Origin of the sequence: Lentzea jiangxiensis (assembly GCF_900104175.1) — a bacterium.
Classification (GTDB): domain Bacteria; phylum Actinomycetota; class Actinomycetes; order Mycobacteriales; family Pseudonocardiaceae; genus Lentzea; species Lentzea jiangxiensis.
Genome location: NZ_FNIX01000015.1, coordinates 57,672 through 173,014 on the forward strand (window position 1 = coordinate 57,672; position 115,343 = coordinate 173,014).

92 protein-coding genes and 3 pseudogenes (1 of these 95 only partly in view) are annotated in these 115,343 nt (G+C 70.2%); 41 read left to right on the forward strand and 54 right to left on the reverse strand.

Translation table 11 applies throughout. The annotated features are described in order from the left end of the window. The first annotated feature begins 38 nt into the window (after positions 1 to 38). Entirely contained in the window at positions 39 to 392 is a 354-nt protein-coding gene (locus BLQ91_RS41665) for a hypothetical protein (RefSeq protein WP_176960012.1), read from the forward strand. 21 nt (positions 393 to 413) lie between these two features. Here the strand turns inward: BLQ91_RS41665 and BLQ91_RS29515 are convergent, their stop codons facing one another. Together BLQ91_RS29515 and BLQ91_RS29520 are read right to left on the reverse strand one after the other, a co-directional pair. Next, positions 414 to 2,276: a KedN5 family methylcobalamin-dependent radical SAM C-methyltransferase gene (locus tag BLQ91_RS29515; RefSeq protein WP_245733890.1), complete on the reverse strand. Its 1,863-nt coding sequence runs from the start codon at positions 2,274 to 2,276 to the stop codon at positions 414 to 416. 654 nt (positions 2,277 to 2,930) lie between these two features. After that, entirely contained in the window at positions 2,931 to 3,455 is a 525-nt protein-coding gene (locus BLQ91_RS29520) for an EF-hand domain-containing protein (RefSeq protein ID WP_176960013.1), read from the reverse strand. 670 nt (positions 3,456 to 4,125) lie between these two features. On the opposite strand from BLQ91_RS29520, the gene BLQ91_RS29525 reads away from it, so the two are divergent. Genes BLQ91_RS29525 through BLQ91_RS29550 form a run of 6 tightly spaced genes read left to right on the forward strand, consistent with a single transcriptional unit; the run spans position 4,126 to position 23,101 of the window. Continuing rightward, positions 4,126 to 12,411, forward strand: coding sequence for a non-ribosomal peptide synthetase (locus BLQ91_RS29525; protein ID WP_090102043.1), 8,286 nt, complete (start codon positions 4,126 to 4,128; stop codon positions 12,409 to 12,411). After that, positions 12,408 to 17,858, forward strand: a complete 5,451-nt coding sequence (locus BLQ91_RS29530; protein WP_090102045.1) for a non-ribosomal peptide synthetase — start codon at positions 12,408 to 12,410, stop codon at positions 17,856 to 17,858. The genes BLQ91_RS29525 and BLQ91_RS29530 overlap by 4 nt, the downstream gene beginning before the upstream one ends. Further along, the gene (locus BLQ91_RS29535) at positions 17,855 to 18,976 is read left to right on the forward strand and encodes a saccharopine dehydrogenase NADP-binding domain-containing protein (protein ID WP_090102046.1); all 1,122 of its coding nucleotides are present in this window, start codon (positions 17,855 to 17,857) and stop codon (positions 18,974 to 18,976) included. Before BLQ91_RS29530 ends, BLQ91_RS29535 begins: the two co-directional genes overlap by 4 nt. Beyond that, positions 18,973 to 20,145: a Gfo/Idh/MocA family oxidoreductase gene (locus tag BLQ91_RS29540; protein WP_245733891.1), complete on the forward strand. Its 1,173-nt coding sequence runs from the start codon at positions 18,973 to 18,975 to the stop codon at positions 20,143 to 20,145. Before BLQ91_RS29535 ends, BLQ91_RS29540 begins: the two co-directional genes overlap by 4 nt. Continuing rightward, positions 20,142 to 21,491 carry a cytochrome P450 gene (locus tag BLQ91_RS29545; RefSeq protein ID WP_090102048.1) on the forward strand — a complete coding sequence of 450 codons (1,350 nt, stop codon included), beginning with the start codon at positions 20,142 to 20,144 and terminating at the stop codon, positions 21,489 to 21,491. Before BLQ91_RS29540 ends, BLQ91_RS29545 begins: the two co-directional genes overlap by 4 nt. Further along, positions 21,488 to 23,101 (forward strand): (2,3-dihydroxybenzoyl)adenylate synthase, encoded by a 1,614-nt coding sequence (locus BLQ91_RS29550; RefSeq protein ID WP_090102049.1) that lies wholly within the window; start codon positions 21,488 to 21,490, stop codon positions 23,099 to 23,101. The genes BLQ91_RS29545 and BLQ91_RS29550 overlap by 4 nt, the downstream gene beginning before the upstream one ends. 54 nt (positions 23,102 to 23,155) lie before the next feature. Here BLQ91_RS29550 and BLQ91_RS29555 read toward each other — a convergent pair whose 3' ends face one another. Then, on the reverse strand, positions 23,156 to 24,478 hold the full coding sequence (locus tag BLQ91_RS29555) for a salicylate synthase (protein WP_090102050.1): 1,323 nt from the start codon (positions 24,476 to 24,478) through the stop codon (positions 23,156 to 23,158). 54 nt (positions 24,479 to 24,532) lie between these two features. Continuing rightward, complete coding sequence (locus BLQ91_RS29560) at positions 24,533 to 25,324, reverse strand: class I SAM-dependent methyltransferase (protein ID WP_090102051.1); 792 nt, start codon at positions 25,322 to 25,324, stop codon at positions 24,533 to 24,535. A gap of 1,394 nt (positions 25,325 to 26,718) precedes the next feature. On the opposite strand from BLQ91_RS29560, the gene BLQ91_RS41670 reads away from it, so the two are divergent. Continuing rightward, positions 26,719 to 26,883: a hypothetical protein gene (locus BLQ91_RS41670; protein ID WP_176960014.1), complete on the forward strand. Its 165-nt coding sequence runs from the start codon at positions 26,719 to 26,721 to the stop codon at positions 26,881 to 26,883. Between the two features lie 246 nt (positions 26,884 to 27,129). Here the strand turns inward: BLQ91_RS41670 and BLQ91_RS29575 are convergent, their stop codons facing one another. Together BLQ91_RS29575 and BLQ91_RS29580 are read right to left on the reverse strand one after the other, a co-directional pair. Continuing rightward, positions 27,130 to 27,654, reverse strand: a complete 525-nt coding sequence (locus tag BLQ91_RS29575; RefSeq protein ID WP_143022867.1) for a hypothetical protein — start codon at positions 27,652 to 27,654, stop codon at positions 27,130 to 27,132. 281 nt (positions 27,655 to 27,935) lie between these two features. Then, the gene (locus BLQ91_RS29580; RefSeq protein ID WP_176960015.1) at positions 27,936 to 28,499 is read right to left on the reverse strand and encodes a hypothetical protein; all 564 of its coding nucleotides are present in this window, start codon (positions 28,497 to 28,499) and stop codon (positions 27,936 to 27,938) included. Between the two features lie 262 nt (positions 28,500 to 28,761). Here BLQ91_RS29580 and BLQ91_RS29585 point away from each other — a divergent pair, with 262 nt between their 5' ends. Together BLQ91_RS29585 and BLQ91_RS29590 are read left to right on the forward strand one after the other, a co-directional pair. Then, the gene (locus tag BLQ91_RS29585; RefSeq protein ID WP_176960016.1) at positions 28,762 to 29,877 is read left to right on the forward strand and encodes a vWA domain-containing protein; all 1,116 of its coding nucleotides are present in this window, start codon (positions 28,762 to 28,764) and stop codon (positions 29,875 to 29,877) included. Continuing rightward, positions 29,874 to 30,458, forward strand: coding sequence for a class F sortase (locus BLQ91_RS29590; RefSeq protein ID WP_245733892.1), 585 nt, complete (start codon positions 29,874 to 29,876; stop codon positions 30,456 to 30,458). The genes BLQ91_RS29585 and BLQ91_RS29590 overlap by 4 nt, the downstream gene beginning before the upstream one ends. 256 nt (positions 30,459 to 30,714) lie before the next feature. On the opposite strand, the gene BLQ91_RS29595 is transcribed toward BLQ91_RS29590, so the two are convergent. The 5 genes from BLQ91_RS29595 to BLQ91_RS29615 form a co-directional block, all read right to left on the reverse strand. Further along, positions 30,715 to 32,157, reverse strand: coding sequence for a flavin monoamine oxidase family protein (locus BLQ91_RS29595; RefSeq protein WP_090102080.1), 1,443 nt, complete (start codon positions 32,155 to 32,157; stop codon positions 30,715 to 30,717). Positions 32,158 to 32,419: 262 nt separating this feature from the next. Next, positions 32,420 to 33,568 carry an MFS transporter gene (locus tag BLQ91_RS29600; RefSeq protein WP_245733893.1) on the reverse strand — a complete coding sequence of 383 codons (1,149 nt, stop codon included), beginning with the start codon at positions 33,566 to 33,568 and terminating at the stop codon, positions 32,420 to 32,422. A gap of 70 nt (positions 33,569 to 33,638) precedes the next feature. Continuing rightward, the gene (locus BLQ91_RS29605; RefSeq protein WP_090102083.1) at positions 33,639 to 34,100 is read right to left on the reverse strand and encodes a thioredoxin family protein; all 462 of its coding nucleotides are present in this window, start codon (positions 34,098 to 34,100) and stop codon (positions 33,639 to 33,641) included. A 45-nt stretch (positions 34,101 to 34,145) separates the two neighbouring features. Then, on the reverse strand, positions 34,146 to 34,493 hold the full coding sequence (locus BLQ91_RS29610) for a rhodanese-like domain-containing protein (protein ID WP_090102085.1): 348 nt from the start codon (positions 34,491 to 34,493) through the stop codon (positions 34,146 to 34,148). A 90-nt stretch (positions 34,494 to 34,583) separates the two neighbouring features. Next, positions 34,584 to 35,516: a LysR family transcriptional regulator gene (locus tag BLQ91_RS29615; RefSeq protein ID WP_090102087.1), complete on the reverse strand. Its 933-nt coding sequence runs from the start codon at positions 35,514 to 35,516 to the stop codon at positions 34,584 to 34,586. A gap of 188 nt (positions 35,517 to 35,704) precedes the next feature. On the opposite strand from BLQ91_RS29615, the gene BLQ91_RS29620 reads away from it, so the two are divergent. From BLQ91_RS29620 to BLQ91_RS29630, 3 genes are read left to right on the forward strand one after another with little or no spacing between them, the layout of a single operon-like run. Further along, on the forward strand, positions 35,705 to 36,385 hold the full coding sequence (locus BLQ91_RS29620; protein ID WP_090102089.1) for a tRNA-dependent cyclodipeptide synthase: 681 nt from the start codon (positions 35,705 to 35,707) through the stop codon (positions 36,383 to 36,385). Between the two features lie 2 nt (positions 36,386 to 36,387). Continuing rightward, on the forward strand, positions 36,388 to 37,686 hold the full coding sequence (locus tag BLQ91_RS29625) for a purine-cytosine permease family protein (RefSeq protein ID WP_090102092.1): 1,299 nt from the start codon (positions 36,388 to 36,390) through the stop codon (positions 37,684 to 37,686). Between the two features lie 15 nt (positions 37,687 to 37,701). Further along, entirely contained in the window at positions 37,702 to 38,637 is a 936-nt protein-coding gene (locus tag BLQ91_RS29630) for a LysR family transcriptional regulator (RefSeq protein ID WP_090102094.1), read from the forward strand. Between the two features lie 51 nt (positions 38,638 to 38,688). On the opposite strand, the gene BLQ91_RS29635 is transcribed toward BLQ91_RS29630, so the two are convergent. From BLQ91_RS29635 to BLQ91_RS29650, 4 genes are all read right to left on the reverse strand, one after another. Further along, positions 38,689 to 40,110 carry a M1 family metallopeptidase gene (locus BLQ91_RS29635; protein WP_176960017.1) on the reverse strand — a complete coding sequence of 474 codons (1,422 nt, stop codon included), beginning with the start codon at positions 40,108 to 40,110 and terminating at the stop codon, positions 38,689 to 38,691. A 568-nt stretch (positions 40,111 to 40,678) separates the two neighbouring features. Next, positions 40,679 to 41,875 (reverse strand): RICIN domain-containing protein, encoded by a 1,197-nt coding sequence (locus tag BLQ91_RS29640; protein ID WP_090102098.1) that lies wholly within the window; start codon positions 41,873 to 41,875, stop codon positions 40,679 to 40,681. A 1-nt stretch (position 41,876) separates the two neighbouring features. Continuing rightward, positions 41,877 to 43,397, reverse strand: a complete 1,521-nt coding sequence (locus BLQ91_RS43450; RefSeq protein WP_090102100.1) for an RICIN domain-containing protein — start codon at positions 43,395 to 43,397, stop codon at positions 41,877 to 41,879. A 265-nt stretch (positions 43,398 to 43,662) separates the two neighbouring features. Further along, the gene (locus tag BLQ91_RS29650; protein WP_090102102.1) at positions 43,663 to 44,124 is read right to left on the reverse strand and encodes an RICIN domain-containing protein; all 462 of its coding nucleotides are present in this window, start codon (positions 44,122 to 44,124) and stop codon (positions 43,663 to 43,665) included. Positions 44,125 to 44,621: 497 nt separating this feature from the next. Here BLQ91_RS29650 and BLQ91_RS29655 point away from each other — a divergent pair, with 497 nt between their 5' ends. Beyond that, positions 44,622 to 45,839: a glycosyltransferase family 2 protein gene (locus BLQ91_RS29655; RefSeq protein WP_176960018.1), complete on the forward strand. Its 1,218-nt coding sequence runs from the start codon at positions 44,622 to 44,624 to the stop codon at positions 45,837 to 45,839. Here BLQ91_RS29655 and BLQ91_RS29660 read toward each other — a convergent pair. Together BLQ91_RS29660 and BLQ91_RS29665 are read right to left on the reverse strand one after the other, a co-directional pair. Beyond that, complete coding sequence (locus BLQ91_RS29660; protein WP_143022869.1) at positions 45,801 to 46,889, reverse strand: GTPase domain-containing protein; 1,089 nt, start codon at positions 46,887 to 46,889, stop codon at positions 45,801 to 45,803. The genes BLQ91_RS29655 and BLQ91_RS29660 overlap by 39 nt on opposite strands. 410 nt (positions 46,890 to 47,299) lie before the next feature. After that, entirely contained in the window at positions 47,300 to 48,055 is a 756-nt protein-coding gene (locus BLQ91_RS29665) for a zf-HC2 domain-containing protein (protein WP_245733895.1), read from the reverse strand. 123 nt (positions 48,056 to 48,178) lie between these two features. On the opposite strand from BLQ91_RS29665, the gene BLQ91_RS29670 reads away from it, so the two are divergent. The 10 genes from BLQ91_RS29670 (at position 48,179) to fxlM (ending at position 59,357) form a co-directional block, all read left to right on the forward strand. Continuing rightward, positions 48,179 to 48,778, forward strand: a complete 600-nt coding sequence (locus BLQ91_RS29670) for a sigma-70 family RNA polymerase sigma factor (protein WP_090102108.1) — start codon at positions 48,179 to 48,181, stop codon at positions 48,776 to 48,778. Between the two features lie 25 nt (positions 48,779 to 48,803). After that, positions 48,804 to 49,457 (forward strand): ATP-binding cassette domain-containing protein, encoded by a 654-nt coding sequence (locus BLQ91_RS29675; RefSeq protein ID WP_245733897.1) that lies wholly within the window; start codon positions 48,804 to 48,806, stop codon positions 49,455 to 49,457. Then, positions 49,454 to 50,257: a metal ABC transporter permease gene (locus BLQ91_RS29680; RefSeq protein ID WP_090102110.1), complete on the forward strand. Its 804-nt coding sequence runs from the start codon at positions 49,454 to 49,456 to the stop codon at positions 50,255 to 50,257. The genes BLQ91_RS29675 and BLQ91_RS29680 overlap by 4 nt, the downstream gene beginning before the upstream one ends. A 3-nt stretch (positions 50,258 to 50,260) precedes the next feature. After that, positions 50,261 to 51,040: a metal ABC transporter substrate-binding protein gene (locus BLQ91_RS29685; protein ID WP_090102112.1), complete on the forward strand. Its 780-nt coding sequence runs from the start codon at positions 50,261 to 50,263 to the stop codon at positions 51,038 to 51,040. Between the two features lie 248 nt (positions 51,041 to 51,288). Next, on the forward strand, positions 51,289 to 52,449 hold the full coding sequence (locus BLQ91_RS29690; RefSeq protein WP_342670673.1) for a helix-turn-helix domain-containing protein: 1,161 nt from the start codon (positions 51,289 to 51,291) through the stop codon (positions 52,447 to 52,449). Positions 52,450 to 52,792: 343 nt separating this feature from the next. Further along, positions 52,793 to 52,978 (forward strand): hypothetical protein, encoded by a 186-nt coding sequence (locus BLQ91_RS40555; protein WP_143022870.1) that lies wholly within the window; start codon positions 52,793 to 52,795, stop codon positions 52,976 to 52,978. Further along, entirely contained in the window at positions 52,975 to 53,184 is a 210-nt protein-coding gene (locus BLQ91_RS29695; protein WP_090102114.1) for a hypothetical protein, read from the forward strand. The genes BLQ91_RS40555 and BLQ91_RS29695 overlap by 4 nt, the downstream gene beginning before the upstream one ends. A 5-nt stretch (positions 53,185 to 53,189) precedes the next feature. After that, positions 53,190 to 53,495, forward strand: a complete 306-nt coding sequence (locus BLQ91_RS29700; RefSeq protein ID WP_143022871.1) for a hypothetical protein — start codon at positions 53,190 to 53,192, stop codon at positions 53,493 to 53,495. A 373-nt stretch (positions 53,496 to 53,868) separates the two neighbouring features. Continuing rightward, positions 53,869 to 56,937, forward strand: coding sequence for a lantibiotic dehydratase (locus tag BLQ91_RS29705; RefSeq protein ID WP_090102118.1), 3,069 nt, complete (start codon positions 53,869 to 53,871; stop codon positions 56,935 to 56,937). Continuing rightward, positions 56,934 to 59,357, forward strand: coding sequence for a methyltransferase, FxLD system (fxlM, locus tag BLQ91_RS42215; RefSeq protein ID WP_218130452.1), 2,424 nt, complete (start codon positions 56,934 to 56,936; stop codon positions 59,355 to 59,357). Before BLQ91_RS29705 ends, fxlM begins: the two co-directional genes overlap by 4 nt. A gap of 56 nt (positions 59,358 to 59,413) precedes the next feature. Here the strand turns inward: fxlM and BLQ91_RS29720 are convergent, their stop codons facing one another. Together BLQ91_RS29720 and BLQ91_RS29725 are read right to left on the reverse strand one after the other, a co-directional pair. Beyond that, complete coding sequence (locus BLQ91_RS29720) at positions 59,414 to 61,045, reverse strand: AMP-binding protein (protein ID WP_218130453.1); 1,632 nt, start codon at positions 61,043 to 61,045, stop codon at positions 59,414 to 59,416. Next, on the reverse strand, positions 61,042 to 62,622 hold the full coding sequence (locus BLQ91_RS29725) for a CoA transferase (protein WP_090102120.1): 1,581 nt from the start codon (positions 62,620 to 62,622) through the stop codon (positions 61,042 to 61,044). The genes BLQ91_RS29720 and BLQ91_RS29725 overlap by 4 nt, the downstream gene beginning before the upstream one ends. 55 nt (positions 62,623 to 62,677) lie before the next feature. On the opposite strand from BLQ91_RS29725, the gene BLQ91_RS29730 reads away from it, so the two are divergent. Next, positions 62,678 to 63,784 carry an acyl-CoA dehydrogenase family protein gene (locus BLQ91_RS29730; protein ID WP_218130454.1) on the forward strand — a complete coding sequence of 369 codons (1,107 nt, stop codon included), beginning with the start codon at positions 62,678 to 62,680 and terminating at the stop codon, positions 63,782 to 63,784. On the opposite strand, the gene BLQ91_RS29735 is transcribed toward BLQ91_RS29730, so the two are convergent. The 5 genes from BLQ91_RS29735 to BLQ91_RS29755 all read right to left on the reverse strand — a co-directional run bounded on the left by BLQ91_RS29735 (position 63,753) and on the right by BLQ91_RS29755 (position 70,551). Further along, the gene (locus BLQ91_RS29735; protein ID WP_090102122.1) at positions 63,753 to 64,523 is read right to left on the reverse strand and encodes a hypothetical protein; all 771 of its coding nucleotides are present in this window, start codon (positions 64,521 to 64,523) and stop codon (positions 63,753 to 63,755) included. The two genes, BLQ91_RS29730 and BLQ91_RS29735, sit on opposite strands and share 32 nt — an antisense overlap. Further along, entirely contained in the window at positions 64,520 to 65,653 is a 1,134-nt protein-coding gene (locus BLQ91_RS29740; protein ID WP_090102124.1) for an MFS transporter, read from the reverse strand. The genes BLQ91_RS29735 and BLQ91_RS29740 overlap by 4 nt, the downstream gene beginning before the upstream one ends. Positions 65,654 to 65,721: 68 nt before the next feature. Continuing rightward, positions 65,722 to 66,402 (reverse strand): DJ-1/PfpI family protein, encoded by a 681-nt coding sequence (locus BLQ91_RS29745; RefSeq protein WP_176960019.1) that lies wholly within the window; start codon positions 66,400 to 66,402, stop codon positions 65,722 to 65,724. Positions 66,403 to 66,429: 27 nt separating this feature from the next. After that, positions 66,430 to 68,652, reverse strand: a complete 2,223-nt coding sequence (locus BLQ91_RS29750) for a heavy metal translocating P-type ATPase (RefSeq protein ID WP_090102125.1) — start codon at positions 68,650 to 68,652, stop codon at positions 66,430 to 66,432. A 6-nt stretch (positions 68,653 to 68,658) separates the two neighbouring features. Further along, positions 68,659 to 70,551 (reverse strand): cytochrome c oxidase assembly protein, encoded by a 1,893-nt coding sequence (locus BLQ91_RS29755; protein WP_090102126.1) that lies wholly within the window; start codon positions 70,549 to 70,551, stop codon positions 68,659 to 68,661. Positions 70,552 to 70,642: 91 nt separating this feature from the next. On the opposite strand from BLQ91_RS29755, the gene BLQ91_RS29760 reads away from it, so the two are divergent. From BLQ91_RS29760 to BLQ91_RS29775, 4 genes are all read left to right on the forward strand, one after another. After that, positions 70,643 to 71,614: a GlxA family transcriptional regulator gene (locus BLQ91_RS29760; RefSeq protein WP_218130455.1), complete on the forward strand. Its 972-nt coding sequence runs from the start codon at positions 70,643 to 70,645 to the stop codon at positions 71,612 to 71,614. Positions 71,615 to 71,712: 98 nt separating this feature from the next. Next, positions 71,713 to 72,339: a DJ-1/PfpI family protein gene (locus BLQ91_RS29765; protein WP_090102128.1), complete on the forward strand. Its 627-nt coding sequence runs from the start codon at positions 71,713 to 71,715 to the stop codon at positions 72,337 to 72,339. Between the two features lie 121 nt (positions 72,340 to 72,460). Continuing rightward, positions 72,461 to 79,723 carry a type I polyketide synthase gene (locus BLQ91_RS29770; protein WP_176960020.1) on the forward strand — a complete coding sequence of 2,421 codons (7,263 nt, stop codon included), beginning with the start codon at positions 72,461 to 72,463 and terminating at the stop codon, positions 79,721 to 79,723. Then, positions 79,720 to 81,318 carry an aldehyde dehydrogenase family protein gene (locus BLQ91_RS29775; protein ID WP_090102131.1) on the forward strand — a complete coding sequence of 533 codons (1,599 nt, stop codon included), beginning with the start codon at positions 79,720 to 79,722 and terminating at the stop codon, positions 81,316 to 81,318. The genes BLQ91_RS29770 and BLQ91_RS29775 overlap by 4 nt, the downstream gene beginning before the upstream one ends. 66 nt (positions 81,319 to 81,384) lie before the next feature. Here BLQ91_RS29775 and BLQ91_RS29780 read toward each other — a convergent pair whose 3' ends face one another. Further along, on the reverse strand, positions 81,385 to 82,056 hold the full coding sequence (locus BLQ91_RS29780) for a hypothetical protein (protein WP_218130456.1): 672 nt from the start codon (positions 82,054 to 82,056) through the stop codon (positions 81,385 to 81,387). 497 nt (positions 82,057 to 82,553) lie between these two features. On the opposite strand from BLQ91_RS29780, the gene BLQ91_RS29785 reads away from it, so the two are divergent. Both BLQ91_RS29785 and BLQ91_RS29790 read left to right on the forward strand, forming a co-directional pair. Continuing rightward, on the forward strand, positions 82,554 to 82,763 hold the full coding sequence (locus tag BLQ91_RS29785; protein ID WP_090102133.1) for a hypothetical protein: 210 nt from the start codon (positions 82,554 to 82,556) through the stop codon (positions 82,761 to 82,763). A gap of 72 nt (positions 82,764 to 82,835) precedes the next feature. Beyond that, positions 82,836 to 83,807 carry a zinc-dependent alcohol dehydrogenase gene (locus BLQ91_RS29790; RefSeq protein ID WP_245733899.1) on the forward strand — a complete coding sequence of 324 codons (972 nt, stop codon included), beginning with the start codon at positions 82,836 to 82,838 and terminating at the stop codon, positions 83,805 to 83,807. Positions 83,808 to 83,867: 60 nt separating this feature from the next. Here the strand turns inward: BLQ91_RS29790 and BLQ91_RS29795 are convergent, their stop codons facing one another. Further along, positions 83,868 to 84,641 carry an SGNH/GDSL hydrolase family protein gene (locus tag BLQ91_RS29795; protein ID WP_090102134.1) on the reverse strand — a complete coding sequence of 258 codons (774 nt, stop codon included), beginning with the start codon at positions 84,639 to 84,641 and terminating at the stop codon, positions 83,868 to 83,870. A gap of 89 nt (positions 84,642 to 84,730) precedes the next feature. Here BLQ91_RS29795 and BLQ91_RS29800 point away from each other — a divergent pair, with 89 nt between their 5' ends. Beyond that, positions 84,731 to 85,246, forward strand: coding sequence for a winged helix-turn-helix transcriptional regulator (locus BLQ91_RS29800; protein ID WP_090102135.1), 516 nt, complete (start codon positions 84,731 to 84,733; stop codon positions 85,244 to 85,246). Positions 85,247 to 85,334: 88 nt separating this feature from the next. On the opposite strand, the gene BLQ91_RS29805 is transcribed toward BLQ91_RS29800, so the two are convergent. Next, a complete protein-coding gene (locus BLQ91_RS29805; RefSeq protein WP_342670672.1) occupies positions 85,335 to 86,621 on the reverse strand; it encodes an RNA polymerase sigma factor in 1,287 nt (428 codons plus the stop codon). Next, positions 86,618 to 87,010: a YciI family protein gene (locus BLQ91_RS29810; protein WP_090102136.1), complete on the reverse strand. Its 393-nt coding sequence runs from the start codon at positions 87,008 to 87,010 to the stop codon at positions 86,618 to 86,620. Before BLQ91_RS29810 ends, BLQ91_RS29805 begins: the two co-directional genes overlap by 4 nt. A 397-nt stretch (positions 87,011 to 87,407) precedes the next feature. Between BLQ91_RS29810 and BLQ91_RS29815 the strand changes: the two genes are divergently transcribed. Further along, complete coding sequence (locus BLQ91_RS29815) at positions 87,408 to 88,247, forward strand: mechanosensitive ion channel family protein (RefSeq protein WP_090102137.1); 840 nt, start codon at positions 87,408 to 87,410, stop codon at positions 88,245 to 88,247. A 112-nt stretch (positions 88,248 to 88,359) separates the two neighbouring features. Next, on the forward strand, positions 88,360 to 89,166 hold the full coding sequence (locus BLQ91_RS29820) for a DUF2382 domain-containing protein (protein ID WP_090102234.1): 807 nt from the start codon (positions 88,360 to 88,362) through the stop codon (positions 89,164 to 89,166). 162 nt (positions 89,167 to 89,328) lie between these two features. On the opposite strand, the gene BLQ91_RS29825 is transcribed toward BLQ91_RS29820, so the two are convergent. Further along, entirely contained in the window at positions 89,329 to 89,751 is a 423-nt protein-coding gene (locus tag BLQ91_RS29825; protein WP_090102139.1) for a hypothetical protein, read from the reverse strand. Positions 89,752 to 89,754: 3 nt separating this feature from the next. Between BLQ91_RS29825 and BLQ91_RS29830 the strand changes: the two genes are divergently transcribed. Further along, a complete protein-coding gene (locus BLQ91_RS29830) occupies positions 89,755 to 89,970 on the forward strand; it encodes a hypothetical protein (protein ID WP_143022873.1) in 216 nt (71 codons plus the stop codon). Between the two features lie 36 nt (positions 89,971 to 90,006). Continuing rightward, on the forward strand, positions 90,007 to 90,243 hold the full coding sequence (locus BLQ91_RS29835) for a hypothetical protein (protein ID WP_143022874.1): 237 nt from the start codon (positions 90,007 to 90,009) through the stop codon (positions 90,241 to 90,243). Positions 90,244 to 90,339: 96 nt separating this feature from the next. On the opposite strand, the gene BLQ91_RS29840 is transcribed toward BLQ91_RS29835, so the two are convergent. Together BLQ91_RS29840 and BLQ91_RS29845 are read right to left on the reverse strand one after the other, a co-directional pair. Further along, a complete protein-coding gene (locus BLQ91_RS29840) occupies positions 90,340 to 90,615 on the reverse strand; it encodes a hypothetical protein (RefSeq protein WP_090102145.1) in 276 nt (91 codons plus the stop codon). Positions 90,616 to 90,775: 160 nt separating this feature from the next. Then, entirely contained in the window at positions 90,776 to 91,990 is a 1,215-nt protein-coding gene (locus tag BLQ91_RS29845; protein ID WP_176960021.1) for a serine/threonine-protein kinase, read from the reverse strand. A gap of 76 nt (positions 91,991 to 92,066) precedes the next feature. On the opposite strand from BLQ91_RS29845, the gene BLQ91_RS29850 reads away from it, so the two are divergent. Continuing rightward, the gene (locus tag BLQ91_RS29850; protein ID WP_090102149.1) at positions 92,067 to 92,285 is read left to right on the forward strand and encodes a hypothetical protein; all 219 of its coding nucleotides are present in this window, start codon (positions 92,067 to 92,069) and stop codon (positions 92,283 to 92,285) included. Positions 92,286 to 92,395: 110 nt separating this feature from the next. Here BLQ91_RS29850 and BLQ91_RS29855 read toward each other — a convergent pair whose 3' ends face one another. From BLQ91_RS29855 to BLQ91_RS29935, 17 genes are all read right to left on the reverse strand, one after another. Continuing rightward, positions 92,396 to 93,013 carry a class I SAM-dependent methyltransferase gene (locus BLQ91_RS29855; RefSeq protein ID WP_090102151.1) on the reverse strand — a complete coding sequence of 206 codons (618 nt, stop codon included), beginning with the start codon at positions 93,011 to 93,013 and terminating at the stop codon, positions 92,396 to 92,398. After that, on the reverse strand, positions 93,000 to 94,487 hold the full coding sequence (locus BLQ91_RS29860; protein WP_245733900.1) for an MFS transporter: 1,488 nt from the start codon (positions 94,485 to 94,487) through the stop codon (positions 93,000 to 93,002). The genes BLQ91_RS29855 and BLQ91_RS29860 overlap by 14 nt, the downstream gene beginning before the upstream one ends. Before the next feature lie 306 nt (positions 94,488 to 94,793). Continuing rightward, complete coding sequence (locus BLQ91_RS29865) at positions 94,794 to 96,020, reverse strand: sensor histidine kinase (RefSeq protein WP_090102153.1); 1,227 nt, start codon at positions 96,018 to 96,020, stop codon at positions 94,794 to 94,796. Beyond that, on the reverse strand, positions 96,010 to 97,506 hold the full coding sequence (locus BLQ91_RS29870) for a glycosyltransferase family 2 protein (protein WP_245733901.1): 1,497 nt from the start codon (positions 97,504 to 97,506) through the stop codon (positions 96,010 to 96,012). Before BLQ91_RS29870 ends, BLQ91_RS29865 begins: the two co-directional genes overlap by 11 nt. Then, positions 97,503 to 98,591 carry a HEAT repeat domain-containing protein gene (locus BLQ91_RS29875; RefSeq protein WP_143022875.1) on the reverse strand — a complete coding sequence of 363 codons (1,089 nt, stop codon included), beginning with the start codon at positions 98,589 to 98,591 and terminating at the stop codon, positions 97,503 to 97,505. Before BLQ91_RS29875 ends, BLQ91_RS29870 begins: the two co-directional genes overlap by 4 nt. Positions 98,592 to 98,599: 8 nt before the next feature. After that, positions 98,600 to 98,974: a response regulator transcription factor gene (locus BLQ91_RS29880; protein WP_090102157.1), complete on the reverse strand. Its 375-nt coding sequence runs from the start codon at positions 98,972 to 98,974 to the stop codon at positions 98,600 to 98,602. Between the two features lie 198 nt (positions 98,975 to 99,172). Further along, positions 99,173 to 99,844 (reverse strand): SchA/CurD-like domain-containing protein, encoded by a 672-nt coding sequence (locus tag BLQ91_RS29885; protein WP_090102160.1) that lies wholly within the window; start codon positions 99,842 to 99,844, stop codon positions 99,173 to 99,175. Continuing rightward, positions 99,841 to 101,394: an FAD-dependent monooxygenase gene (locus BLQ91_RS29890; protein ID WP_176960022.1), complete on the reverse strand. Its 1,554-nt coding sequence runs from the start codon at positions 101,392 to 101,394 to the stop codon at positions 99,841 to 99,843. The genes BLQ91_RS29885 and BLQ91_RS29890 overlap by 4 nt, the downstream gene beginning before the upstream one ends. After that, positions 101,387 to 101,716 carry a TcmI family type II polyketide cyclase gene (locus tag BLQ91_RS29895; protein ID WP_090102164.1) on the reverse strand — a complete coding sequence of 110 codons (330 nt, stop codon included), beginning with the start codon at positions 101,714 to 101,716 and terminating at the stop codon, positions 101,387 to 101,389. The genes BLQ91_RS29890 and BLQ91_RS29895 overlap by 8 nt, the downstream gene beginning before the upstream one ends. After that, positions 101,701 to 102,159, reverse strand: a complete 459-nt coding sequence (locus BLQ91_RS29900) for an SRPBCC family protein (protein WP_090102166.1) — start codon at positions 102,157 to 102,159, stop codon at positions 101,701 to 101,703. The genes BLQ91_RS29895 and BLQ91_RS29900 overlap by 16 nt, the downstream gene beginning before the upstream one ends. Next, positions 102,156 to 102,404, reverse strand: coding sequence for an acyl carrier protein (locus BLQ91_RS29905; protein WP_176960023.1), 249 nt, complete (start codon positions 102,402 to 102,404; stop codon positions 102,156 to 102,158). The genes BLQ91_RS29900 and BLQ91_RS29905 overlap by 4 nt, the downstream gene beginning before the upstream one ends. A gap of 1 nt (position 102,405) precedes the next feature. After that, on the reverse strand, positions 102,406 to 103,662 hold the full coding sequence (locus BLQ91_RS29910) for a beta-ketoacyl synthase N-terminal-like domain-containing protein (protein WP_245733902.1): 1,257 nt from the start codon (positions 103,660 to 103,662) through the stop codon (positions 102,406 to 102,408). Next, positions 103,659 to 104,915, reverse strand: a complete 1,257-nt coding sequence (locus BLQ91_RS29915; RefSeq protein WP_090102171.1) for a beta-ketoacyl-[acyl-carrier-protein] synthase family protein — start codon at positions 104,913 to 104,915, stop codon at positions 103,659 to 103,661. Before BLQ91_RS29915 ends, BLQ91_RS29910 begins: the two co-directional genes overlap by 4 nt. Continuing rightward, a complete protein-coding gene (locus tag BLQ91_RS29920; protein WP_090102173.1) occupies positions 104,912 to 105,301 on the reverse strand; it encodes a cupin domain-containing protein in 390 nt (129 codons plus the stop codon). The genes BLQ91_RS29915 and BLQ91_RS29920 overlap by 4 nt, the downstream gene beginning before the upstream one ends. Continuing rightward, positions 105,298 to 105,906 (reverse strand): SchA/CurD-like domain-containing protein, encoded by a 609-nt coding sequence (locus BLQ91_RS29925; protein WP_176960024.1) that lies wholly within the window; start codon positions 105,904 to 105,906, stop codon positions 105,298 to 105,300. The genes BLQ91_RS29920 and BLQ91_RS29925 overlap by 4 nt, the downstream gene beginning before the upstream one ends. Continuing rightward, complete coding sequence (locus BLQ91_RS29930) at positions 105,903 to 106,274, reverse strand: antibiotic biosynthesis monooxygenase family protein (RefSeq protein ID WP_090102178.1); 372 nt, start codon at positions 106,272 to 106,274, stop codon at positions 105,903 to 105,905. Before BLQ91_RS29930 ends, BLQ91_RS29925 begins: the two co-directional genes overlap by 4 nt. Positions 106,275 to 106,415: 141 nt before the next feature. Next, positions 106,416 to 106,706, reverse strand: a complete 291-nt coding sequence (locus BLQ91_RS29935) for a hypothetical protein (protein WP_143022877.1) — start codon at positions 106,704 to 106,706, stop codon at positions 106,416 to 106,418. 428 nt (positions 106,707 to 107,134) lie between these two features. Here BLQ91_RS29935 and BLQ91_RS29940 point away from each other — a divergent pair, with 428 nt between their 5' ends. The 3 genes and pseudogenes from BLQ91_RS29940 to BLQ91_RS44020 form a co-directional block, all read left to right on the forward strand. Then, on the forward strand, positions 107,135 to 108,454 hold the full coding sequence (locus BLQ91_RS29940; RefSeq protein ID WP_090102182.1) for an alpha-lytic protease prodomain-containing protein: 1,320 nt from the start codon (positions 107,135 to 107,137) through the stop codon (positions 108,452 to 108,454). A gap of 138 nt (positions 108,455 to 108,592) precedes the next feature. Beyond that, a pseudogene (locus BLQ91_RS29945) lies at positions 108,593 to 108,817 on the forward strand (sigma factor-like helix-turn-helix DNA-binding protein); the annotation flags it as partial. Positions 108,818 to 108,831: 14 nt separating this feature from the next. Then, positions 108,832 to 109,437, forward strand: a pseudogene (locus tag BLQ91_RS44020) (anti-sigma factor); the annotation flags it as partial. A gap of 144 nt (positions 109,438 to 109,581) precedes the next feature. Here BLQ91_RS44020 and trxA read toward each other — a convergent pair. Both trxA and BLQ91_RS29960 read right to left on the reverse strand, forming a co-directional pair. Further along, on the reverse strand, positions 109,582 to 109,902 hold the full coding sequence (gene trxA / locus BLQ91_RS29955; protein ID WP_245733903.1) for a thioredoxin: 321 nt from the start codon (positions 109,900 to 109,902) through the stop codon (positions 109,582 to 109,584). A gap of 14 nt (positions 109,903 to 109,916) precedes the next feature. After that, positions 109,917 to 111,650: a cytochrome c biogenesis protein DipZ gene (locus BLQ91_RS29960; protein ID WP_090102188.1), complete on the reverse strand. Its 1,734-nt coding sequence runs from the start codon at positions 111,648 to 111,650 to the stop codon at positions 109,917 to 109,919. Between the two features lie 274 nt (positions 111,651 to 111,924). Here BLQ91_RS29960 and BLQ91_RS29965 point away from each other — a divergent pair, with 274 nt between their 5' ends. Continuing rightward, a complete protein-coding gene (locus BLQ91_RS29965) occupies positions 111,925 to 112,578 on the forward strand; it encodes a fasciclin domain-containing protein (protein WP_090102190.1) in 654 nt (217 codons plus the stop codon). Between the two features lie 263 nt (positions 112,579 to 112,841). On the opposite strand, the gene BLQ91_RS40565 is transcribed toward BLQ91_RS29965, so the two are convergent. The 4 genes and pseudogenes from BLQ91_RS40565 to BLQ91_RS29990 form a co-directional block, all read right to left on the reverse strand. Further along, positions 112,842 to 113,138, reverse strand: coding sequence for a hypothetical protein (locus BLQ91_RS40565; protein WP_143022878.1), 297 nt, complete (start codon positions 113,136 to 113,138; stop codon positions 112,842 to 112,844). A gap of 242 nt (positions 113,139 to 113,380) precedes the next feature. Then, positions 113,381 to 113,611, reverse strand: a pseudogene (locus tag BLQ91_RS29980) (transposase); the annotation flags it as partial. 168 nt (positions 113,612 to 113,779) lie between these two features. Continuing rightward, positions 113,780 to 114,835 carry an NAD(P)H-dependent flavin oxidoreductase gene (locus BLQ91_RS29985; RefSeq protein ID WP_090102196.1) on the reverse strand — a complete coding sequence of 352 codons (1,056 nt, stop codon included), beginning with the start codon at positions 114,833 to 114,835 and terminating at the stop codon, positions 113,780 to 113,782. Continuing rightward, positions 114,832 to 115,343, reverse strand: partial view of a flavodoxin family protein gene (locus BLQ91_RS29990; protein WP_090102198.1) — the 3' portion only. The gene runs 85 nt beyond the window's last position; the window shows 512 of its 597 coding nt (coding positions 86–597); its start codon lies off the right edge, out of view; its stop codon occupies positions 114,832 to 114,834. The genes BLQ91_RS29985 and BLQ91_RS29990 overlap by 4 nt, the downstream gene beginning before the upstream one ends.

The window sequence follows — 115,343 nt, forward strand, 5'->3', positions numbered from 1 at the left end:
GTTCCTGACCCGTGACCGCGACGTCAAAGCATCCCGCGTTGGGCGAGTTGTTCGACCGTCGCGCCGGCCTCATGTTTGCGCGCGACCCGCACGACATTGTCGCGGAACTCCTGGGAGCAGGGCTCGGGTACGTCGACATCCTTCCGGCTCGCCCTCACGGCATGCCAACTCGGATGTCGCCCAACGGTGCAGCAGGCCCCAGCGCCACCACGATCCAGCATGTCCGCCAGGTTCACAGACGCGATGGCCTGGCCGAGTGGATGTCCGCGTGCCTCCTGGATCCGGAGGGCCTCATTCGCACATCCCTCTGTGCGGGCGTACTCGCGACGCTCGAGGACGTCCTCGCGGCCGCCCTTGCCTTGAGATGCATCCGTTTCCAGATGGCCCAGTGACTGCGCAGCGCCAGGCGCGCCTCAGCGAGCAGCGGAGCCGGCGCGGACCTCGGCTGGTGTCATGCCCATGAAGTAGACGATCTCCTCGTGGTTGGTCGATCCGATAAAGTCCTCCGCCCCCACCCGGTAGTAGAGGTCGGACTTCCAGCGCCCCGGCTCCGGCAGGTCGCGGGAGCCGAGGCGGACCTTCTCGATGATGGAGGGCACGTCGTACTCGAACTCGACGTCCTTGCGCACGAAGTACTCCGTGCCGTGCAGCTTGACCACCGGCAGCCGCTCGGCGGGTTCCGCGGCTTCTGCGCTGTGGTAAGCGGGTTGGGTCAGGATGTCGTAGCGGAAGATCGCGTCGAGCACCTCGGCGTGCTCGGTGGCCAGTGAGGGGCGCACGGACTCCGTCCACCACCTTTCCAGCAGTCGTTTCGCGCTCGGGTCGCCCAGCAGGTACTCGACGGCGTCACCGTAGGCGCGGTCGTCGGTCGAGGCCCTCAGGACCGCGGCGCGCAGCGGGTCCGCCGCAGGGTCGTCCGTTGCGCCGATCCACGTGTCCAGGTCGCGCATCACCTCCGACTGCTTGATGTCGGCGAGTTCCCGCAGGCCCACCCACGTGTGACGCAGCACGGCGTTCTCCGCCATCACCCGTGCCCAGAAGAGAAACCGCTTGACGAGCCGGTTGTCCTCCAACGTCATGGTGTCGTGCGAGAGGACGTACTCGAAGTCGTCCCGGTCACCGCGGACCGTGACGATGCCGTACTCGTCCTTCTTCTCGGCGTAGCTGGTGTTGGGCAACAGGTGCAGCGGGTAGACGGCGATCCTCGACACGTGGCGGGACAGCCGGTCGTACCCCTCCATGAAGGACTCGACCGTCTCGCCGGGCGCTCCCCAGATCAGTTCGGCGTAGCAGTCGAGTCCTTCCTGGTCGAGCCACTGGGCGAGGTCTTCCCATTCGTTGACCTTCATGTTGTGCCGGTTCATCGTCTTCAGCGCGTCCTCGTTGAGGGTTTGCAGCGCCAGCGTGAAAGAGCTGCGCATACCGGCTTCCTTCATGCGGCGGACGATGTCGAAGAACAACTTGGACTTGTTCTTCGCCCACGAGGTCTCCAGTGCGCGCGGATAGCCGTACTGGTCCCGGACCTCGATCATGTCGTCGATGAACTCCGCGTCGATCGGCAGGATGCCGAAGTTCGCGTCGCACAACACGATGGTGTGCACCTTGTGCTTGGCGAAGAGCTCGAGCTCTGCCCGGAGTCGTTCCCGGGAGAACGCGCGGATGCGCTGGCCGGTGGCTCCTCCCCAGTAGCAGAACGAACACTTGTACGGGCAACCGCGGTTCGTCTCCATCAGTGCGACGTCGTACTTGAACCGCCCGTCGTCGTCGGTGAGGTCGATGGCGCCGGTGAGGAACGGCGACGGGATCACGTCGAGGTCGTCGATGCGGTTCCTGGGTGGTGTGGTGATGACCTCGCCGCCCGAGTCCTGGTAGGAAATCCCGGTGATCAGCGGCAGGTTCCTGGGGGACGCTCCGTCGAGGTAGGCGTTCAGCAGATCTTTGAACACCATTTCCCCTTCGCCGTTCACCACGACGTCGACGTCGGGGTGCATGCGGAATGTTCGCGCTCCCTGGTTCGCCACGTGTGTGCCGCCGAAGATGACCCAGCCGTCGGGGTTGAGTTGCTTGAAGGTTTCCGCGAGCGCGCCGAAGTCCCGGTAGTTCCATCCCAGCACCGAGAACGCGATGACGTCCGGAGGATCGTTCGCGAAGACCTCCTGCGCCATCTTCATCAGGGTGGCCCCGCCGTTGAAATTCACGATCCTGATGTCACACCGCCCGTGCAGGCGGGCGTCGTCCAGCGCGGTGGCCTTCAGGAACCCGGATGCCAGTGGCATGGACTCCAGCGGGAGATCCCAAACACCTTGTTGCACCAGGAAGACGGAAACCCGGTCAGTTCGTGCCATCAGAACCTCCATACCTCGGGCGTTCGGCAGAAAAGCACTTGGCGCCGGTCTGGCGGTGTGACCGGGACCCGACGTCCCGCGATGTCGGAAGAATCGTCGTGCGTTCCACTCGGTCGTCGCGATCTCCCGACATGCGAAGGCGCCGCCGAGCGCACGGGCTCGGCGGTGCCTCCTTCCGAGGACGGCGGAACGGGCCAGCGGCGTGGCCGGAGAACGTTGCCGGGCGAATTGCGCTCAGACGGGTGCGTCGTGGTGCTGTTCCGGCGTCCTTCGTGCTGGATGTGCGCGGGGCGGTGCCGTCAGCGCCCCGCTGAAGCGTGCACCACCCAGCCGGCGTGCCGGGTCGCGCGCCCGAGTCGCGCCGGTGAGCCGTCGCGTCCGGCGGAACCGGTGGCGCAACCTGACTCCGGGGTGTCGCCGAGGGGTGTCGCCGAGCGGAACCGGCCACCCCGGTGACACCGTTCGGCGGCGCCCTGCGGTGATCTGTCAGAACGACGCAGGGGATCTGTCAGACGACACGAGGCTGACGATGGCGGATCGAAGTGAGTCAGGCGGGGACCGCTGCGGCGCGCCGGCGGTTGTCCGTCAGACGCCGAGCAGCACGCTGCCCGCGGCGTTCGGGTCCGAGCTCAGCAGCATCTCCCTCGTCGCCTTGTTCCACTCCTCCTTGGTGATGTGTCCGTCGCCGTCCGTGTCGAGCTTCTGGAACGCGGCGTGCACGTCGCCGCCGGCAATGCCGTCCCGCCTCAGCGCGTGGGCGAGTTCCTCTTCGGTGACCCGGCCGTCGCCGTCCGAATCGATGATCTTGAAGAAGGAATCGTTCATCGAGACGTAGATCTGCTCCACCGTGTCGTTGTCGATCGCCGCGACGTACTCCTCCCTGGTGATCACCCGGTTGCCGTCGGCGTCGGCGTGGTTCAGCTGCCGCCACAGAGCGGCGCCCGACTCGTGGATGTCACGGGCCTGCGGTGAGTCCGGCGGCACCTGGAAATCGGTGAGGAATCCGCTGATGTGTGCCTGGATGTCGCTCTCGTCGATCGCTCCGTCGTTATTCCTGTCGAGTTTGGAGAACAGCATGTCGCGCTTTTGCTCTTGCAGGCTCGAGGTCATGGTTCTGCTCCTTGCCGTCGGGTTGGGATTCATATCGGTTCGTTGAGGTCGAACTCGGCAACGTCCACCTCGTGTATACCGCCCGGCGTGCCGGACCGGGCGGTCAGTCACCCTGTGGGGACGGGAATGTGCCCATACAGCTGTAGTTCTGCCGGAGTGCGTCGCTGAGGGCGGTAATCGGATCAGTGCTGCGCACGTACCCGGTTTCGTCTTTTACGAGGTCTGACGGACGTTGCCGTCGCGCTCGGTCGACTGTTCTCGTCCGTTTCGATGGAGATGTACTGGAGTCGCCGTGAGTGATGATCCGTACCCAGACGAGTATTGCTTTTTTCGCTCAATGGGGTTGTCACGTGCATGGAGCACTGCGCCCGTCACGCGGAGCCTCCATCCTGCTCATGGTCGCGAGATCGACGTCCGGCGCCGCAGCTCCAGCCGTCCTGGGACGTGGTGCCTCCGCGCCCGTGACGAGTTCGCCCTCTGCTGATGCGGGCAGTCCGACGTCGGCAGCCATGGGTCGTGGCACGAACAGCATTGGAGGTTCGATGGCAGCGAAGCTGCGTGCGATACCGGGTTCTCTTCCCGTCCTGCCCGCGTCCCGCCGTTCCGCGTCGACCGCTGTGGCCGCCGGATGAGCTCAGGACTCGATGCGGCTCCACGGGGTGACGACGCGATGATCGGCACCACCTCCTTTCCCCGGTCGAAGGAGTTCCAGCCAGGTGAGGCGTGGCCGCGCGACATCGCCGACGTGTGTGAGCGCATCTGCCAGCTGACCGGACTGCGCCGCGACCAGGTCACCGAGGACGCCGACCTCGTAGCCCTCGGCGTCGACTCGATCTTCGTGTTGCGGATGGCGGCCCTGCTGCGCAGGCACGGCGTGCGGGTCGGATCCGGTGAGCTGGCGGCACAACCGACCCCGGCGGCCTGGTGGGCGGTCATCCGGCGGAGCCGGCTGCAGGAGCCGGCACCGCGGCCCGCACCCGTGCAGGCCGTGGACGAGTCGGCGCCGTTCCCGCTCGCCACGATGCAGCACGCGTTCTGGCTCGGCCGATCGCCCGGCCAGGAACTCGGCGGTGTCGCCGCGCACTTCTACACCGAGTTCGAGACCCGTGCGGGTGAGGGCGTCGACCCCGCCCGGCTCGCAAGCGCGGTGCGTGCGGTGGTCGAGCGGCACGGCATGCTGCGGGTCAGAGTGGGCGCGGACGGGATGCAGCGCATCGACGAGCGCGGGAACTGGCCCGGTCTCACCCTCCACGACCTGCGCGACCTCCCGGACGGCCAGGTGGAGGCGCGGCTGGCGGAAATCCGCACCAGGCTGTCGAACCGGGTCGTGGACCTCGCCGGGGGCAGGGTGCTCGACGTCGAACTGTCGCTGCTGGCCTCCGGGGGCAGCCGGATGCACCTGAACCTGGAAATGGTGGCGGCGGACGCGCTGAGCCTGCGCAACGTCCTCGCGGACCTCGCGCACCTGTACCAGGCGCCGCACGACCCGCTGCCGCCACTGCGCTGCAGCTACCCCCGCTATCTCGCCGAACGCGCGGCGGTGCGCCGCGGCACGAGAGAGCAAGCGCGCGCTTGGTGGAGTCACCGGCTACCGGAGCTGCCAGGCCCGCCCGCCTTGCCGGTGCGCTCCGGGGAGGGCGACACCGGCGCCTTCACCCGTCGCCACCACCGGCTTTCCGCTGATGACACCGCAAAGCTGCGGGAACGGGCCGGGGCACACCGTCTGACGCCGGCCGCCGTGCTCGCGGCGGCGTTCGCCGAGACCGTCGCGGCGTGGAGCGCGGTGGACAGGTTCCTGCTGAACCTGCCCGTGTTCGACCGGGAGCCGCTGCACGAGGACGTGGACAAGCTCGTCGGTGATTTCTCCAGCTCGATCCTGCTCGACGTGGACATGTCCGGTCCGTTGTCCTTCGCCGAACGGGCACACGGGGTGCAGGCGCGGTTGCGGGAGACGCTCGGCCAGGCCGGGTACACCGGCGTCGAGGTGCTGCGCGACCTGAGCAGGCTCAACGGTGGCGAACGCGTGCTCGCCCCGGTGGTCTACACCAGCGCGCTGGGTCTGGGCGAACTGTTCGACGCCGAGGTGCGGCGCTGTTTCGGCGAGCCGTGCTGGACGGGCTCCCAGGCGCCACAGGTGTGGCTCGACGCCCAGGTCACGGAGTTCGACGGTGGGATTCTCGTGAACTGGGACGCCCGTGACCGGATCTTCCCGGCGGGGGTGCTCGACGCGATGTTCGACGCCTACGTCGGTCTGGTCCGCGGCCTGCTCGACGGCGCCGCACGGTGGAACGAACCGGTTCCGTCGATGCTGCCGCTGCGGCAACGCGCGGTGCGGGAACGGGTCAACCGCACGGCGGAAGCCTCTGCCGGCACCCCGCTCCACGAGCGCTTCTTCGCCCACGCACGGGCTGTGCCGGACCGTGAGGCGCTGTTGTGGGACCAGGACGGCTCGATGACCTATGGGGAGTTGGCCACCAGGGCGCTGCGGGTCGCGCGACTGCTGCGCGCACAGGGCGTGGAAGTGGGCGACAGCGTCGGCGTCACCGTGCCCAAAGGCGTGGCACAGGTGGTGGCGGTGCTCGGTGTGCTGGCGGCCGGAGCCACCTACGTGCCGTCCGGTGTGGACGTTCCTCCGGCACGGCGGGCCGCCGTGCACCTCGCCGCAGGGGTGCGGTTCGTGCTCGTCGACCGGGCGACGGCGGTGACGGCGGCGGGTTCGACCGGCCCGGAACCGTTGGTGCTGGAGGATTCCGCCGCGTACGAACCGATGGCCGCGCCGGTGCCGGTCGATCCCGGCTCGCTGATGTACGTGATCTTCACGTCCGGCTCGACGGGGGTGCCCAAGGGAGTGGAGGTGTCGCACCGGGCGGTGGCGAACACCGTTGACGCGGTCAACGACCTGTTCGACGTCGGAGAGGCGGACCGCACGATCGCCCTGTCGGCACTGGACTTCGACCTGTCCGCGTACGACCTGTTCGCGTTCCTCGGGTTCGGGGGCAGCGTGGTGGTCCTGGACGAGGGCCGGCGGCGTGACGCCGCCGCGTGGGCCGAGCTGATCCGTCGCCGGCGCGTCACCGTGGTCAGCGCCGTTCCCGCGTTGCTGGACATGCTGCTCGTCGCGGCGGCCCAAGCCGGTCTGGGCGACTCGGTGCGACTGGTCATGCTCGGCGGTGACTGGGTCACCGTCGACCTGCCGCACCGGCTGCGGGAACTCGTGCCCGGCTGCCGGTTCGCCGGGTTGGGCGGCATGACCGAAGCGGCCATCCACGCCACCGTGTGCGAGGTGGACGAGGTCGATCCGGCGTGGCGTGCCGTTCCCTACGGCACGCCACTGCGGGGCGTCACCTGCCGGGTCGCGGACAGCAGGGGACGGGACTGCCCGGACTGGGTCTCCGGCGAGCTGTGGGTGAGCGGCGCGGGCCTCGCGGACGGCTACCGGGGTGATCCCGAGCGCACGGCGGAGAAGTTCGTCGAGCACGAGGGCCGCCGCTGGTACCGCACCGGCGACCTCACCCGCTACCTGCCGGACGGAACTCTGGAGTTCCTCGGCCGGACCGACCACCAGGTCAAGATCCGCGGTCACCGGATCGAGCTCGGCGAGATCGAGGCGGTGCTCGCCACCCACCCGCAGGTGGACAAGGCGGTCGCGACCGTCGTGCGGACCGCCTCCCGGCAACTCGCCGCGGCGGTGGTCGCCGCGGCGGAGGTGCGGCCGGCGGCGCTGCGGGCGTGGCTGGCTGACCGCGTGCCGGGCTATCTCGTGCCGGACCACCTCAGCGTCGTGGACGCCTTCCCGCTCACTCCCAACGGCAAGGTCGACCGCAAGGCGATCCACCGGGCGTTGGAGGACCGCGGCGGCCCGCGTTCCGGTGACCGGCTTCCGCTTCGCCCGGTCGAACACGCGGTCGCCGAAGTGTGGTGCGAGTTGCTCGACGTCGACGGCGTGGGCCCGGACGACGACTTCTTCGCCCTCGGCGGAGACAGCCTCCTGGCGACGCGGCTGATGCGCAGGCTCGGCGAGATCGGGCTGGCGGGCGCGGATCTGGCGGACCTGTTCGCCAAGCCGGTCCTGCGCGACTTCGCCGCACGGGTGACGCCGGGCGGTGCGGAGGCGCCGGTGGCCGTGCGACCGGACCCGGACCACCGCCACGACCCGTTCCCGCTCACCGACGTGCAACGGGCGTTCTGGATCGGGCGCGACGACCGCATCCCCCTCGGTGGCGTCGGTTCGCACTTCTACCTCGAACTCGACGGCGTCGACGTCGACCTGCCCCGGCTGGAGGAGGCGTGGAACCGGCTCGTCGCCCGGCACGAGATGCTGCGCGCCGTCATCGATGCCGACGCCACCCAACGGATCCTGCCCGAGGTCCCGCGCTACCGGATCCGCGCGGCCGACGCGGGCCACCGTCCGGAGGCCGTGCTGCACCGGCAGCGAATGTCGTTGTCCCACAAGCTCTTCGACACCGCGACGTGGCCGCTGTTCGAGATCCGCGCGGTGCACCACGTCAGAGGCGGACGGCGGCACACCCGGCTGCACGTCGGCCTCGACAGCATCGTGATGGACGGGCGCAGCATCATGGTGCTGCTGACGGAGTGGGCCAGGCTGAGCGCCGACCTCGACGCCGAGCTGCCGTCGCTCGGCCTGTCGTACCGCGACTACCTGCTCCAGGTGCGGCCGGACCCGGATCGGCTGGCGCAGGCGCAGGAGTACTGGCGCGAGCGCGTCCGTGAGCTGCCGCCACCGCCGGCGCTGCCCCTGGCCAAGGACCCGGCCGCGGCCGGCAGGCCGACGTTCCACCGGCTGCACCACCGTGTCGGCGTCGCCACGTGGACCAGGATCGCCGCTGTAGCCCGCGGGCACGGCCTCACCCCCAGCGCGGTCCTGCTCACCTGCTACGCGGAAGTGCTCGGCGCGTGGAGCGACCAACGCGACCTGACGGTCACCCTGACCCTGTTCGACCGGAGCGACGTGCACCCGGACGTGCACCACGTCGTCGGGGACTTCGCTTCGCTGCTGCTGCTCAGCCACTGCCGGCGTGACGGCGAGGCGTTCGCCGCGAGCGTCCGCGCGCTTCAGGAGCAACTCGGGCGCGGCCTCTCCCACCGGGAGGCGTCCGGCATCTGGGTGCTGCGCGAGCTGGCCCGGTGCGGCGGATCGGCGTCCGCGTCGATCCCCGTCGTGTTCACCAGCGTGCTCGGCGTCGGCGACGACGTGTCGCTGGACCTGCCCGCCCCGTTCCCGCACCAGGTCTACGGCGTCACGCAGACGCCTCAGGTCTGGCTCGACAACAAGGTGGCGGAGTCCGGCGGCGGGATCACCATCGACTGGGACGTCGTCGAGGACCTGTTTGCCGAAGGCGTCGTGGACGCGATGTTCGACTGCTACGTGCGGCTGGTCGAGAGCCTCGCCGAGGTCGACTGGTCCGTGCCGCCGGCGCCGTTGCCGACCCCGCACGACCGTGCGCTGCGGGACGCCGCGGTCCGCGCTCGGCCCACTGTTGACGAGGGGAGCTTCCACAAACCCCAGGTTCGTGAAAGCTCCCCTCATCACTCAACGGTGCAGCGGTGGCGGGGACCGGTCGAGGAGTCGGTCGCCCGCCTGTGGGGCGAGGTCCTCGGTGTGCCGGAGGTCCGGCGCTCCGACAGCTTCTTCGAGCTCGGCGGCGACAGCATCCTGGCCACCCGCCTGATGACCAGACTCCGCGCGGAGGGCCTGGCCGGCGCGCAACTCGCCCGCCTGTTCACCCACCCGGTCCTGCACGAGTTCGCGGCGACGATCACCCGTGGCGTGGCGAAGGCCGCCGGCGCGCTCGCCGCGGACGAGGAACACCGCCACGACCCGTTCCCGCTGACCGACGTCCAGGCGGCGTACTGGCTGGGCCGGTCGCCCGACTTCCAGCTCGGCGGGATCGGCGCCCAGCTCTACGTCGAGTACGAGCACGGGGAGCTGGACGTGCCCGGGCTGGAGCGGGCGTGGAACCGGTTGGTCGCCCGGCACGAGATGTTGCGGGTGGTGGTGACGCCGGACGGCACGCAGCGCATCCTGCCCGAGGTGCCGGCCTACGGCATCACGGTCGTCGATGGCGGCGACTCGCCGGAGGACGTGCTGGACCAGGTGCGGGACCGGATGTGCCACGGTGCCATCGACGCGGGGACCTGGCCGTTGTTCGACATCCGGGTGGTGACCCGTGCGGATGGCGGAGCACGGCTGTGCGTGGCGTTCGACAACATCGCCGTCGACGGGCTGAGCATCCTGACGCTGCTGTCCGAGTGGGAGCGCCTCCACCGCGACCCGCGGGCGGTGCTCCCGCCCATCGGCGTCTCCTTCCGCGACTACGTACTGGGTGGCGCTCCGGAACCGAGGGAGCTCGCCGAGGTGCTGGAGTACTGGCGTGGGCGGATGGCGGACCTGCCGCCGGGGCCGGAACTGCCGCTGAGGATCCGGCCCGCCGAAGTCGTCCGCCCTCGGTTCGTGCGCCGCGAGCGCCGCTTGGACGCCGCGAGATGGCGTGCCGTCACCGAGCGGGCGAGGGCGTTCAACGTGACACCCAGCGTCGTCCTGCTCTCCTGCTACACGCTCGTCCTCGGCGCGTGGAGCGCCAGTCGCGACCTGACCGTGAACATGACCCTGTTCGACCGGCGTGACGTGCACGCGGACATCAACCGCGTCGTCGGCGACTTCACCTCGCTCCTGCTGGTCGCGGACCGGCCGCGGCCGGAGGAGAGCTGGCTCGACCGGGTGCGACGCCTCCAGGAGCAGGTGTGGCGCGACCTCGACCACCAGCAGGTGTCGGCGGTCCGGGTCCTGCGCGAACTGGCCAAGGAGAACGCCCGCCTGGCGGAGGCCGTGCCGGTCGTGTTCACGAGCATGCTGGGCGTCGACGACGAGCTGGCCAGGTCGGTGCGCTGGCCGGACCACACCCGGTCGCAGACGCCGCAGGTGTGGCTCGACCACCAGGTCGTCGAGCTGCCGGAAGGGCTGCTGCTGAGCTGGGACTCGGTGGACGAACTGTTCCCGGCGGGTGTGGTCGACGCGATGCTCGGCGCGTACCACGACCTGGTGTCGTGGCTGGCCGAGGGCGACTGGACCGGCGCGACGCCCGACCTGCTGCCGGTCGATCAGCGGGCGGTGCGGGAGAAGGTCAACGACACGACCGGCCCCGAGCCGGAAAGCACCCTCGGCGGGGGTCTGTTGCACGGCGCGTTCTTCGAGCGGGCCGCGGCGCACCCCGACCGCATCGCCGTGGTGCAGAGCTGCGGTCTGCGGCTGAGCTACGGGGCACTCGCCCACAAGGCCCGTCAGGTGGCGGGGATGCTGGTCGAGCACGGCGTCGGCCCGGGAGATCCAGTCGCGGTGTGCCTGCCGAAGGGGGTCGAGCAGGTGGCCGCGCTGCTCGGCGTGCTGGCCGCCGGCGCGGCCTACGTGCCGGTCTCCGCCGACCAGCCGCCGCTGCGCGCCGCACGCATCCTCGACCGGGCCGGTGTCACGCTGCTGCTGGGCGGCGACGACGCGCCGCGACCGGACGGCGTGCGGTCGCTGCGGATCGGCGACGCGGAGCGGAGCGCGCCGGTCGAGGAGATCGGCGGAGACCCGGACGGGATGGCCTACGTCATCTTCACCTCGGGCTCGACCGGGGAGCCGAAGGGCGTCGAGATCCGCCACCGCAGTGCGGTGAACACACTCGCCGACCTGTGCGGCCGGTTCGGCATCGGCCGGGACGACCGCGTCCTGGCGCTGTCCGCCGCCGACTTCGACCTGTCCGTGTTCGACCTGTTCGGACTGCTCGGCAGCGGCGCGACGGTCGTCCTCGTCGCGGAGGACGAACGCCGGGACCCGCAGCGCTGGCTGGCGCTCGCGCCCGAGCACCGGGTGACGGTGTGGAACACCGTGCCCGCGGTGTTCGACATGCTGCTGACCGAGGCCGAGGCCGGCGCGGGACTGCCCGGCTCGCTGCGCCTGGTCCTGCTCTCGGGTGACTGGGTGGGGCTCGACCTGCCGGAACGGCTCGCGCGGCAGGCCGGTGGCGACCGGTGTGCCCTGGTCGCTCTCGGCGGCGCCACCGAGGCCTCGATCTGGTCCAACGCCTACGAGGTCGACGCCGTCGCACCGGACTGGGTGTCCATCCCGTACGGCTTCCCCCTGCGCAACCAGAGGTTCCGGGTGGTCGACGACACGGGCCGCGACCGGCCGGACTGGGTGCCGGGCGAACTGTGGATCGGCGGGACCGGGGTCGCTCGCGGCTACCGCAACGATCCCGGACTCACCGCTGCCAAGTTCGTCGAACACGACGGCATGTCCTGGTACCGCACCGGGGACGTGGGCCGCTACTGGCCGGACGGCACGCTGGAGTTCCTGGGCAGGCGGGACGGCCAGGTCAAGATCCGGGGCCACCGGATCGAACTCGGCGAGGTCGAAGCCGCCGTGTCGGCGTACCCGGGCGTCGGGCGTGCCGTCGCCGCTGTCGTGCCCGGCCGGGGGGACAAGCGACTCGTGGCGTTCGTGCGGGCGCAGGACGAGGATCAGCTCGTCGACCTGCCGCGGTTCCTCGCCGACCGGCTGCCGGTCCACGCCATCCCGAGGATCGTCCGGGTGTCCGGCTTTCCCTTGACCCCCAACGGAAAGGTCGACCGGGCCGCGTTGGCCGAGGGCCTGGTCCCGGCCGAAGCGGAGCCGGTCGGACAGGCGTTGCTGTCCGACCGCGAACGCACGCTCGCGGACCTCTGGGGCGACCTGCTCGATCGGACGCCGGGAGACCGGCACGACAACTTCTTCGCACTCGGTGGTGACTCCCTCAGCGCCACCAGGCTGATCCACGGGGTGCGCCGCGCGTTCGGCGTCACGCTGTCGCTGCGCGAGTTCTTCGCCGACCCCACCGTCGCACATCTCGCAGCCGCCGTCGGCCACGCGATCGCCCGGCAGGGCGAGGACATCGACTCGGAGGAAGGCAGCCTGTGAACATCACCGAACTGCTCACGGAGCTGGAGTGCCTCGGCGTCAGGTTGTGGGCCGACGAAGGCCGCCTGCGCTTCCGCGCGCCGCGCGGGGTGCTCACCGAGGAACGGCGAACAGCACTGCGCGAGCACAAGACCGAGGTGCTGCGCTTCGTGGAACGTGAGTCGGCGCTGCCGCGCATCGAACCGGACCCGGCCGGGCGGCACGACCCGTTCCCGCTCACCCCCGTGCAGTCCGCCTACCTCCTGGGGCGGCACCCCGCGTACCCCTACGGGGGCGCGGCCTGCACGAGCTACCTCGAGGTCGAGTTCTCCGCGGTCGAACCGGAGCGCGTCGAGGAGGCCTGGAACGAGCTCGTCGTCCGGCACGACATGCTGCGTGCCGTCGTCCACGGCGACGGCTACCAACTCGTGCTCCCGGAAGTGGACCACTACCGGATTCCGGTCACGGACCTCCGTGGCGCTCCGCCCGAGCGGGTGCAGGCACATCTGGACGCCTGCCGTGACGAGCTGACGGGCCGATTGGGTGACACCGCGGCGTGGCCGCTGTTCGCGCTGCGCGCCACCCGAGCCGACGACGTGACGATCGTGCACCTGGCGGTGGAGTTGCTGACCGTCGACGCGGCGAGCCTGCAGGCGCTGCTCGCCGAGCTGGCGGAGCTCGTCCACGGCGGTCCGGCGGTCTCGGCCCGGCCGCGGATCACCTTCCGCGACTACGTGCTCGCCGAGCGGAAGTTGCGCGACACACCGCGGTACCAGCGCGACCGGAAGTACTGGCTCGACCGGATCGAGGACCTTCCACCCGCGCCGGTGCTGCCCCTGTCCGAGCAGTGCGCACCGGCCGGCCCGGTGCGGTTCGACAGGTCGCACCGGTGGCTCACCGATGTCGAGCTGACGGGCCTGCGGGAACGGGCGCGCAGGCACGGCGTCACGGTGTCCGCGACCGTCCTCGCGGCCTATGCGGAGGTCATCGGCAGGTGGAGCCGCCATCGCCGGTTCACCCTGAACCTCCCGCTGTCCGGCCGGTGGCCGTTGCACGAGGAGGTCGACGCCCTGGTCGGTGACTTCTCCTCGGTCGGTCTGCTGGCCGTCGACCTGGACACGGCGGACACCTTCGCCGAGCGGGTCCACGCGATCTCGGCCAGGCTGTTCGACGACCTGGACCACCGGCTGTTCACCGGCGTGGACGTGCTGGGTGAGCTGACCCGCGAAGCCGGCAGCCCGGTGCTGATGCCGGTGGTGTTCACCAGCACGGCGGGGCTGGCCACCGGTCCGTCCGTCCGGGTGCGCCGCGGGCTCACCCAGACGCCCCAGGTGTGGATCGACTGCCAGGTCGCCGAGTACGACGGCGGTCTCGTGCTCGGGTGGGACGTGCGGCGGGGCGTGCTGGCCGACGGCGTCGCCGAGGACGCGTTCGAGGCGTTCAGCGGGCTGATCAGCGCCCTCGCGACCGACGACGACGCGTGGACCGACCGGTGTCCGGTGGGGTTGCCGGCCGCCCAGCGGCGGCGTCGCGAGCTGGTCAACGACACCGCCGCCGACCGTCCCGCGCGGCTGCTGCACGAGCCGGTGTTCGCCTGCGCCACCGCGCACCCCGACGAGGTCGCGGTGGTGTCGGGCGACACGGTGATGACCTTCGGCGAGCTCGCGGCGCGTGCCACCGACCTGGCGGGGAGGTTGCACGCGAGCGGGTGCGCGCCTGGCGAGCGGGTCGCGGTCGTGATGGACAAAGGGCCCGAACAGGTCGTGGCCGTGCTGGGCGTGCTGGCCGCGAGCGCGGTGTACCTGCCGATCGACGCGGGGCAGCCCGTCGCCCGGCGGGACCGAGTCCTGCACGACGCGGGGGTTCGGTTCGCGGTGACGAGGCCCGGTGACGACGTGGCACGGGATCTCCCCGTGCACGCGCTCGTCATCGATCTCACCGGCGAACCGGTGGGCGGCACCGCACCCGCCGTGCGGGCGGTGCCGTCGGACCCGGCCTACGTCGTCTACACCTCGGGATCGACCGGCGACCCGAAGGGCGTGGTGGTCAGCCACCGCGCCGCGGCCAACACCATCGACGACATCAACCGCCGCTTCGCCATCGGCCCCGCCGACCGGGTGCTGGGGATCGCCGGCCTCGGCTTCGACCTGTCCGTGTGGGACATCTTCGGCGTGCTCGGCGCAGGCGGCGGGCTCGTGCTGCCCGATGCCGGCCGGGCCGCCGACCCGTCGCACTGGGCCGAGGTGGTCGACCGGCACCACGTGACGCTGTGGAACACGGTCCCCGCCCAGCTGCAGATGCTCCAGTCGTACCTGGAATCGGAACCGGGGGCGGACATCTCCGGACTGCGGCTCGCGCTGCTGTCGGGCGACTGGATTCCGGTGGACCTGCCCGACCGGGTCCGCGCGAGGCACCCCCGGCTGAGGATGGTGAGCCTCGGCGGTGCGACCGAGGCCGCGATCTGGTCCATCTGGCACCCCATCGGTGACGTACCGCCGCACTGGCGGAGCATTCCCTACGGCACGCCCCTGGAGAACCAGACGTTCCACGTCCTGAACGACGCTCTGGAGGACTGCCCGGACCACGTGACCGGCGGCCTGTACATCGGCGGCACGGGCCTGGCGGAGGGCTACCTCGGCGACGCCGGGCGCACCGCCGAGCGGTTCGTCCTCCACCCGCGCACCGGGGAACGCCTCTACCGGACGGGGGACCTCGGCCGCTACCTGCCCGACGGCGCCATCGAGTTCTTGGGCCGCGAGGACAACCAGGTCAAGGTGCGCGGGCACCGGGTGGAGCTCGGCGACGTCGAGGCGGCGATGCGGTCACATCCCGCGGTCGCGGACGCGGTGGTGCTCGCGGTCGGGGAGCGGGACGCACGCAGGTTGGCCGGTTTCGCCGAACTGGCCGCCGGTGCCGGGCCGGCGGAACCGTCGTTCGCCCACGTGGCCGGCGTCGCGACCGCGATGGCGGACGAGGTCGAGGCGAAGATCGGCGGCGAGGACTTCGCAGCCCTGATGCGCGCCGTGGACGAGGTCGCGATCCTCTCGATCGCGGCGAGGCTGCGCGCCGACGGGTTGTTCGCCACCGACGCCGACCGGTGCGACCTGGCCGGGATCGCCGAGGCGGTCGGCGTCTCGGCGCGGCAGAGCAAGCTGCTGCGCCGGTGGATGGCGGCCCTCGTCGACGCGGGAGCGATCCACCTCGACCCCGGCACGGGGACGTACAGCGGTCTGGTCGCCGCGACGGACGAGGACGTCCGGGAGCTCTGGCGGCGGATCGAGGAGCTGAACGAGCGGGTCGGCTACGGCGCCGCGACCCTCGAGTACATCCGCATGTGCAGCAGCCGCCTGGACGAACTCCTCGACGGTCGGCTGGACGTGCGCGAGTTGCTGTTCCCCCAAGGGGAGGTCGGCGCGGCGCACGCCGTCTACCGGGAGAACCTGGTGGGCCACAGCGTGCACCAGATCATGATCGCGACCATCCGGGCGATCGCCTCCGGCCACCCGCACGGCGGGTTGCGGCTGCTGGAGGTCGGCGGCGGTGTCGCGGGCACCAGCACCGAGCTGATCCCCGCGCTGGCCGAGTTCGAGCCGGACTACCTGTTCACCGACATCTCCGAGTTCTTCCTGGGCGAGGCACGGGAGAAGTTCGCGGACTACCCGTGGGTCCGCTACGGCCGGTTCGACATCAACGTCGACGCCCGCGACCAGGGCGTGCTGCCCAACACCGCGGATGTCGTGCTGTGCGCGAACGTGCTGCACAACTCGCGGAACGCGGGCGAGGTCCTGGCGAGGCTGCGCGAGGTCCTGGCGCCGGGCGGCTGGCTCGTCTTCCTCGAACCGACCCGGCAGCACAACTACGCGCTGCTGGTGTCGATGGAGTTCGAGTTCTTCAGCGAGCTGACCGAGTTCACCGACCTGCGAAAGGACACCGGCCAGGCCTTCTTCACCAGGAGCCAGTGGCTCTCGCTGCTGGACGGGGCCGGCGCCCGCGACTCGCTGTGCCTGCCGCCGGCCGGGCACGTACTGGCCACGCCGGGGCAAGGGGTGTTCATGGCCCGGTTCGGCACCGATCGCGTCCGGCTGACCGGTGACGAGCTGCGCGAGCACCTGGAGAGCCAGGTGCCGGCGCACATGGTGCCGGCACGACTGGAACTGCTGGACACCATCCCGAGGACCGCCAACGGCAAGGTCGACCGAGCCGTGCTGACCGCGTGGGCGGACGCTCCCGGCAGCGACGACAGCGGGCCGGTCGAGGAGCCCGCGGACGACCTGGAGCGCCGGATCGCCGCGCTGTGGGCCGAGATGCTGGGCGTCGACCGCGTCGACCGCGGTGCGGACTTCTACTCGCTGGGCGGGGATTCGCTGCTGTTGTCGCGGATGGTCGGCAGGCTCCGCGAGCGCGAACCGGAGGCCGCCTCGCTGGAATGGCAGGAACTCCTGCGGCAGATGCTGCGCGACCCCACGGTGCGCGGTCTGGCCGCCTACCTCCGATCGTCCGGGGACGCGGCACCGGTCGAGAGGTCCGGGCGTTCTTCCCTGATGCGGCTGGCCGGTCCGGCCCGTGGCGGCGAGAACACCGCCACCTGGGTGCTGGTGCACGCGGGTTCCGGCACCCTGCAGCCGTACCAGCCGCTGCTGCCTCACCTGCGCGCGGCCTGTCCCGGCCGCCTGGTGGGTGTGCAGGTCGAGGATTACGACCGGTACCTCACGTTGCCGCCGGAGGTGGTCGTCGCCCGGCTCGCCGCCGACTACACGACGGAGCTGCTCGGCACCGGCAACCGGTTCCGGATCATCGGCTACTGCCTCGGCGGACTGCTGGCCACCGAGATCGCCCGCGGCCTGACCGAGTCCGGGGCAGTGGTGGACGGGCTGACCGTCATCAGCTCCTACCAGCCGCCCGCGGTCCACGACGAGCTGATGGTCGAGTACGTGTTCGCGCTGGCGATGGGCACGGACCTGGCCGCGGCCGGGCTGCTCGCGGACGTCGGCGTCTTCAGCGCCGCGGTCCGCTCGATCCTGGACCGGACGCCCGACCACGTCCCCGACGGCGCGCTCGCCGGACTGACGGGCCGCTTCGCCGACGTCGGCACGTGCTTCCAGGCGGTCGGCAGGAGAAGCCAGGAGGACCGCCTCAGCGCGCTGCACCGCGCCTCCGGCGCAGGCGGGGCCTACAACCCGGGCGACTGCTCCCTGACCGACTTCACCCGCCTGCACTCGGTGTTCCGGCAGAGCATGCTGGCCGTGTCCCGGCACCGCCCGGAGCCCTACCTCGGCCCGATCACGCTGCTGCGCAACAGCGACTCGTCGACGTTGCTCCCCGGCACCCGCGCCGACGTGGGCGAGTTCTGGCGGCGGATCTGCGTCGGCGACCTGACGGTGCACGACATCCCCGGCGACCACTTCGGCTGCGTGTCGGCCGCGCACGCCGCCGGTCTGGGCGCTCTGCTGACCGGCGCGGAGCTGTGAACGGGCCGGTGGCGGTGCTCGGAGCCGCCGGTCTGGTGGGCCGGTCGGTCGTGGGCGTCCTGCGCGAGCTGGGTGTCGGTGACGTGAAGGCCGGCGACCGGGACACCCGCTGGCTCGCCGAGGCCACCGAACACGTTCACGTCGACGCCGAAGACGCCGCGTCCCTGGCGCGGTTCTGCGCGGGCGCCGGACTCGTCCTCAACTGCGCAGGCCCGTCGTACCTGCTGCTGGACCGGGTCGCCAGGGCCGCGCTCGCCGCGGGAGCCCACTACGTCGACATCTCCGGCGACCGGCCGGTGCACCACCTGCTGGCGGCCTCCGGCGCGGTCGCCGGCCCGTCCAGGGTGGTCCTCTCGGCGGGGATGATGCCCGGACTCGCCAACCTGGTGCCGCACGTCCTGGCGGGAGGTGACCTCGCAGGCGCCGACCTGGTGGTGCACTCGGGTGGCATCGAGCGGTTCAGCCGCGCCGCGGCGGGTGACCTCGTGCTGTCGGTCGACGGTGTGGACGAAGCCCAGCAGGACGCGTACTGGTACGGCGAGGCACTCGCCGCCTGGCGTGACGGCCGGCCGGTCTCCGGCGCGCTGGCGCCCCTCGAGGACGTCGAGCTGCCCTACTTCCCCGGCCGGGTCTCCCTGGTGCCGTTCCTCACCGCCGACAGCGTGCGGCTGGCCCGGTCGGCAGGGCTCGCCTCCCTGGACTGGTTCACCGTGTTCACCGGCACCCGGCTGCGGCCCGCCCTGTCCCGGTTGCGGGGACGCGTGCCCCGCGAGCGTGCCGCGCTCGCTGCCGCCGCCGACGAGTTGATAGCGGCCGGCGAGGTGGACCGGGCAGGCCAGGATCCCTACTACCTCATGGTTTTCACCCTGTACACCGGATCTTCGGCGCGGACCGCCGTCCTGCGCACGACGAGCAGCTTCCGGCTGAGCGCCGCCACGGCCGCGCTCGCGGTCCGCGCGGTGCTCGACGGTTCGGTGCCGCCGGGTCTGCACCACGCGGACGAGGTGCTGGATCCCACGCAGACGCTGCGCGGCGTGCTCGAACTGGGTGCGTTGTCCGCGTTCGACGTGCACGACCACGACCGATGTTCCGAACCGATCGAGGAAGGGGTGCTGTGACGATTCGGCCTCGTGTACTGGTGTGCGGCACGTCGTTCGGCCGCGTCTACCTGCGTGCGGTGCACGACGATCCGACGGTCGAGCTCGCGGGCGTGCTGTCCAGGGGCAGCCAGGCGTCGCACCGGTACGCCGACGCGTACGGCGTGCCCTGCTACCGGGCTCCTGACGAGCTGCCCGACGACATCGACATCGCCTGCGTCGTCGTGCGCGCGGGAGTCGCCGGGGGATCGGGCGCCGAGCTGTCCCAACGGCTGATGGCACGGGGGATCCACGTGCTGCAGGAGCACCTGCTGCACCCGAAGGAACTGTCCGACTGCCTGCGCGTCGCCCGCCGGCACGAGGTCCGGTTCCGGGTGAACTCCTTCTACCCGCACGTGGCGGCCGTCCGGCGGTTCCTGCTCGCGGCACAGGCCATGCGCCGCCGCCAGCCGCCCTTGTTCGTGGACGCGATGGCGGGTGTCCAGGTCCTGTACCCGCTGCTCGACGTGATCGCCCGCGCGGTCGGCGGACCGCGGCCCTGGCGGTTCGCCGACCCGGCCCCTGCGCCACCCGCGCTGGACGAGCTGGCCCGCGTCCCCAGCCCCTACACCCACCTGCACGGCGTCGTCGGCGGGACGCCGGTGTCCCTGCGGGTGCAGAACCACATCCACCCGGCCGACCCGGACAACCACGCGCTGCTGCTGCACCGGCTCTCCCTGGTCTTCGAGTCCGGGGTGCTCACGCTCGCGGACACCCACGGGCCCGTGCTGTGGAGCCCCCGGATGCACAGCGAACGTGACGGAACCGGCCGTCTGATCATGGCAGGGCCGGGCACCGAGCGGCTGCAGGTGCCGGGCACCGAACCAGTGGGAGAGGGCACCGGCCCGACCTTCCGCGAGGTGTTCGACCGGGTGTGGCCGGACGCCGTGCGGGTGGCGCTGGGCGAGTTGCGCGCGGACATCGCCGACGAACAACGGTCGGCGAGGGCGGGCCAGTGGGCGCTCACCGTCGCCGGCATGTGGCAGGACCTCACCGGACGACTCGGCGAGCCGCGGTTCGTCCACCCGCGGTCCCCGGAGCGGGTGGACCTGCCGGAGCTGGTCGCCGCCGAAGCAATCCTGGAAGAGGACCCGTCGGCGAGCGGGGCGGCATCGCGAACCGAGGCGGCACCGCGGGCGGTGCTCCGATGACCACCACGCCGTTCCTGGCGCCGCTGCGCCGGACGCTCGGCTCGCTCAGCGAGCTGAAGGAGTTCTCCACCGACCCCTGCCGCGCGATGGACCGGCTGCACGCCCGCCACGGTCCGGTCTCCTGGCTGGGCGCGGGACCGGTCCGGTTCGCCCTGTTGCTCGGTCAGGAGAGCACGGGGTTCGTCCTCGCCCACCCCGAGCTGTTCAGCTGGCAGCGCGCCTTCGGCAGTCTCGTGCCGCTCGCCGGCCCCGGCGCGTTGCTGGTCAACGACGGAGAGCGGCACCGGCGACTCCGCAGACTCGTGCAACCGGCGTTCACCGCACGCAGGGCCGCCGGTCACACCGCCACGGTGCGGCGGCACGTCGACAGGGTCGTCGGCGCCTGGCGAGCCGGTGAGGTGGTCGAGGTGCACCGGCAGTTCCGGTTCGCCCTGCGCGACGCCATGGTGGAGATCCTCTTCGGGCCCGGTGCCCTCGCGCGCGCGGACAGTCTGCGGGGCCACCTCCAGACCATCCACCAAGCGGTCGACGCCGGCCCGCTGCTCCGCAAGGTGCAGGGCCTGGGAACACCGTCGTGGAAGCGTGCGGTCGCCGCCCGTGAGGCCGTCCGGTGCTGGGTGGCCGAGGAGGGCGAGCGGCGCAGGTCCGGGGGAGCGCCCGCGGGGGCTGACGTGATGTCCACGCTGCTCGCCGGTGGGGCAGAGGGGGTTCCTCCGCTGACCGACGACGAGATCTGCGACCAGCTGATCAGTTTCTGGGAAGCGGCGGCGGAGACGACGTCGGCGACCTTCGCCTGGTCCCTCTACTCCTCGCTGTCCGACCGTGCCGTGTGGGACGCCATCGCGGCCGAAGCGGGCTCCGGCGACGACCCGGTGGCTGCGCCGAACGGTTTGTCCTATGTAGACCGAGTGGTGCAGGAGACGCTGAGGCTGTACCCGGCCACCGTGGTGGTCGCGAGGGCGGTGGCGACGGAGTTCACCTTCGCGGGCCAACGGTTCCCGATCGGGACCAAGCTCCTCATCAGTCCGTACCACACCCACCGGCTGGAGAGCCTCTGGGAAGAACCGCTGCGCTTCGACCCCGGCAGGTGGGACACCACCCGGCCGGACTTCCGCAAGCCCCCTCCAGACGCGTTCCTCCCGTTCGGCGGCGGGCCGCACCGGTGTGTCGGCGCGATCCTGGCGACCACCGTGGTGAGGACCGCGCTCGCCAGGGTGGCCGGGCGGGCGGAACTGAGGCTGCTGCACGGAAACGCGGAGCCGTCCGGACTCATCGGCATGCGCCCCAAGCACGGGCTGACCGTGCAGGTGCGTGCCGTGGCATCGGCGAGGGAGGAGAGGCGATGACCGCCGACTTCGTCGCGTGGCCCGAGGCGGACGCGGCTCGGTACCGCGCCGCCGGGTACTGGAGGGGAGAGCCGTTCGCCCGGTTCCTGCAGCGGGTGACAGGGGAGTTCGGCGAGCGGACCGCCCTGGTCGACGATCGCGTCCGGCTGACGTACCGCGAACTCGCGGAGCGGGCGCGGCGAGTCGCCTGCGGTCTGCGTGCCCTCGGTGTCGCGGCCGGGGACAGGGTGCTCGTGCAGTTGCCCAACCGCACCGAGTTCGCGGTGCTGTGGTTCGCGCTGCACGAACTCGGCGCCGTGCCGGTGCACACCCAGCCCGGCCACCGGCACGCCGAGATGATCCACCTCGCCCGTCTGTCGCAAGCCGTCGCGTACGTCATCCCCGACGTCCACGCGAGGTTCGACTACCGGGAACTGGCATCGCTCGTGCGCGCGCATGTTCCGTCTCTGCGCCACGTCATCGTCGTCGGCGACCCCGGCGGTGGCTTCCTCGCCTTCGACGACCTGCTGTCGACGGCACCGGCACCGATGGCGAACGGGTCTCGGCCCGGAGACCTCGCAGTGCTCCTGCTCTCCGGTGGCACCACCGGGCAGCCCAAACTGGTACCCCGCACGCACGACGACTACCTCTACAACGCCAGGGCGGCGGCCGAGGTGTGCGGTCTGGACGAGGACTCGGTGTACCTGGCGGTCCTGCCCGTGGCGTTCAACTTCACCATGAGCTGCCCCGGAGTGCTCGGCGTGCTCGGCGCCGGCGGCACCGTGGTGCTCGCGGACAACCCCGACCCGTCGTACTGCTTCGACCTGATCGAGCGGGAGCGCGTGACGATCACGGCGATCAACCCGCTGCTCACCCCGGTGTGGCTGGACGAGGCGATCGCCGCGGCGGCGGACCTGTCGAGCCTCGAGGTCCTCCAGATCGGTGGTGCGCGGCTTTCCGACGACCTGGCGCGCCAAGTCGTCGAGGGGTTCGGCTGCACCCTCCAGCAGGTGTTCGGCATGGCGGAGGGCCTGCTGTGCATGACCAGGCTCGACGACTCTCCCGAGGTGATCGGGACGACGCAGGGCAAACCGGTGTCGGAAGCGGACGAAGTGCGCGTCGTCGACGAGTGCGGCGTCGGGGTACCGGAAGGGTGCGTCGGCGAACTGCTGACCAAAGGGCCGTACACACTGCGCGGCTACTACCGCGCCACCGAGCACAACGCCACGGCGTTCGTGGACGGCTTCTACCGCACCGGCGACCTGGTCCGGCGGCTGCCGTCGGGTCATCTCGTCGTGGTCGGACGCAGCAAGGACCAGATCAACCGCGCCGGCGAGAAGATCTCGGCACCCGAGGTCGAAGGCCATCTCCAAGCCCACCCCGCGGTCCGGCTGGCGGCGCTGCTGCCGGCGCCGGACCCGGTCCTCGGGGAGCGCTCGGTCGCCTTCATCGTGCCGAGCGGGGCGTGCGCTCCCACCCGCGAAGATCTCGTGACCTACCTGACGGCGTGCGGACTGGCTGCCTACAAGACGCTCGACGAGGTTCGCCTGCTGAACGAGATGCCGAGCACACCGGTCGGGAAGACGGACAAGCGGGAGCTGTCCCGCCTTCTGGCCGGCGCGGACGGGTAGTGGGGTTGATGAGGGGAGCTTTCCCGAACCTCGGGTTCGGGAAAGCTCCCCTCATCAACCCCGTCTCGCAGCCGGGACGAGGAAGCGCGCGACGCTGTCCAGCTTCTCGCAGGTCTCCTCGAACTCGCGGTCCGGTGTGGACTGCGCGACGATGCCCGCACCGGCGCGCAACCAGGTGCGGCCCCGCTCGCGGTACACCGACCTGAGCACCAGGGCGGCGTCGAGAGCACCGGATTGGTCCACGGTCATCACCGCGCCCCCGTAGAGGCCTCGAACTTCGGATTCGTGGCGCCGGATCGCGCCGTAGGCGGCTTCTTTCGGGACACCTGATGCCGTGACGGCGGGGAAGATCGCCCCGAGGGCGTCCCAGGCGTCGCGGCCGTCGGCGAGCCGCCCGACGACTTTCGAGGCGAGGTGTTGCACGGTGCCGCGTCGCTTCACCGACATCAGCTCCCGCACGTGCACGGAGCCGGGTTTGCAGAAGGACAGGAACTCGTCGTTGCCGACCTTCACCGAAATCGCGTGCTCGTAGATCTCCTTGGGATCGGTGAGCAGATCCCTGCGGTAACACTCGTTCAGCACTTCGTCATCGGAGAGCGCACGGGTGCCGGCCAGCGGCTGGCTCACCACCTCGCCGTCGGCGCTCACGGACGCGACGACCTCCGGGCTGAAGCCGGCCACCTCGACGCCGTCCAAGCGCACCAGGAAAGACCTCGCGGGCATGTTCGCCCGGCGCCCCAGCGCGTAGGTGGCGGTGAGGTCGATGTCGTCGGGCAGATCGACCACCCTGGAAAGGACGACCTTCTGCAACAGCCCCGCCTTGATCTCGTCGACGGCCCCCATGACGGCCGAGTGGTAGGCGTCAGCGTCCGTGTTGCGCACGTCCACGGGTTCGGGACGCGGCATGGCGTACGGCCTGGAATCGGTGAGCACATCGGTCAGGACGTCGGCTTCCGCCGGGTCGACCGTTCTGATCCGCGCCCACCCGTCGGTGACGCGGACCTCGCAGCGCGGCACCACCAGATGGACCAGACGCTGACCACCGAGCAGGTCCTGTTCGCCGTTCTTGACATAGGACAGTTCGAAGGCCGCCCACCCGTAGGCCCGCCAGCCGTCCACCCGCAGGTCCGAGAGCAAGGACCTGACGATGCTCAGCGGCCTGTCGTTCCAGGCGAGTGCCGTGTCGACGGTCCTGCCTCCGTTCCGGTCCAGGACCACCTGGGCGAGCACCCCGCCGGCGTAGGAGAACTCACGGTCCTTCTCGTAGATGACGTACTCGTCATGAAGCCCCGCTTCGGCCAAGCGCACCACCACGTCGAGCGGATCCCCGGTGACTGCGACCTTCGTCTCGGAGTAGTGCCGGGCTGCGGTGATCATGGTGATCTTCCTCGTTCGCGTGGACGGGGGAATGACCGGAGGCCCCGGTTCGCCTCATCGGCGGACGAGGACCCATGTCTCGTACAGCGTGTCGTTCGAAGCGGGTCGCGTCGTGTAGTTGTCGTAGACGGCCGCTTCGCGGAACCCCGCGGCCGCGGCCATGCGGCGGATCGCCTCGCGCTTGAACGCGTGGAGGTGGTAGACCTCCCGTTCCGCCCGGTACAGCCCAGGGGAGTCCGTCTCGATGAACTGGGTGGAGTGGTATTCGCAGTAGTCGGTGTCGGGATCGCTGTCGAACCGCCAGATCGCGGCCAGGTCGCCCAGGTCGACCGCGAGGTCTTGGTCGCGGAAGGCTTCTTTGAGCATGTGCCACGACATGAGGTCGAACATGAACGTGCGACCGCTCGGCAGGACGCGGGCCACTTCGGCGAACGTCCGGCCGAGCTGGCTCTCGCCGGCCATGTGGTTGAAGGCGGTGCCGGGGCACACGACTGCGTCGACCTGACGTCGAACGGGCAGGTCCGGCAGGTCGGCACGGATGAGCTCCACCTCGTCACCCAGCTCTTTCCGGGCCTGCGCGAGCATCGAGGGCGACCTGTCGACACCGGTGACGGAGAAACCCCGCTCGATCAGCACGCGCAAATTGCGGCCGAAGCCGCAGCAGAGTTCCAGCACGTCCCGTACCGGAGCCGCGTGGTTCGTCCAGATCCTCTCGAAGAAGTCGGCCATGGCGACCGGTGTGCGCTCGCCGGTCTTGTCGATGGCCCAATCAGCCAACCGCAGATGGATGTCGTCATAACCGGCATAAGGGTCGACGTAGTCCGCCGGAGGCGGTTGTGTCTGCATCGTGACTGCACTCTCCCGGGATGTGTTGCGCGCTGGGATCGGGACATGGCCGACACCGCCCAGAACGTTCGCCGGGGTGATTCACGTCCAGCAGGGCACCACGATGCACTCGTCCCACCGCGAATTCGCCCGGCGATGTCCTGGACCACGTCACCAGTGGATCACGGAGCGACCTCCGAGGCTGAGTCGAGGTGGAATCTTCACCTGATCGGTAACAATTCTTCGCGGATCGGTCGCGAGTGGTCACCGGTGACGGGATCGATGTCCTGGTGGTCTTCACCTTGCTGGTGCCCGGTTTTCCACGATCAGGGGTACAGCATTGTTAGCCCTGGAGGACGGGGCTGTACCTGATGACGGAGTCACACCAGAACGATGGGCTCGAATGGAATGCCTCGGACGGGCATCGCGTTGACGAACCAATCGCCGTCGCGCGGCGGGTCGCCGCTGCCCCGAGTGCGCCCTTGACCGACTACCCACCAGGGGTGAACCGAATGACCATGTCCGGTGCAGTACGCGTTCTGGTGATCGGCGGCGGCCCACCGCCGCCACTCTGCTGGCCCGCGAAGGGCTCGATGTGACCCTCGTGGAGAAGGCGGTCTTCCCGCACTACCACATCGGCGAATCACTCCTCCCGCCCTGCTGCCCGTCCTCGACCTGCTCGGTGCGCGGGAGAAGATCGACGCGTTCGGCTTCCAGTTCAAGGGGGTGGAGGTCAAGCGGCTGAGTTTCGATGGCGACCGGCCGCGGTCAGCCGTGTGGGCCTCGACCGACGGGGCGGTGCTCAGCATGATGTGCCGGCAACCGCCGGATCGGGCCTTCCTGGCGTGGCATCTCTGGCGACGTCGGATATCGCAACTGTTCGAGTACCTTTCCTCGGGTGACTGGACCGGGCGCTGACGTCGGCGGCGCGGTCACACCGCTCGCACGCTGCGACGCTGATGTGGATGCCGAGCATTTCGGTCAGAACCGCAGTGGGCCGGTCTGTGGCGAGTTTGCACAAGGCGGTGGATTGCGCTTGTCGCGGCCGCAGTCCGGCTGGTGAGTCGTTGGCTCAGATGGTGCGAGCTGATTAGTCGATCTTGCGCCTATCGAAATCCTGTAGCGACGCCGGTCCGGAGAGCGTCCGCAATTTCCGGCAGAGCTCATCATGTGGACGCTCATGTTGGCGGTTTGGCCGGACTGGCATTGATGACGCCTTCGTGCGTGAATCAACGCGTCCAGGGCGTTCGATTCAGGTGCGCCGCGTCTTTGTGTCACGTACGGTGACTGTTGCTTTCCCGTATGACAGTCCGAGCCGGATTGTTCCCACCCGCCGCAGCGTCGAGTTCGTGACGGATGCACTGCGGCGGCACCTGCGCGCGCCCATGACTCCCACTTTGCGAAGGAATGAACACATGTCCGTTGTCGTGCTGGTGTTGCTTCTCGCCGTCGTCATGACCGCCCTCGGTGTGATGGCGGCGATGGTCGTTGCGCAAGAACCGTTCTACGGCGTGGTTGGCCTCTTCATCATCTGCGGCCCAAGCTCACTGCTGGCGGTCCTGCACCTGGCAGTGGCCTGAGTCCGGCCGCCGGACCGTCGCGGTGAACTTCGCAGTGGCTTCGTGCCGGGCAGACCAGCCGCCGTGCACGCGTCACCAACGGTTACGAGCCAGAGCCGCTCATTTTGACGGACCGCAGCTCACCGGCCGCGTTCTGAACGAATCCTCGGTGGGCAGTTCGGCAGGTCTGAACCTGGAGCAGACGGCCTTCACCCGGTGATGTTCTGCGCACCGCCGGATCGATTCCTCACCCCATCGTCTGGCGGTTCACAGGACGGCGGTGAAGGTGACGGTTCCGCTGACGCTGGTCAAGCCCTGAGGGGTGAGGCAGGCGGTGAGGTCGGTGGCGGGCAGAACTTTGGTCTGGACAACGGTTGCGCCTTGGAACAGCCCGTCGACCACGGTGCCGGTCAGGACGAGCACCGTGGTGCCGCCGGGCTTGAGGTTGACCTCGAAGCCACCTCGGACGGTGCTGCTCTGCCCGGTGTTCCAGTGGTAGGTCGAGGTGTTGGTGGTGGAGCCGGCCAGGCAGCTGAACGTGCCGCTGACCAGCGAGGTGAAGGTCGCACCGGTGATCTCGGGATGGCTGGGGGACACGCAGCCGCCCAGCGTGCCGGTGGCGTGGAAGTCGATGTGTCTGGGCAGCAACGTCATGCCGGGGGAGTAGGTGCCGACCTGGGTGCCCAGGGCGCAGTTGACGTCCACCGCAGAGGCCGAAGCGGGCACGTGGAACAGCCCTGCGACGCCGAGCAGCGCGCCGACCACGGCGACGATCAATGAACGCAGACGCATGAGGATTCCTGTTCTCCGGAAAGGTGATGAGCGAATCCAGTTTTGCGATCTGTTCATCCGCTCTCAATCGGCTGAACGGCTTGTGGTGGAACACTCTCCGTAGGTGTGCGCAAGGCGTCGCTGCTGGAGGAATTATTCCTTGTGGAGTGACATGGGCTTGGTGGAGAAGGATTGGCCGTTGACGTTGGCGAGGACTCCGGCACTTGATTGCGTCATCAGGACGACTTTGAGCTGTCGGAGTCCCGGCAGTCCGAGCGTCGGTCGATCCGCGAGGCGGCGGGTCAGGCGAGTTGGGTGATGGTGATGTTGGCGGGGCCGCTGGTGCCGGTGACGCCTTCGGGGGTGAAGCACTGAGCCGGAGTGGTGTTGAGCAGCGCCGCGGTCATCACGACGGTGGCTCCGGTGAACCTGCCCGCGGTCACCGTGCCCTGGTAGATCACGACGACCTCGTTCGCGGGACGCAGCACCACGAGCCCGACTGCGGCCACGGTGGTGGTTTCGCCGGTGTTCCAGGTGATGGTCACGGTGATGGAGACGCCGCCGCCGAGGCAGGACACCAGGCCGTTGGCCACGATCGCGAACCCGCCGGAGGTGATGGCGGGGGATCCGGTGGAGACGCAGGAGTCGTAGTCGGCGCTGGAAGTGATGGAGACGACCTTGGGCTGCGCGGTCACCCCTGGGTTGTACGTGTTGGCGCCGCTGCCCACGCAGGACAGCAGTTCGGTCGCCGCCTGGGCCGTGGGCGCGGTGACCACGACTCCGGCCGCCACCGTCAACGCGACCACGGCGCCCGTCAAGAACCGCCGCGCCATTGACAACAGCCCCACTGCTCTCGTGGCTCTCATCAAAACACTCCTCACATCGGGGACTTGGCCGGATCACACTGTAATCCCGCGATGGCGCGCCAAATGGGGGAAGAGGAAGACACTTTCCGTATGTGTTGGCCCAGGGAATCCGCGTTGCCCGTCACTGCTGGCCTGTCTTTCGGCAAGTCTGAGCGACAGCGACCTTTCGCGTGTTGCTGGGGATTCACCTGTTTGGCTGATATCCACGGGCGCCACAGGCTCGTTGAAGGAGGGCAAATCCCGCGACGTGAGGACATGGCGGATGAGAAGGCTCGGAGCCGGGCTGGTCGCCGCTGTGTTGATGGTGGCTGGCGGTGTGCCGGCGGGCGCGGTGGACGGCACGCTGCCCGGTGGCATCGGGATCGCGGTGGACATCGAGACGCCGCTGCCCGACACGGTGATCCCCAAGGGCACCACCACGGTGGTCGGCACAGCGTCGATCGGCACCAAGGCGGCGACGCCGAGAACGTCACTGGTCTACGTGCTGGACAGCTCCGGCAGCCTCGGTCAAGCCGGGTGGGACGCGGAGAAGCAGGCTGTCGCGGAGTTCCACCGGAAGGTGGCGCAGCAGCCGTACCTGGGCGTCGGCAGCGTCGGCTTGGCCGCGTTCTCCACCAGCGGCCGGGTCTTCTGGACCGGCCCGGCCGCCGGTCCGCAGTTCCACAACGCGCTGGCGGCCCTGCAGTGGCAGGACGGCAGCACCAACTTCACCGCCGGCCTGAGGGCGGGCACCGAGGCCGCGAACGCGACGACCGAACCCCGGTCGATCATGATCTTCCTGTCCGACGGCCGCGACAACCACGCCCTGGAGAACTTCGAGGGCGCGCTGTCCCAGGTGCCGGAGCGGGTGGACATCCACACCGTGGCGTTCGGTCCTGACGCCGGGTGCGGCAACGGCTCGCGCAGCCTCGAGCGGATGGCGGAGGTCACCGGCGGCACGTGCGTCGAGGCTTCCGAGGTGAGGGACCTGCCAGCCGCGCTGGGGAAGTTGTTCCCGTCCGAGTTGCAGCGCCTGACGCTGACCGTGGACGGCGGCCCGGAGTTGCCGATCACCGACATCGCCCCGGCTCTGCCTCAACCCGGCCCGCGCCAGGTCCGCTACACCGTCAAGACCCCGCCGCTGGACGTGGGCAACCATCCGTTGTGCGTCACCGCCTATGGCACCGACTACGCCGGGCCGGGGAAGGTCACCGACTGCACCAACGTGATCATCCGTGAACCCTCGCCCAGCACCACCCCGACCACCACGGCGGTCCCGACCGCGAGCACCACCCCGACCAGTCCCGGCGGCCCGCCACCGGCGGCGGCACTGCCCGGCAACCGCCAGGTCAGCGTCATCCCGCGCGGCGGCGTGGACACCGGCGGGACGGCACCGTGACCGCCCGCAGGCACGCGGTCATCCCCGCGGCCGCACTCCTGATCGCCGGCCTGCTCGCCGCCGGGCTGCTCCTGCCCTCCGGTGACGACGGCCCGACCGGACAACCCGTCACGGCGCCACCACCGGCGATGTCGGCAACGGCACCGGCCGAGGTGCGCATCCCCGCCCTCGGCGCCCGCTCCACCCTGATCCCGCTGGGACTCAACCCGGACGGCACTGCCGAGGTCCCACCGCTGGACCAACCCCTCCAAGCCGGTTGGTACAAGCACGGTCCCGCACCCGGCGACACCGGTCCCGCCGTTCTGCTCGGCCACGTCGACGGCCACGGCCGCCCTGGCATCTTCCACGACCTCGCCAAGCTCAAGTCCGGTGATCGCGTCGAGGTCGCCCGTTACGACAACAGCACCGCAACCTTCACCATCAGTCGGGTCGACCGCGTCCCCAAGGACCGTTTCCCCACCGGCTCCGTCTACGGCGAGACCACCACCCCGCAACTGCGCCTGATCACCTGCGGCGGTGTTTTCGACCCCGCCACCGGCGACTACAGGGACAACGTCATCGCCTACGCCGACCTCGTCTGAAGCAGGGTGAACGTGTCACGCGTCGGTCGACCTGGCCCGATTCCACGGGCCGACCCTCGCGCCGCGTGGCGTGGCGGGCAAGGATGTTGCGGAATCGAACGATGCCGATTCGGCCTGTGTCGATCAACTCGAACAACGCTGCGGACGTGGCTGACCAGAGCTCGCCTCGACAACGCCTTCGCCGAGGTGGCTGGGAGGGGCGCCGATCTGCTCGGTGCCCCACCCAGGCCCTCCACAACGCCTGACAGATGCCGTGCTAGTCCTTCCAGGGCATCTCGTCGCGCAAACCTTCGTTGATGGCGAAGGCGTTCTTCACCGCGGCCTTGAGCGCGCCCTCCACCCAGCGGCGATGGCGGCGGTCGCACGCGTCGTTGGCGAACCACACCCGGCCCACCGGCCGGATCACGTCCTCGTAGAATCCCTCGCTCATCTCGAACGCGCGGAACAGCGGGCCGATGCCGCACGCGTACCAGTCCAGCGCCCAGTCCTTGTAGACGCCGAACTCAAAGGTGTCCCGGGCCTCCGGGTGGATCTTGACCAGGTCTTCCAACGCCTGCTGCACGCACTCCTCGCCGGCCAGCGGCGTGTAGGGCATGCTGTCCTGCTCCCAGCAGTAGGACGCGATCATCACGCCCTTGCGGTAGCGGGTGTCCTGGCCGGCTGGCGGGTAGACGATGTTGCGGATGGCCAGGTCGGTGACCGTGAGCCCGTGCGTGATGCCGTACGAGCTCTCCCACCACCGCTCGCTGAACTGCATGAACAGCTTGTGCGCGCGGCCGTAGTAGGTGTTGCGGATCGCGTACCACTTGTCCGGGTCGAGGCCCTGGATCTCCATGTGCCGCAGGGCCGCGAACGGCACGGTCACCACCACCTCGTCCGCGGTGACGGTGTGCGTCCGACGGCCCGAGCGGTAGTGCACGCGCACACCGTTCTCGTCCTGGTCGATGCCGTGCACCTGCGCGCCGAGCCGGACGTCGTCCATCAGGTACGGCTCGAACGCGCGCGGCAGCGAATCGGCTCCGTCCACTATGTAGACGAGGTCGCCGAAGACGTCCTCGTAGTAGTGGGAGAACCACTCGACGAGCGAGAAGTGGTAGCGGCCCTCCAGGTTGAACAGCGGACCGAGCATGGACAGCGCGCCGTCACCGAGCCCGCGCTCCTTGAGGTAGCCCAGCAGCGTGTACTTGTCGTAGTCGACGAGGATCTTCTGCCAGGCCTTGTCCGGGCCCTCGCTCTCCATCAAGTCGATCAGAGGCTGCACGGTGTGCCGGAGCAGTTCGTGCGGCGTCTTGTCAGCCTCTGCCGTCGACAGGTCGAAGTTGAACGAGGTCGCGTCAAAGTCGCGCCGCCGCACGCCTTTGCCCTGCAGGTAGATGAACGTGTCCTCGTCGTACATCGGGAAGGGCTTGGTCGCGAGACCGAACTTGTCCTTGATGAGCCACTGCACCAGCGGGTGCTGCTCCGGGAAGCGCATCGCCCCGAACTCGCCGTACATGTCGCCCGCGAACCCGCGGTGGGTGAGGACGCGTCCACCCAACCGGTTCTGCCCCTCCAGGATGGTGACCTCGTGCCCGGCTTCCTTGAGCAACATGGCGGCCGTCAGGCCTGCCATTCCGGCACCGACCACCGCGATCCGGCGCTTCGGCGCCGCACTCTCCGGCAACCCGTCCTTCAACAGGTTGAGCACGTCCACAGCCATGACCGAACCCCTCACTCACCGTCGTCACCCTGAGCTGGTAGGAGAGGCGGCCGTCCTCGTTTCGACCGTACTGCCAGATCAAACATCGGACTACGACACGATGGAGTGGTTCGCGGTTCCCGATCAGCGACGCGGCGGGCCTGCTCGCCTCGGTGGTGACACTCCTGACGTCGGTGGGAAATACGAAGCACGACGTTCCGGCCTCAGGCGACCTCGCGCCCCTCGCCGGCTGATCAAAGCCGCTCGCCGCCGCGGATCACCCTCAGGAGCCTGCGGACACGTTGCGGCCCACTGCGGTGGGAAGGCGGAGGGCGGCCCAGATCGGTACGACCACCAGTGCCGCGGCCGTCCAGGTCAACGCGGGTGCCGCGGTGTCCAGCACCACTCCTCCCACCGCGGCACCCCCTGCCACCGCGCCGTTCCAGGCCGCGATGGTCAGCGACTGAGCTCGATCCGCGTCTCGTCCCGCGATCAGAGCTGTGACTGATTGGAACGCCGTGGGAGCACCGCCGAACGCCAGACCCCACACCGCGCAGGCCGTCAGTGTTGTGGCTGCGTCGTCGGACACCGCCAGCAGGACCATGCCGACAGCGGTCAACAACGGGCACCAGGCCAGCACTGCACGGGGATTGCGGTCCAATGTGGATCCGACTGCGAGAATTCCACCCACGGCGGCAATGCCGAAGACGAGAAGCGCGGTGGTCAGCAGGGTTTCCTGTGCCATTCGAGCGAGGACCGGACCTATGTACGTGTAGAGCATGTTGTGTGCCAACGAGTACACGAAGACCACGACCAGGATCTGACGCAACTTCGGCAATGCGTGTCGCGTCGGCTGGGCGGGCTCGGTCGTGACCGCCGGCACCACGAGCAGGACCCAGCACAGCAACGGCACGGCGATCGCCGCCATGGCAGCGAACGACCAGCGCCAGCCGACCAGTTCACCGAGAGCCGTGCCGGCGGGCACTCCCGCCGCGAATCCGACGGGTGTGCCCGCCATCGCGATCGCCAGCGCGCGCCCGGCCTGCCCTGGCGGCGAGATCCGCATCGCGTACACCGCCACCAGGGACCACATCACGCCGGTGATGGCGCCGGAGATCACCCGTGCGCCCAAGACGACACCGTAACCAGGAGATACTGCGATCGCGAGGTTCGTCACGGCGAACCCGAGCACCAGTGCCAGGAGCACGCGCTTGCGCGGCAGGCGGGACGTCAGCGCGGTCAACGGGATCGCTGTGACCGCAGTGGTGACCGCGTAGACGGTGACGAGCTGTCCGGCGGCGGACGGGGACACCCGCAGCTCCTCGGACATGCCCAGGAGCAAGCCCGCGGGCAATACCTCGCAGAGGCAGCCGAGCAGCACCGTCAGGGTCAGTGCGAGCAGCGCCCGCCACGGCAACCTGTTCTGGGACACGGGATTCCTCTCGCGTGAGAACCGCTCCGGCACGGGAGCAGGACACCCGTGCCGGAGCGGCGGACCGGGTTCAGCCCTTGGCCAGCTGGGCGTCGATCCACGTCCGCAGCGCGGATTCGCCCTTGAACCCGATCATGCGGGAGCCCGGGAGCTCCGCCGTGTTGCGCACCGGCACCAGCGTGGGCAGGTACTGGATGCGGTAGCGGGACGAGAGGTCACGGCTGACGTCCACGTCGACCATGCCGACCAGGATCCGGCCGTTGTACTCCGCGGCCAGCTTCTCGAGCACCGGCTTGAGCTGACGGCAGGGCGGGCACCAGCTGGCGCCGAAGTCGAGGACGACCAGCTTGGTCTTGGACACCTCCATCACCTGCTGGTAGTTCGCGGACGTCACCGCGACGACGTTCTCCGCGCTGATGTGGGTGTTCGAGCCGGCCGCCGGGGCGGCTTGGGCTGCCGCGGGCAGCAGCGTCGAGGCCAGGAGCGCCACGACGGCGACGCCGGCGCGCAGCCAGTTCTTGAGCAGGGACATCGAAACTCCTTGGTAAGCAGGGAAACTACGGACACCCGTCGGTGCTCAGCCGGAGGTCGTGGCGAGGCCGGCACCGACCCAGTCCTCGATGCCCTCACGGTATTTGCGCACGTTCGAGTAACCCAGTCGGAGCAGCCGGGCCCCTACGAGTTCGCTGTTGCGACAGGGCACGTTGGCGCAGTAGACGACGATCTCGGCGGTCTTGTCCGGCAGGACGTCGGGTGCGTGCCGGTCGGTGAACTCGGCCGCCTGTTCGTAGGGGAATCCCGGGATGTTCACCGCGCCGGGCAGGTGTTCTTTCTCGTAATAGGCCGCGGGCATGGTGTCGACCACTACCAGGGTGCCCGCGTCGATTCCTTTCCGGAGTTCTTCTCGGGAGATCAACGGCAACATCGGAGTGACCCCTTTCCGGCACGGTCAGCGCAGTGTTCGCGCTGATTCCGAGTGTGGCCGGACAAGGGGTTCACGCCCACTGCCAGCGCGCTATGCCGCGCCGTTATCGAGCCATCCGCGATAGCGGTCGTTCTGTGCGACGAGCCGTTCGTAGACGGTCACGGCGGCACGGTGCACGGTGGTGAACCGGTCGGCGAGCGGGTGGTCCGCGCGCCAGAGCAGGACGTGCTGCACCTTCATGGGATCACCGGCCAGTGGCCGGATCACCATGCCGGGAGGCTCGGGCGTGGTCGGCTGTACCAGGCACACCCCGTGCTCGCCGGACACGAGGCGGTGCCGCAGCGCGTCGACGTCGTGCGCGATTCGCGGGGTGAACCCGTGTGCCAGGCACATCTCGCGGAACACGACCCGGCAGCCGTCGCCACAGCTGGACACGATCCACTGTTCCCGCGCCAGATCGCCCAGCTCGACGAAGGGCCAGGCGGCCAGCGGGTGCCCCGCCGGCAGCGCCACGAACGAGGGCTCGACGACCACCCGCTCGGCACGCACCCCGTCCGGCACGGCCAGCGTTCGCGGGCCGCAGATCATCGCCACCGCGAGGTCGACGCACCCGCCGTCGACCTGCGTGACCAGCCTGCTGTGCGACAGGTCCGCGCGGCTGGTGAGTTCGTGGTCCGGCAGCAGCCGCTCGAGGCATCCGAACAGGCCGGGCACGAGGTTGCTGTCGTTCCAGCCGATCCGCAGGCCGCCGGGGGACGGCTGCTGCAGGCGGAAGTCCCGGTCCAGCTCGTCGAAGGCAGGGATGATCGCCTCCGCGCGGGCGAGCACCAGCTCTCCGATCCGGGTCGGGCGCACGCCGCGCGGGCCGCGGTCGAAGAGCCGTTCGCCCACCAGTTGCTCGATGCGGCGCAGTTGGTGGCTGAGGGCGGGCTGGGCCAGTCGCAGCTCGCCGGCGGCCCGGTTGAGACTGCCGGCTCGTGCGATGGCGACGAGCACCCGCAGATGGCGGACCTGGAGCTCCATGTCACTCATCAGACACGGTCGAACGCGTTCTGTCAGCAGTTCGGCGCCGAACGGAGCAGGACGTTCGGGCGTCGGACGCATAAGGCGACGGCATGACCTTCCGGCAGTACCCGCCGGTTCTGCTTCTGCCGATAGTGGTCGAACCCGGATTTTCCCTGCCCCTGTGAATATGACTTTCGGAGTCGACAGTGTTGTTGACAACTCCGCTGACCGAGCACTGTGTCACCCCTTTGCGAAGCGGTAGGCATGTGTGCATCGGTGTGAGCCCGTTCAACAGTTATTTTTCGGTGGAACGCATCACGGCACTCGCCCGCTGGGCGATGCGGGAATTCGAGCGGTTCCATTTCTTCGTGCCCGACCACGCGGCCGTGTACACCCTGGAGGCACTCGGCTACGAACCCGGCCGCGCGCGGCGCAAGGCCGGACGGCAGGGCCAGTACGTGGTGAACAAGATCTGCCGCGCCCTGCGCGACGTCGGCGTGCCGGAGCCGGAGGAGCACCTGCTCGACGGCGCTGCTCTGGCCCGCAACGACAGATACCGTGAGCTGCTCCGCGACGCGGGTGCGTGGTTCATGACCGACGACGCCTTCGCCGCGGAGTGCCTGGAGGCCACCCGCTGGGTGCTCGACCGCCGTCTGCCGGACGGCCAGGCGCCTACCGAGGACCAGCTGAGGTCCGCCGTCCGGTACTTCCTCGCGGAGCTGCCGATGTTCATCGACACCCCGGCGATCGCGGACGTCGACAGCTCGGTGTTCGCCTACCACCAGAGAGTGGCGTTCCTGGAACGCCTGTACGCCAGGGAACTGGCCTGGCTGCCGAACCCCGCACAGGGTTTCGTCGTGCTGACGCCTCACGAAGAGGTGGTCTGACGGTGGCCCACGACGACTACTCGCTGAGCAGGCTCCCCGCGGAGGCCCGGAGGTCGTGGGTCTCCGTTGCCGTGCAACGGTTCGGGCAGGTCTCGGCGTTCCACCAGTTCCTCCTCGGCGCCACGCTCGGCCTCGGGATGACGTTCTGGGACGCGGTCCTCGCGATCACGCTCGGGTCGGTAATGCTCGAGATCGTCACGATCCTGATGGGGATCGCGGGCGTGCGGGAGAACGTCTCGACGTCCGTGCTGGCACGCTGGGCCGGGTTCGGGGCACGCGGTTCCGCGTTGGTCGGCCTGCTCGTGACGCTCAGCCTCGCCGGCTGGTTCGGCGTGCAGAACGAAGTGTTCGCGCAAGGCCTGCACCGGCTGATGGGTGGGCCGCCGGTCTGGGCGTGGGCGGTCCTCGGCGGCATCGCGGTGACCGTGATCGTCGTGGCGGGCTTCCACACCATGGCGTGGACGGCCTATCTCACCGTGCCCGCGTTCCTGCTGCTGACCGGCTGGACGATCGTCTCCGAGCTGCAGCGGCACGACCTCGCGGACCTGGTCGGCATGGCCCCGCCAGGCCCGGCGCTGAGCCTCGCCCAGGGCACCACGCTGGTCGCGGGCGCGTTCATCATGGGCGCCGTCATGACCCCCGACATGACGAGGTTCAACCGGCGTCCCTCCGACGTCGTGAAGCAGACGCTGATCAGCGTCACCCTCGGCGAGTACCTGATCGGCCTGACGGGGGTGCTGCTCGCACACGCGGCCCGCAGCGCCGACGTGGTCGGCGTGATCATGTCGAGCTCGGGCGCGATCGGCACGCTGATCATGGTCACGGCGATCCTGAAGATCAACGACTGGAACCTCTACTCGGCGTCCCTCGGTCTGGTGAACACCGTCGACGTGCTGCTGGGCAGGAGGATCAGCCGATCGACCGCGACGCTGTGGCTGGGAACCCTGGGCACCCTGCTGTCCGCTCTGGGCATCCTCAGCCACTTCACCGTGTTCCTCACCTGGGTCGGGGTGATCACACCACCGGTCGCGGGCATCATGATCGCCGAGTACTTCGTGGTGCGCACCTGGCGCGCGGAGCTGGACTCCTCGCGCGCGCGAGGGGAGCTGCCGGCCGTTTCGCCGAACTGGGTCCCGGCCTCGCTGGTGTGCTGGGCGGCCGGAGCCGCGGTCGGTTTCCTGGTGCCGTTCGGCATCCCGACGATCAACTCCGTCGTGGTCGCGTTCGCGTTGTACGCTGCGATCGGCAGGACGGTGGGGATCATGCCGCCGCCGCGATCCCCGGTCGACACTCATCGCTGATGGGGAAGTGACGGCATGGAGCTCGATGTCCACCACCTCAAGCTCGTACGGGCGATCGGGGAGACCGGCAGCCTGTCCGAAGCAGCGGTGCGGCTCGGAATCAGCCAGCCCGCCGTCAGCGGCAACCTCAAGCGCCTCGAGAACGCGTTGGGGCAACGGCTGTTCGACCGCGGCTCCAGCACCGCGCCAGTCATGCCGACGCCCACCGGTGAACTGCTGCTCGACCGGATCAGCGCGGTGCTGCCCATGATGGAGGGGCTGGCGCGGGACATCGAGGTCCGCACCAGCCCCTCCGAGCTCGTGCGCGTGGGCGGTGTGTGCTCGCCGGTCCTGTGCCATCTCCCCGCGATCGTCGGCAGCCACCGGCCGCACGGGCCGGCCGCGTCGTTGTTCGACAGCGAATGCCGGGACCTCGTCGTGGACATGGTGGCGCAGCGGCGGCTGGAAGTGGGCGTGGTCAAGGACTATCCCGGGTTCGAGGCGGTCACGCCCGCGTCGGTGGACTTCGCGGTGGTGGCGCACGACAAGACGCTGGTGCTGCTGCGCGAGGACCATCCGCTGGCCCGGCACAAGGTGATCGGCCTGGAACAGCTCGCCGACGAGCAGTGGGTGCTGCCCCCACCCGATTCGTCGCGCTTCCACGAGTACTTCCACAGGTCCTGTCGCCGCAAGGGTTTCATCCCGCGAGTGCAGTACGTCTCGGAGTCGTTCGGAATGACCGTGGCGGCGGTGCGCAACGGCGCCGTCGGCTTGTCGCAGGCGGCGTGCGAAGGGCACCAGCAGGTCGTCGGCCGGCTGCTCGCGGAGGACGCGCTGTCGCGCAGGTTCCTGCTCGTGTGGCACCGGGAGAGCGAGATCGCGCCGGTGGCCCGCGACGTCCTCGCGGACGCCGCGCTGGCCTACCGGCTCGAGTGTGAGGCCTCGCCGGTCTACTCCCGTTACCTGGCCTGACGAAGCGGTGTGTCCCTCCAGAACAGGAGGAGCACACCGCAGCCGGAACCGTCAGCGGAGCTCTGCCGGTGGGAGGGTCGTTCCGTGGACCCAGGCCTCGTGGAACGCCGTGAGGTCCTTGTCCGCCACCGCCGCCGTGAAGAGCTCCCAGTCGTGCCAGCCCTGGTTCATCAGCGTCGCGATCTCCGGGTAGTCCCGCAGCACCATGAAGAACTTGTCGTCGCCGATGTGCTTGCGCAGCGCGTGCACCATCAGCACGCCCTTGTCGGTGACGGAGAACTCCCGTCCCACCCCGGGGTCGGCCAGCTCGCGCCCCCAGAACCGGGGGTCGGCACCCACCCGGCGCAGCGTGTCCTGATAGCGCTGTTCCACGGTGAGACCGCCGTTCGCCTCGTTCCACAACCACACCAGGTACCGCGCGAACGACTCGACCATCGGCTGGTCCTTCCACATCTTGATGGCGAGCTGGTTGCCCCACCACTGCGATGCCAAGGACTGCACCAGAGCAGACTCGTCCGCGGTGACGCCGTGCACGGGCCGGCCCTGGGAGGGGTGCGAGTGGGTCAGCCACTCGGACAGGTACACCCCACCGGTGGACGGCAGGGGATAGGGCCCCAGCCTGTCGGTGAGGAACTCCATCACCGCGGGCAGCTTCCTCGCGAGTGCCGGGTCAGCGCCGGGCGCGAAAGCGTCGAGCACCGAGGTGCCGCCCGGCAGCGTGGACTCGCGGACGGTGAACCGGTCGACGGCGATCATCGTGGCGGATGGCGTGACGGGCACCTCCTCCGCCCAGCTGTGGGTTCCGCCGTGGACGGCCTTGCGCACACCGGTCGACACCACACTCCACCCGGTGGGAACCGTGGCGTTGAGGTGGAAGGTCGCTTTGTCGGCCGAGGTGTCGTTGACCGGGAACCACGTGCTCGCCGAATGGGGCGCACCGGCCGCGACCGCGCCGCCCGACCGCGTTGTGCGCCAACCGGTTGCGCCCCGGCCGGGGGTGTACTCCGGCTGGGGACGACCGCAGTAGACGACCTCCACGGTGAACGACGTGTCCGCCGCCAGCTCGGTGACAGGCGTGATCACCAGCTCGTGGACCTTCGCCCGGATGAACGACGCGGGCACACCGTTGACCTTCACCGCAGCCACGGTGAGGCCGCGCAGATCCAGGTTGAACCTGCTGAGGCGCTGCGTGGTGGTGGCCGTGACAAGGGCCTTGGCGTTGAGAAAACGGGAGGCCGGATCGTAGGACAGGTCGATGGTGTAGTCGCCGACGTCATAACCACCGTTGCCGTCGGTGGGGTAGTAGGGGTCGACGCCGAGCACGACACCATTGGGCGCGACGTGCACGTAACCGTCGGAGCCGATCGTGTCGCTGGCATGGGCGACAGCGGGGCTCAGGAGTGAACAGCACAGCGACAGACCGCAGAGCGACAGGGTGGTCGACGAGTACGTCCGTCGAATCCGCACAGCCATTGGCAAACCTCTCAGGGCAGTAGCAGGGGTTCGCACAGTCTGTGAGCCCGGAGCTCTGCCGTACCAATGCCGTTTCTTCATGTCCGAGCGTTATCGGCGTCGGGGTCTCGTCCACGGTCCCGCAAAGCGTGTTCGTCGCGTTCGGGGTGGCACCACCTGCACGAGGATCCTCGAAGGTGAAGGAGAAGACCTGCACGCCGGAGCCGAGCCGAATTCCTGCCCCGGGAACTCGGCTCCGGTCCGGGCGTCCACCGCCGGGTGGTCGAGCAGACTTGTGCGCTGCTGCACCGGTTCCGCCGCCCGCGGACCCGCTGGGAGATCCGCGATGACATCCGGGAAGCCTTTCTCAGCCAGGCCTGCGCATCCTCTGCCGGCACCGACTCCGCAACCTCTCAGTGAGTCAGGAGTTCTTGCTCGCCGCTGTGGCCGTACGGTCGGGCAGGCCCCATGACGTGCCCGGTCCCGTAGCCGAGAACCCTTACCGCCCCAGCGAACCGTGTCTTGGCCGAAGGTGACGGACCTGGCGGTGATCGTGCCGTCGGGCGTGGTGAGCCCCTCATGCGGGCGGTCACACCGTGCCGCGCCAGTGCTCGGGTACGGGTTCGGGGTGGATCGGCTCGCCGCAGACCCTGTCCCGGTAGAACCAGTGGTGGAACTGGTCGGCCTCGACGATGCGGTTCTGGTAGCCGCGGTGGTTGTCGATGTCGTCCTGTGCGGTCTTGTGGGTGGTGCGCAGCTGGTGACGGCGGAGGCAGAGCTGGTAGTCCATGCGGTGCAGGTGAATCAGGTACAGGTTCGGGTCGTGGTTGGTGGCCTGGTCGATGCGTTCGTGGAAGCCGCCCAGCCAGGTCATCGGTATCCGCGCGAGCAGGGGTTTGGAGTACAGGGGGTTGGAGAACCAGGTCGAGCGCTGCTCGAGCACCCCGCGTCCGGCGTCGAAGGGCGGTTCGCGGTCGTGCTGGTGCAGGACCTCCCAGCCGGTGCAGTTGACGAAGTCCTGGTCGAACTGGTCGATGTAGCGGCTCAAGTCGCCGTAGCGCGGGTCGGGGGCGACGATCTCATCGACGTCGGTGCTGAGCACGACGTCGTAGCGGTCGATGAGGTCGTGTTGGTGGTGTTGGACGATGTCGCGGTGCCAGTCGCTGCTGAACTCGTCGTGGTGGATCGGGATGCGCGTGAACCGGTCGTCGGGCGGCAGGTCGGGTGCGGGCTGGTGCTGCAGGACGTAGATGTCCTGCGGTGCGAAGAACCGGGAGTAGTAGTCCAGCCAGATCGGGAAGAAGTCCGGCTCGTCGCGGACCAGCGTGACCACGGCCCGGCTGTTGCGGCGGCGTGCGACCGGCCGCAGGCACCAGCGTTGCTGCGGTCCGTGCCAGAAGTCGAACTGGGCCAGCCGAGGCTCGTGACCGGAGTCGGCGTCCCACAGGTCCAGGTACTTGCCGCTGGCCAGGTTGGCCAGCGCGTGGCCGCCCGAGCGCAGCGGTACCAGCCGCCACAGCTGGTGCCGGGCGTTCTCCCGCCGTGCCTCCAGCACCACCTCGGCGCCGTTGTGCCCGGCGGCGCCGGCCACGGACAGCACCAGGCCGCCCGCGGTGTTCTCCACCACGACGGTGTGATGGCTTTCCGTTGTGCGCCGCAGCCTCCACCGCTGCGCCGGGGCGGTGTTGTCGGGCCAGGTCTGACGGATTCGCAGACCATCGGCCGTCAGGGCCTTGCCGCTGGCGCTGTTGATCAGCGCGAGGTGGGCGTCGTCCGGGGGAGTCATCTCAGATGCGCTCCAGGATCCAGTGCTGGTTGTGGTGCTCGTGGTAGGTGGGGTAGTCGCCCCAGTAGCCCTGTTGGGTCACCCGTGCGTCGGGGTCCAGGCTCTGGTTGCGGACATCGAGGACCTTGCCGGAGTGCAGGTTCTGGATCCGGAACAGCGGCCCGCCCTGGGATGCCCCGGCGGGGATGAACAGCCACTGCTTGTGCGCGCCGCTGGGATCGGACCGGGTGAGCACCTCGGCGCCGTTCTCCGTCGACATGCCGACCACCTCCAGGTAGCGGTCGCGGGCCGGGTCGCAGTTCTTGATGTGGTAACCGCCGCCGGGGACAGGCACCAGTTGCCACCCCACGGCCGGGATGCCGCTGTCGACGTTCTGGTCGACGTTGGCGCCGTCACCGGTCCAGTTCGGGTCGTCCAGCTGCAGGTACAGGTTGCTCAGGGTGCAGCGGATCTTGTAGCTGCCGGTCAGGTCCGGCACGGTGATCTTCACGTGGGTGGAGCCGGTCCGCACGCCGTCCACGACCACGTCGACCGCGCCCTGCACCGTGATCTCCTGGGTCACCGGGGCGGCAGCGGTTGGCGTGGCGCTGGGGAACTCCAGCGCGAAGTTCAGGGTCTGCGGCTGTGTGCCGGGGAAGGGGCCGTAGCTGGCGGGTGAGATGCGCACGAACGGCGCGATCGCCGTGTCGGGCACAAGGGTGACGCTGCCGATGGTGGTGATGCCCGTGGTGCCCAGGGTGATGATCGTGTCGACGACCGTGGCGGGGGTGATGCCGTCGGTGTAGGTGCCGCCGGTGGCGGCGGCGACACGGCTGCCCTGCCCGGCGGTGCCGCCGATGGTGCAGTTGCCCTGGAAGGGGGTGCCGTTGGACAGCGGTACCGGGTCGATGTCGAGTCCAGGTCCGCTTGACCCCGAGGGAGTGCTGATCACCAGCACGGCGATGCCCTCGGCCCGCAACTTGGAGATCACCGAGTGCTCGGTGATGTTGTAGGTCAGGCCGGACACGGCCTGGCAGATCGGGTCGTGCCCAGGGGCGTCGCCGATCCAGAGGATGATCCGCTTGGCCTCGGCGCGCCAGCCGATCGTGCCGCCGGGAGGCTGGGCGAGGTGGTCCAGGGCGAAGAACTGACCTTCGGCGGTGGTGGTGCCGCCGGCCACGGTCCAGGCGTGGATACCGCCGGCGGCCGCCGGGGCGCTGGAGGTCAGCGAGACCTGGTGGTGGAAACGTTGCTCGACGGGGAAGTCCAGGTCCCGGTAGTTGCCCACACCGAACCGCACGTCCGCGCCGACCTGGCCGGCCGCGGTGACCAGCCTGTTGAGGATTTCCTCCACTCGGGCGCGGACCGCGTCGATGATGCTGGTCATGCTGCCGGTGCTGTCGACGAGGAAGTACACGTCGATCTTGGGGATCGTCCCGGAGGCGGGTAGCTGCACCTGGATCTGCTCGTGGTGGCTGTCCGACGAGTTCGGGTTGGTCGAGAGCTCGACGTTGGACGGGGTCGGCGGTGTGGTGATGGGCATGGTGGGCTGCTCCTTCTTCCTCTATCGGGCCGTGTGGTGGTCGCAGATCCGCGATCGGCGGTGCGATCTCGGTTGAGAGGGGAACGTTGAGCTCGGTCGGCCGACCTCGACGTCGGCGTGTCGACCGTCGGCGGTCCTCTTCCGGAGGCCGGGGTGTGCGAAGCGAGTCCGCCGGGCACGGCCTCGGGGAGGTGCGGTCGGAGCCGGTGGGCATCACGATCCGCGGCTCGACCGGTCCGGCGCGTGATGCGCGGGACGTGCTGTGTCAGAGGCGTTCCAGTCGCCAGTGCTGGTTGTGGTTCTCGTAGCAGGTGGGGCCTGTGCAGGTGTTCTGGTCGACGTTGGCACCGTCGCCGGTCCAGCCGGGGTGGTCGAGTTGGAGGTACAGGCCGCTGAGCGTGCTCGGGATCTTGTACTGCCCGGCCAGCTGACCGCGGAGGCGATCGGGGTGCGGATCCTCCAGGTCCTTGTGGTTCCCGACACCGAAGTGCACGACCGCGTTCGCGGCGGTGATCAGCCTGTTCAGGATGCCCTCCCCCCAGGCGCTGACCGCGCCGATGGTGCCGCCCGTGCTGCCGGTGCTCTCGGTCGGGAAGTACACGTCGATCTTCGGGATCACCCCGGAGCCGGGCAGTCGCACCAGCACCTGTTCGCGGTGGCTGTCCGGTGAATCGGGATTGGTCGACAGTTCGATGTCGCACGGGGACAGCGGTGTGGTGACGGGCATGGCGTAGCGCCTCCTCGACCAGGCCTTGAGAACGCCTCGTGACTGCGGACCTCCGACCGAGGATTACAACCTCGATCTCACAAAGGAATAGGCACACCAGCCGGTCAACCCGAAGGTGTGCGTCTCCGCCATCCACGACGCCCCGTCACAGGAATCACCTGTGCAGGGCATCGACAACGCCCAGGACGACCCCAGGACGCGCCCGTCGTGAAGTCCTTCCGGTCAGGCAGGTGATTTCGTGTCGCATCAGGTGAGCCTGAATTACCGCGTCCAGCTTCGCTGTCACGTTTGGTGACGACGCTTTCCGATCCCGGCCCTACCTGATCGAGGTATCGCTACCCAGCGGCTGGACAAGCGATGCTGTGTAGTAGGGCGCGACACGGGGAGGGTTATGTCCTTGCTGGCCAGCAGCGGCATCGGCGCGGTTCTGTTGACAGTGTCGGCATTGGTTCGAATCGGATTGGGGACACCCTCGAATGAGGGCGGAAGACGCACACATGAGGCTGATCGAAGGCGAACGGAATACGACCCCAGGGTATTTCGGGGAAAGGGGGTGGTCGGACTTCCCGAGCAGCGTGTCGTTGGTGATCCCGGCGCACAACGAGGAGGCGTCAATTGCGGGTACGATCAAATCCTGCCGCGCACAGAGCTATCCGATTGACCAGATCATCGTGGTCGCGGACAACTGCTCCGACCGCACCGCCGACATCGCCCGCGGTCTGGGTGTGGTCGTCATCGAAGGCAAAGGCGGATCGAAAGCGGCGGCGCAGAACATGGCCCTGCCCAGGATCACCAGCGACGCCGTCGTCGCGCTCGACGCCGACGCCACTCTGTCCCCTCGCGCGGTGGAGCAGATGATGGCCACCCTGCGCCGCGGCTACGCCGGAACCTGCCCCTCGGCCATGCCCCGCGACACCGATACCCCCTACAGCCGCTACCGCACGCTCTACCACGCCATCGCCAACGGCTGGGTCCGGCCACTCCAGGACGTGTTCCACCGGCAGTTGGTCCTCAGCGGCATGGCCAACTGCCACCGCACCGACGTGCTGCGCGAGGTCGGCGGCTACCCCGACGACAACATCACCGAGGACTTCAACCTCACCTGGACCCTGCACCGCCTCGGACACCGCGTCGCCTTCACCCCCGAAGCGTTCGTCTACACCGGCGAACCCACCTCGCTGACCGAGCTGCTTTCCCAGATGCACCGCTGGACCGCCGGATTCGCCCAGACCATGGTCAAACACCGTGCTCCCGTCATGGACGGCGGAGCGTTCATCATCGTCGCCTCCCAGGTCGTCGACTCCCTCGTCGGCGGCATGGCCATCTGCACCCTGCCCCTCTACGTGGCCCGCCACGGCATGGTGCGCGGACTGCGCAGCTGGTGGAGCCCGCTGTGGATCGTGGTCACCGTCGCCTCGGTCGCGGTCGCGGTCCGGCAACTCGGATGGCGCACCACGGTGAGATGCCTGCCCAGCTGGATCGTCCTGCAGAACCTCACCGGACCGCTGAACGCCTGGTGGCTGTTCCGCGAATGGGTCCTGGGCCGCCGCCTGACCACTTGGACCGGCCGCCACGGCCGACGACCCGCGCTGACCCCGGTCACCACACGTCGCAAGACAGTGCTGATCGCAGCCACCGTCGCCGGCGCGCTGCTCGGCGTGCGGTCCTGGCGGCGCTCAACCGACCCGACGCCGCAACGGCGTCGGCAGCGATGAGACGACACCGTGGAGGGCGGAGGCCGGGAACCTGCGGCGGAAGCCGTCCAGCTCCCACTGGTACGCCTCGGCCGCGCGCCGCAGCGACCTCGCCCGAGCCGCCTGTCCGTCAGCAGGGCGCAGGGCCCGGTCGGACCAGGTTCTGACCGCAGCCTCCACCAGCATCGACGCCCCCACCGCCGCGTGTCCCGCGTACCGCCGCGCGCCACGTCCGTCCGGCACCTCGCCCACCAGGCGGTGCAGCACCCGCCGCACCGCCTCCGCCGTCACCGCCTGCGCCAACCAGTTCACTCCGACCTCGGCCGCCGCCGAACCACCCCGCCCCGTGCGCCGCGCCCGTTCGGCGGCCACCTGCAGCACCGGCGCCAGCACCGACAACAACGGCACCACCGCCTGCCGCCCGGGCTCCTCGCCGACGACGCTGACCGGGATCAGCCCCACCGACCCAGGTGCTTTGCGCCACCCCGAGGACCGTCGTGCCGCCGCCACGAAACCGGGCACCCCGACCAGCGCGTCACGAACCTGGGCCAACGTGGCACGCCCCTCCAGCAGGTCCCACTTGGTCACCACGAACCGCACGACCTTGCCCCGGCCGGCGGCCAGCTTCCACACCCCGGACATGGTGTGGTCGAAGAATGCGCGGTCACCGTCGAGCAGGGCCGCGACCCGCGCGCCGTCCAGGACGCACAGCACCGCATCAGCCCTGCGGACGCGCGCCGCCAACGTCCGGCTCACCGGATGCCCGTCCACCGTGACACACGACCCGTCGTAGTCGACCAGTCGCACCTCGTACAACGGCTCCCCGTCATCACACCCCGCCTCGAAGCACAGTTCCGCCCACGCGTCGCGGTCGGTGGCCGCGGGCCATCCCGACCCGTCGGCCCGCACCCCACCCCACGTGTGGTCCAGCCTCAAGGTGGTGGTCGGATCCGCGCTGAGCACGGGAACCGCGTCAGGCGAGTACGTGTCGAGCCCTTGCTTCATCGCGGCCAGCAGGCACGTCTTGCCGGAGCCAGCGGGACCGATTGGAACGATGTCGATGAACGGCACGATCGGCACCGTAACGATTCCCGCCGGGGACGGCAGGCCTCGACATCACCGCACCACGCGCCCCGCTCACCCTCCGCTGTCGCCCCCGCGCCAACCGGATTCGATCGGCGGGCAGGATGGCGACGACGACACGGCACAGGCGTGCCGCTACCGCCGGGCAGCGACTCCGGGCGTGTGAACGATCACCCGAGAGGCGGAAGCCTTGCTTGAGAGGGCGATTCGCCGTGACCGCTTCGGTGAACGCCGGCTCGACCTGCTTCAGCGGTGCTGTTCCTCGGCGAGCTCGCTGCTCTTGAGCTTCGGTGTACCACCGGGGCGAGCAGGGCAGTCGAACCGAGCGCCACGACACCAGTAGCAGCCGCGACCATGCGACGGGAGGTCATCGAGGTGCCCTCACGTCAGTGGAGCGGTCAGGCCGCGTGGCGCCGGCTCACCGGCCGCAGCCGGATGCGGCGGCGGGGACTCGGCTGATCGGCGCGCCGAGGGGAGTCGGGTGAGCCCGTGGTGTCGGTGGAGTCGCTGTCCCGCACCGGTGTGCGGCCGCCAGGGCCTCGGTCGCGGAAGTGCACGAGTGCCAGCAGGGCGAGGCCGACGAGCAGCAGCGAGTGGGACAGGACGCGGCCCGCGGTGGCCGCGCCGGTGAGCAGATCGCTGGCCGAGTAGGGGATGAGCACGGCCACGAACGCGGCGGTGACGGGCAGCAGGCCCGCGGTCGCGGCGGGGCGCAGCGCCGCCCAGAGCAGGCCGAGGCCCAGTGCCAGGTTCCAGGCGGTGCTCTCGTTGAACAGGTGGCTGCTGTCCACACCGGTGACGTGGGCGCCGTGCGGGGACGCGCCGGTTCCCAGCACCTGGGCGAGGCCGAGGGTCAGCTGGGCGATCGCGACGCCGCCCAGCAACGTTCGCGGCAGCCAGCCGCGTGGCGCGGGCGGGACGATCGGGGGCGCCGCGTCGAGCACCTCCGCTGCCAGGTCCGGCACCGGGGTCGCCGGCCGCACGCGGAGGGTGCGGGTGAGCGCGGTGGCGGTCTCGTGCCACTCCTGGCAGTCCGCGCACGTCTCCAGGTGCGCGTCCACCTGGTCGGCGGGCACGCCTTCGTCCTCCCCGTCGAGTCGCGCGGACAGGGCTTCACGGCAGGTGCTGCAGTCCACGTGGACATTGTCGGTCATGTGGCCTGCCTGGTTCCCGCCGATCTGTGAGCGGAGGCGCGACGGGGTGCGCGCCCACCGTCGAGGCTGGCTGAGAGCGCTTCACGGACGATTTGGCCGAACATGCTCCACTGGTCGGTCCGAATGGCCGGTGAGTTCCCGAAGCCGTGGCCGTTACGATTCGGCCCCGTGAACTCCGCCGATGACGAGGTGACCCGCTGGGCGTTGCAGGCCCGCGGGGGTGACCGGGAGGCCCTGGAGCGGTTCGTGCGGGCGACTCAACGCGACGTGTGGCGGTTTGTCGCCCACCTCGCGGACGTCGGCGTGGCCGATGATCTCGCCCAGGAGACGTTCCTGCGCGCGTTGCCGAGCCTGCGGCACTTCGAGGGCAGGTCGTCGGCGAGGACGTGGCTGTTGTCGATCGCCCGGCGGGTGGTGGTCGACCAGGTGAGGATGGCTCGGTCCAGGCCCCGCGTCTCGCCGGGGGTCGACTGGGTGCAGGCGGCGGACCGCGGGCAGGGCACGTCGTCCGGCTTCACCGAAGCCGTCGAGCTCAACGTCCTGCTCGACGGGCTGGCCGCGGAGCGGCGCGAGGCGCTGGTGCTCACCCAGGTGCTCGGGCTGGGCTACGCCGAGGCCGCGGAGATCGTGGGGTGTCCGATCGGGACGATCCGCTCGCGCGTCGCTCGGGCGCGTGAGGACCTGGTCAGGGCCGCCGGGCAGGACGCCAGCGAAGCCGGCTGAGATTCGCCGGAACTATCCCGGCCGGGTGAACGACCTGTGGCACGTGACCGCGTTGTCCCTGCTGCTGGAGGGAGTGCATTGCCGCTATGGCAGGCATCCCGCCGTCCACTCCGTCGACCTCGACGTGCCCGCGGGTACTCGAGTCGCCCTGATCGGTACCAACGGCTCCGGCAAGTCGACCCTTCTGCGTGCGGTCCTGGGGTTCCAGCCCGTCTCCGGCGGGGTGATCGAAGTCGGCGGCCGGCGAGCGGGGACCTCGGCGCAGTGGCGCAGGCGGCGTGGCGAGGTGGCGTGGATTCCGCAGCTGCGGTCGACCGGCCGGTTCCCGTTGCTGCTGGGCGAACTCCTCGACAGCAGCGGTGACGGTGCGGCCGCACGTGGGGCGGCTGCACGTCTGGGGTTGGCACGGCTCGAGTCGCGCGGGGTGCACACCCTGTCCGGCGGGCAGGCGCAACGGGCGTGGCTCGCCCGCGCCGTCGGTGCCGTGGCCGCGGGTGCCGGGATGCTGCTGGCCGACGAACCCACCGCCGCACTGGACTTCGCCGGGCAGGAGGAAGCCGCGGCGGTGCTCACCGAACTGCCGGTGACGCTCGTGGTCGCCACCCACGACCGCGCGGTGGCCGATGCGTGCGACCGCGTGGTGGAGATGGCCGCCGGAAGTCTGCGGGAAGTCGCGTGATCGCGGAGCTGCTCGCGCTGGTTCCGGTGCAGCGCGCGGGTTTCGGCCTGCTGCTCGGCGCGATCGCGTTGCCGCCGGTCGGGGTGCTGATCGTCGGTCTCGACATCTACCCGGTGCGGTTCGCGATCATGCACGTGGCGTTGCTGGGCAGCGCCATAGGCCTGCTCACCGGCACTGATCCGCTGCTGTGGGCGCTGGCGCTGTGCGCGCTGGCGGGCGGTGGGCTCGCGCCGTTCGCCACGACCTCGGCTGGTCTGTCCGGCGCGATGGGCTTGCTGATGAGCCTCGCGATCGCCGTCGCACTGCTGGTGTTGTCGATTTCCGGTGTGAACGCCAACGGTGCGTTCGAACTGTTGTGGGGATCCATCCTGTCGACCCGGCCGGTCGACCTCGTTGTGCTCGCGGTGCTGGCGGTGGCGATTCCTGCGCTGTTCTGGTGGCGCCGCAGGGATTTGTCGTTGTTGTTGCACGACCGGGAACTCGCCGCCTGTTCGGGCGTGCGCACCGGTCCGTTGACGATGGTCTTGCTCGTGGTGATCGCGGTGTCGATCGCCGGAGCCGTCAAACTCACCGGCGCGCTGCTCGTGGACGCGCTGACGTTGTTGCCCGCGCTGGCCGCGCGGCGCATCGGTCGCGGGCTGACCGGCATGGTCGTCGCGTCCATCGGCATCGGTCTTGTGGTGGCCGTTGCCGGACTGCTGCTCGCACTCGCGCTGGACCAGCCGCCCGGTCCGGTGCTCGTCCTGCTGGCCGGCGTGATCGCCCTGCTCGCCCAATTGCCACCGATGAGGAGAACCTGAACCGTGAAGATCAAGCTCGTCGCGATCGGCGCGTTGCTCGCGCTGACTGCCTGCGGCGGCGGCGCGCAGACGACTGCACCCAACGCGGCCTCGGACGCCCCGGCCGGCAAGAAGGTCGTGGCGGCGACGGCGTGGGAGGCCGCGCTGGCCAAAGCCGCGGGCGCGACCGACGTGAAAGTCGTCGTGCCGGCGACCGTGGCGCACGCCGCCGACTACGACCCCAAACCGTCCGACCTCGCCGCGGTCGCCACGGCGGATCTCGTGCTGTACGCGGAGTTCGAGGGGTTCGCGGCCAGGCTGAAGGAGGCCGCGGGCGGTTCGGCGAAGGTCGAAGCGGTGAAGCTGGAGAACGCGCCGGAAGTGGTGCGCGCCGAGGTGACGCGCCTGGCCGGGCTGCTCGGCACGACGCCCGCCGCGCAGGAGTGGCTGAAGAGGTTCGACAGCACCCTGGCCGAGGCCAAGACGCAGGTGAGCGGCTCGTTCCCCGGCGGCAAGGCGCCGAGGGTGGTCAGCCACGCGTTCGTCGCCTACATGGCCGCGATCACCGGCGCCGAGGTCGTCGGCACGTTCGGCCCGCAGCCGGTCACCCCGGCGCAGCTCGCCGAGTTGTCGGGCAAGCAGCCGGACCTGGTGTTCGACAACGTGCACATGTCCACCGGCACCGTGCTGCCCGGTTCGTCCGCGAAGCAGGTCAAGATCGTGAACTACCCCGGTGAGGACCTGGATCTCCTCGGCGTCTTCAAGACCAACGCCGAGGAGATCTCCAAGGCCCTCAAGGCCTGACGAGGTCCTGCACGGCGCGGCGGTCGACCTTGCCCGCCGCGCCGAGCGGCAGCGCGAGCAGGCAAGACGGAGACCCGTCGGATACGGATGCGGCTGGTGAAGCGATCACTGCTCGTGGTTTTCGGTCGGCAGCTAGCCTGGTACGCCGAGAGGTACTGTTCCTGGCGTCGACCAGAGGGGTATCTCGGATGACATGAGTCTCCGACGAGGGGCAGGTGGCCGTGGACGGGACCCACATCGGTCGACGGGTGCGTGAGATCCGTTCATTCCGGGGAATGAGTCTGACCGCGACAGCGCAGCTCGCGGGCATGGCACCGAGCTACCTGAGCATGATCGAGCGAGGGCTGCGGCCGGTGAACCAGCGCGCGACGCTGGAGGCGCTGGCCAACGCGCTGCGCGTGTCGCCGGCCGAGCTGACTGGCAAGCCCTACGCGCCGACCGATGCGGCCTCCGAGGAGGCCCATGGGCATATCTTCGAGGTCGAAGACGCAATGACCGCGTGGCGGATCGGTGAGGTGCCCGACGCACCGGCGCGGCCGTGGCAGCAGGTGAGCGCTGAGCTGGATCTGCTCAACCTCACGCTGCGGCCCAACGCCGACTACGCCGCCCAGGGCGCGTTGCTGCCTTCGCTGATCCGAGACTTGCTGGTCGCCGCGAGCGACCCGAAGCGGCGCACGGCTGCTCTGGTGGGGCTCATCGCGACTTACAAGGCGGTGGCCTACTTCGCGCACGACCTCGGCGTGGCCGGGCTGCCTGTGCTGGCGGTCGAGCGGATGCGTGAAGCAGCCGAGGAGCTCGATGACCCGGTCTGGCTGTCTTATGCCGCCTACCAACGCGCACAGCTAATCAGTGGCACCAACCGATCTCGTCAGTACGACCTCGCCGTGCAGACCGCGCAGCTTCCCGGTGCGCGGGTGGAAGTTCAAGGACTCGCGCACCTCACCGCGGCCCTGGCGTGCGCGTCGCGGGGCGACGCCGACGCCGCCCAGACCCACCTGGCCGAGGCCACCGCGCTCGCGGATCGGATCGAGCCGGATGTCAGCCCGTGGATGCAGACCAACTTCGGCCGCACCAATGTGGGGATCTGGAAGGTCTCCATCGGCTTGGAGCTCGGCGCGGGCGCGAAGGTCCGCGAGATCGGCTCCACCGTGCGACCAGCCGGGGTGTCCAAGTCCCGTCAAGCCCAGTTCTGGATCGACGTCGGCCGCGGCCTGCTGACCGAGCGCAAGCACCGCGATCAGGGCCTCGCCGCACTTCTGGAGGCGGAGAAGCTGGCTCCGCAGAAGGTTCGCAACAACGTCTTCGTCCGCGAGTCAGTAGCAGGCCTGCTCGCTCAGGCCAGGCGTGAGGCTGGCGGCCGTGACCTTCGCGGCCTGGCCTACAGGGTCGGTGTAGCCCCATCCGGGTGATCCACGCCGTCCGTTCACAAGTTGTGAAATAGCGATCCAGGGTCCCACCTAGCGTCACTTTCCAGATACGGGAGGTGACGCCAAGTGGGATCTTCGCTATTGACGAGGTTGCAGCATCAGGTCGCGCAGGTCCTGACCTTCCGTTCGCATGCTGCGGTGTCACGGCCGGCTGCTCCGCGAAGCTCCGGCCGTGACGCCGCGTCCACCGCATCCTGCGCTCTTCTCAGTGCCGACACCGTGCTGATCTGGTCGGCCATTCCGGCGCAGAGCCCTACGAGCAGCGACCCGCATCTCTCTTCCTCGGGTATGCGGGTCGCGCCGTACGTGAACGGAGACGCCGAACATGTCCTTGCCCAACGCCGATTCCGCTCGATCGCCCGGTGGCAGCAGGGCACTCGAATCGCTCGCCACCGATCCGGGCTGGCTGGCCGCCCGTGACCGGCTCACCGCGTCGATCCGCGCAACCAGCCTGCCGACCTACGGCGGGCAGGCTCGCCTTCGCGTTGCTGCGCGCCAGGAGAACCGGTGAGCGGCCACGTCTGGTGGACCTCGCCGCTGGACCACCTGACCCATGCGATCGGGGACAGCGCCGGTCCTGGCGACGGCACGGTGGACACCGAGTGCGGCCGGGTGCTCGACATCGTGAAGGCGGGCAAGTCGCCAAGCGGCAGCTTCTGCGACGACTGCCTGCAGAAGGTCGGGTCGAAGGTGGACGACAGCAGCCGCTGGCGGTGAGCGCCGTGGCCGCTCAGCACGCCTACCGCGAGGGCAACCAGTGGGGCATGACGGTTCCCGAGCTGCTGGAGAACGCCGTCGCCGAAGGACGACCGCTGCACCTGGAGTGGAGCGCGGACGGCACCACGTGGGACTGGCCCGGCAACAACTTCGACACCATCGAGATGCCTGTCATCACCCCCGACATGCTCGCGGCGACAACGCCAGAGCCGATGGCCGATACGGACGCCGACACAGATGAACTGGCCACCGTGACCGACGTCCTGCAGGTCGACCAGAGCTGGTGGTTCACCGGCCCAGCGGGACCGTGATGACTTCCGGGTGCTCACTCATGAGCCGCCCGGTAAGCCCTGGCTTGAATGCCGTTGCTCCACAACGCTTTCCAGCCAGGTTGACGTTGAACCGACGAACAAACAGGGGATGCCATGTCATCGATCATGCTCGACGAGCCCATCGCCGCAGACGATCTGTTCGCCTTGGAGCACTTGGAGTTCATCACCGATGTCCCAGCTGACGCCGCGATGAACCCCTGCACCAACGGAACCGACGACGGCTGCGACCCGACCTGCGCGTCAGCGTGTGTCACCGGAGGGGTGTGACACCAGAAGTTCCCGATGCGCCTCGGGGACCAGGCGGCTCTGGTCCCCGAGGCACTCATTCTCGTTGCCAGGTCTGGAGGAACGGATGCGTCACGCTGACCACAAGCCGCTGTATCGGCACACTGGAGTCGCGCTGCTGCGAGCCGCGGCTACACCGCTGAGCAGTGCTCCCGACCAGTGGCCCGACCTGACCGACATCGCTTCCTGCCGGGCATGGCTTGACCAGATGTGGGCACGCGACGGTTTGGCCGCGGCTGTGCGGCAGGCCAGCCCGTCGCTGGCCGACCGCGTCGACGCCATCCGCGCCGGGCACACCATGTCGGACAAGCAGCTGCGCAGCGCCACCGTGTCCGCCGTGCGCTACGTGCTGCGCAGCATCGGACGGCCCACGCCCTTCGGGCTGTTCGCCGGCGTTGCTCCTGTGACGTTGGCTGCGGTCGGGCGTGTCGAGCTGCGAGCGGGGCACCGGGCCGCGGCACGGGTCGACGCGCAGTGGCTGGCCGACATCATCACGCGAGCCGAAGCCTGCCCACAGCTGCTCGAACGCCTATACGTCACGGCCAACGACCTAACAGTGCGCCGGGATGACCGGCTGGAGCTCCCGCAGGGAACGGACCGGGCAAGGGTGCTGTGCACCTCCGCGATCCTCACCGCGTGGCAGGCCGCAGCAACACCGATGCGCTTCGGCGACCTCATCGACAAGCTGGCCAACGACTTCACCACCGACCGCCTTAAGGTCCGCGACAGCATCACCGCTCTACTCGTGCGTCCGGGATTCCTGCTGACCAGCCTCCGCGCTCCGTTCACCGTCACCGACCCGTTCACCCACGTGATGACCGTCCTGCATGACGCAAACGCCGCCGAACTGCCCGAGATCGCAGACCTGCTGGGCGAGCTTGACGCGGTGCACGCCAAGCTGCGGCACCACAACGCCCACACGACCTCAGGTGCTGAGCAGCACGAGGCCCGCGCAGCATTGATCAACCACATGCGCACGCTATCCCCAGCAGGACGAACGCCCATCGCCGCGGATCTGTTGCTGGATAACACCGTCGAACTGCCGATCAAGGTCGCGCAGGAGATGGCAGCCGCCGCAAGCGCACTACTGCGCACCACCCGCCACCCCGCCGGTGACCCGGCCTGGCGCGAGTATCAGGCCGAATTCACCGATCGCTACGGCGTTGGCACGCTGGTGCCGCTACTCGAGGTCGTGTCGCCCGACGCCGGCCTCGGGTATCCGGCACGCTTCCATGGCAGCCTGCGCTCCGCTCCTGCCGTCGCGCTCGGGCCACGCGACGAACGACTTCTGGCACTGGCATGGCAGGCGATGGCCCACGGCAGCCGCGAGATTGTCTTGTCCGACAACGACCTCGCTGCGCTCACCGACCCGGACTTCGACGAGCGCTACATCCCGCCGCACGTCGAGCTGGCCGCGCGCGTGCACTGTGCCAGCGTGGACGCGCTAAACCGGGACGAGTTCACGCTCACCGTCGCGCCCGCCCGCTCAGCCGGAACCCTCACCAGCCGGTTCACCCCGATGGCCACCGGGTCCGGTCTCGCCGAGGCCTACCGGGCCCTGCCCGCCGCTACCGAAGGCGCGCTGCGAGCGCAACTGAGCTTCGGCCCGAAGTTCGTTCCTGCAGAGAACGTCTGCCGGGTACCCGCCTACCTCGATCACATGATCCCGCTGGGCGAGCACCGCGGCCACGACGACCCCACGACCTTGATTCCGCTGGAAGACCTGGCCGTCTGTGCAACCCGTGACCGGCTCTACCTGGTCAGCCGCTCACGGCGTCGGGTGGTCGAACCGCAGGTGTTCCATGCCCTCGCCCTGGACAAGCAGCCGCATCCGCTGGCACGGTTCCTGGCCGAGCTGCCGCGCGCGTTCAGCGCCTCCTGGTACCAGTTCGACTGGGGTCCGCACGTGACCCTGCCGGTGCTGCCTCGGGTGCGCTATGGCCGCACAGTGCTGTCCCCAGCGCAGTGGCGTCTGTCCACTACCGACCTGCCGCCAGAGGGCACCGAACCGCAGGGCTGGTGCGAGCTGCTCGCCGCGTGGCGGATACGCTGGAACTGTCCGGACGTGGTGGAGCTGCGCGACGCCGACCGCACGCTGCGGCTGAGTCTGGACGAGCCTGTCCACGCCACGCTCCTGCACAACCACCTCGTCAAGCACGGCCAGGCCATCCTCTACGAGGCCACCGACGTGGCCGACTACGGCTGGATCGACGGCCATGCACACGAGATCGCGCTACCGCTGGTCACCACCCGCCCTGCCGCCCCTTCCCCGCTGCATGGTCCGCTACCTGAGGTAACCAACCAGCACGGACAACTCCCCGGCGATCCCGGTTCCACCTGGCTCACCGCGAAGATCCACACCCACCCGGAGCGTATCGACGGCATCCTCACGACGCGCCTGCCGCAGCTGCTCAAGGCCCTTCCCGAGGGAACCGCCTGGTGGTTCGTGCGATACCACAGCCGACACGAAACCGATCACCTCCGGCTACGTCTGCGGCCCACAGCTGAGTACTACGCTGCGTGCACGATCGCGGTAGGGGAATGGGCGAAGCGGGTGCGGCAGGCAGGCTTGATCACGGACGTTCGGTTCGCCTCTTACCAGCCCGAGATCGGCCGCTACGGGCACGGCGCGGCGTTGGAAGCGGCCGAGGACGTCTTCGCCACCGACTCGCAGTTGGTCGCCGCCATGCTCCGTGCCCTGCCCGCCAAGTCGGTCAACGCCACCGCGCTGGCCGTGGCGAACATGGTCGGCATCGTCCGCGGACTTCTCGGCACGCCCGCCAACGCGGCCAACTGGTTGATCAACCGCGCGGCGCCCGCCGTCACTATCGCGCGGGACATCCTCGACGATGCTATGCGAATCTCGGTCGACCAGACCGCGCTACGGCAACTACCCGGCTGGACGGAATCGGTCGAGCAGGCCTGGCAGGCCCGCGCCGAGACGTTGACTACCTACCGCGGGCATCTGCACTCCGGCACCGGCGTCGACATCAACTCCTCACTGGAGTCGCTGCTGCACATGCACCACAACCGGGCCATCGGCATCAATCCCGACCACGAGCGCCTGTGCAAGCGCCTCACCAGGCACGCCGCGTTGGCCTGGCGGGCAATGCACCAAGGTGGCGATTCTCAATGACGTCAACAACCTCACCCGCCGAGCCGCCACAGCACGATCCCACTCCCGCATGGGGACAGTCGCTGTCCTACGGCGCGGCCGGAACCGCGCTGCTGCACGTCGGACAAGCTCGCGCCGGCCTCGCTGACTGGCCAGCCGCACGCCCGTGGGTCGCAGCGATGACTCGCAGCCCGCTCGCCGCCCACCTCGACGCGTGTCTGTTCAACGGCGCGCCCGCCGTCGCGTTCGTGCTGCGCGCCACGGGAAATCCTGCCTATGCTCGCTCGCTGCACATTCTCGACACACACATTTCACGCCTGACGCGGCATCGTCTCGACGCAGCCCACCAGCGCATCGACGACGGACTCCCCGCACGTCTGCGCGAGTTCGACCTGATCAACGGGCTGACCGGGATCGGAACCTACCTGCTACATACCGGACACGACGCGCTGCTACACGACGTGCTGTCCTACCTCGTGCGGCTGGTGTGCGAGCCGATCACGTTCGACGGCGATCAGCTGCCCGCTTGGTGGACCAGCAACGAACCCGCCGATCGCCCCTGCCCGCGGTGGCCTGGCGGACACGCCAACCTGTCGATCGCCCATGGCGTCACCGGGCCATTGGCCTTACTGGCGACCGCCAAAATCAGCGGCATCACCGTGCCAGGCCACACCGAGGCGATCGAGCAGACCTGCAGGGTGCTCGATCGCTGGCAGCTCGGCACCCACACCACACCATGGTGGCCGGGCACCATCAGCCTGCACGAGTGGCGCTCCGGCACCACCAGCCAGACCGGTCCGCAGAGGCCGTCGTGGTGCTACGGCACCCCCGGCATCACCCGCGCACAGCAGCTCGCGGGAATCGCCCACGGCGACCACCAGCGGCAGCGCAGCGCCGAGAACGCGCTCGCCTCGTGCATCACCGACCAACAGCAGCTCGATCAGCTCGACGGCGCGTCGCTGTGCCACGGCTGGGCCGGACTGGTCCAGACTGTCCGCCGCGCCGCTGACGACGCTGGCCCCGGCAGCGAACTCGCGACACTCCTGCCACGGCTGCACAACGACTTCCAACAGCACCTGCGCAATCACCGGCCACCGGCCGGGGACGGCCTGCTGGAGGGCGCGACCGGAGTCGCGCTGGCCCTGTACTCGGCGACCGAGCCCGCGTTCCACTGGGACGCGTGCCTGCTCCTCGCCGCACCGGACCGCACCACCGAACACGAGAGGAACGGGATGACCACCACGGAAACCCAGCCCGAAGACCTGCGCAACCGGATGGTCGACCACATCGTGGAGAACAGCCAAGCGCTGTCGGCCGAGGTCGAGCGGGTCCTGCGCACGGTTCCCCGCCACCCGTTCGTGCCCGATGCGAGCATCGAGGATGCCTACGCCAACCGGGCCATCACCATCAAGCCCGGCCCTCCCGGAGGCAGGCCCGCCAGCTGCATCTCCGTGCCCACCGTCGTCGCGATGATGCTCAACCAGCTCGATGCCCATCCCGGCCAGCGCGTTCTGGAGATCGGCGCCGGCACCGGCTGGAACGCCGCCCTGCTCGCCGAACTCGTTGGCGAGACCGGCCACGTCAGCACCATCGACATCCACACTGACGTCACCGAGCACGCCCAACGGGCACTCGCCGCCACCGGCTACGACCGCGTCCACGTCATCACCGGAGACGGCGCGCTCGGCGACCCCGAGAACAGCCCGTTCGACCGCATCATCGTCACCGTCGGTCCTTGGGACCTGCCGCCGGCCTGGTTCGACCAGCTCGCACCCGGTGGTCGACTCGTGGTCCCGTTGACCTGGCGTGGTCAAACCCGCAGCGTCGCGTTCGTCAACGACAACGGGGTTCTGCGCGCCACCGACAGCCAGCTGTGCGGCTTCATCCCGATGATCGGCGACGGCCAGAACGGCGAGCAGAAAGGCGAGATCGCTGACGACGTCCTGCTCTGCTGGGACCCTGACCAGTCCGTAGATCTCGATGCCCTGCAAGGGGTTCTGGACACCCCTGCGAGCACCGTGTGGTCCGGCACGTCGATCGTGGCAATGGAGTCCACCGATCTCATTTGGCCGTTGGTCACCGCCGTCGAGCCGGGGACGGTGCGCTTCTGCGCCGGGAACGACGCCGTCGAGGCTGGACTGGCCAGGCCCGCCTTCCGGTACAGCAGCGTCGCCCTCGCCGACGGAGAGTCGTTGGCGTACATGACGTTGAAGAATCCCGAGCCCGACGCGCAGGACAAGCGCTGGGAACTCGGAGCGATCGGCCACGGCCCTGTCGGAGTGCAGCTCGCCGAACGGCTGTGCACCGCAATCCGTGCCTGGGACGAGGACCGCACCGCTCAGCCGACCATCACGGCCTACCGCGCGAACACGCCGGACGGTGCTCTCAGCGACGGCCAGGTCATCGACAAACAGTTCATCCGGCTGGTCATTTCGTGCTGAGGACCTCGATCTCCTCGGCGTCTTCGAGATGAACGCCGAGGAGATCTCCAAGGCCCTCAAGGCCTGACGAGGTCCTGCACGGCGCGGCGGTCGACCTTGCCCGCCGCGCCGAGCGGCAGCGCGTCGACCACGACGAGGTGTTCGGGGAACTTGCGCGGTTCCAGGCCCTGCGCCGCCAAGTGCGCGGTCAGCTCCGTCAGCGTCGGCGCCGGATCGGCCACGACGCACGCGCACAGCCGCTCGCCCAGCACCTCGTCCGGCACCGGCACGCACACCACGTCACGCACCGCGGGGTGAGTGGCGAGCAGCGCCTCGACCTCCGCGGGGCTGATGTTCAGGCCACCGCGGATGATCACGTCCTTGCGCCGCCCGACGACGTGCAGGTAGCCGTCGGCGTCGATGCGACCCAGATCGCCGGTGCGCACCCAGCCGTCCGGGGTGCGGTAGCGCTCGTTGAGCTCGGGAGCGCCCACGTAGCACATCGGGGACATCGGGCCGAGCGAGACGATCTCACCGACCTCACCGGGCGGGACGTCGCGCAGCGAGTCGTCCACGATCCGCAGCCGGGCCACGGCCGGGTTGGGGCGGCCGGCGGTGTCGGCGTGGCTGGGCGGGTCGCTCAGCGCGGTGTGGCAGTTGACGCCGTCCGCCGAGCCGTAGACGTTGACCACCGTGCAGCCGAGCGTGTCGCGGACGCGTGCGGCGGTCGTGGCGTCGAGCGCGGCACCGCCCAGTGCGACCACCCTCAGGCTGGAGGTGTCGAACCGGTGGAGCTCGGGGGAGTCGGCGATCATCCGCAGCATCGTCGGCACCGCCAGCACGTGCGTCGGCCGGGCGCGTTCGATCATCGCCAGCGCCGCGGTCGCGTCGAACCCGGGCAGCAGCACGAGCGTGCCGCCGTGCACCGCGAGCGTGACCGACGTGCCGTTGCTGCCGTAGGACGAAGCGAGCGGCACCATCACGTAGTTCCGCAGCTCCGGGGTGTCGCCGATCAGCTCGCCGACGAACCGGCCACGGCCGCCCACGAGTGCGTTGTGCGAGTAGAGGACCATCTTCGGGGCCGCCTCGGAACCGGAGGTGACCAGGATCCGCGCCGGACCGTCGGGGTCGGGAGAAGCGGGGGAGAACCGGGCGGGGTCGGCAGCCAGCAACGCCGCCACGGGAACGCAGCCCGCGGGTACCGGCCCGTCGCCCGCCGCGATGACGGTCCGCAGCTCGGGCAGCTCACCGGCCAACGCGCGGGTGCGCCGGGCGCAGGGGTAGTCGCCGTAGAACGTCGTGGTCACCACGGCGACCGCACCGGAACGGCTGAGCAGGCTCGCCGCCTCGCGGTCGCCGCGACCGACCGGGTAGGGCAGGCAGATCGCGCCCAGCGCGGCGATCGCCAGGTCGAACGCGCAGGCCAGCCTGCCGTTGGGCAGCTGGACGCCGACGACGTCACCCTGCTCCACCCCCATGCCCGCGAGGCCCACGGCGAGCGAGCGGGCCATCCGGTCGAGCCCGGCGTAGCTGATCTCGCCGTCCGCGTCGACGATCGCGGTGCGGCCGGGGGCGGCGAGCACGTGCTCGCGGAACAGCGAGTGCAGATCGCGATCGCGGTAGAGACCTTCGGCGGCCCAGCCACGGCGGACCTCGTAAGGCACCAGGTCGGTCAGGTGCTGCACGGCGGCGGTTGCGGCGAGTGTCACAAGAACCTCCACGGGGAGCCGAGAGCCGGACAGCCGCGGTCGTCGCGGCCCAGAACAGCGGCGAAGCGGGGATCACCCGGCAGTGCCGCGAGATCGGTGACCACGTCGACGCCGTCGATGCGGCCGTCGACGGGGACGCGGAAGCCCGGCGCCGGTCGTTCGCGCGCACCGCCGAGCAGCGCGCTGGCGGCGCCGAGCAGGCTGCTCTCGACGGCGACGCCACGGCCGGTGAGCCGCCGGGTGAGCACGCCGGCCAGCACCGCCTCGGCGCCGATCAGCCCGCCGAGCACGTCCACCAGGGTCATCAGCGACGGCGCGGGGTCCTCATCGGACGGACGCACGAGCCCGGCCAGACCGGTGCGGGCCTGGACCATGAAATCGGTACCCAGCGGGACGTCCGGCAGATCACCGCCACCCCAGCCGGAGGTGTGCGCGTACACGATGCCGCCCGGCAGGTCAGGCGCCGCGAGCCGCCACTTCTCCGCGTTGCCCGGCGCCCAGTTGTGCAGGAACACGTCCGCGTCCGCCAGTTCGTCGCGCAGCCGCTGCCGGTCGGCCGGGTCCTTCAGGTCGATCTCGACGGCGCCCTTGCCGCGGTTGAGCGCGAGCCAGCGGGCCGAGATGTCCCGGCACACCGGCGGCATGCCGCGCAGCGGGTCACCGCCCGGTGGCTCGACCCGGATCACGGTGGCGCCCAGCAAACCCAGCAGATGCGCGGCCATCGGTGCCTGGATGCGCCGACCCGCTTCGTAGACCACGAGTTCCGCGCCGTCCCGCGTAGCGCGGCCTTCGGTGGGCTCGATGCGCCACGGAGTGGTGATCGGCTCGATCGGGCCGTACAACGCGCAGACACTCGCACCGCTGACGGCGGCGGCTTCGGTGATCTTCGTGAACATGGCGGCACGAGTAGCCGTGTGCAGTACGTCGGGGATCGGGGCGGTCGCCGTCGCATACCGGAACTGGTACGGCTTCCAGCCGCCGCGGATCGCCGCGCTGTCGGCGCCGAGCGCGGTCCAGAACGCCGCCCACACCTCGGGCAGCAGCGCCTCGACCTCGAACCGCACGCCGTCCGCACTGACGAACGGCGGGCCACCGGGCCTCAGGTCGACCGCCTCGGCCTCGTCCGCCCCCGCGGCGGCGAGGTACTGCGAGATCGTCAGCAACGCCGCCTCGGCCACGCTGGTCCGCACGCGCGGTTCGCCCCGCAGGACCGCGGCCAGCAACCCGGTCATCGCGAGCACGCCCGCCGCCGTGCCGCAGTAGTCGACACCGATTCCACGCGGTGAGCCGGAGCGCCTGCCGTGCACGTGCATCACACCGCACGCGGCCTGGACGGTCGCCTCGTCGTGCAGCCCGGGAACCATCACCGGTCCGGCCCAGTCCACGGTCACCGCGTGCCGATCACCGTTACGCAGTACGATAAGTGCTTCGGCCGCGTTCTCGGTGGAACTGTCGTGGACCTCCGCTCCCAGCGCGCGGAGATGCGCGCGCATCAGGCCTGCTGCCGCGCTCGTGCCCGAGACCGACGCGGTCGCGCCCTCCAGAGCCGAGGCGTGCACCGCTGTGGCTTCCGTCATGACTCAGAGGTCGTACGAATAACCGTCCGGGTTCCCGCGATGGTGTGATGTGCCGGTGACAGGTCACAGCGCGTTGCGCCGGTTCGTGGACGAGATCGTCATACCGGCGGAGCCCGAACTGGACGCGGGTGGAGGCCTCGAGCTGCGCACGCTCGCCCAGGACGCCGGGTTGTGGGCGCGGCCGCTGCCGGCCGAACTGGGCGGTGGTGGCCAGCCGCTGGCCGACTACTTCGCCGTGGCCGAAGACGAGGGACGCAGCGACCACGGCCCGGACGTCGTCGGCTCAGCCAGCCTGCTCACCGTGCGGATGCTCGCCGCGCACGCCCACCCGGAGCTTCAAGACGCCGTACTGGAAGACCTCGTGGCCGGCCGTGTGCACATGAGCTACGCGATGACCGAGCCCGGCGTCGCGGGCTCGAACCCCTCCGGGCTGCGCACCACCGCCGAACGTGGCGCGGACGGCTGGTGGACCGTCACCGGCCGCAAGTGGTTCACCAGCGGCGCCGCGCGGGCAGACCTGGTGCTGGTCGTCGCGCGCACCGGCGACGGCTTCTCCATCGTCGCCGTGCCCGCCGGTGGGTTCCGGGTCGAACGGGAGCTCGACGTCCTCGGTACCGGCGGGCAGCACGAGATCTCCTTCGACGCGGTCCGGGTGCCGCCGACCCACCTGGTCGGCGAACCGGGGCAGGGCATGCGCTTGGCCGGCGAACGTCTCGCGCTCGGGCGCACCCTGCGGGCGTTGCGCTGGACCGGCCAGGCACAGCGATGCCTCGACCTGCTCGCGGACCGGGCGGTGTCCCGGGCGCTCGGCGACGGCGTGCTGGCCGACCGGCAACTGGTGCAGCGCCTGGTCTTCGAGTCCGAGCTGGAGGTGAGGTCGGCGCGTCTGCTCACCCGTGAAGCCGCCGAGCTGGTCGCCCTCGGCGAGCGTGCGCCGGTCGAGGTGAGCCTGGCGAAGGTCGCCGCCGCACGCGCGTTGAACACCGCGGTCGACGCCGCGATCCAGATCTACGGCGCGGAAGGACTCACCGCGGCAACGGGCCTGCCCCGGCTGCTGCGCGTGGCGCGGGCCGCCCGCATCCTCGACGGCGCGGACGAACTGCACGTCACCACGACCGGACGCCGGTTGCTCACCAGGCGTCGGGAGGCACCAGGCCGGTGACGATGGCGGCGCCGAGGAACGTGAAGAACTCGCCCCACACGACCTTCAGCCCCGTCAGGCCGTCGTACTCGGCGCCTTCCGGCAGGGTCCGCAGCAGTCGCTCGCCTTCACCGCGCTCGCCTGCTTTCAACAGCGCCACAGCGGCGATCGCCTGCGCGGAACTGTCCCGGGTGGACAGATTCCACCCGCCTGGGTTCGTGAGCAACAGCCAGGCCTTGCCTCGCGGCCAGGCCGGGACGAGGTGCCCGTGCGCGTCCCGGTGGCGGCGGGCGATGTCGTGGTGGCCGTGGGTCTCCAGCAGCGGAACGACTCCGGCCGCCCCGTCCGCGCGGATGTCAGGGCCGTCCGCGGAGAACGCGGTGCCCCACGGGATCGCGCCCAGCTCCGGGTCGAAGCTGCTCGCGAGGCTGTCCGCGACCTCCGCCGTGCTGGGACGCGGCGCGATGAGCCCCAGTCGTTCCGCGCCGCTGCCGTACCAGAAGATCATGCCGCGCAGCACCGTGTCCGCTTCCGCCCACACGTCCAGCCGGTCCCGCACCGGTGCGACGTCCCCGGCCCCGGTGGCGAGCCTTCGCAGGGTGAGCAGCCCGGCCCAGAACCCGCCCGTCCACGACCCACGAGCGGAGGTCTTCCACCGTCCATCGTGGAGGTAGAGCGGAAACCGGTCCCCGGTAGCGGCTTCGGTCCCGTCCACCTGGTCACACATCCGGCGCACCAGGTCGTGCGCCCAGTCGTTCACATCGTCACCGCGGTGCGCCGCGTGACCAAGAAAGCGATACCCGCCGCCACCCCGAACACGATCCCGACGGTGACCCACAGCCAGATGTAACCGGCCCGGCCCACCACGAGCCCGGTCAGCGGCGGCCCGGCGGCGAAGCCGCCGAAGAACCCGGCCGACGCCACCGCCGCCGCACGTCCGGCGAGTTCCTGCGGCACCGCCCGCATCACCGCCACCATCGACACGGCGTTGCCCGCCACCGCGAACACGCCGATCCCCGCCGCCCCGAACCACACCAGCCACCGCGCCTGGTCCGCCAGCGCCACCACCGCCACCGCGACGACAGCCCCCAGTCCCAGCAACGGCAACACCGCGGCGGGATCGTCCGCCCCGCCGGCCGCACCGCTCCACCACACCCGGCCCACGATGCCGGCCAGTCCCATCACCGCGATCAGCCAGGCCGCGACCGGTGCGGACAGGTCGAGCCGTTGCACGCCGTACAGGGCGAAGAACGTGTTCACCGACGCCAGCCCGAAACCGAGCGCCAACGAAAACGCCGCCAGCGCACGCACCCGGTCACCCACGCCGTCGCCGGGTGGCCCGCTCCTGGCAGGAGGCGTGGGCACTGTGAGCCGTGCGGACACCGCCGCACCGACCAGACACAGCACCGCGAGCATTCCGACACCCCAGCGCCAGTCCGCCACCGCGGCCGCCGCGGCGAGCGGCACACCCGCCACGAACGCACCCAGCTGCACACCGGACTGCTTCCACCCCGTCACCGGCCCGCGGTGCTCCGGTGCCACGGCCGCCAGGACCACCTTGTTCGTCGCGGGGTTGGCCAGCGCCTGCGGGATGCCGCCCAGCGCGACCCCCGCCGCGATCCACCAGGCCGATCCGGCAGCCGCCAGCACCGTCAACGCCACCGCGCTCACCAGGAACAGCCCGACCAGGCTGCGCTGGGGCCCGACGCGGTCCACCAGTGACCCCGCGGGCAGCGACAGCAGCGTCGCCACCCCGAACCCGGCCGCGACCAGCGCGCCGAGCTGCCACTCGGCCACCGCGAGCTCGGCGACCAGCACCGGCCCCAACGCGCCCAGCACGAACAGTTGCAGCATCGACACGGCCATCGCGGCCGTGGACACCGCGGTCACGACAGTCCTCACACCTCAGTGGTCGGATGCCGCGGCAGGGGAGTTCCGGCTGAACCCGGACGCGGCGCTCACCTGCGCCAGACAGTGCCCCTCCGTTCGTACTCCAGCACCGTCTCCACCCGGTGCGCGGTCTGGGCGCCGAGGAACCGCTCCAGGAGCCACAGCGCGACCTCCAGGCCGGAGGTGATGCCACCGCCGGTGATCAGGTCGCCGTCGTCGACCACGCGCGCGTTGATCACCGTCGCGCCCTGCGCGGCGAGGTCGGCCTTCGCCCCGGTGTGCGTGGTGGCGTTGCGGCCTCGGGTGAGACCGGCCGCGGAGAGCAGCATCGTGCCGGTGCAGATGCCCACCGGCAGCACGTCCGCGGCAGCCAGGCGACGCAGGAACGACTGGTCGGAGATGAGCTTGCGCACGCCCGGCCCGGTCTTGTCGAGGTAGCCGCCGCCGGGCACCACGAGCAGGTCGGCGTCATCGGGCGACCAACCGTGCGCGACGTCGACCTTCGTGCCGTACGTGCACGTGACCATCCCCGGCTTGCCCGTGGTGACCTGGGTGGTGCGCACCGCGCCGCCCGACATCTTCGCTGCCAGGCCCAGCACCTCCACAGGCGCCACGAAGTCCTGTTCCTCCACGCCGTCGAACATCAGCACCTGCACGCGCAGCGGGTTCGCCGCCGAGGCGGTCGCGCTCGCCGCGCCCGCGATACCCGCGGAAAGTGCCGATGCCCGCAAGAAAGTCCGGCGTTCCACGATGGCCTCCCCAAACTCGGTGTCCCCCTACAGGTCGGTCACCGCGTCCGTCCGGTTCCCGAGCTGGTTGCGCAACCGCAGGCTGTTCGCGACCACCAGCACCGATGACAGCGACATCGCCGCGCCCGCGATCAGCGGGTTGAGCAGACCGAAAGCCGCCAGCGGGAGCGCGGCGGCGTTGTAGCCGAACGCCCAGAGCAGGTTGCCCCTGATGGTGGCGAGCGTGCGGCCGGCGAGCAGGACCGCGTCCGCGACGGCGTCGAGGTCGTCGCGCACCAGGATGACGTCGGCGGCCTGGGCGGCGATGTCGCTACCGTGCGCGATCGCCATACCCAGGTCGGCGGCGGCGAGCGCGGGACCGTCGTTGATGCCATCACCGACCATCGCGACGTGACGCCCCTGCGCGCGCAACCGTTCCACGGCGGCGACCTTGTCCGCGGGCCGCACGTTCGCGATCACGTCACCGACGCCGATCTCCGCCGCGACGGCCCGGGCCACTGCTTCGTGATCACCGGTGAGCAGCACGGTGCGCAGACCGAGCGAGTGCAGCCGGGCGATCGCACCACGCGCCGACGGGCGCACGGTGTCGCGCAAGGCGATACCCCCGACCACCTCGCCACCCCGGGCGACCAGCACCCCGGTCGCCGGGCCCAGGCCGGAAAGCCACCCCGCCGCCGTCGAAGGCACCGCGATGTCCCAGCGCGCCATGAGTTCCGCGGACCCCACGACCACCAGCGCGCCCTCGACCTCACCGCGTGCGCCCGCCCCGACCAACGCCTCGAAACCGGTGACCGCGGGCACGTCGGCACAGGCCGCGGCGATCGCCACGCCGATCGGGTGTTCCGAGGCGGCCTCCACCCCGCCCGCCCACCTCAGGACGGCCTGCTCGTCGACGTCCGCGAACGACCGCGTCCGCGTGACCTCCATGCGGCCGGTGGTGACGGTGCCGGTCTTGTCCAGCACGACGGTGTCCACCGCACGGGTGGCCTCCAGCGCCTCCGGCCCCTTGACCAGGATGCCGAGCTGGGCGGCGCGGGCCACGCCCACCATCAGCGCGGTCGGCGTGGCGAGCCCGAGCGCACACGGGCAGGCGATGATCAGCACGGCGACCGCGGCGGTGAACGCCTCACGCGTGGAGTGGTCCGTGAGCAGCCACCCCGCCAGCGTCAGTGCCGAGAGCACCAGAACGACCGGCACGAACACCGCGCACACCCGGTCCACCAGGCGTTGCACCGCCGCCTTGCGTTCGGCCGCCTGCTCGGCCAGGGCCCGCATCTGCGCCAGCTGCGTGTTCGCCCCGACCGCCGTCGCCCGCACCACCAGCCGACCGGCGCTGTTGAGCGTGCCGCCGGTGACCTGGTCGCCGGGCCCCACCTCGACCGGGACCGGTTCGCCGGTCATCGACGCCGTGTCGATCGCGGAGTACCCCTCGGTCACGACACCGTCCGCGGGCAAAGCCTCACCCGGCCGCACCACGAGCAGATCCCCGACGAGCACGCGCGCCGCGGGCACCGTCGTCTCGACGCCGTCACGCAGCACCCTGGCGTCCTTGGCCGCGATGCCCGCGAGCGCGGTGAGCAGGCCCACCGCCGAACGCCGCGACCGCAGCTCGAAGTACCGCCCGGCGAGCAGGAACGTCGTGACACCCGCGGCCACGTCGAGGTACACGGCGTCCGCGCCATCCGCCGTCACACCGAAACCCAGCCAGTAACCGGGCCCGGACGATCCTGTCACGAGCGACCACAACGCCCACCCGAACGAGGCGAGCACACCCAGCGACACCAACGTGTCCATGCTGGACGCGCCATGCCGCAGGTTGCGCAACGCCGCACGGTGGAACGGCCACGCCGAGTACGTGACCACCGGTAGCGCGAGCAGCACGCACAACGCCTCCCAGCCGGCGAAGCGCAACGCGGGAACGAGCGCGAGGCTGATCGACAGGTTGCCCAGCGGGATCGCCAGCACGGCCGCGACCACGAGCCTGTGCCGCAGTCCGGCAACGGTGTCCCGGGCCTGCTCGCGGTCGTGCCCGGCCACGGAGGCGTCATAGCCGGCATCGCGCACGACCTGCACGACGTCGTCGGTGCGCATTCCCTGAGGCACATGCACGATCGCGCGTTCGGTGGCGTAGTTGACGGTGGCGCGCACGCCGTCGACCTTGTTCAGCTTGCGTTCGATCCGCGTGGCGCAGGCCGCGCAGGTCATACCGGACACCGACAGCTCGACGGCGTCGTCCGTTGTGGTCGTCATGACAGGTCAGTTCTTCCTTCCGGAAAGCTCCGCGAGCATCGCGTTGTAGGCGGCCAGCCGGTCGTCGTGCCCGGTGTCGGTGGCGCGGTCGAACCGCACGGCCTCGCGCCGGTCCGCGACCGCCCACTGCCGCAGCAGCGCGAGCACGACGACCAGCACGGGAATCTCCCCCGTGGCCCAGGCGATCCCGCCGCCCAGGCGCTGGTCGGTGAGAAGATCGGGCACCCACGTGAGGCCGAGGGTGCGGTAGAAGAACTCGGCGATCACGGTCTGGTGGTTCATCAGGATCACGCCGAAGAACGCGTGGAACGGCATCACCGAGAACAACAGCCCGAGCCGGGCCAGGTGCGGCAGCGTGCGCGGTGCGCGGTCGACCCCGATGACGAGCCAGAAGAACACGTAGCCGCTGAGCAGGAAATGGATGTTCATCAGCTGATGCGCCCAGTGGAAGCGCATCGCCGCACCGAACAGCTCGGAGAAGTACAGCACGTAGAACGACCCGACGAACGTCGTCGCGGCCACCGCGGGATGCGCGACCAGCCGCGCGGCGCGGCAGTGCAGCAACGCCGCCACCCACTGCCTCGGCCCCGGCGGCAGCACCCGCAACGCCAGCGTGGCCGGTCCGCCGAGCACGAGCAGCACCGGTGCCAGCATGTTGAGCGACATGTGCGCCACCATGTGCATGCTGAACGTGCCCGCCGCGTACCTGCCGACACCGGACGACGTCACCACCAGCACGACCGCGCAGCCCGACAACCACGCCACCGTCCGGCCGACCGGCCACCCGTCGCCCCGCCGGCGCAGCCTGTGGACAGCCACGACGTACACCACCGCCAGCACGACGGCACCCAGCCCCAGCACGAGGTCGAGCCGCCAGCCCAGAACCAGTTCCGCCGGCGTCGGCGGGTTCGGCAGCTCGTAGCCGAGCACCGTCTCCTGAGGCGAAGGCCTGCGGGCGAACCACGCGGGCGGCACGAGGTGCGTGAGCCCGGCCGACGCGCCGATCGCCAGCCCCACCGCCACCAACTCCACACCGAGCGGCCGGCGCACACCCCAGCGCGCCCGCAGCACCGGCACGGCCGCACACACAGAAAGCTTGAGCAGCAACAAAACCACGTAACCGCTGTGCAGCCCGATAGGTCCGGCCAGCACCGCACCGGCCACCGATCCACTGAGGACAACCACGACCACGCACCACGTCGTGAGCCGGTGATAGCGCCGCACGACGACATCGGTGGCGCTGGTCCCGGGCCGGCGCAGATACGCACGCAGCGCGACGAGCGAACCGATCCACACCGCGGCCGCCGGGATGTGCCAGATCATGGCGTTGGTCGCAACGTCGTGCCACGCGCCGTTCGCCACATGACCCGCGATGACCGGCGCCAGCACACCGACGGTCGCGGGCACGAGCCACAACACCGAGGTCGTCCACGTCAGCGTCGCCCGCGCACCCACCGCCACGACCGCGGCGGCCACAGCCGAGCAGATCCAGGCCTTCGGTTCCTCGGTCGCCGCCACGAGCCCGCCGAGGTGGTCGAGCGCCACCGCGGCCGACTGCCCCGACGCGTCCGCAGCGGACAGGACAACGGCGCAGGTCGCCGCGCAGGCCCACACCGCGGCCGCCGTCGCGGCAGTGCGCACGGCGGCGTACGCGTGCGCGGTCAGCTTGATCCGCTTCGGTGGCGCGGGCACGACGAACGCCGCGAAAGCGAGCGCTCCCACCGCGACCGTGGCGGCGGCGTTCGCGAGCGTGCGCACGATGCCGAACGCCAGCGACGTGAGTCTGCCCGGATCACTGTCTCCCAGAGCGGCGTACACGTCACCCGCCCAGAACACGACAACCGTGACGCACAACGCCGAGCCGGCCGACGCCACCGCGACGGTCCTGTCCACCCTCATGCCCAGGCGGTCGGCCAGAACTCCGTTTCGGTTCCCGGAGAGCCCGAACTACCGGCGTCCGTGTGACGCATCAGACTGCGCACGTGCAAGGATGCCGGAGGTGCGCACTCGATCCGTGCTCGTGATCTTGTTCGACGGAGTGCAGCCCCTCGACGTCGCCGGACCCCTGGACGTGTTCTCGGCGGCGGCACGTTTCGCCGGAACCGAGGACATGCCGCCGTACCTCGTGCGCACGGCCTCGCTCGGCGGTGAGGTGGTGCGTGCCGCCGGAGGCCTGCGGATGGTTCCGGACGTCGACCTGGCCGCCGCCGAGGACCCCGACGTGCTTCTCGTGCCGGGTGGACCGGGCGTGGGAGAGGTCGACGATCGGCTCGTGGCTTGGTTGCGCGAGCGTGCTCCCGGGGCGAGCCGGGTGGTGTCGGTGTGCACCGGGGCCTGGCTGCTGGCCGAGGCCGGTCTGCTGGACGGCCGCCGGGCGACGACCCACTGGGAGGCCTGCGCGCATCTGGCCGGCAGCCACCCCGAGGTGCGGGTCGAGACGGAGCCGATCTTCGTCCGGGACGGTCCTGTCTCCACGTCGGCCGGGGTGACCGCAGGGGTGGACCTCACGCTCGCCCTGGTGGAGGAGGACTTCGGCCGCGCGGTGGCGCACGAGGTCGCGCGGCTGCTGGTGGTCTTCCTGCGCAGACCGGGCAGCCAGGCCCAGGTCAGCGCGCAGCTCTCCGCCCAGGTCGCCCACTCCGCTCCGCTGCGCGAGGTCCAGCACTGGGCCACCGCCAACCTCGCGGCGGACCTGTCCGTTCCCGCGATGGCGCGGCGGGCCGGCCTGTCACCGCGACAGTTCGCGCGGGCGTTCGCCGAACAGGCAGGGGTGACGCCTGGGCGTTTCGTGGACCTCATCCGGCTGGAGGCCGCGCAACGCATGCTGGTGGACACCGGTGAAGGCGTGTCGCGGATCGCACGTCAGTGCGGGTACGGGACGCAGGAAGGAATGCGACGCGCGTTCGTGCGTGAACTCGGTGTCTCGCCCACGGAGTACCGACGCGGTCGCCCTGATCTCTGACAGAGGGCAGATTCGTTGGGGTGTACGGCATAGGCGCCTCGGGCCGGCGGAACTAGCGTTCTTCGCGTTGATCTTCGCAAACCTGGAGGGGTACCCACGTGCAGGTCGCCATCGTTCTCTATCCCGGCTTCACCTCGTTGGACGTTCTCGGACCGTACGAGGTCCTGGGACGCCTTCCCGACACCGAGGTCGTCTTCGTGGCCGAGAAGCCGGGCCTGGTCGTCAACGACCTGAAGAGCCTGTCGATCGAGGCCGTGGCCACCCCGGCCGACGTCACGACGCCTGACGTCGTGCTCGTCGGGGGAGGCCCGGGCCAGGTGGAGCAGATGTCCAACGACGCCTTGCTCGACTGGCTGCGCACGGCCGACCGGACCAGCAGGTGGACGACCGCCGTCTGCACCGGCACCTTCCTCCTCGCCGCGGCCGGGGTGCTCGAGGGCCGCCGGGCGACCACCCACTGGGCGGGGCTCGACCAGCTCGCCGGGTTCGGCGCGATCCCGTCGAAGCAGCGGGTCGTCGTCGACGGTCACTACGCGACCGCGGCCGGCGTGTCCGCGGGCATCGACATGGCCTTGACCCTGGGCGGGCTGATCGCGGGCGACGACGTCGCGCAGACGGTGCAGCTCATCATCGAGTACGCGCCGGAGCCGCCCTACGCCGCGGGGTCGCTCGACTCCGCCCCCGCGGACGTGGTCGAAAGGGCGAGGCGGGTGCTGGCGAGCTGAGTCCACCACCGGAGGGGTGAGCGCAGCGACGGTCGGCGCGCGTCACCTGATGGGTTGGTCATCCGGGTGAGCGCGTTTGCCGGCATGGATTTCGGCACCCCCGGTCCGAAATGATTCCGGCGTGCTGGACAAGATCGCAATTGTGGGCGTGGCGTGTCGTTTCCCCGGCGGAGCGGGCGATCTGGAAGGGCTGTGGTCGCTGCTGGCCGCAGAGCGCGAGGTGGTCGGGCCGCCACCGCCGAACCGGTTCGACGTCGAGCGGTACTGGGACTCCAACCAGCTGCGGCCCGGCAAGTCCTACACGTTCGCGGGCGGGTACCTCGACGACGTCACCGGGTTCGACGCCGACTTCTTCGGGATCAGTCCGCGTGAGGCGATGTGCATCGACCCGCAACAGCGGCTGGTGCTGGAACTGGGCGTCGAGGCGCTCGACGACGCCGGGATCGACCCGGCCTCGCTGGCCGGTACGGATGCCGCCGTGTTCGTCGGTGTGTCCGCGTTGGACTACGGCGGACAGCAAATGCTGATGCCGTCCGCGGTCGGTCCCTACACCAACTCCGGAGCCGCCCTGTCCAACACGGCGAACCGGTTGTCCTACCAGCTCGACGTGCACGGACCCAGCCTGAAGGTGGACACGGCGTGCGCCTCGTCGCTGAACGCGGTCCACCTGGCCTGCGAGCACCTCCGGCACGGCGGCGGACGGGTCGCCTTCGCCGCGGGGGTCAACCTGCTGCTCAACCCCATCACCTACGTCGGGTTCGCCAAAGCCGGGTTCCTGTCGCCGACCGGGCACTGCCGCCCGTTCTCGGCCCGTTCCGACGGGTACGTCCGTGCCGAGGGCGGTGGCGTGCTGGTCCTCAAGCGCCTGGCCGACGCGGTTGCCGACGGGGACCGGGTCCACGCCGTGATCGCGGGGTCCGGGACGAACAGCGACGGGCACACCAGCGGACTGGTGCTGCCCAGCGGCGAGGCCCAGGAAGCGTTGCTGCGCCAGGTCTACGACCGGTTCGGGCTCGACCCGGACGACTTGGCCTACCTGGAGGCGCACGGCACCGGGACACCGATCGGCGATCCGGTCGAGTGCCGGGCGATCGGGAACGCCCTCGGACTGCGCCGCACCGGCGCGGCGCTGCCGATCGGCTCGATCAAGGCCAACCTGGGGCACCTCGAACCGGCATCGGGCATGGCCGGGCTGTGCAAGGCGATCCTCGTGCTGCGCCACGGCGAGATCCCCGCGACCCCGAACGCGAGCCCGCGCAGCACGGAGATCGACTTCGACGGCCTGGCGCTGACCCCGGTGGAGCGGTCGCGGCCCGTGGCGGGCCGTCTGGTCGGGGTGAACTCGTTCGGGTTCGGCGGTGCGAACGTGCACGTCGTCCTGGAGGAACCCCCTGCGGCCCACCCCGCGCCGCACGGGGGAACCGAGGTGCCGGTCGTCGTCTCGGCGCACACCGAGGCGGCCCTCGCCGACGCGGTGTCCCGCATGGACCGTCGTCTGGCCGGCTGCCCGGATTTCGCCGACCTCGCCTACACCTCGTCGCAGCGACGGGGAAAGCACGCCTACCGCCGCGTGGTGCTTGCCGCCGACGCGGACGAGGCGCGTCATCGCCTGGCCAAGCAGATCCCGCCGCAGCGGGCGACCGAGCGGGGCCGCGTCGCCTTCGCCTTCTCCGGTCATGGCGCGCAGTGGCCCGGGATGGCGGCGGACCTCGTCGACACCGATCCGGTGTTCGCCGGCGCGGTCGCCCGGATCGACGCCGCGCTGGCACCGCTCGTCGGCTGGACGGTCGCCGACGAACTGCGGTCGGCCGAGCCGCGGCTGCACGACACCGGTGTGATCCAGCCCGTTCTCTTCGCGGTGCAGGCCGGCATCGTGGCGGTGCTCGCGGAACACGGCCTGCACCCGGAAGCCGTGTACGGCCACAGCGTGGGGGAGATCGCCGCTGCTTTCGCGGCCGGGATCTACGACGTGGACCAGGCCGTGGCGCTGGTGGTGGCGCGCAGCCGGGCCCAGGCGACCACCGCAGGCACCGGCAGCATGGCTGCGGTCAGCCTCGGGCCGGAGGAGACCGGGACACTGCTCGCACGCTACGACGGGCGCGTGGAGATCGCGGGGATCAACAGTGCGAACGACGTCACGGTCGCCGGGCCGAGAACCGATCTGCAAGACCTCGCCGACCGGCTGGCGGAGCGCGAGGTCTTCTGCCGCATCCTCGACCTGGACTACCCGTTCCACAGCACGGCGATGGAGCCGTTGCGCGCCTCGTTGCTGGCGGATCTGGCCAGCCTGGCACCGAAAGCCGCCACCGTCGACTTCGTCTCCACGGTCACCGGTGAGCCCTTGGCGGGGGAGCGGCTGGACGCGCAGTACTGGTGGCGCAACGTCCGCGAGCCCGTCCGGTTCGCCGCGGCCACCGACCACCTGGTCGCCGCCGGGTTCGACACGATCATCGAGATCGGGCCGAAACCGGTGTTGCGGACGTACCTGAAGCGAGCCGTGAAGGACGGCGTGCTCGCCGTGCTGCCGACGCTCACCCGGGACGAGCCCGGAGCGGCCGCGCTGCGGGCGACGGTGGAGTCCGCGCTGGCCGCCGGCGTGACGATCGCCCCCGAACGGTTCTTCCCCCGCCGAGGCCGGGTCGTGCCGTTGCCCGCTCACCCGTGGCAACGCGAGCGGTTCTGGCTGGGCGGCCAGCACACCTGGGGCGGTACCAGCGCGCCACCCGACCACGTGCTGCTCGGCGACCGGGTCGCCGTCTCCGACCCGACGTGGCAGACCACCGTCGACCCGGCCCGGTGGCCGTGGCTGACCGGCCACCGGGCCGCGGGGACGCCGATCATGCCGGCGGCCGGCTACCTGGAGATGGGCTGGGCGGCCGGGCAGCTCGTGTTCGACGGACCGGCGGAGGTGAGGGAGCTGCACATCACCAAGCCGATGGTGGCTCCCGACGACGAGTCGGTGCTGCCCCGCATGCAGGTCTCGCTGTCCGAAGAGGACGGGGTGTTCCGGGTCGCCACGTGCTCGGCCGAGGGGCAGACGTGGCTGACCCACGCGCGAGGACGAGTGCGCCGCCGGGTGGCCTCGGCCCCGCCGCCGCTCGACCTGACCGCACTGCGCGCACGGTTCGCCGAAAGGGGCGAGCACGTCGATCGGGAGACGCTGTACGCCGACGGAGAGCGGATCGGCCTCGGCTACGGTCCCGAGTTCCTGGTCATCTCCGGCCTGTGGGTGGACGGCACGGAGATCCTGGGCGACTACGACTGCGGCCACCTGGACTTCACCGGGTTCCACGCGCACCCGGCGTGGACCGACGTCGCCCCGCAGGCCGCGATCCAACTCGGCCGGATCCGCCGTGGCCACGTCGCCGACGAGGACTCCTACATGCCCGTGGCGGTCGGCTCCGCCCGGTTGTGGAACACACCCACCAAGACCGGCGCCGTGCACTTCCGCTGCCGCACGCTCTCGGAGTCCTGGGCCTCGGCCGACATCACCCTCACCGACGACGCGGGCACCGTCGCACTGGAACTGCTCGACTGCCGGTTCCTGCGGGTCAAGGTGCCCAGTCGGCGCGTGGTCCGGCGCCAGCACACCGAGCTCCGCGCCGCACCGCGCGGCCTGCCACCCGCCGCGGAGGTGCCCTGCCCGTCACCGCGGGTGCAGGCCCCACCGGTCACCGGCTACGCGGAGCTGAGGCGACGGCGGCTTGAGGCGGCCGCCGCCTTCACGGTGCGCGCGTTCACCGCCATCCTCGACGGAGCGGAGGTGTTCTTCACCGACGACCTGCTGGCCGCCGGGGTGCGCCCGGAGTTCGGCCGCCTGCTCGACCTGCTGACCGGGCTGGCCGCAGACCACGGCCACCTGGAGTGGCTCGGCGAGTTCCAGGGACGCACCCGCTGGCGGATCCGCCCCGACGTCGCCGAGCCCGCGTTCGCGGGCTTGGTCACCGACTTCCCCGAGCACGTCCCGGACCTGACCCTGTTCGGCCGGTGCGGCCTGCACCTGGCCGAGCTGCTGCGCGGGGAACGGGACGCGCTCGACATCCTCCTCCCCGCGCACGGCAGTGACACCCTCACCCACTACCACGCCCTGTCTCCGATGCTGCGGTCGTGCAACCACGCCGCGGCGGAGGTGATGCGCGCACTGGCCGAGGCGTGGCCGGCCGACCGTCCACTGAGGATTCTGGAGGTGGGTGGCGGCACCGGTGCGCTGACCGCGGCGCTGCTGCCCGTCCTGCCGCGAGACCGCACGCGTTACGTGTTCACGGACATCTCGCAGAACTTCCTCGCCCCGGCCGAGGCGCGCTTCGGGCGGTACGACTTCGTCGAGTACCGGACCCTCGACCTCGACCAGCCCGACGTCGAGGCCGGTGGCTTCGACGTCGTGGTCGCCGGAAACGCCCTCCACGCGGCCAAGGACGTGCGTGCGGCACTGCGTGCGGTGTCGGAGATGCTGACCGACAACGGACGTCTGCTGTTCGTCGAGGCCCACGATCCGATGCTGCTCGCCCTGCCGTTCGGCCTGGTACCCGAGTTCTGGTCGATGACCGATCTCGACCTGCGGCCCACCTCGCCGGTGCTGTCCGCTCGGCAGTGGCGCGATCTGCTTCCGGACAACGGTTTCCGTGCCGCGCGAACGGTTCTCGAAGGGGAACTGTGCTCGCTGACGACGGCGAGCAGGGTGCCGCGCACCGCTTGCGCGCCGGAGGCGACGGGTACCGCTGCGAACAGCCGTGTCGTGGTCGTCGCCGAGGACGACACCGACGAGCTGGCCGTCGCGCTCACCACGAGGCTCGCGGAGCTGGGCGCCGACGCGGTGCGGACCACCGCCGGCACCGGCACAGCCGACTGGTTCACCGCTTCCGAGACCGATGTGGTGCTCGTGCTCGCCGAGGACGAGTCGGATCCGCTGGCCGCCGTCGAGGCGACCACACGGCGGTTCGAGCTGGTGCGCACGCTCGCGGTCAGGTCTGCCGAGTTCCCCGCGGGCGCGGTGACGCGGCTGTGGCTGGTCAGCCGCCCCACCGGGGTCAACCCGGCGCCCGAAGGGGCGACGGACCCGGCCGGCGCCGCGTTCTGGGGCGCCACGCGCACCGTGGCCGCCGAACACGGTCTGATGGACATCCGGCGGGTCTCGGTCGCGCGTGACGTCCCGGTCGACCGAGTCGCACGTGAGCTCCTCGATCCCACGGACGAGGACGAGGTGGTGCTCACGGCGTCGGGCCGGTTCGTGCCGCGCCTGCGCGACATGCCGCCACCCCCTGCCGACGACCCCGCCACCCCGTACCGGCTCGTCGCCCGCGACGCGGGGCCCTCCTACGAGCTGGCGTGGGTGGCCGCGGAGATGCCGGAACCCGGTCCGGGCCAGGTCGCCCTGGAAGTCCACGCCACGGGCATCAACTACCGCGACGCGCTGCTCGCGGTCGGACTGCTGCCGGGGTGGGTGGTGGAGGCCGGGATGACCGGCACGCACCTGGGCGGCGAATGCGCGGGCGTGGTCACGGCGGTCGGCCCCGGAGTGACGCGGTACCGGCCGGGTGACCGTGTCTTCGGGTCCGTCGCCGGTTCCTTCGCCTCGCACGTGCTGGCCGACGAGAACCTGGTGGGACCGGTGCCCGACGGGATCGACCTGGTCTCCGCGGCGACCATGCCCGTCGCGTTGATCAGCGCCAGCTACGGGCTGGTGCACCAGGCCAAGCTCGCCAAGGGCGAGACGGTCCTGGTGCACGGCGCCGCCGGCGGTGTCGGGCTGGCGGCGTTCCAGTGCGCCCGTTCCCTGGGGGCCACGGTGATCGCCACCGCGGGCACCGAGGAGAAGCGCGACTTCCTGAGACTGCTCGGCGTGGAGCACGTCTTCGACTCGCGCAGCCTCGGTTTCGTCGCCGACGTGCTCGCCGTGACCGACGGGCAGGGCGTCGACGTCGTGCTCAACTCGTTGGGCGGGGAGTTCATCGGCCGCAGCCTGGAACTGCTGCGCTTCGGCGGCCGGTTCGTCGAACTCGGCAAGCGCGATCTCTACAGCGACCGCAACGTCTCGTTGTTCCCGTTGCGCAACAACATCAGCTACTTCGTCGTGGACGTCGACCAGCTCGGGAGCCAGCGTCTGCAGGAGATCGCCAACGAGCACGACAAGATCATCGACCACGTCCGGGCGGGAGTCGTCCACCCCGTCCCGCACCGGGCGTTCCCGGCCGCCCAGGCCGCCGAGGCGTTCCGGTCCCTGCAACACTCCCGGCACATCGGCAAGCTGGTCGTCACCTTCGACCGGCGGCCGCCGGTCGAGCGGGCCGCCCAGCCGAGCGCCTTCGTGCCCGACCCGTCCGGCACCTACCTGGTCACCGGTGGCGCGGGTGGGTTCGGCGCCGAGACGGCCCGCTGGCTCGTGGACCGCGGGGCCAGAAACCTCGCGCTGGTGAACAGGCGGGGGAGGGCCGTACCGGAAGCCGAAGACCTCATCGCCGAGCTGACCGCGCGGGACGCGGCGGTGTCCGTGCACGCCGCCGACGTGACCGACGAGTCCGCGATGCGCGCTGTCATCGACTCCATCGACCGCGGTGGCGCCCCGCTGCGCGGCGTGGTGCACGCGGCGATGGTGCTCGACGACGCGATGATCACGGACCTGACGCCGGAGCGGTTCCGCGCCGTGCTCGCGCCGAAGATGGCCGGCGCGATGGTCCTCGACCGCGTCACCGGTCGCCACGACCTCGACCTCTTCCTCATGTTCTCCTCAGGAGCGGCCGTGGTGGGCAACGCCGGTCAGGCCGCCTACTGCGCCGGGAACCTCTTCCTGGAAGCACTGGCCCGTGCTCGCCGCAGCCGGGGACTGGCCGGGCAGACGATCGCCTGGGGTGCCCTCGGCGAGGTCGGCTACGTCGCGCGCAACGAGGCCACGGCCAAGACGGTGCTCCGGGCGGGCTTGGCCCTGCTGCCGCTGCGTTCGGTGCGCCAAGCGCTGGACGAACTGGTCGGCGGTCCCGAGGTGTCGCTGGTGTGGAGCCACGACGGCCAGTTCCTGCGCCGCCTCTACTCCCACCTCACCACACCACGGCTCGGCGAGCTGGCGGGAGGCGAACAGGCCGCTGATGGCGAGGACGACGATCTTCTCGTCCGCCTGCGGGAGGCCTCGGTGGACGAGGCGGTCGAGCTCGTCGCCGAACACATCGTCAAGACGCTTGCCGAAGTGCTGGGCGTTGCACCGGAACGCGTCGACCGCAACCGGCCACTGGACCAGCTGGGGGTGGACTCGCTGATGGGCGCCGAGCTGGTCACGAAGATGCGGCGCCGCTTCGGCAGGGAGATCCCGATCATGCGGGTGGTCGCGAGCAGCGGCATCGACGACCTGGCCCGTTCCCTGGCCACCTACTTCAAGACCGAGGACGACCAGTGACCCAGACGACCGTGCGGCACTTCCCGCTCTACATCGGCGGCGAACTCGTCGACACCGACGAACGCGCGTACGGCATGAGCGTGCGCGCCGTCCTGGAACCGGACGGGGCCGCCGCGACATCGCTGTTCCGCCTGCTCCGCGAAGGCACCGAAGAGGAGTTGCACGCCCACCCGCACATCCTGTGCTCCGTCGCGTTGTCCACACCCGAGCAGGGACAGGCAGCGCTGCGGGCGGCAGCGGACGCGGCGGCGCGGTTGCGCCTGGTGCCGTTCACCGACCGCCTGGCGTGCGTCGGCGCCCTGTACGAAGGGTTCCTGGAGCACCGCGAGGAACTCGCGCGGCTGATGCGCATGGAGGGATGCCCGCGCCTGCTGGCCGAGGCCCAGCTCAACGCGGTGCTGCACCTCGTCTGCCCGGAAAGCCTGGAGCTGGCGCGTTCCCTGCTCCGACGGGAGATCATCACGCCTCACCACACGATCGTGCTGCAACGCCAGCCCGACGGTGTGGTCTGCGTCGACCCGCCCGCCAACACCCCGCTGTACGGGTTGATCGCCTCGCTGGTCCTGCTGGCGGGCAACAGCGTGGTCATCCGGGTGCCGCGCAGCTGCGCCAGCTCGCTGGCCCACGCGCTGCACAACATCATCATCCCGGCGCTGGAGGCACATGGAGCGCCGCCGGGAACGGTCAACGTGTTGTGCGCCGACTTCGAAGTCACCATGCGGCAGTGGCTGGACAGTCCGCTGGTGAACACCATCTACTACTTCGGCTCCAGCGGCCGCGGGCTGGCACTGGAACGCGAATGCGTGGAACGGGGCAAGCGGGCGATCCTGGAGTTGTCCGGCAACGACGGCGTGCTGGTGTGGCACGACGCCGACCTCGAGCACGCCACCGCGGCACTGGTCGAGTCGTTCTACGCCTCCGGCCAGGCCTGCATCGGCCCGAAGTACGCCGTTGTCCACCCCGCCATCGCCGAACAGCTGCTCACCCGGCTGCGCAAGGCCGCGTCCGCGCTGCGCCCGGGTGACCCGGAGGACTCCGACACGGTGCTCAGTCCCGTTCTGCGCGCCACGGCCTTCAGGCGTTGCCTCGACGAAGCGCTGCGCGCGGGCGCCACGAAGGTTTGCGGTGGCGCGCAGATCAACCTGCGCGGCGAACCCGATCCCCACGGGCTGTTCCTCGAACCGACGGTGTTGCGCATCAACGGTTTCGAGTTCGCCGAGACCGTTCCCGCCGTACGTGAGGAGTGCTTCTTCCCGCTGCTGTCGGTCGTGGTGCCGCAGGACTGCCCGGACCTGCTCGACCGCTGCGTCGCCTTCCTCAACGGCAACAGGTTCGGTCTGCGCAACTCGCTGTGGGCGGAGAGCCAGGAGGTGATCGAGCGGTTCACCACGGCGGTGACCAACGGGGGAGTGCTCAAGGTCAACGACTCGCACATGGCCCACGCCCCGTCCATGCCCGGACTCGGTGGCACCGGGCACAGCGGAGGGTCTCACGGTGAGGCCGCCTACCCCTTCCTGCGCGCCAGCCGCCTCCAGGCCGTCGCCATCGCCACGACCAGAACCCACCCCTGGGACGCCGTCATCGGACTGAACTGACATCACGACGACCGACCGGCGTACCGGGAGAACCCGATGCGCCGGTCGGTCGTCGTCCCGAACTGATCAGCCGGGCAGCGAGGCCGGTACAGGCCACGCGCGCCCGCTGCCCGACGCGGTGAACACCGTGTCGGTCATGGTGAACAACGCAACGCCGAAAGCCTTCGTGAAAGCGTCCACGCCCTCCTGGGTAGGGGTGATCGGGATGTCGCTCCCCTTGATCGTGGTCGGCTGACCTGGCGCCCCCGGCTCCACGGACAGCCTCACCGCGCTCACGTCGCTGGCGTACAACGGCAGCTCGCCGACCCACTCGTCGCCGATCTTCAGAAAGGCGTGGACCCGCCCGTCGGGAACCGACCCCCGAATGCCGGTGATCTCCATCCGTGCTTTCGCGTTCCGCAGGACCACCCCGCCCAGCGCGCGTCCGGACCCCTTTCCCGGTTGTCCCACCGGGCTGATCGTGCCGGTGCTGTACTCGGGTGGGAGCTTGACGCCCACAACAGTCGTGCCGTCGGCCCCCACGATGGCGGTAGCCGGCGCCACAGCCTGCACTTCGATCCTTTCCGTCGCGAGCCGCTCGCGCGCGACCTCGGTCAACCGCATCTCACCCAGTCCATCCAGCAGGGTGAACGCCGCCTCAGCCGTCGGACTCGCGTTCGCGGGTGTCGCACCGTGCAGCTGCGCGAGAACAGGAGCCGCCATTGCGCCGCTGACAAACATACGTCGAGTGATCGCCATGATTCCCAGTGTCACGTATTGCAGGGACAAGATGGCCGTAGACAACTCGAAAGAATGAGGTCCACGTGCAGCGGAAACGACGCCGCAACTGGTGCCGGTGAGCGGGCGGTCCGCCACGCGTCGACCGCGTCTCTGATCCACGAGCGACCAGGCCGTGCCGTCGGGACTGAAATGACCGGTCGAGCACACTTCACGGCTCTCGTCGCGGTCGCCGAAGCAAGCAAATGGCAAGATCGCACAGTGACTTTCGTCGATGGGGATGTCGTCGCAAGACTCTCCGGGGAACACGGCGTCACTTGGACGTGGCGCAGGAGTTGAGCACGCTGCTGCGTCCTTCCGTCCTCCTGGTGAGGGCGCAGTGACCTGCCGGGCGGTGCCGAAGCGCCTGCCCGGGGAGTCGTTCCCTACGAGCCGCACGCGTTGCACGCCGTGGCCAGGCTGACCATCGACCACGACTGGGACGACTCCCCTGCGACGACGACGTCCTGGAGAGCTTCGTGGAGGCGGTCCCGAGCAGTGTCCACAACGGATCGACTGCCCACGCCGTCGCGCAGATCGGCGGGTTCTCCGACCAAGGGCAGGTGCCACCCGATCAGGACGGGCCCGTGTCGCTGGCGCAGATCGCGGGCAACGGCGTCGATCACAGCCTGTTCACGCTGAACCTGGCCGTGGGATCGCGTGAGGCGAAAGGCCCTGCTCTGACGTGACCTCGGGCTGCGGCTCCCGCACCGCGAGCTGGCAAGACTGGTCGTGGGAGCAACGAGGTCGAGGGAGTCGCCGTGAGGGCTGCTGTTGTCACGAAGCTGGGTGCGCCGCTGGAGGTCCGTGAGGTGCCGGTGCCGGTGCCCGCCGCCGGTCAGGTGCTGGTGCGGCTGGAGGCGTCGGGCATCTGCCACACCGACATCCACGCCGCCAACGGCGACTGGCCGGTCAAGCCCACCCCGCCGTTCGTCCCCGGCCACGAAGGCGTCGGCGTCATCGACGCCGTCGGCCGGGGGATCGACCCGGCACGGGTCGGCACGCGCGTGGCCGTCCCCTGGCTGGGGCACGCCTGCGGTGAGTGCTCCTACTGCGTGTCCGGCTGGGAAACGCTGTGCGAGCAGCAGCGCAACACCGGCTACTCCGTCGACGGCTGCTACGCCGAGCACACCGTCGCCGACGCCCGCTACGCCGTGCCGGTGCCGGACGGTGTGTCCAGTATGGACGCCGCGCCGCTGACCTGCGCCGGTGTGACCACCTACAAGGCCGTGAAGGTCGCCGCGGTGCGCTCCGCCGAGCGGGTCGCCGTGTTCGGCATCGGCGGCCTCGGGCACCTGGCGCTGCAGTACGCCCGCATCGCCGGCGGCTTCACCGTCGCCGTGGACGTCGAGGACGACAAGCTCGCCCTGGCCCGCGACCTGGGCGCCGACCACACCGTCAACGCCCGCGCCACCGACCCCGTCGCCGCCATCGCGGAGCTGGGCGGCGTGGACGTGGCCATCGCCACCGCCGCCTCGCCCCGGAGCTTCGAACAGGCTTTCGCCTCGCTGCGCCGCGGCGGGCGGCTGGTCTGCGTCGGTCTGCCCGCCGACGGTGTCCTGCCCGTCCCCGTGTTCGACCTCGTGCTCAAGGGCATCACCGTCGTCGGCTCCATCGTCGGCACCCGCCAGGACCTGGCGGAGGTCTTCGCCTGCACGCCGCCGGCCGCACCAGGGTCGTCGCCCTCACCCGCGAGCTCGACGACGTCAACAGCTCCTTCACCGAAATCCTGAACGGCTCGGTCCCCGCCCGCCTGGTCATCGAGTTCTGACACCGCGGCGGTGAACCGTCCCTCACTGCTGTGTTCCGGTGGGGGAGAGGTTCCACGGCCCGCGGGGGAGTTGGGCGGGCAGTGGCCGTCCGCGGTCGGCTCGCAGGATGGTGCACAGCGAGCGGATCTCCGCCAGCCGTTGCGCCGCGGTCACCGCCGGTCCCGCCGGCGTCCAGGGTGAGCGGGTGCTGCCGAGCAGGAGCTCGGCGAAGCTGTGTGCGATGCCGGTGTGCCCGTGCGTGCCGGGGTGAACCCGGTCGATCGACCACATCCGCGATGAGTGTGTGCGTTCGTCGTGCCACAGGTCGTGCATGATCGCGTCGTGTTCGGCCGCGATCGTGCGGACGTGGTCGTTGACGAGCTCGAACCGTGAGCGCGTCTCCTGGTGCAGGCGCGCGGGCCCCGGCCAGCGCCGGGTGATGTCCGGAAGCGTCGCCATGACCACCCGTGCACCGGTGTCGCGCAGGGCCGCCACCGTCCGTCGCAGCACGCGGCCCACCTCGGCGCCGTCGAACCCGTGCCGGTCGAACGCGTCGTTGGCACCGACCATGACGCTCGCCAGATCGGGTTCGAGCCGCAGCGCCTGTTCCAACTGGTGCCGCAGGACGTGCCGGGCGTGCCATCCCCGCACGGCGAGGTTGTCGTAGCGCAGTCCCGGCCACGCGTGGTCGAGCTCGCCGGCCAGGACGTCGGCCCAGCCGCGCAGCGTGCCGTCGAGCCGGGGGTCGCCGACCCCCTCGGTGAGGCTGTCGCCGAGCGCCACGAACCGCCGCACCGGCTGAGTGCTGTAAACCATACCCAGCACGGTAGCCGAACCTCGCGCCACGCCGCACAACAGCGGCTCTTGGCGACGCCAGAAGCAGGGGTATATGACACAGTGCGCGCATGCAGCAGCCCCGCGCGCACGATCCGACCGAGGCCGCGGACCCGGCGTGGAACCGCGAAGCGTGGCTCCTGGAGCCGGACTCGGTGCAACGAGCGCTCGACGTGCTCGTGCCGCGCAGCGCCGGGCAGGTCGTGCGGGAGGCGTTCTACGGCACCCGGCGTTTCGACGACTTCCGCCGCCACACGGGCCTGACCCCGGGCGTGCTGTCCGCACGCCTGCGCGACCTGACCGAGCAGGGCATCCTGACCAAGGTCGCCTACCACGACACCGGATCGCGCGGCCGCCACGAGTACCGCCTCACCGACAAGGGACGGGACCTGGCCACCGCGATCATCAGCCTGCTCAACTGGGCCGACCACTGGCTTCCCGCACCCGGCGGGCCCACCGTCGTGCTCACCCACCGCGACTGCGGCGCGCCGATCCGAACCCAGGTCCGCTGCGCCCACGACCACTCCGTGGACAGCCTCGGCGACATCCAGGCCGCCCCCGGACCCGGCGCCCGCGCACGCGACTGACCCGCCGCCTCGGACGCCTCGCCGAGGGTGTGCGGATCGAACCGCGCGAGTGGAAGCATGGACATCGCGAAAGGACGGACAGTCAGAATCACCGTGATTCCCGAGCGCTCCACAGAGGAGTGGAGGGTGACGCTCGGCCTGCGGTGAGGCGGCGGATCCGGGCGTTGAGGTAGCGCTGCTCGGGCTGGCTCGCCGTGAGCCGGGCTGCCTGGCGGTAGCTCTCGAGCGCGCCCGGCAGGTCGCCGAGCATCTCCAGCAGATGCGCGTGTACGGCGTGAGTGCGGTGGTGTCGCCGCATCGCGGGGTTGCCGAGCAACGGTCCGAGGAGAGCCAGACCGTGCTCGGGACCGAACGCCATCCCGAGCGCGACCGCCTGGTTGAGCGTCACGACCGGGCCCGGCGCCACCCGTGCGAGCATGGCGTAGAGCACGGTGATCTGCAGCCAGTCGGTCGCTTCCCAGCTCTCGGCCTCCGCGTGGACGGCGGCGATCGCGGCCTGCAGCTGGAACCTGCCGACGTGCCCGCGCGGCAGGACCCGTTCCAGGATCCGCACGCCTTCCGCTATCTGCTGCCGGTCCCACCGGGACCGGTCCTGCTCGGCCAACGGCACGAGGTCGCCGTTCTCGGTGCGGGCAGCCACACGGGCATGCGTCAGCAGCATCAACGCCAGCGCGCCGGCGACCTCGTCGTGGTCGGGGACGACCGCGTGCAGTTGCCGGGTGAGGCGGATGGCCTCCTCCGCCAGCGGCGAGTCGACCAGCCCGTCACCGGTGGAACTCGTGTGCCCCTCGGTGAACATGAGGTGGCAGACGTCGAGCACCGCGGCGATGCGCGCGGGCAGGTCGGCACAGGCCGGGAGGCCGAACACCGCACCCGCCGCCCGCAACGTGGACCGCGCCCTGGTGAGGCGTTGCGTCATCGTGCGCTCGGGCACCAGGTACGCGGCGGCGATCTGCGCGGTGCTCAGCCCGCCGACGGCGTACAGCGTCAACGCGACCTGCGAGGACCGGCTCAGGCTCGGGTGGCAGCACAGCAGCAGCAACCGCAGGGTGTCGTCGGCTTCGTCGCGAGATGACCGGTCGGCGGTAGGGGAGAGGTGGGCGTCGGCGGGAAGTGCGGCGCCGAGAGCGTTCTCCCGCGCCATCCGCGCGCCATCCGCCCGCACCCGGTCGACCAGCCGCCGCGACGCGACCCGGATGAGCCAGCCGCGGGGGTTGCCGGGCACGCCGTCGCGGTCCCACTGCCGCGCCGCCGCCTCGGCCGCCTCCTGTGCCGCGTCCTCGCAGTCGCCCAGGTCGCCGTACCGGTGCAGCAGGGCGGCGAGGACGTGCGAGGACTCCCGCCGCCACACGTCCTCGACCACCCGTGCGATCACTGGTCGGACCCGCCCGGCCACATCGCCGGCCGCAACTCGACGGTCTCGCCCGGACCCGCGAACCGTGCCGCGATCTCCTCCGCCCGCTCCTGGCTGTCCACGTCGATGAGGAAGAACCCGGCCAGGTGCTCCTTGGCCTCCGAGTACGGGCCGTCGGTGACCAGCGGCTTGCCGTCGCTCCAGCGGTAGAGCCGCGACGACTCGGGCGCACCCAGCGCCTCGCCCCCGAGCAGTTCGCCGTTCTCCCGCAGGTCTCCGAGCATCGCCTCGAAGTCGGCGTTCAGCCGTTCCAGCTGCTCCTCCGACATGACCTGGTACTCGGGCAGGTAGTCGGAGGTCGGGTGCCCCCACGGCTGCGGGTTGGAGTGGATCATGATCACGTACTTCACCTGTCGGCCCCTTGGTCTTCGTCGTGGACGCGGCCGGTCGGCCCCATCCTCGCGTGGGACGTCGGAGCCGAGCGCGTCGCGTCTACATCCCGCCGCAGAGTTTTCGAGCCGGACGCCGGCAGCACGGGTGGAGCAGATTTCGTCGCTGTGGACGCGAAGCGGTGCTTGCCGCTGCGGCGCCGTCAAAACGCACATCGCGGTATTCATGCTCGTTGTCCCTCTTGGCAACTACTTTGCGTAGTAACCCTGTCTGTATTCGCAGCTTGAACTACTCCGTTCAGGTCGGGCGGCAGTCGGAGGTGTCGATTAACTCGCTCGGGGTAACCGGCGTCGTGACCGGCCCGGCGACCAGCGCCGGAGGGTGCCGGCAGGTGACGGAGAAGGGGACGGTCGCAACATGCCGACATCGACAGCGGTCGCCATCGACTTCGGTCAGGGCGTCTCGGACGCGTGGCGCTCAGTGATCACCTTCGTGCCCAAGCTCGTGGCCTTCTTGCTGATCCTGGTCATCGGGTTCTTCGTCGCGAAGCTCGTCGCGAAGGCCGTGAACAAGATCCTGGAACGGGTCGGGTTCGACCGGGTGGTCGAACGCGGCGGGGTCAAGCAGGCGCTGGCGCGGTCGAAGTACGACGCCTCGGACATCATCGCCAAACTGGTCTACTACGCGATCCTGTTGATCACGCTGCAGATCGCGTTCGGCGTGTGGGGCCCGAACCCGGTCTCGGCGCTGCTGACCGACATCGTGGCCTGGCTGCCGCGCGCGGCGGTGGCGATCGTGATCGTGGTGATCGCCGCGGCCATCGCCAAGGCGGTCAAGGACCTCGTGAGCAACGCGCTGGGCGGCCTGTCCTACGGCCGGGTCGTGGCCAACATCGCCTCGGTGTTCATCCTCGGCCTGGGTGTCATCGCCGCGCTCAACCAGATCGGTGTGGCCACTTCGGTCACCACCCCGATCCTGATCACGGTGCTGGCCACCGTCGGCGGTATCGCCGTGATCGGTGTGGGTGGCGGCCTGGTGCGGCCGATGCAGCAGCGGTGGGAGCAGTGGCTGAGCAAGGCTGAGCAGGAGCTGCCGCAGGCCAAGGCCCATGCGCAGGCCTACCAGCGTGGCCGCGAGGACGCCACCCGCACGGCGGCGCCCACGCAGCAGGCGATGAACGCGCCCACCCAGCAGATGCCCGCCGTCGCCGGCCAGCCGACGCCGCCTCCGAACGGGGGTGCCACCCGCGGCTACTGACACAGCCGGTCATCCAAGGAAAGCACTCGGGGGATCACCGACCGAAATCCACTGCGCGCACGGAAGAACCGGTTTCACACCGGGTGTGCCGAAGGAAGGAACGACGGACAACATGACGAACACCATTCGCGAGCGCATGACCCACTGGACCGGCCGAGAGGTTCACGACCCCGCCGGTGACAAGATCGGCACCGTCGCACAGCTGTGGTTCGACGACGACAGCGGGCAGCCGACGTGGCTGTCGGTCAGCACCGGGCTGTTCGGCCTGCGTGAGTCCTTCCTGCCCGTGCAGGGCATCACCGAAGACACCAACGGCGACCTGCGCACCCCTTACACCAAGGACCAGGTCAAGGACGCGCCCAACATCGACGCCGACGGCGCGCACCTCGACACCGACGAAGAAGAACGCCTCTACAACCACTACGGCGTGAGCACGGCACGGAACGCCGATGCGGGCTACGTGGGCGGCGGTCGCGACATCACTGATCGCGACACCACCGGCCGCGACACCACCGGCCGTGGTGCCGACGAGGCGATGACCCGTTCGGAGGAGCGCCTGAAGGTGGGCACCGAGCAGCGTGAGGCCGGCCGGGCGCGGCTGCGCAAGTACGTGGTGACAGAGACCGAGCAGGTCGAAGTCCCCGTCACGCGTGAGAAGGTCCGCCTGGAGCGGGAGCCGATCACCGAGGCCAACCGCGGCGAGGCCCTGTCGGGTCCGGCGATCTCCGAGGCCGAGCACGAGGTGACGCTGCACGAGGAACGCCCGGTGGTGGACACCGAGGCCGTGCCGGTCGAGCGGGTGCGACTGTCCAAGGAACAGGTCACCGACACCGAGACCGTCAGCGGTGAGGTCCGCAAGGAACGCATCGACACCGATGCCGAAGGCGACGTCGACCAGGGACGCCACGGCCGACGCTGACCATCGACTCCCGAACGAAGCCCCGACCTCGCCGACCGGCGGTCGGGGCTTCGGCCTGGGGTCGACCACCTCATCGCGACCTGAGCAAGCCTTTCGCGTTGGGACGCAACAACATTCGCAACCAGCACCACATCGAGACGCGGTGGACCGTCCCATCACCCGTCATGGGGAAGGCGGGCTCAGGACGACCGCGTGCTGGGGCAGCACGCCGGGCAGGCCGCTCCCGTGGCCGGTCACCCCGGCCTCTGTGAGGCCACCGGCCCATGCGAACACGCTGGCGAGCACACCGGCGACCGCCGCCGCGCCGCCCGCTACAGCAAGACCGAGATGCCCCGAGACCAAGCCCACGAGCCCGAGCGCCACGAGCACACCGCTTGCCCACACGCCCCGCCGCCACCGCATGCGCCTGCGCTCCGTTGCCGCGATGCTGTGCACGGTGAACGTCAACTCACGCGCGCACACACCGCACCGAACCAGGTGCCGCATGACCGGCTCTCCGTCCGCAGGACGCCGCACCTCCCACGCCGCGGCGCCCCTGTAGTCGAAGGAAGCCTCGCCCGGCGTCGTACGCGCCCAGAAGTTCATCCGATGACTCACCACGGCCTGATGACTTCCGGCCAGCTGCACCGGCACGACACATCCCTTCCACCGCAGCCACAGACGCACGAGCGCGGCGCCGACTCTATCGAACGCGACGGAACGGAATTGTTGACTGATCTGACCTCGATGGCGAGCAGCGCGCAGCTCGCCATCGGTTCGTCCACATGGTTCAAGATCGTGTTGAGTGGGAACCCGCAGCGGTAGATGCGTCGATTCGCTACCTGGACAACGGTGGAACCAGTGGCAGGGCACGAAGAACTCGTGTTGGATGAAGACATCCAAGCAACCTCGTCAATTGAGTCCGACGAGCCCGAGGCGGCGAACAGTTTCGATTCGATCGCCCTGCGCGCACAGGACCTTCTGCTGCGCAGTGAACGGCACCGTGCCACGCTCTACCTCACCGCTGGGCCGGATCGCCGCGGCGCGGCTGGGCAGACCTGCGACTCGACGGCCGACACCGGTCGGGCATTCGCGTAGAACGTGAAGGCCAACGGTTGGGCAGCGCCCCGCTGATCCTTTCGCCGCTCGGTCGACGCCTGTGAGATGACGCAGCGCGGATCTGTGCGTGGTTCGTCAGCAGGCCGGGCGCATGCCCTCGGACTGCTCCGCGTCCACGACGCCGGACAGGGTCACGTCGACTGGTGCGCTGTCGGTGCGGTGCTCTGGTTCCTCGCGGAGGTGCGGCAGACCGAAGCGGGCGACCAACTCGTCGTAGATCGGGGTCGCCGCCGCTTCGGCGGTGGGTGCGGTGCTCGGCTGAGCAGGAGTTCCAGCGCCATCGCGGTCATCGGAGGCGGTGCTGCCGCTGTGCTCGACGGAACCCTCGACGGGGCGGTTGGAACTGCTCATCGCTGTGGTCCCTGGTGGATCGATGGGGTAACACGGTCAGGACTGCACTCGACGCGAAGACGCGTCAACATGCGCTTTTACCCCGATCGGGTGATGACTAATCCTCTGAACGCCGGTTTCTGCGGAAGTCATAACGTGATCACACGTGTACCGGCGTCGGCTACTTCTTGCTCTTACCTGGTGGTTGTGGCTTGCTCTTCTGCTTCTTCGCGTCCGCGTCCGCAGCCGGGACCGGGGCCGGGGCCTGGACAACTGGTTGCCGCGCCACCTCCGCAACAGGGGTGGCGGTGCCGGCCTGGACGGTGGGCTGCTGCTGAGCCGGCGTCGTCACCTGAGCGGCGGACGGGGTCGACGCGGTGGATGACGTGGTGGATGACGTGGTGGTCGGGGACGTGCTCGACGTAGGTGCGGAGTTGACCGGCTGGGCACCGGGTGCGACCGCCCAGGCGACGCTGACCGCGCCCAGCAGCGCCGCCGCCGAGGCGAGGATCGCCTTGCGCGGCACCCGAGCTGACCGCAGTGCCTCGGCCGGAGCCTTTTCCACGACGTGGGCGGTGACCGGCAGGGTGGCGTCGGCGGCGGAGTTCGCCTGCAGGGCTCGCGCGCAGTCCGCGGCGGTCGGCCGCTGGCCGGGGTCGGACGCGGTCATCGACGACAGCAGATCGGCCAGGTCGGCCGGCAAGTGCTCGGGGATGGCCGGAGAACGGTGCAGGCGGGCGACGGCGGCCTCGACCTCGCCGCCGGGGTACTCGCGGTGGCCGGTGAGGCATTCCAGCAGGACCAGGCCGAGGGCGTAGATGTCGACGGGGTGGTCGACGTCGGCGCCCCGCACCTGTTCGGGAGCGAGGTACGCGGCGGTGCCGACCATCTGGTCGGTGCGGGTCAGCCTGGTCGCGCCGGGGAGACGGGCCAGGCCGAAGTCGGCGAGGTAGGGCCTGTTCAGGTCGTCGAGCAGGATGTTGGACGGTTTGACGTCGCGGTGCACGACACCCCGGGCGTGCACGTAGGCCAGGGCTTCTGCCAGTTCCGCGCCCAGTCGGCGCACCCGCTGCACGGGCAACGGGCCGTCATCGATCTCCGCGCGCAGGGTGCGCCCTTCGAGCAGCCGCATGACCAGGAACGGCGTGTCATCTCCGGTGCCGGCGTCGTGGACCGGCACCAAACCGGGGTGCGATAGCCCTGCCAGCGTGCGGACCTCGGCCTCGAACCGGCGCTTGGCCGTGTCGTCCCATCCAGGCCGGAAGACCTTGACCGCCACCTCACGGCCCAGAACGGTGTCCTCGGCGCGGTAGACCTCCGCCATCCCGCCTGCACCCACCGCGTCCAGCAGCCGGTAGCGGCCGGCCAGTAGGTTGCCGTTCACCGTCTGTGACACCGCCACACCCTCCATCGTCCAACGCGACACGTTCGGGTGCCCTGCTGCGGCAGCGCGAAACACTGCAAGTGACAAAATGTGCGGCGGTGTGCTGTCCCGGCGCGCCGCACTTGCTGTCGGCTCGACGTGGTACTACCGGGTCTTCGCGGTAGGTGCGGCGGGCAACGCGAGCGCGCCGTCGGCCGTGGTGTCGGCGACCGTGAAGCAGGCTTTGGTGTCGGATGCGGACGGTGACGGCGTGAAGTGGCACGACCGGTTCACCTTCGGCGCGGAGCTGCTCCGCCCGTCGCTCTGACAGGTCCGCCCCTGAGCCCGGCCGCCGTGGCGACCGTGCTCAGGGAGTCAAGGGGCATGACCTGTCGAGGTGTCGTTCGGTGGAGTGGAATCCACAGCCGCCTGATGCGGTCACTCAGCGGGCTTGCGGTACACCAGGCGGATGTTCTGCGGGCCGGCCGAGGTGCGACGGCGTTCGAAGAGCTCGTCCAGGAGCGCGACGACCGGGCGGCGGCGATGCCGGGTGAACACGGGTCGCCACAGGAACAGGACGAGCTCTCCGCCTGGCCGGAGCACCCGGTGCGCCTCGCGCATGGCTGCCAGCGGGTCGGGCATCTCCTCGAGGCTGTAGCCGTAGAACAGGGTGTCGGCCTGGTCGTCGGCCAGGGGCAGCTTGCAACCGTCACCGGCCAGGTAGGACATCCGCGCACCGGGCACGCCGTCCAGCCGGTGCCGCAGTGACTGCATGGCCGAGGGTGACGGGTCGAGGGCGATCAAGGTGTTCTCGCTGCCAAGGTGGGTTTTCAGTGCCGTGGTGTAGAAGCCGCCGCCGCTGCCGACCTCCATGCAGACAGTGCCGGCGCGGCGCTCGACCACCCGCAGGTCGTAGCGGGGGAGGTCCCACCCGAGGATCATGCGCAGGACCGGGCTGCTGATCAGCCGGTACAGGCGGTCGGGGGTGCGCCAGCCGCCGCGGACACCCGGCCGGGCCGGATCTGTCGTGCTGGTCTTGAGGTCAAGCTCGGTCATCGTTGTGTGATTCCTTCATCTTGGGCAGTGCGCGTGCCGCGGCGATCGTGGCGAGGACGAACAGGACGACGCCGACCACCATCGCGGCTCGCAGACCTGTCACGAACGCGGCACGGGCGAGCTCGAGCAGCTGGGAGCCCGCTTCGGGCGGCAGGTTGGCGGCAGCGGCGGTCGCCTCGGTGAGGCCGTCACGCGCCTGCGCCGCCACGCCGGGGAGGCTGGCCGAGTAGATCAGGGTGGCGATGCTGCCCAGAACCGTGACGCCGAGCCCGGCGCCGAGCTCGTAGGCGGTCTCCTCCACAGCGGCCGCCGCTCCCGCCTGCTCGGCCGGTGCGGCGGCGAGCAAGGCGTCGGAGGCGGCGGTGAGGGAGATCGAGACACCGAACCCGGTCGCCGCCAGCACCGGCCCGAGCAGCCACAGGTTCTCGTGCACCGTCAGCCCTGCGGCGGCGGCCGCCAAGGCCACGGCACTGACAGCGAACCCGGCGACCGTCATCCGGCGATTGCCGAACCGCTGCAACAACGGCCCGGCGACGACGCTGCCGATGACCGCTGAGACCATGACGAACATCAGCCGCAACGCGGCGGGCATGGGCTGCAGCGCGAGCACGAGCTGGAGGTACTGGGCCAGCAGCAGGCCCAGGCCGACCAGCGAGGTCAGGACCAGCAGGACGCTGCCGACCGCGACGCTGAACGCGCGGTCGCGGAACAGCGACACGTCGAGCAGCGGAACAGGCAGTCTTCGTTGCCGCCGGACGAACGCCGCGAGCAACAGGCACCCGAGCAGCCCGGCGAGCGGGCCGAGCACGTACATCGTGCCGCCGTGCGGGGTCTGCTTGATCGCGAAGGCGACGCCGATGACCCCCAGCGCGGCCAGCACCGCGCTGAGCACGTCCCACGGTCCGTTCGGCGGGTCCGCGGACTCCGGGATCAGCCAGTAGGTCAGCGGAATCGCCGCGATCATCACCGGCACGTTGATCAGGAACGCGGCGTGCCAGGAGAACGTCTCCACCAGGAAGCCGCCGAGCAGCGGTCCGAGCACCGCCCCCGAACCGGCCACCCCGCTCCAGATGCCGATGGCCGTCTGGCGTTCGGCACGGTCGGGAAACGCCTGGCGCAGCAGCGACAGCGTGGCCGGCATGATCATCGCGCCGCCGACGCCGAGCACTGCCCGCGCGCCGATCAGCACCGCGACGTTGGGTGCCCACGCACAGGCGAGTGACGCCAGTCCGAACACGACGTAGCCGAGCACCAGGATCCGGCGCCGCCCGTAGCGGTCGCCCAGCGTGCCGAAGGCGAGCAGCAGGGGCGCCGCGACCAGCGAGTAGACCGCGATGATCCACAACTGGCTGGTGGCGGTGGGCCGCAGGTCCTCCGCCAGCGCGGGTAAGGCCATGTGCAGCACCGTGGCGTCCACGGACACCAGCAGGAGACTGGCGCACAAGATCGCCAGGACGAGCCAGCGCCTGCGCACCAGGGGACTGGGAGAAATGGTCACGAGCAGGTGGCCTCAAGCAGATGGTGATGCACGGTCCTAGTCTGGACAATTCCGATCCGTGACACCTCATCCTTCAGACGCTTGTGAATCATCCTGTGGTTGTAGAAGCACAGGTCCTGCCGGGCAGGCTCACGGTAGCCGAAAGCTGGTGCCGCTCGTCGAGCGTTGGTGATGAAACCGACGAGCGACAGTCCGGGTGCGTGCACTGTCCCGATCAGACGGCCATCTCGGGATCGAGATCGTCGAAGCGCGGCCAACGGCGTTGACCCGCTTGATCAACTGTCAGCTGCGTCCATCTGCGCCGGCGGGAAGCGTGAACCAGACGGTGAGGCCGCCGTCGATGCCGTCGGACAGTCCGATCGTGCCGCCGTGGGCGGTGACGACGCGGCGGCAGGTGGCCAGCCCGATGCCCGCGCCGCCCTCCACGGAGCCGTGCTGGTGCACCTGGCTCAGCAGTCCGAACGCCTCCTCGCGGCGTTCAGGCGGGATGCCCCTGCCGTTGTCGGCGATCTCGACGCGCACGAACTCGCCGTGGTGCTTCGCACGGATCCGCACGACGAGCCGCCGGTCGGGGCGTGCGAAGCGGATGGCGTTGCCGACGATGTTCTGCAGCAGCGCTCGTAGGTGCGTCTCGTCGCCGCGGACCGTCGGAAGCGGTTCGAGGTCCAGGTCCATCGTTTCGGATTCCGCGCCGGTGGCGCGGTCGTCGATGAGGTCGGCGAGGAGGGCGCCGAGGTCCACGGACCCGTGCTTCAGTTGCCCGCCGAGCTTCGCGTAGTCCAGCAGTCCGTCGACCAGGGCGTGCATGCGGTTGGCAGCGCCCCTGCTGCGTCCGACCAGCCGCCCGGCGGTCGGAGCGCCCACGACAGCGGGGTGGTCGGAGAGCAGTTCGAGGAACCCGACGATGCCGGCGAGCGGGTTGCGCAGGTCGTGGCTGACCCGCCCGGCGAAGTCGGCGAGTTCGCTGTTGGAGCGCAGCAGCTCGGCGCGGGCCGCGGTCAGCTCCTTCACGGCGCGGGCGAGCGCCAGGCTGGACCGCCGCAGCTCCAGCACGTCGACGGCCTGGTGGGCCAGCAGGTCCAGGCTGCGCCGCTGTCGCCGGTCCAGCCGGTGGGGCACGTCGCCGAACACGCACAAGGTGCCGAGCACAGCTCCGGAGGGCGCCTGCAGCCGGCTCGCGGCGTAGAACCGGACCGACGCGATCCGGCCCGTGACGAAGGGGTTGGTGGCGAAGCGGGGGTCCTGTCGTGCGTCGGGCACCTCGATCGGCTCCGGTGTGACGATGGAGACGGCGCACATCGAGTCCTCCCGCGAGCAGACCGAGGGGGAGATCCCGACCGCCGCCACCTGGTGCTGGAGGTGCTCGCCGATCAGGTTGACCGCGCCGTGGGGCACGCCGCAGACCTGCGCTGCCAGTTCCGCGAGGGCTTCCAGGTCGGATTGACGCCCCAAGTCCTCGATGCCGTACTCGGCCAGCACGGAGTCGCGGTCGCGCTGCTCAACGGACATCGGGCACCACCTCTCCGGGATGTGTCACCGGTCCCGAGCCGGGCACGGGACCGCCCGCGGGCTCGGCGCTGGCGAATCCCACCCGCGTCATCCGGCCCCACTCGGCCTTCCCGCCACGCAGGGCGTCCACCAGGCCGCGCAGCCGCCACACCGCCGTCAACTGCCGGTAGCCGATGTTCTCGACGACCGCCACGACGAGGGCGACCGCCAGGTCCCGCCAGCCTCGATAGCGGTGGAACGAGTACTCCTCCACCACGAGGGCGACCAGGGACAGCGCGACGCCGTAGCCGAGCGCCACCAGGAAGAACAGCACGGCGAAGGCCCAGTCGACGGCCCCGAGCAGCAAACCGACGACGAGGGCGACGAGCCCGAACAGCTCGACCACCGGCGCCAGCAACTCGAACAGCACGTAGAACGGCAGCGCCAGCGTGCCGACCGCGCCGTACGCCGGGTTCCCGATCATCCTCCGGTGCTTCCACAGGACCTCCGCGAGACCTCGTGACCAGCGGCGCCGTTGGCGGCCGAGAACCCGCAGCGACTCCGGCACCTCGGTCCAGGCCACCGGTTCGGGGACGAACACGACCCTGGCGTGCCGCCGGTGGTCGCGCAGCCAGCGGTGCAGGCGGACGACGAGCTCGGCGTCCTCCCCGATCGTGTCCACGTCCAGTCCACCGGTCTCCACCAAGACGTCACGCCGGAACAGGCCGAAGGCGCCGGAGACGACGACGAGAGCGTTGAGGGCCGACCATCCGGAGCGTCCCAGCAGGAATGCCCGCAGGTACTCCACGACCTGCGTGCGCGCCAGCCAGGTCCTCGGCATGCGCAGCTCGGTCACGCGACCGGCGACGACGGTGCTGTCGTTGACCGCGCGCACGACACCGCCGGTGGCGACCACGTGCTCGGGGTCGTCACCGAAGGGCCTGGCCACCGCCAGCAGGGCGTCCGGGTCGAGCAGCGAGTCCGCGTCGACCATGCAGACCAGCGGTTGGACCGCGACGTTGATGCCGGTGTTGTTCGCCGAGGCCTTGCCGCCGTTCTCCTTGCGGACCACGACCAGCGGCACCGCTGCTGGCGGGGCGTGCACCGCGGTGATGGCACCGCGGGTGGGCACGTCGTCCGGCACCACCCGCGGAACCTCCACCAGGCCGAAGTGGGCCCGCAACACCTCGAACGTGCCGTCGGTGGAGCCGTCGTCGACGACTACGACTTCGAACAGGGGGTGACGCAGGGCCAGCATGGCGTTGACGCTTTCGACGATCGTCGCCTCCTCGTTGTGCGCCGGCATCACCACCGACACCCCGAGCGTCAACGGGTTGGTGTACGCCTCGTCGAAACCCGCGTAGGGGCGGCGCCGGAGGTGACGGCGGAACTCGCGCACCGCGAGCAGGATCAGACCGAGGTAGCTCGTGTTGAGCAGCAGGAAGTAGGCCAGCACGAACCAGTTGGCCACCACGATGACGGTGCTGATGACGTCCAGCGCGGTCACGGCCGCACCGTCGCGAGCAGCCTCTTGGCGTTCGCCGCCACCAGGGCCTCCTGGGCGTGGCGTGCGGCCGACCCCGAACGGCCGGCCAGCCGCGTGAGGGCCGCCACGCCGTCAGGACGGATCGCGGCCAGAGACGCCGCGGCCGTGTGCGCGACCCAGTGCACGGGGTCGCCGACCAGATCGGCCAGCACGGGAACGGCGCGCCGCGCCCCCAGCGCCCCCAGGGCCTCGGCCGCCGTCACCCGCAGCGCGAGCGGCTCACGAGCGGAGGTGGCGGCGATGACGTCGTCGACCGAGACCGGAGCGCCGATGCGCCCGAGGGCACGGGCTGCGCGCAGGCGCACCTCGGTGGAGTGGTCGATGCGCAGCATCACGACGAGAACCGGTGCCGTCGCCACCGCGCCGACCAAGCCGAGAGCCTCGGCGACCTGGGCACGGACGAGGTCGTCGGCCCGATCCACCGCGGCGAGCAGCGGGGGAACCGCCGCCGGACCGATCTGCCGCAAAGCGGCCATGACAAGGTGGTGCGGCAGCGGGGGCGTGCGCAGCAGGCCGTGCACGAGTGCTGTCGCCGACATCGGGTCGGCCAACCGGCCAAGGGCACGCACCGCCACGGCGCGTACTTCCAAGTCGCGGTCACCCAGCAGCCGCACGAGTTGCGCCGTCGTCCCTGGCCCACCCACCGCGCCGAGCAGGTGGGCCGACCGGGCGCGCACCACGGCGCTGCGCCGATGTACACCGCGCATCGCCCGCTCCACCGAACCTCGGCGTTCGAGCAGGCCGACCACGGCCGTTCGCGCCTCGCCGCGCACCTTGCCGAGCATGGCGACCGTGACCGGCTCCAGTGCACGCCACGTGCGCGGATCCACCGCGACCAGCCGCTCCACCACCACGGGGTCCTCGTCATCTCCTGCGACCAACTGGACCAGCCACGGACGAGCGGACGCCACGAGGCGCGCACGGCGTGCGTCGGTGACCCGCAGCCACCACCGGCCGACGAGGACCGCCAGGGCGAGAGCGACGAGCACGACGGCCAGGCACACCGCAGCGACGATCAGCAGATCGCGGTCGACCGACGGGGACACGGGCGAGATCACCGCCGACTGCGGGCCAGGACGGCGCGCACCCGGCTGACCAACTCACGAGGGCTGAACGGTTTGGTCAGGTAGTCGTCCGCGCCCCAGTCGAAGCCGCCCTCGACATCGCTCTCCTGGGCGCGGGCGGTCAACAGGATCACCGGTATGGCCGCGGTGGCCTCCGCCGCACGCAACTCCCGGCAGACGTCCAACCCGGTCATCCGGGGCATCATCACGTCCAGGACGGCGATGTCCGGCATCGCGTCGCGGGCCATGGCCAGGGCAGTGGCGCCGTCCTCGGCGACGAGCACGTCGTAGCCCGATTGCTCGAGCTTGAACACCACGACGTCCCGGACGTCGGCGTCATCGTCGGCGACGAGCACGGTGGTCATGGGAGCTCCCAAGTTCTCGGCGTCGCATTCGAAGTACCCCGAACTGGGCCATTCAGTCGATCGGGGCACTTCGATCGCGTTGACCACCGCATCGGCACGGCGGGACGTCCCGCCGTAGTCGATCGTCGGCAGACGCTCGGTGGCCTGGGAGTCAGCCGCAGAGCACGTGGCTACGGGACAAGCGCGACACCGGCCCGGTCATGCCACCGCCCCCACCGAACGGTCGGTCACCAGGGTCATCGGCCGTGCCAGCCGAGCGAACGGCGTGACCAGGCCGATCAACGGCACCGGTGGTGTCTCGTCGTCCGATTCGATCAGGTGCACCACCAGGTCGCGACGCCGGAACACGGTGGTTCCACCGGAGGCCACGGTGATACCGGAGAGCCGACGGGCCAGTTCGCCGGCGTGCCCGGGCAGCGACTCGTACAGGACAGCCCTGCGCGGCAGTCGCCCGGTGCGGCCGTTGCCGGACGCCACCCGCATCACGGAGGTCGCCGCGAACCGGCGCAGGCTCGCCTCGTCGGTCACCTCGCGGTCGTGGACCAGGTGCGGTCGCAGCCGCTGCTCCACCGCCTGGACCTGGGGTTGTCCCGCCAGGTGCCGAACGGCCTCCGAAGGAGGGCAGGTGATGTCCACGACCCGCACCACGACGCGCCCTGCCATGAAGACGGACGTGCGCTCCAGCAGCGACCACCCCGGCTCCGGACCGCACACGAGAAGGGCCGCGTACCCGGAGAGGATCTCGGCCACGACCGTCTCCGAGCCGGCCCGGACTCGGAACGTCAACGCGTAGCGGTCGACGGTTCGGCTCCCGGTCATCGTGACCGCCGGGAAACCACCGCAGTGGCCGCTGAGGAGCTGCTCGTTCATCGGAACAGCACTTGGTCGACCACGGCCCGCAGGACGTCGGGACGGGGTGTGGCCGGGCTGCGCCAGGCGACGAACCCGTCCGGACGGATCAGGACGGCTCCGTCGTCGCTGATGCCGTAGCGGCGGGCGAACTCGCCGGTGGGGTCGTGCAGGGTGTCGCCGATGCGGTGGTGTTCGACCGGGACGTCCGAGAAGTCCGCGGCCTGCTGCCAGCGGGTGCCGGTGACGAGCACCAGCCCGCGCCCCATGAAGTCGAGAGTGGACAGTGCGGTGCCGTTGTGCTCCACAGTGACGTGAGGTGCGCGGCAGCCCGGGGCGGCGGTGGGGTGGTCGGGGTCCTCCACCGGGTGCGGCGCGGGGGTGCCGTCCGGGACGAAAGCGCCTTCGGGGTAGGTGTAGCCGAACATCGTCGCCCGCTGGCGCAGGGCGCTGTCGCGTGCGTCGCCCGGCTTGCCGTTGACCAGACCGTACCGCTCGACGGTCAGCGCCGTGGTGTGCCGGGCCACGGGGAGGCGTTCGGTCTCGTAGGTGGCCAGCAGGCCTGGGCCTGCCACGCCGCGGTGGTGCAGGGCGATCTTCCACGCCAGGTTGAAGACGTCCTGGACAGCGGTCGCCACGCCGAAAGTGCCCACGGGCGGCATGACGTGGGCGGCGTCGCCGGCGATGAACGCCCGGCCGGCGCGCATGCGGTGGGCGACCTGCCCGGAGATCTCCCACGGGGTCTCGGACACGTGGTCGATCACGATCGGGAGGTTCTCGAGGCCGATGGCGGTGCGCAGCAGGTGCACGCACCGCTCGTCGGTGAAGTCGGCGACGTCCTCACCCGGCCGCAGGGAGACGGCGAACCGCCACCGCTTCGCGCCGTCGATGGACGTGAGGAACCCGTGCACAGCGGGGTTGCTCACGGTCAGCGCGACGATCTTGCGCCCGCGCAGCGGTTCGCGGAGGTCGGCGTCGAAGTAGATGTTGACCTTGCGTGCCAGGAGGTCCGAATCGTCCTGCCCGACGTCGAGCATGCGGCGAACGGGACTGTGCGCACCGTCCGCCACGACGAGGTAGCCGGCGCGGACGCGCTCTTCCCGGCCGGTGCTGTGATCGCGCACCACCGCGACAACGCCGTCGGGCTCGTTGTCCACCGCCACCACCTCGTGGTGGTAGCGCACGTCCGCGCCGGTCTGCACGGCGTGTGCGCGCAGCAGTGGTTCGAGCTGGTTCTGGTCGATCGCGGCCCACCGGCAGGGGCTCAGCGAGTCGGGTCCGGTGTCGAGGCGGTTGGGCAGCCGCAGCCGTTCCGGGCCCGCAAGGGTTTCGGCGTGGGCGACGATGGTGTGGTCGGCGATCAGCGACCGCACCTGCCCGATCGTCTGCTCCACACCGACGGCGCGATAGAGCTCCATCGTGCGCGGGTTGAGCGCCCGGGCCCTCGGATCGGTCGACGGCTCGGAATGGCGTTCCACCAGCAAGGCCGGCACGCCGTACCAGGCCAGGAACACAGCGGCGGACAGGCCGGTCACGCCCCCGCCCGCGATCAGCACCGGAACCTCAGGCATGACGCTCCCAACGGTAGAACTCGTGCGCCATCGCATCCTTGGGCTCGCGCCACGCCTCGGGGTCGTAGGCGGAGACGAACGGGCTCAACTCCCGGCTGATCCGCCGGAAGCGGGGGTCGTCGCGGTGCGCGGCCATCGCCTCCGCCAGCGGGCGGTCGCTCTCCACCAGGTGCAGGTAGAGCTCGCCGAACCGGAACAGGCTGCGTCCCCGCACGCCGAGCGCGGCGGGCAGGTCGGAACGGTGGTCGGAGTCGGCGAACACGGCGGCCACCTCGTCGGCGGCCTCGGGGACCATGCGGGCGACGATCAGGGTGCGGTGCACGCGACCTCCTCGACCTTCCGCTTGATCAGCGCCAACTGGACGCGGCTGTTGTCGTTGATGCGCTTGGTCATGGCTTCGTCGTCCACCGGAGCGTCGGGTTTCATCGCGAAGTCCTGCGTCCAGCGCATGCGCACACCCGTGTCGAGTTGTTCGTAGGTCCAGCGGATGTGCATCCGCTCGAACGGCCCGGTCTCGACGCGCCGGGCGGTGACCGTCCTGGTGGCCGGGTCCGCGACGCGCTCGGACACCCAGCTCCACACCTTGCCGGCCGGGTCCGGGTGCATGGTGAGGCGGAACAGCACGCGATCGCCGTCGCGTTCGAGCACCTCGGCCGAGGCGTACTCGCTGAACAGCTCCGGCCAGCGCTCGACGTCGTTGGTGCGTTCCCACACCAGTTCCATCGGCGCGTCGATGACGATCTCGTTCTCGGTGTGGCCGCTCATCCCCGGACCTCCCCGGGCAGCAGGGCCAGCAGCTCGCGCGGCGACTGGTGCGGTCGCAGGTCGGCGTCCTTGGGCACGCCGTGGTGGCGTTGCAGCTCGGACAGCACGCCCATCAGGCCGAGGGAGTCCACGCCGAGGTCGTCGAAGGTGTGGCCGGGGGCGGTGACCTGCTCGCCGGTCACGGGAACGCCGGTGCAGCGGCTGATCAGCGCTGCCAGGTCGTCGGGGGAAAGCCTGGTGTCCACGTCACATACCTCCGCTGGTCGGTGATTCCGGATGGCGCAGCACGAGCGCCGAGTTCCCGCCGTACACACCGCGGGACAGCACCAGGACGGTGCGCAGGTCGACCGGACGGGCGACGCCGGTGACCAGGTCGAGGTCGAACCTGCAGTCGCGCACGCCCGGTGTGGGCGGCACGAGACCGTGTTCGAGGGCCAGCACCGCGGCGGCGACGTCGAGCACGGCGGCGGCTGCGTAGCAGCGCCCGTACCCGGCCTTGGGCGCGGTCACCGGCACGCGGCTCGCGCGCTCGCCCAGCAGCAGGCGCAACGCCTCGGCTTCGGCGGCGTCGGCATGCGGGTCGGCCATCGCGTCGAGGAACACCGCGTCCACGTCGTCGGGGGTCAGACCCGCTTCGGCCAGCGCGGCCGTGGCGGCCCGCAGCAGTCCCTGCGCCGACCGGTCGAACCGCCGCCGGCCGGTGTAGGTCGCGCCGTGCCCCGCCACCACCGCTTTCACGCTGGCGCCCCGGCGGTGCGCGGCGCCGGCGTCCTCCACGACGAGCATGGCCCCGCCCTCGGCGGGCGCGAACCCGCCGGCCCGCTCGGTGAACGGCTGGTAGGCCGTGGCCGGGTCGCTGGACGTGCTGAGCAGCTCCAGCCCGAGCTGGCAGCACAGCGCGTACGGGCAGAACGGGGCTTCCGCGCCGCCGACGAGCATGGCCCGCGCGCCTCGTCGCAGCTCACTGCCCGCGGCGGCGAGGGCGTCCAGGCCGCCCGCCTCGTCGGCGACCACCACCCCGGACGGGCCGCGCAGGCCGTGGCCGATGGAGATCTGGCCGGAGCACGCGGCGTAGAACCAGGCGATCGACTGGTAGGGGCCCACGTGCTCGGGTCCGTGCCGCCACAGCTGTTCGATCTCCCGCTGGCCGAACTCCACGCCGCCGCTGTAGCTGGCCGTCATCACGCCGAACTCGAAGGGCTCCACCGCCGCCGGGTGCAGCACGGCGTCGCGCAGCGCCAGGTCGGCGGCGGCGAGGGCGAAGTGCGTGAACCGGTCGGTCTGCACGGTGATCCGCGGTTCGACCCACCCGGCCGGTTCGAACCCGGCCACCTCGCCCGCCACGGTGACGGGGTAGGGGTTGGGCTCGAACCGCCCGATCGGCGCGAGTGCCAGGTGCCCGTCGCGCACGGCGGGCCAGAACTCGCCGACCCCGAGACCGCTCGGGGCGATCACCCCGAGACCGGTCACGACAGGCGCGGAACCGGTGGCCGCGGGGCTCACGGCCGCCCCGCTCTCGTCAGCACCACCGCGGACTGGAACCCGCCGAAGCCGCTGCCGACCGACAGCACCACGTCCAGCTGGCATTCCCGCGCGGTGTGCGGCACGTAGTCCAGGTCGCACTCGGGGTCCGGCGTGTCCAGGTTGGCGGTCGGCGGGACCACGCCGTGGACGAGCGCCAGCGCGCAGGCGGCCAGTTCGACGGAGCCGATCGCGCCCAGCGAGTGGCCGATCATCGACTTGATCGAGCTGACCGGCACCTGGTGCGCGCGCTCACCCAGCAGCCGGTGGAACGCGGCGGTCTCGTGCCGGTCGTTCTGCCGGGTGCCCGAGCCGTGCGCGTTGATGTAGCCGATCTCCGCCGGCGCCACCGCGGCGTGGTCCAGCGCGCGCCGCGCGGCCTCGGCCATCTCGACGCCCTCCGTCGTCAGGCCGGTCATGTGGTGGGCGTTGCTGCGGGTGGCGAAGCCCTCGACCTGTGCCAGCACCTCCGCTCCCCGGCGGCGGGCGTGGCCGAGCTCCTCCAGCACCAGCACGGCCGCGCCCTCACCGAGCACGAACCCGTCCCGGTCGCGGTCGAACGGGCGAGCCGCGTGCGCGGGGTCGTCGTTGCGCGCCGAGGTCGCGCGGATCGCGTCGAAGCAGGCCACCGTGATCGGCGAGATCGGGGACTCCGAGGCCCCCGCCAGCACCACGTCGGCCCGGCCTTCCTCGATGAGGCGGGCACCGTGGCCCACCGCGTCCAGCCCTGCCGTGCACCCGCTGGACACCGTCCGCACCGGCCCGCACGCGCCGACCCGGTCGGCGACCTCCGCGGCCAGCGTGGCGGGGGACAGGGCGCAGTGCAGGAACGGCGAGGCCGCGCCCGCGTCCACCAGCCACCGCTGCCCGCGCTGCGAGGTGGCCACGTAGTCCTGCTCGAGCAGCGTCGTGCCGCCCACGGCGGAACCCATGGTCACACCCACCCGCCACGGGTCCGTGACGGCCACCTGCGCCTGTCGCCACGCCTCGTCGGCGGCGACGGCGGCGAACTGGACGTAGCGGTCCATCCGGATGATCTCCGCGCTGGTCAGGCCAGCGTGCACCGGGTCGAAGTCGCACTCGGCGGCGATCCTCGACCGGAAGCCCTCCGGGTCGAACAGGGTGATCGGCCGGGTGGCGGTGCGCCCGGACGTGATCAGCTCCCAGAAGCCCTTGGTCCCGATGCCGCCCGGTGCCACCACCCCCAGGCCGGTGACCGCCACCCGGCGCGTCATGACGCCTGCTCCGTGTCCACGTGCCCCAGCTCCGGCCGGGGCGCCAACGGGGACAGGTGGAACAGCACGCGCGCCGGTGACGTCCCGGTGTTGCGCAGGCGGTGACGCACCCCGATCGGCACCAGGATCGCCTGGTCCGCGCCCACCTCGTGCGGTACGTCGTCCAGGTCCAGCACCACCGAGCCCTCGACGACGTAGAGGAACTCCTCGGAGTACGGGTGGTAGTGCTCGTTGACCTGGTCGCCCGGCCCGACGAGCACGACCCCCATGAACCCGGAGGTGGCGCAGACCGTCGCCGGGCCGAGCAGGACGCGGATGTCGCCACCGCGGCGGGTGTTGGGTGCGACGTCGTCCGGGCTGATCGCCCGGTGGAGCTGGCCGGTCATGCCATCGCCCCCACCACTCGGTCGGTCACCAGCGACATCGGGCACGCCAGGTCCACCAGCGGCGCGAGCCTGCCCGCGAGCGGCACGGCAGGCATGCCGTTCGAGGACTCCACCAGGTGCACGACCACGTCCCTTCGCCGGAAAACCGTTGTGCCGCTGTCGGAATCCGATCCTTCGGCGGCGAGCAGCCGGGCCACCTCGCCGCCCTTGCCCGGCAACGCCCGGTAGAACGCCGCCGCACGGGGCAGGTGGCCGGTGTGGCCGTTGCGGGAGGCGACCACGCGCATCACCGAGCCGGCCAGGAAACGCCGCCGGCCGTCGTCGTCGGACAGGTCGCGGTCCTGCAAGAGGTGCGGCCGCAACCGCTGCTCCACGGCCTGGATCTGCGGTTGCGAGGCCAGGTGCCGGATCGCCACCTCCGGCGGGCAGACGATGTCCACGACCCGCACCACCACAGGTCCGGCCATGAAGACCGACGTGCGGTCCAGCAGCGGGCGCGCGGCCTGCGGCCGGCCGGGCGGGGGCCCGGCGTAGCCGGCCAGGATCTCGGCCACCGCCGCCTCCGACTCCGGCCGCACCGGGAACGTCAACGCATAGCGGTTCACGACTTCGCCTCCAGCAGTTGTCGATCGGTTTCGGCGCCCGGCGCGGTGCTCAGGCGGACGTGGTAGCGCGAGGACTCCCGCGCCGTCGTGCACGCGATCAGCGGAGCCGCCAGCCGCCGGTGGTCGGCGCCGCGCTCCCACGCGTGGAAGTGCGCCGCGCTCGCCCACTCGCTGGTGATCACCCAGTCCTCGGGATCACCCTCCGACTGGCACACCTGGTCACCGAGGTAACCCTCCACTTGCGACACCTGGTACCTGATCCGGCGGTAGGCGTCGAGGAAGCGGTCCTGCTCCGCGTCCGGCACGCGCAGGCGGAAGATCACCCGCAACCGGCTGCGTCCGGACGTGTGGTCCGCTGTCGACGCCATCTCGTCTCCTCGGGGTCTGCTTAGGACGAACGGGCAACCTCGTTGTGACCGAGCGTTGATCTACCCGCCCCCTCCAGCAAGTCGGGGTAGGCCACCAGGCCGAACATCCACTCGATCGAGAGGACAAACCTCGGATTTCGATCAGGAAGACCGCTCCGGGCGGGAAGCGATCCGGCAGGCGTGCGAAGCCACCGCGCTGCGCACACCCTCGGCGTGCAACATCCGGCGGCACGTCCTGACGTCGTCTGATTTGCCCGTCTTCGCGACCTTGCACGCCTTGAGCACGTTGGCGGTCGCCTTGTACCCGTTCTCCATCACGTGGTCGATGCAGATGCCGGGATCAGCCTGGGCGGGCGGCCCCGTGAACGAGAACAAAGCCGCGGCAGTGAGCACCATGCCGGTCAGACCGGCCGCACGACGCAAACGCGACATCGGGTCTTCCTCTCCTGGACACGCCGAGGCACGGCGCTTCGCCGCGCCACGGCTGGATGTTGGTCGCCACCGAGTACCTCAGGATGCGTCCGACAAGCCGATCCGGCTGGCCCAACCCACGATCGAGCGCAATGCCGCCCCGTCCGAGGGAGGAAGCCTCTCGCGGCGTGCGCGGCGGGTAAGCCGCCACCACATTCCGCCGCCCGATCGAGCGCCCACACCACTATTCGGTGAGGTTGCCGCCGACAGCAATTCCTGTCCGTCGCATTAGGACGGTCGTGTTCGCCGCATGAGCGCACCGCGATGCGCGGCGAGGACTCGTCGAGCACGGGTGGTGCGCGTCGACCTTATGGCCAATTGGTATGTACCACTTGCCGTGACCTCGTCGTACGGTCTGCGGGCAATCACCCTGCGTGCAAGGAGCGGACATGAACCGCAAGCTCATCGCCGCCGCCACAGCGGCGGTCACAGCGGCCGGGCTGACCATCGCCGTGGCGCTGACGACCAGCGCCACCGCTGCCGACACAGCTGACCCCGCCCTGCTGGCCGCGATGGCCCGTGACCTCGGCATCTCCTCGGAACAAGCGCGTGAGCGCCTCGGTGCCGAAAAGGCCGCGGGCCAGACCGACGCCGCGCTGAAGTCCCGCCTCGGCCCGGCCTACGCCGGGTCCTGGCTCGACGGCACCGGCCACACCCTCACCGTCGCGGTCACCGACCCGGCGCTGGCCGGCGCGGTGCGCTCGCACGGCGCCGTCGCCGCCACGGCGAGGCACAGCGCGTCCGCACTGGACAACGCGAAGACCAAGCTGGACGCCAAGGCCACCACCGCACCCGGCGCCGTCCCCGGCTGGTACGTCGACGTGCGCGCCAACAAGATCGTCGTGCTCGCCCGCGCCGGCGGGGAAGCGCAGGCCAGGACGTGGGCGGCCGAGGCGGGTCTGCGCGGTGACGTTGTCGCCGTCGAGGCCAGCACCGAGAACCCCAAGCCGCTGATCGACGTCATCGGCGGCAACGCCTACGGCGTCCCCGGCGGCGGCCGTTGCTCCATCGGCTTCGCCGTCGAGGGCGGCTTCGTCACCGCCGGCCACTGCGGAGCCACCGGCGGCCGCACGTCCAACCCCGGCGGCACCATCCAGGGCAGCAGCTTCCCCGGCAACGACTACGCCTGGGTCCGCACCGACGCGGGCAACACCCCGCGCGCCCTGGTCAACCGCTACCCCGGCACCGTCCCGGTCGCGGGCTCCCAGGAAGCTCCGGTCGGCTCCTCGGTCTGCCGCTCCGGCTCCACCACCGGCTGGCGCTGCGGCACCATCCAGCAGAAGAACGCCTCGGTCACCTACCCCGAGGGCACCATCACCGGCCTGACCCGCACCAACGCCTGCGCCGAGCCCGGCGACTCCGGCGGCTCGTGGCTGACCGGCGACCAGGCCCAGGGCGTCACCTCCGGCGGATCCGGCAACTGCCAGAGCGGCGGCACCATCTACTTCCAGCCGCTGACGGAGATCCTGCAGGCCTACAACCTGCGCCTGGTGACCTCCGCCGGCCCGACCACGACCACCCAGCCGACCAGCACGACCACGACCACCACCACGCCTCCGGGCGGTGGCGACTCGTGGGCCCCGTACACCTACTACGGCACCGGCGCCCAGGTCACCTACGGTGGTGCGTCCTACCGCGTGATCCAGGCACACACGTCCGTTCCCGGATGGGAGCCGCCGAACACTCCTGCCCTCTGGCAGCAGGTCTGACACCAACACCCTCCGACCGTCCCGACGGCTGCTGCCGTCGGGACGGTCTCCATACGAGCGATAGTGCAAACTCGATGCCGCTGATCACACCCAGTCATCTATCTGTGCGGGTAGCAGCCACGGCCGCAGCCCACGGGTCGCCTCGAACAGCGCAAGGTCCGGCGTTGCCTGTCCGCGCTGACAGATCTGCAGCGCGAGTCCGTGTTGCTCGCCTACTACCAGGGCTACACCTATCCCGAGATGGCAAGCCTGCCCGGCAGTCCGCTGGGCACGGTGAAGACCCGGATGCGTGACGGCCTGATCAGACTCAGGGACTGCTTGGGGTGGCGGTATGAGCACGTCGTCAGATTTTGCACACGTTGACGGGCGTGTACGCGATGAACGCCTTGTCCGGCTCGGAACGCGAGGAGTTCGAGGAGCACCTGCCGCAGTGCCCGTCCCGCACTCAGGAAGTCGCCGAACTGCAGGCCACCGCGACCACCCTCGGCGCGGCGGCGGAGCTCGCGCCACCGCCACACCTGCGGACGCAGGTGTTGAACGGCGTGACAGCCATGCGTCAGCTGCCGCCGGAGACGCCCGCTCCGGCGGCGACGGTGCTCGTGCTTCCCACGAGGAACCGGTGGACCGTCCGGGCGAGCGTGCTCACCGCGGCCGCCAGTGTGCTGGTCGTGGCCGGTGTCCAGGGTGTTCAGGACCGCGGTGAGCTCGACGCGCTGCGTCAGCCGGCAGCCGGGTACAGCCAGATCTCGGATCTGCTGAGCGCTCCTGATGCGAAGCTCCTGAACGACTCGGGAACCAGCGGTGGCCGCGGAACCGTCGTGATGTCGCCGAGTCACGGCAAGGCGGCGTTCCTCGCCGACGGGTTGCCATCGTTGCCCGCGGACCGCGCGTATCAGCTGTGGGTGGTCGGGCCTGACGGGCCGCGCTCGGCCGGGCTGCTGCGTGACGAGCCGGTGGTCGCCGATCGCCTTGCCGATGCGCGGGCGTTCGCGTTGACCGTCGAACCGAGCGGTGGCTCGCCCGCTCCGACGACGACTCCGGTCCTCGCGATCTCGATGGTCTCATCCGGACACGACGCGGCCCCGACGGCCTGGTGGCAGTCGGGGCCGCGTCCTCTCTGCTGGTGTTCAGAGCCAGGAGGAAAGCGCCTTGAGGATGTCGGCGCGCCTGCGTGGCGCGGTGAGGGTGGCGACAGGGGCACCGCCGGAGAACAGGATGAGCGTGGGGATGCTGAGCACTTGGTAACGGACGGCGATCTCGGGGTGGGCGTCGATGTCGACCTTGACGATGGAGATCGCGTCCCGGTGTTCTTCGGCGATGGCGGTGACGACCGGCTTCAGTGCCTTGCACGGGCCGCACCAAGGCGCCCAGAAGTCGACCAGCACTGGCTTGTCGGCGTCGAGGACGGTGCTGTCGAAGGAGTTCGTGGTCACGTCGGTGAGTTGCACGGTGTGGTCCCTGATCATCCGAAGGTGAAGGAGAAGGCCTGGACGCCAGGACCGACGGTCGCGGTGAGCGAGCCGCTCTCGATCTGTTGCGTGGCCAGGAGCTGATAGGAGTTGGGTGTGCCGTCGACCTCGATGGTCTTGGTCTTCCCGTCGTTCTCGATGGTGACGGTCCCCTTGCCGGACAGGACCATCCGGATTTCTTTGGCTCGGTAGTTGAGCTTGATCTGTCCGGAACCGCCGGTGGGCGTGATGTTCTGGCTCGTGAGCGTCCACTGGCCGGCGAGCGCGAAGGTGTCGGTGCCCTGGTTGTCCGGGAACTGGAACGACTTCTCGCCGGTGGTGTAGGTCTCGGTGCCGGCGAAGTTCACGCGCTTGGTTGAGCCGAGGTAGGTCTCGCGGGTGATGTCGGCGACAACCGGGGTGTCGTCGGTCAGCTCGGTGGCTGCCGGGAGTTGCACGCCAGGCTCGGCGTCGGTGAGCAGCTGCCGGATCAGCTTTTCGGTGATGTTGTAGTCGCCTTCGCCGAACTTGATGTGCCGGACGGTGCCCTGGGCGTCGACGAGGTAGTGGGCAGGCCAGTAGCGGTTGCGGTAGTTGGTCCAGGTGCTGAGGTTGTTGTCCAGGGCGACCGGGTAGGTGATGCCGAAGTTCTTCGTCGCGGCCTCGACGTTGTCGGGTTCCTTCTCGAAGGCGTACTCGGGGGAGTGGACGCCGATGACCTGGAGGCCGGCGTCCCGGTAGGCCTTGTCCCACGCGGTGATGTGCGGAATGGAGCGCTGGCAGTTGATGCAGGAGTAGGCCCAGAAATCGATCATGACGACTTTGCCGCGCAACGCCTTCAGGTCGAGTGCCTGGCCGTCGGGCGTGTTGAGCCACTGCCGGATGTCGGTGATGTCCGGTGCTGTGCCGCAGCTCTCCAGGTCGGGCGCGCCATCGGAGCACTTGCCGAGGTCCTTGTTCTGGCCGTTGACCAGTCCTCCCAGGTTGAGTGCCTTGCGGACCTGCTCGGAGTTGTTGACCTTGTCCTGCAGGGAGCTGGTGTAGTCCGGGATCACCCGCTGCAGCAGCTGGGGCAGGTTGAAGACCAGCCCCAGCGCGAGCGCGATCATCACGATGCCCGCGGTGATGCGGATGCCGCGCTGGCGCTTGCGGAAGGCTTGCACGCGTTCGGCGACCCGGCGGCCGGCGAGGGCGAAGATCAGCAGCGGGATCGCCGCGCCGACGGCGAAGGTGAGGGTGAGGATGACGGTCTCGGTGCCGATCCTGCCGGTGGAGCCCGCGACGGTGATGGCGGCGAGGACCGGGCCGGCACAGGGGACGTACACCGCGCCCAAGGCCAGGCCGAGGGTGAACCCGCCGCGACTCGCGTCCGGGTTGCGTTGCGGGATCCACGTGAACGGCTTCTCCAGCAGCTGTTCGAAGCGCGGCACGATCAGTCCGATACCGATCAGCGCGAGAACTACGATGCCGCCCCAGAGCAAAACGTCCTGTGGCAGGTTCAAAACCGACAGCAGAAGTGACCCGAACAGCGTGACCAGGCTGAAGCTGACGACGAGTCCCGCGATGACGAGGAACGGCCGGGTGCGCGAGACCGGTTTGGCCGCCACCGCCACCGCGGCCCCTGCGGGTGTCGTGCGGGCGCTCTGCGTGCCGCCGGAGAAGAAGATGACGGGAAGGACGGGAAGGATGCACGGCGAGATGCCGGTGACCAGGCCGCCGATCAGACCGATCAGTGCGAGGGTCAACATGGGGGCCTACTCGGATTGATAGAAGTGCGTGATGCCTGTGGTTCGTGGCTGAGCGCACCGCGGATTGCCTGCGCGGACGAGTGTCCGGCGCGTGGCGGCGATCCGAGCTGATCGTCGAGTGTGGACTCCCTGCTGCGGCTGCGAGTCGTTCGCGCTGCTCACGAGCGGTTGGCGGACTTGGTGGTAACAGGTCGATAACGAGACCCATCCGTTCGGTCGACGGTGGCGAATCACCGGTAACAACTACCCGAACACTTCTTGGAGATGTCTCGTCATGAACAAGACCGCCCGCAACACCGTCCTGGCCGTCGGCGCCGCCTCGCTCGCCCTGTTCGGCGCGGCGTGCGGCTCGGGTGACATGGCCGGCAGCAGCTCCAGCACTGCGCCCACCTCGGCGACGTCGATGGCTCCGTCGTCGCAGGCGATGGCCGACCCGGCCAAGGACCTCGTCGGTCCCGGTTGTGCCGACTACGCGAAGCAGGTTCCGTCCGGTGCCGGTTCCGTGAGCGGCATGGCCGCCGACCCGGTTGCCGTCGCGGCGAGCAACAACCCGCTGCTCACGACGCTGGTTGCGGCCGTGTCGGGCAAGCTCAACCCGAAGGTGAACCTGGTCTCGACGCTCAACGGCGCGGAGTTCACCGTGTTCGCGCCGGTGGACTCGGCGTTCGCGAAGATCGACGCGGCGACGATCGAGAAGCTCAAGACCGACGACGCGTTGCTGACGAAGATCCTGACCTACCATGTGGTTCCTGGTCAGATCGCGCCGGACAAGATCGCCGGTGACCAGAAGTCGGTGCAGGCCGGTGTGGTGAAGGTGACCGGTTCGGGCAACACGCTGAAGGCCAACGACGCCAACGTGGTCTGCGGTGGCGTGAAGACCGCCAACGCCACCGTCTACCTCATCGACTCGGTGCTGATGCCTGCCTGACATCTCCAGGGCAGCAGTACCGTGGCTGCGGGAACCGCGTTGTGACGCGGTTCCCGGAGTTCCTTCACGTCTGCTCGTCGCGAAGTCTGATGCGCCACAGGAGGCTTCGTCTTGCGTCGTCGGCTCCGCCGGGTCCCGGCGCCAGTGACGGCGTCGACAAGATCATTCGTGCGCTGGTTCCGCGGAGAATCGCGGGTGACAGAAACCGGCCGCGCCTGTCCGCCACCGCCATCACGGCCTCCGCCCACGGACGCGCGATCCGCTCAAAGCCCTCCGGGTTGTTGCGCAAGCGCATCTGGGCGGTGTCCACGAACTCCGACTCGGTGATCACTCCCGCCGGCATCGGTGTCCGCGGCCTCCAGCAGGCCGGCGAAAAAGATCCGTGCGCCGTCGAGCAGCCGCATCCCTTCGGACGACTCCGGCAAGCGTCCACACGAGGTCATGATGGCGCGGGTCATCTCCTCGAAGTCGGCGACGTCGACCACGCCGTCCCCGTCGCGGTCGAAGGTGGCGAACCGGGCCGCCATCTTGGCGGCGTAAGCACTCTGCACAGTGGTCACGGACAAAATTCCTTTGGAAGTCGAATGCGCCGGGCTTCTGAAACGGCTCCGGCGCACCACGTCACAGGCCACGGACCACCTCAATCGCTCCGAAATGCAGGTCCACTCGATCAGGTGGGTGAAGACCGCACATACTCGGCCGAAGACCCGCCGCTCGGTGCACAACCGCACGAACTTCTCGTCGGTGGCGCCGCCGTCAACAGGTCATGCAGTGCCTCGATGGTGCCGTTGTTCTCCTACTTGGCGTAGTAGTCGTAGACGGTCTCGTACGGCAAGAAGTCGTGCGGCAGGTACTCCCACCCGATCCCGGTCCGGCACACGTACAGGATCGCGTTGACGATCTCCCGTAAGTGGTGCACCCGTGCCGCGGTTTCGGGTCCGCGCCGGACGGCACGCCACGCGGTCAACGTCGGCTCGATCAACGCCCACCGGGCATCGGTCAGGTCACTGCGATACGCACGCCGAGAACTCACAGTTGATCAACGCTTCAGGTGACCACCACAAACCAAGTTCCCCCATAGCGTGCACTACCACTTCTCGGTCTTGCCGGTGGCGTGGGTGTACCAGCTCCCGGAGCTGTTCTGGTGGTATTCGGCCCGATGCGATCTACAGTGGACACAGTCGACGCGCTGGAGTTGTCTTCACGCTGGAGTCGGGTGGGCCTTCATCAGCGTGACGAGGTACTCCTCGGCGGTGTACGGCCGCGACAGCGGTGCTGCCTGGCCCGCCCAGAGGTTGACGTATTGCGAGTCGCCGCGCGCGGCGGCGGCTCGGCGCAGGGGTTGCATGAGTGCGTTCTGGACCGGGTACGCGGGCACGTTCTCCTCTTCGGCCACGAGTTCCCGGATCAGCGGGTTGATGATGGCCCGCGCGGGCCGGCCGGAGAAGAGCCGGGTGAGCACGGTGACCCGGGCGTCGGGGCCGGTCAGCGCCGCTTTGTGGACCGGGCTCGCCCCGGACTGCACGGTCGCCAGAAATCCGGTGCCGATCTGCACGCCCTCGGCACCGAGGGCGAATGCCGCGGTGACGCCGCGATGGTCGGCGATCCCGCCGGCCGCGACGACCGGGATGTCGACGGCGTCGACGACCTGCGGAACGAGCGAGAACGTGCCGACCAGCGACTCGGCGACCGGCCGCAGGAACGCGCCCCGATGCCCTCCGGCGTCGCTGCCGGAGGCCACCACGATGTCGAAGCCGGCTGCCTGCACGGCCACCGCCTCGTCGACGGTGGTGGCGGTGCCGATCGTCACGATGCCGCGGCGACGCGCCTCGGTCACCACCCAGGCCGGCGGCGTGCCCATGACGAAACTGATCACCGGTGGCTGCGCCGCCAGCAGCGCGTCCACCTGATCGTCGAAGGCGGGCGGCGGCGCGTACGAGCTCGGCGCCGGTATGCCGAGGCGGTCGTAGAGCGGCCGGAGCCGTTCGAAGTCGGCCGGTGCAAGGCGCAGGACTTCCTCCCCTGGGTGCGGCACCCACAGGTTCACGTTGAACGGCCGGTTTCCAGGGATCGCCGCCTTCAGTTCGGCGACGAGGGCCGTGATGGCGCCGGGGTCCAGATGGTGCGCCCCGAACGAACCGAGACCGCCGGCACCGCTCACCGCGGCGGCGAGGGCGACGCTCGACAGCCCGCCGCCGAACGGACCTTGGATGATCGGGAGGTCGGTGCCGAGCAGGCGGACAAGTCGGGTGCTCATGCCGCACCGACCAGTCGTCCCTGGCGCATCTGGACGGCGACTTGGGCGACCCGGCGACCGAGGTGCTCGGCGGTGCGCAGGTCGGCCGTGGGCGGCGCGTCGTCCGGGCCGGCGTCGGAGGGCGCCTGCGCCATCGCGCCGAGGAAGCCGCCCAGCCGGTTGAGGTCATCCACCTCGCCGGTGGTGCTGTAGAGCCAGCCGGGAGGCAGGCCCAGCGAGACCCAGTGCATGCCGTGCTGAGCAGAGAACACGGTCAGCGACGACAGGGTGTTCAGCTTGTCGCCGTTGACACCGGCGGACGTGGTGAACCCGGCGGCGAGCTTGTCGCGCCAGCCCTGCCGCGCCCAGACCTGGCCGCTGGCCTCGGCGAAGGCCTGGAAGACAGCGGACTGGCTACCCATGTAGGTGGGGGTGCCGAAGATGATGGCCTCGGCGTCGGCGAGCGCCTGCCACAGCGGTTCGTCGAGCACGGCAACGTTGCGCAGATCGGCGTGGACACCGGGAACGG

What these genes read in the sequence shown, in the direction of transcription:
- BLQ91_RS29515 (WP_245733890.1), bottom strand. Translation starts at nt 2,276, where the DNA reads ATGCCACTGGCATCCGGGTTCCTGAAGGCCACCGCGCTGGACGACGCC.
- BLQ91_RS29520 (WP_176960013.1), bottom strand. Translation starts at nt 3,455, where the DNA reads ATGACCTCGAGCCTGCAAGAGCAAAAGCGCGACATGCTGTTCTCCAAA.
- BLQ91_RS29525 (WP_090102043.1), top strand. Translation starts at nt 4,126, where the DNA reads ATGATCGGCACCACCTCCTTTCCCCGGTCGAAGGAGTTCCAGCCAGGT.
- BLQ91_RS29545 (WP_090102048.1), top strand. Translation starts at nt 20,142, where the DNA reads ATGACCACCACGCCGTTCCTGGCGCCGCTGCGCCGGACGCTCGGCTCG.
- BLQ91_RS29550 (WP_090102049.1), top strand. Translation starts at nt 21,488, where the DNA reads ATGACCGCCGACTTCGTCGCGTGGCCCGAGGCGGACGCGGCTCGGTAC.
- BLQ91_RS29555 (WP_090102050.1), bottom strand. Translation starts at nt 24,478, where the DNA reads ATGATCACCGCAGCCCGGCACTACTCCGAGACGAAGGTCGCAGTCACC.
- BLQ91_RS29560 (WP_090102051.1), bottom strand. Translation starts at nt 25,324, where the DNA reads ATGCAGACACAACCGCCTCCGGCGGACTACGTCGACCCTTATGCCGGT.
- BLQ91_RS41670 (WP_176960014.1), top strand. Translation starts at nt 26,719, where the DNA reads ATGTCCGTTGTCGTGCTGGTGTTGCTTCTCGCCGTCGTCATGACCGCC.
- BLQ91_RS29575 (WP_143022867.1), bottom strand. Translation starts at nt 27,654, where the DNA reads ATGCGTCTGCGTTCATTGATCGTCGCCGTGGTCGGCGCGCTGCTCGGC.
- BLQ91_RS29580 (WP_176960015.1), bottom strand. Translation starts at nt 28,499, where the DNA reads ATGAGAGCCACGAGAGCAGTGGGGCTGTTGTCAATGGCGCGGCGGTTC.
- BLQ91_RS29585 (WP_176960016.1), top strand. Translation starts at nt 28,762, where the DNA reads ATGAGAAGGCTCGGAGCCGGGCTGGTCGCCGCTGTGTTGATGGTGGCT.
- BLQ91_RS29595 (WP_090102080.1), bottom strand. Translation starts at nt 32,157, where the DNA reads ATGGCTGTGGACGTGCTCAACCTGTTGAAGGACGGGTTGCCGGAGAGT.
- BLQ91_RS29605 (WP_090102083.1), bottom strand. Translation starts at nt 34,100, where the DNA reads ATGTCCCTGCTCAAGAACTGGCTGCGCGCCGGCGTCGCCGTCGTGGCG.
- BLQ91_RS29610 (WP_090102085.1), bottom strand. Translation starts at nt 34,493, where the DNA reads ATGTTGCCGTTGATCTCCCGAGAAGAACTCCGGAAAGGAATCGACGCG.
- BLQ91_RS29615 (WP_090102087.1), bottom strand. Translation starts at nt 35,516, where the DNA reads ATGGAGCTCCAGGTCCGCCATCTGCGGGTGCTCGTCGCCATCGCACGA.
- BLQ91_RS29630 (WP_090102094.1), top strand. Translation starts at nt 37,702, where the DNA reads ATGGAGCTCGATGTCCACCACCTCAAGCTCGTACGGGCGATCGGGGAG.
- BLQ91_RS29635 (WP_176960017.1), bottom strand. Translation starts at nt 40,110, where the DNA reads ATGGCTGTGCGGATTCGACGGACGTACTCGTCGACCACCCTGTCGCTC.
- BLQ91_RS29640 (WP_090102098.1), bottom strand. Translation starts at nt 41,875, where the DNA reads ATGACTCCCCCGGACGACGCCCACCTCGCGCTGATCAACAGCGCCAGC.
- BLQ91_RS43450 (WP_090102100.1), bottom strand. Translation starts at nt 43,397, where the DNA reads ATGCCCATCACCACACCGCCGACCCCGTCCAACGTCGAGCTCTCGACC.
- BLQ91_RS29650 (WP_090102102.1), bottom strand. Translation starts at nt 44,124, where the DNA reads ATGCCCGTCACCACACCGCTGTCCCCGTGCGACATCGAACTGTCGACC.
- BLQ91_RS29655 (WP_176960018.1), top strand. Translation starts at nt 44,622, where the DNA reads ATGAGGCTGATCGAAGGCGAACGGAATACGACCCCAGGGTATTTCGGG.
- BLQ91_RS29665 (WP_245733895.1), bottom strand. Translation starts at nt 48,055, where the DNA reads ATGACCGACAATGTCCACGTGGACTGCAGCACCTGCCGTGAAGCCCTG.
- BLQ91_RS29670 (WP_090102108.1), top strand. Translation starts at nt 48,179, where the DNA reads ATGGCCGGTGAGTTCCCGAAGCCGTGGCCGTTACGATTCGGCCCCGTG.
- BLQ91_RS40555 (WP_143022870.1), top strand. Translation starts at nt 52,793, where the DNA reads ATGTCCTTGCCCAACGCCGATTCCGCTCGATCGCCCGGTGGCAGCAGG.
- BLQ91_RS29705 (WP_090102118.1), top strand. Translation starts at nt 53,869, where the DNA reads ATGCGTCACGCTGACCACAAGCCGCTGTATCGGCACACTGGAGTCGCG.
- fxlM (WP_218130452.1), top strand. Translation starts at nt 56,934, where the DNA reads ATGACGTCAACAACCTCACCCGCCGAGCCGCCACAGCACGATCCCACT.
- BLQ91_RS29725 (WP_090102120.1), bottom strand. Translation starts at nt 62,622, where the DNA reads ATGACGGAAGCCACAGCGGTGCACGCCTCGGCTCTGGAGGGCGCGACC.
- BLQ91_RS29750 (WP_090102125.1), bottom strand. Translation starts at nt 68,652, where the DNA reads ATGACGACCACAACGGACGACGCCGTCGAGCTGTCGGTGTCCGGTATG.
- BLQ91_RS29755 (WP_090102126.1), bottom strand. Translation starts at nt 70,551, where the DNA reads ATGAGGGTGGACAGGACCGTCGCGGTGGCGTCGGCCGGCTCGGCGTTG.
- BLQ91_RS29760 (WP_218130455.1), top strand. Translation starts at nt 70,643, where the DNA reads ATGCCGGAGGTGCGCACTCGATCCGTGCTCGTGATCTTGTTCGACGGA.
- BLQ91_RS29780 (WP_218130456.1), bottom strand. Translation starts at nt 82,056, where the DNA reads ATGGCGATCACTCGACGTATGTTTGTCAGCGGCGCAATGGCGGCTCCT.
- BLQ91_RS29795 (WP_090102134.1), bottom strand. Translation starts at nt 84,641, where the DNA reads ATGGTTTACAGCACTCAGCCGGTGCGGCGGTTCGTGGCGCTCGGCGAC.
- BLQ91_RS29800 (WP_090102135.1), top strand. Translation starts at nt 84,731, where the DNA reads ATGCAGCAGCCCCGCGCGCACGATCCGACCGAGGCCGCGGACCCGGCG.
- BLQ91_RS29815 (WP_090102137.1), top strand. Translation starts at nt 87,408, where the DNA reads ATGCCGACATCGACAGCGGTCGCCATCGACTTCGGTCAGGGCGTCTCG.
- BLQ91_RS29820 (WP_090102234.1), top strand. Translation starts at nt 88,360, where the DNA reads ATGACGAACACCATTCGCGAGCGCATGACCCACTGGACCGGCCGAGAG.
- BLQ91_RS29825 (WP_090102139.1), bottom strand. Translation starts at nt 89,751, where the DNA reads ATGAACTTCTGGGCGCGTACGACGCCGGGCGAGGCTTCCTTCGACTAC.
- BLQ91_RS29830 (WP_143022873.1), top strand. Translation starts at nt 89,755, where the DNA reads ATGACTCACCACGGCCTGATGACTTCCGGCCAGCTGCACCGGCACGAC.
- BLQ91_RS29840 (WP_090102145.1), bottom strand. Translation starts at nt 90,615, where the DNA reads ATGAGCAGTTCCAACCGCCCCGTCGAGGGTTCCGTCGAGCACAGCGGC.
- BLQ91_RS29850 (WP_090102149.1), top strand. Translation starts at nt 92,067, where the DNA reads ATGTGCGGCGGTGTGCTGTCCCGGCGCGCCGCACTTGCTGTCGGCTCG.
- BLQ91_RS29855 (WP_090102151.1), bottom strand. Translation starts at nt 93,013, where the DNA reads ATGACCGAGCTTGACCTCAAGACCAGCACGACAGATCCGGCCCGGCCG.
- BLQ91_RS29865 (WP_090102153.1), bottom strand. Translation starts at nt 96,020, where the DNA reads ATGTCCGTTGAGCAGCGCGACCGCGACTCCGTGCTGGCCGAGTACGGC.
- BLQ91_RS29880 (WP_090102157.1), bottom strand. Translation starts at nt 98,974, where the DNA reads ATGACCACCGTGCTCGTCGCCGACGATGACGCCGACGTCCGGGACGTC.
- BLQ91_RS29885 (WP_090102160.1), bottom strand. Translation starts at nt 99,844, where the DNA reads ATGAACGAGCAGCTCCTCAGCGGCCACTGCGGTGGTTTCCCGGCGGTC.
- BLQ91_RS29890 (WP_176960022.1), bottom strand. Translation starts at nt 101,394, where the DNA reads ATGCCTGAGGTTCCGGTGCTGATCGCGGGCGGGGGCGTGACCGGCCTG.
- BLQ91_RS29900 (WP_090102166.1), bottom strand. Translation starts at nt 102,159, where the DNA reads ATGAGCGGCCACACCGAGAACGAGATCGTCATCGACGCGCCGATGGAA.
- BLQ91_RS29915 (WP_090102171.1), bottom strand. Translation starts at nt 104,915, where the DNA reads ATGACGCGCCGGGTGGCGGTCACCGGCCTGGGGGTGGTGGCACCGGGC.
- BLQ91_RS29920 (WP_090102173.1), bottom strand. Translation starts at nt 105,301, where the DNA reads ATGACCGGCCAGCTCCACCGGGCGATCAGCCCGGACGACGTCGCACCC.
- BLQ91_RS29930 (WP_090102178.1), bottom strand. Translation starts at nt 106,274, where the DNA reads ATGGCGTCGACAGCGGACCACACGTCCGGACGCAGCCGGTTGCGGGTG.
- BLQ91_RS29935 (WP_143022877.1), bottom strand. Translation starts at nt 106,706, where the DNA reads ATGTCGCGTTTGCGTCGTGCGGCCGGTCTGACCGGCATGGTGCTCACT.
- BLQ91_RS29940 (WP_090102182.1), top strand. Translation starts at nt 107,135, where the DNA reads ATGAACCGCAAGCTCATCGCCGCCGCCACAGCGGCGGTCACAGCGGCC.
- BLQ91_RS29960 (WP_090102188.1), bottom strand. Translation starts at nt 111,650, where the DNA reads ATGTTGACCCTCGCACTGATCGGTCTGATCGGCGGCCTGGTCACCGGC.
- BLQ91_RS29965 (WP_090102190.1), top strand. Translation starts at nt 111,925, where the DNA reads ATGAACAAGACCGCCCGCAACACCGTCCTGGCCGTCGGCGCCGCCTCG.
- BLQ91_RS29985 (WP_090102196.1), bottom strand. Translation starts at nt 114,835, where the DNA reads ATGAGCACCCGACTTGTCCGCCTGCTCGGCACCGACCTCCCGATCATC.